The following is a 115343-nucleotide window of genomic DNA, read 5'->3' as shown; positions in this document are numbered from 1 at the left end:
CAAACTACGATGAACTTTATTCCTACTTTGTTGATGTAAACCATAATGTTCAGGGAAACCCCAATCTAAACCCAGAAAAAGGAGTTTCAGCTTTTATCCATTTAAAGAAGAAGTACGCACTTGGAAATAAAGTAACGCGTATTCAAAACAAATTAAGCGCGTCTTACATTAATTTAAAAGATAGAATAGAGTTAATTATTGTAGAACAAAGTCCTTTAGCTTATCAATATAATAATATTGATTCTTATAAGTCTTTTGGAATTTTTTCTGAAAACGTCCTAGAGCATAACCATTTTAGATTTCAGTTGGGAGCTTCCTTTTTAGGTATTTCAAAAATTTTAGATAGTAATACAAATTCTAAAGACGATTATCTATTCAATTTCCAACTTAACAGTAACATAAATTACACAGTACCAAATTGGAAAACTTCTTTTGCTCTTTATTTTAAACATGTAGGAGAAGAACAACAGTTTGTAGAAAAAACAAACGATGAAGGCGAACAAGAGTTTGTAAGAGGGGTAACCGATGCTTTTAGTTGGTTTGATGTTACTGTAAAAAAATCATTTTTAAATAAAACATTCGAAGCCAGTTTTGGTATAAGAAACCTATTAGATGTTACCTCTGTAAACACATCGGCTTTTTCTGGGGGCGCTCATGATGGACCTCCAACAAGCATGCTTTTAGGTTATGGTAGGTCTTACTTTTTAAAACTAGCATACAATTTAAACTTATAGAAAATGAAGACAAAACAAATTGTTTTAATACTCATATCAGGTTTTCTAATCTTTAATTCCTGCAGCGAAGATACAGAGCTTTTAAGAGATCCGTTTGTTGTGGCTTTTGAAAGTTTATCTAAAAACTTAAATACTTTTGAAACTGAAACTACCATTAATTTGGTATATTCTGAAGTTGCTACCGAAAGCGGAACGGTTTCTATACGTTTAGATACAGAAAATGCTATTTACGGACAGGATTTTATAACAACTCCAGAAGCTGTAAATAATGTTATTACACTTTCAGTTACAAACGGAGATAGTGAAAACACAATACATTTTACCAAACTAAATTCAGCTTTAGATGAAACCACAAACATTGTATTTGTAATTTCTGAAATTAATTACAATAATTCCAATATACAAGGTAATTCTAGCTTTACAATTAACTCATCTCCAGCTTTAGGAGGTAGTCTGGTAGCAGAAGTAGGTGGTCCAAATCAAGAAAATCAAGTATTTATAGATTTAAGTACAGAAACCGCAACAGCAGTAAAAAGAGATTCATGGGATTTAGGTTTTTATAACGGAGAAAATTTTAGAGTAACCATAAATGGCTCTATCTATATGGCAACAAAAGCCTTAGAGTATTATAATATAGATGAGGTTACAGAAGTTAGTGTTGAGAATTTAAAAAATGAGGTAGCTGTGGGGACTTTTAATCCAGATAATGCAGCCTATGTTGATGCTCCTAACGGAGATATTTTAGAAACTGCTATTGATGAAATTTCTGTAAATAATAACGAAAACCCAGTTTATCTTGTAAACATGGGTTATGAGGTAGGAACGTCTACACCAACAACCGGTAGTGTTCAAGTAGCAGGGGCTCATCGTGGTTGGAAAAAGGTTAGAATTTTACTTGAAGATAATAACTATGTTTTACAGTATGCTAATTTAGATGCCACTACACATCAACAAATTGTAATTCCGAAAAAAGACAATTATAACTTTAGTTATTTTAGTTTTAATACAAACTCAGTAGTAGATGTAGAACCAGAGAAAGAAAAATGGGATGTTTGCTTTACTGTTTTTACAAACATAATAGAAGGGGCTGGAAGTTATGGTTTTTCAGACTTTGTAATCCATAATAGAAAAGGAAATGTCCAAAGCTACCAAGCTGATGCTACAATAATTTCTTATGATGATTTTTTACTTCAAGATGTAGAATTAACAAGTTTTTCTTTAGATCAAACCACTATTGGGAGTAACTGGAGAGACGTGTTTAGTAGAGCTACTTACACAGATAGGTTTTATGTGTTAAAAGACTCAAACGGAAATATTTACAAAATAAAATTTCTAACCATGACCAATAATAATGGAGAACGTGGTTATCCTGAATTTCAATATGAACTTTTAAATAATATATAAATTTTTAATCCAATAATTATGAAAACAAAACTACAATTAATAATTATGATAGGACTTTTTTACCTATCAGCAAAAGCGCAAGAAACAGCCGTTAATATTAGCATGGGAGCTAACTATGCTAATGATGTGTACTTTAAATTAAGTGATGAGTCTACTAACACGTATACAAGAAGCGATTGGGATATTGCTTTTTTAAGAACTAGTGCTTATTCATTTTCATTGAGAGTAAATGATGGGGCGGGAATTCAAGTGTTTGATGTCTCTAATGACCCAGCGTATTGGAATAGTGTAGATGTACTAAATGAAGGAAACTGGACTGAATTACAAAATGATGAAACTAGTTGGGATACAGGAGCTTTTGATACGGGTTCTGCAGATGGTGCTTATCCTTATGGTTGGGGTAATTATATTTTTGCAACTCACCATATAGAAGGTGATGTGGTATTTGTTTTAAAATATTCAGATGGTACATATATTAAATTCTTTTGTGAAGAATATTATAATGGCTATACGTTTAAATATTCAAGTTGGGATGGTTCAACATGGAGTGCAGATACTACAGTAACCATTCCTAATACTGATAATGTTAACAATAAATTTAATTACTATTCATTAAAAAATAACCAAAGTGTAGTAGCAGAACCTGGTATTGGTAATTGGGATTTAAAGTTTTCAAGGTACACCACAGATTATTATGGTGATGGATCTTTATTCTATATGGTTACAGGTGTTTTACATAGTGATGAAGTTACAGTGGCTCAAAACGAGGAACTTTCTGGTATGCCAGTAAACCCAAGTTTAACCTATTCTGATGAAATTAATACTATTGGTTATGATTGGAAATCGTTTAATGGGTCAGGTTATGATGTAGACCAAACACAAGCATTTTACGTTAAATATGCCGATGATACTGTTTATAGACTTTATTTTACAACATTTGAAGGGTCTAGTACAGGAAACATTGGTTTTAGTTTTGAAAACGTTACCTCATCATTAGGAATTAGCAATGTTGGAGATAGCTTGTCTTTTGGAGTTTACCCTAACCCATCATCAAACAAACAAATCAACTTAATTTATGATGTTAGTGACTTTAATTCAAACAAAAATAAAATATCTGTTTATTCAACCACAGGTAAAAAGGTATTTGAAAGTGAGCTAAATTCAAATTCTGGTTTTTATAATAGGTCTTTCGATTTGTCTTCTCTATCAAGCGGTATTTATGTGCTTCAATTAACATCAGGTAATAAAAGTGTTTCTAAAAAATTGATATTGAATTAGTTGTTTAAAAATCATTGATGTCAATTTTGGTTAAAGCCTAACTTATATAAGTTGGGCTTTTTTAAACTCTAAATACAATGAAATTTAACTAATTAGGTGCAATTTTTAAGCTTGTAGTATTGTCATTAGTCATAAAGGAAATAAAAAATAGTTATTTCTAAAAATAAATGGAAAAGCAAGTTGAGTTTAAACACTTGATAAAATCAAGTATAAAACTGAGAAAGTTTTATTAATTTTAATTAAGATTATTGTATCTCTATGCTACCAAAGACAAGTTGGAATAACCACTAGTAGGATGAATTATTTTTTTCTCTTTTAAACCATATTACATATACAATAGGTATTTGTATTTTTATGCAATTAAATACAAGCAAGTATTGTTTAAAGCGGTTCTTATAGAATTTGGACTTACTACATTTGACTGGATATTAAGAGGACACCTCCCTAAAGGAAAAGACTTTAATCAAATTGATGAAAAATTACTCTTGACAATTCAAGATAAACTTAACAGCAGACCTCGAAAAATAATTGGTTATAAAACACCTCAAGAATTATGGATTTTGAACTGAAAAATGTAGCTTAGTATCATATTTAAAAAAGCAACGTTTGTTGCGTTAGAACATTGAATGCAGCAATTAGTTCAATATTTGGTTAAGTTTCAGAATTTATTGATTTCATATTACTAAACAAATAAACATCCTGCCCTTGCAAATATTTATTCAAACATTACGTGTATGGATTGATATTAGTCCACTACCAAGAAAATTACGCTTATATTTTCTGAAGGAGATTAAAAACCCGTATTTTGTTTTAAGTCAAGCCCTTTTAGCCAATAAGAAAATGAGTAAAGCATCCATATCAAATTTTTTATTATTTTAATTATGCATTTCTTATGTAAAATAGCCAACATAGGAACCAATAGAATTACGTCGATTTTTTGGAATCAAAATTCTCCTATTCAAATTTTTATTCTCATTTTTTTACTAACCACCAGCGCAGTAAGGGCACAGAGCATTAAAATAGACAGCTTAAAGAAAGAGTTGGCCTTTCATACCAAAAAAGACACTGCAAAAGTTAATTTGTTAATCGAGCTTTCTAAAAGTTATTCTACATCAGATATAAACCGATCCAACGAAAAGGCCCAAGAAGCTTATGATTTGGCCAAAAAGCTTAATTACAAAAAGGGAACTGCAAACAGTCTACTAAGATTAAGCAATAATGCCTTAAGAAACGGTGAACGAGATAATGCCGAAAACTATACGCATAAAGCCTTCGAAATATGTAAGGAACTTAAGGACCCGGATTGTATTTATGCTTCCTATACATCTTTGGGGAAAATAGCATACTTAAACGGTGAATTTGATAAGGCTACCGACTTTTATAATACAGGACTTGAACTAAGCATTAAAAATGGTGACTCATTAGTTCAAGCAAATATGTATAACCATATTGGAACCTCCAGATACAGAAAAGGAAATTTTGATGAAGCTATCGAACTGTTTAAAAAGGCTGCTGATATAAGTGAACAATTAGGTGAAGAAAAATTAAACTTGGACATTTTAAACAATATTGGTGCTATTTGCCTTAATCAAGGTAGATATACAGAAGCTCTAACTTATTTTAATAAATGTTTGAGCATACATATTGCAAATGATGAAAAGGAAGATATTGCCGTTTCTTCTTATAACATAAGTGCGGTTTATTATGAATTGAAACAGTACGACAAAACTCTTGACCATCTAGATATTGCACTAAACATTTATAGGGAATTAGATGATAAGAAACAGATTTCCAGAACATTGATTAACAAGGGTGCGGTTTATGCAGATTTAAAAGATTTTGAAAACGCCTTGTTGTATATGACAAAATCTATAAACCTTAGTAAAGAAATCAATGATAAAACAGAATTAAGTGGGGGGAATTTTCAACTTGGGGATTTATACTTTTTAATGGATCAACCTAAAAATGCTTTGAAACATTATAAAGCTTGCTTAGAGATAAGCGAATCTATTGAAGATAAGATCTATAGCTGCCATGCCCATATTGGATTGGCAAAAACTTATGTTTCGCTCAAAAATTATTCCAATGCTATAATACACGCCGAGAACGGAAAAAAAATAGCAAATGAACTAGAACTTCTGCCTCAGCAAATATTGGTATACAAAACAATGGCAACCATATATAGCGCAAAGGGGAACTATAAAAAGGCCCTTGAAAGTCATCAGCAATTCAAATTATTGAACGACAGCCTTTTTAATAAAGAAAATATCGAAAAAATTGCCCAGTTGGAATACGAATACAAATACAAGCAGGCATTGGATTCTGCTAGTATACGCGAATTAAAACTTACCAAAACGGTAATGAGTACTTCACAAGACCTTGCAAAGACCAAACAAAATTACCTTTGGGCCGTTATCGGCATTTTGGTTATCTCTATCCTGTCAGGTTCTTTGGTATTCTATCAAAAATACAAGAACGTTAAAGTAAAAAACCAAAATATTATTACCGAACAAAGGTTATTGCGCTCGCAAATGACGCCACATTTTATATTTAATTCGCTTTCAGTCTTGCAAGGCATGATCTTGAACAAAGAAGAGAAAAAATCAATTACCTATTTATCAAAATTCTCTAAATTATTACGACTTGTTCTAGAAAATTCAAGGGACAAAATAGTTCCCCTCATTCAAGAATTGGATGCCATAGACAATTATATGATCTTACAAAACATGGACGCCAATTCACCTTATGACTATAGTTTGGTGGTGGATGAAAACATAAATATCAATCTCTTTTTGGTTCCTCCCATGCTCATTCAGCCCTTTATTGAAAATGCTATAGAACATGCATTTTCTATAAATCAAGAACATCGGGAAATAGAGGTTCACCTTAGTTTCAACAATCAAAAGTTAAGCTGTACCATAACGGACAATGGTGTTGGAATAGATGCCATGCTCCAAAAAACTAATACAAAAAAGAAGTCGTTGGCCACCACCATTACCAGTGAGCGGCTAAACCTTTTGGCCAAAGATTTCAACATGCCAGGATCCGTATTTGTCGAGGATAGAAAAAAATATAATGAGCAAGGAACCAAAGTTACTTTGATCATTCCCTATAAAATAATAAAGAATTCATGAAAGCACTTATCGTTGAGGACAAAGCCTATATTAGAAAAGGTTTGATAAATATTTTGGAAACGGTTGAAACCAATATAGAAATCATAGGTGAATGTGCTTCCGTTAAAGAAGCAGTGGTGGTCTCGAATGCCTGTAAACCAGAATTGATATTTCTGGATATAAATCTCACAGATGGCACTGGATTCGACTTTCTCGACCAAACCGAACACCTTAGCTTCAAAACCATATTCATTACCGCCTATGAAGAATATGCTTTGAAGGCGCTTAAGGCTGGTGCCGTAGATTATCTTTTAAAACCTGTTGACGTTGAAGAATTGGATTTGGCCTTAAAAAAGATAAAGACCTTACCTATTACCGAACAAAAAGAGCAAATAAATACGGCAAAAAAAGTTTGGTATCAAGATGATGCCACTTTGGTGCTTTCACTCAGCGACAGTTTTCAGGTCATAAACCTGCAAGAATTATTGTACTGCGAATCTGACAAGGGGTATACGACATTCTACTTGGCCAATAATAAAAAATACGTGGCTTCCAAACCCTTAAAGGAATACGAGGAGAAACTTCAAAAAGTCAATTTCACTAGGCCCCACCAGTCTTTCATGGTAAACTTGAAATTCATAGACAAATACGATAAGTCGGGCGTCATCTATTTAAAGAATGGTCAAAAAATTCCTGTTTCCTCCAGAAAAAAGGAAGCTTTTATAACCACTTTTTTGAATTACAATAGTCATTGAGAACTATTGTCCCAATGATAAATATCACCGGAAATAGCTATCTCTCCAAAAACGCATATTTCCTTACTTCGCACGAATAATGATTCCTAGCTCACGAAAATAGATTGGCTATTTCATAGGAAATGTCATTGCCCCATCTTTACCCTGACCAAACCATTTCTTACTTAAGTCCACTTCGAAAATCACACTTTTCCAATGGTGCTTATCAAGAAATATTAATATCAAATATTAATGGAAAACATCAAATCCAAACTAGGCCAAGGAGGCCTTGTACTTGCAACTATGGGCCTAATTTCAGCCCTTTTGTCAATTTTTAATTACAACATCAGATTACTTGCTTGGATAGATGGCTGGGGCAGTACCATGGGATGGGTGCTCAGGGCAGTATTGATTCTAGCAGGTGGCGCGCTGTTTTTCCTATTTGGAAGAGCAGAAGAGGAATAATCAATCAATTTAAAGAATCATATCAATGAAAACACAGCTAGTAATTTTAATGATAGCGATAACGCTGATTTCCTGTGGAGGAGACACGACAAAACTACCTGCCAACGCCGATGGCTTTGCGGGTATTGAGAAAGAACTGAAAAGTGAATTTGGGGATAGTGCTTACTATACCGAATTGACCATCATATACAATGAATCGATCGGTAATAGCATTTCGACCACGGTAACCGATGCCCCTGAATCTTTAAAAATGGGGCAATGGACCTACTCGTTGGGCAATTGGAACCAAACTTCTGAAGTAACCTTAGAAATACCAGAGGGTACCAAGGCGGCAGATTTTATGTTTCAATTGGGTGAAAAGATCAGTCTTGTGAAATTAGGAGAACTCGTTGAAAAATCGAGTGAGCAATTAAAGGCCGAGAAAGACATAGAGAACCCCCAACTTAAAATGGCCTTTGTCAAATACCCAAAGAACGGTGATGTGAGTGATGCCCAATACATCGTAAAACTGCAGCCTGAAAACGGGGGGACTTCTTTTACTTTTTCATACAAAATAGACGGTTCATTAATTGAAATGGACTACTAAAATACCGAACCTATTCCTTGCATTAAATTAATTTATTTAACCCAAACAATCATGAACAATAAACTTAAAACTATTTACTTAACTGTAAGTCTACTTTTTCTATGTGTTGCCTGCAACAATGATGATGATGGAGCCGTAACCGTAACACTGTCGGATTTAGAGGTAACCCTAGATGAAAATCCCCAAGAGGGTGATCCCGTGGGCATCGTACAAACCGATGTTTCCACCACAAATTTTAATATCGTCTCACAAGCACCTGCGGGAGCTTTGAATATTGACGGTTCTACTGGAGAACTTACTGTAGCCAATGCGGCCTTATTCGATTTTGAGACGCATCCTACGATTACGGCAACCGTTACCGCGGACAATGCTGAAAATTCGACAAGTATTACCATAAACTTGAATAATGTGAATGAGGTATCCGGTCAGAATTTAGAGGTGACCATAGATGAAAATCCTGCCGAAGGACAAGTTATCGGTAGTCTACAGACCATTGGCAATGCTTCGGGCTTTGCCATTACGTCCCAGACACCGAGCGGCGCTATGGGTATTGATTTCAATTCGGGCGAACTTACCGTATTGGATGCTGCGCTATTCGATTTTGAAACCAATCCTGTATTGACAGCGACCGTTTCTATTGAAGATGCAGATAATCCGGTAACCGTAACCGTGAATCTTGAGAATGTAATTGAAGTAACGGCTCAAGACCTTACGGTCTCCATTGATGAAAATCCAACGGACGGACAGGTTTTAGGAACGGTACAGGCCAACAGCAATAGTACTTTAGCGTTTTCATTTACCTCGCAATCACCCATGGGCGCCATGGCCATTGATGCCGCTACAGGAGAATTAACGGTAATTGACCCCAACCTATTCGATTTTGAGACCAACCCCGTGATTACAGCTGAGATTTCAGTGACAGATGGCGCAGAAACAGCTACGGCCATGGCCACCATCAATCTAAACGATGTAGACGAAGTATCTGCCACAAATACGGATTTGACCATTGATGAAAACCCTTCCAATGGCGATGTTGTGGGAACCATACAGGCCAGTGGCTCAAATGTAACCTATACCATTACATTCCAGAATCCGGCTGGTGCATTTACGATAGATCAAAATACAGGTGAATTGTCTGTAGCGGATGAAACCCTTTTCGATTTTGAAACCAATCCCAATATGTTGGCCACCATTTCGGTAAGCAATGGTACCGAAACGGTTTCCGCCAATGCGTTCGTAGAACTTAATGACTTGAACGAGATTGGGGAATTTAAGTATGGTGGTGTTATTTTTTGGATAGACCCTGCAAGTAACAATAGTGAAGGCTTGGTTTGTGCAATTTCAGGTCTAACCGTTAACGCCTGGGGTTGTTCAGGTATACTAACAGGGGCTTCTGGAAGCGGTATCGGAACAGGAGAAACCAATTCTGAGGCAATTATTGCTGCAGGTTGTATTCCATCTGCCGCATTATCTATTTCCAATTTGGATTGGAATGGTTATGATGATTGGTTTTTACCAAGTGTGGATGAATTCAATGAAATAGCGATAAACTACGACGATTACATTGCACCGACGATACTCGCCAATGGAGGAAGCGCCCTTTTTAGTACAGTATGGACTTCTACAGAAGTTAATGCAAATGATGCTTATATAGCTTTTTTAGGGGGTAGTGCTCCCATAGCCCTTCCTAAAAATAGTGCAAATTTCACCGTATTGCCAATCCGGTCTTTTACCGACTTTTAAAAAAAACTACCGCCACAGATGGTCAAAACCATCTGTGGTTTTTCATTTATAACCAAAATCATACAACCAATGGAGAACTTAATTCAAATAAAACAACCATACAATTCTTTAGACGAACTCTGTGAAGTCTTAAAAAAAGAATCCGGTTTTGAGTGTTCAAAAGAATATGATGTTTGGGAACATCGCACGGACACCAGCGGGCAAATGGCACAATGTATTGTACTTAAAAAAAGTGGCATGCATGCAGTAAAGTTATTTTTTGTGAATGAAAACACGGTGAAAGTAAACCATATCATTCCCAATAAACTAATGCACGCGTATTTCGGGAAAAGTGTAAAGGTTCGCAGAAGCATCTTAGAAGTGATTACTGGAGCCATAAAACAGGCCGTCTTGGTAAAATCGCAACAGCAAGCCTTTGAGGAATTGGAGGGTAAAATTAAAAGTTTAGCGGCCTAAAACAAATAACGTAATCCAATTAATTACATTACAATAATGGATAAAAACAACAAGTATTTTCCACCAATACATCCTAAAAAATCATCGACAAGGCAGGATGAAAAATGGGACGAGGCAGTAGCTCTTTTTAACAGTAAACAATATAACGAGGTAGTGCCTACCCTATTGGATTACGTTGGGAATCATCTTTCCGGCAAAAAAAAAGGTGATACCTACGAAATACCCCATGGGTCGGTAGTGGTATCCATTACCCAAACCGCTCATGAACTGTTGATCAAATGCCCTTTTTTGAATATCCAACATGCCAAAAAAGTACCCATGATGCGAAAGTTGGCGGAACTCAGAATGTATCCGCTCAATTTGACCAATATAGTCTTGGTTAATCATTTGGTGTATTTTTCTTTTTCATGTCCAATAAGTCTTTGTGAACCGTACAAAATCTATGGGGTGCTTCGGGAAATATGCTATTACGCAGATAGCTATGACGACGAGTTTATAGAAAAATTTGGTGCAGCCCACATACAAGAGCCAAAAACAACCCCTTTTCCAGAAAACAGCAAACAGGAAGCTTACGATAATTATCTAAAAATTTTGGCGGATGGCCTACAACGCTTTGACCGGTACATGGAAAAACGGCATGGAAACAATGCATGGTACATGTTGAACATCACCTTAAAAAAGATAGAGTTTCATGCAGAGCCCCAAGGGTATTTACGTACCCTATTGGAAAAGGCGATAGACGGACTTTTTGATGGTAGGCTACCATTTCATGACCGATTGCTGAATGGAAAATCGGCCTTGGAAAAATTGAAAGAACTCCCTAAGGAGCAATTCATTGCCGACCTCTATCAGACAGAAACCTTTATTCCCTATAAATACAGCGGAAAAAAGGAAAACATTAGAGAAAATTGGCAAGAAAATTATGAAGAAGTGCAGGAAATGATCGCCAATTCCAGATTCGAGGATGCTTCTAATCTTATACAGTCCTGCTTTTACAATATGTTCTTTTACAATTTGGTGAACGAAGAAATCAGCAAACCCATCACCGACGCCCTATCACAAGCCAGTGATTTGCCATGGAGCCAAGCGGCTCCCATCCTTTTAAAGGGTATGCAAGCCATCATGGAAGATACGTTTATGGATGCCGATTATGGCATGGACCTTTCAAAACTCATGGGCGAACAAATGAAGCAATCCATGGCGGCCATGCAAAAGATCATGGCAAACTTTAAAACAAATTAAGCACAAGGGATTATGAACAATATAGAAAATTCGATTTTTAAGATAAATACCGCAAACGGCACGGGCACAGGTTTTTACAACAAAGAAAATGATATTATCATCACAAACTACCACGTGGTGGCGGGTTGTCATACCGTTAGTTTGGAAGGGAAAGATAAAAACAGGTACTTGACCCAAGTGCTTTATGTAAATCCGGGAAAGGACATTGCGTTTTTGCGAGCTAACGACCTTCCAAAACCTATTGAAACGGTGGTAATTGAACATCGGACAGAATCAAAATCAAGAGACAAGGTGATTGTCTTGGGCTATCCTTACGGTATGCCATTAACAGTTACCGAAGGTATAGTTTCAAATCCACGCCAAAGTATAGGAGGTAATTATTATATTCAAACGGACGCAGCCATCAATCCTGGAAATAGCGGTGGGCCGGTAATCAATGAAAAAGGGGAGTTAATGGGGATTGTGACCTCAAAATTTTCCGATGCCGACAACATGGGTTTTGCCATTCCCATGGAAACCCTTCGGGAAGAATTAACGATAGTCAATGATATGTCGAATGCCTTTACCCTTGGTTGTTCCAACTGTGGGGGACTTATTGAAGAAAAGACCGATTACTGCCCCAATTGTGGCACACTTGTAGACGAAAAGTTATTCGAAGAAATGGAACTTTCCGATTTCAGTCTAAAGGTGGAGGAAGCCATATCCAAACTGGATATCAATCCCATTTTGGCAAGGTCGGGCAGGGAACGTTGGTATTTTCACCAAGGCAGTGCAGAGATACGCATATTCGTTTATGACAACAATTATCTATTCGCCACCTCTCCCCTAAACGACTTGCCCCGTAAAAATCTGGCCGAGATTTATGAGTACATCCTAACCGCGGATATGGGCCCACATCGATTGTCCATTTCCGATAATCAGATCTACTTATCGTATCGCATCCATATCAGCGATCTGTATTCCGACCATAAAAATGAAATACTGGAATGTCTGGTCCAGCTTGCCACCAAAGCAGATGAATTGGACAATATTTTCGTGACCGATTTTGGAGCGGAAATGACACATTATAGCAAATAGTGCTTCCTAAGTCTAAAATATCACATGAAACAGGTAAACTTGAAAGGATCAATGGTTCCACAATATAATATTTCACAGCATGGCACATTCTTAATAAAGTTTAGTGCTATGCTGTTCATTGCCCTATTATTTGTTTCATGTAAAGCATTAGTGCCAACTTCTGGAGAAAAAGTAGTTTTTAAGACATTGGATTCCGTAATGTATCCATTTCAAGAAATCACGAATGAGAATGTTTCCAAATCATTTTCTGATTTGCTTGAAGAAAAAGAAATCGTGCTTTTAGACGATTGGAGAAAGTCTACATTAATTTTAGCAAATTTTATTCAAGCGGAATGCGCGGGCTGCTCCAACCGAACAGCAGACCTAAAACCCCTTTATAAAGCAGAAAAAGGAAAGTTTATCCATTTTGGAATTCAAACCGAGATGGGTGTTGAAAATTGGGTTTTTAAGAAAAACGGACGATTTCTGACCCGTTTTTATATGTTTCAAGGCGAAACACAAGAAAAAATCAACGAAGAACTAAAAAACATTCGAAATATAGATTATGTGTTGGAAGGAGTTTATCCAATCGAAATCAATACTAAAAGTGTTTACCTAGAACATGTATCATATGCTCATGGTTTAGATGCCGACAATCAATGGTACAAGACCATATATCCAACAAAAATCAGCTATGCTATAGACTTAAAGAAAAAAAATCCCGTTTTAAGATTTATGTTCAAGGGTGGACTGTACTTGTATCAAACACCTAATAAAAATGGGCAAAATCAAATCATCAACTTTGTGGAGCCCTCTTTTTACGCCAATGCTGTAACTATTGATGAGCCTCAATACTATTCTTCCCTTACCGATGCCTATTATGCCAATGCCACATTTTTCTTGTTAGATTTGGAAGAGGAGGTTGAAGTGTCGATACATATTGAATCTAATGTGGAAGGAAAGAGCTTTGATTTTTCAATTTTTGAAAATAATGGCTTTTATACCATGGAAGAATACCTCAACAAAAAGGGAAAATTATTTGGACAGTACAAAGTAGTTTTGAAAAAAGGAGGATATTTGATACGGATTCTTCATGAAAATGCAGATTATGACGAAAAACCTTTGTGTAAAATTAAAATCGATAAAGAAAATATATATTTAACCAAAGCTACGAAATCATTTTGACCATTAAAAACAAACCAACGTTGTGTTCATACTAGTCATTGCCATTCTGATTATTACAGCAATTCTGCTGTTGATCCTTGCTTTTAGGTTTTTTAAGTGGACCTTAAAAAGCAAAAGACGAGTTCAGGCAGCTTTGGTCGTGTTGGTATTTGGTGCGACGGGACTGGTAATCCACCACTTCTTTTTTAAGGATATGCGGTTTATTCAGTCAAACGTATATCCCAATTTGTATTTGGTAAAATATCCGGATAAAGATTATTCCGTAGTACAGAAGACCATACAAGAAAAAATAAAGGCGCACCTAAAGACCGAGCATAAAACCGGAAAACCACTTTCGTATACCGGCGAAAATGGGATTTATTTTTATGAATACGGGGGAATGACCTTTGGTTTTATTGGGGAAGCTGGCACAGGCTATTTTATTGACCATGAAGAGGATTTTGGGGGCTTTGTAAGCGAAGAACTGGGTATGTACCGGGATTACCGCTTGGCAGAGTTTTATTATGACCCATGCCTAAATGATTCAACCTTATACTGTGGCGAAATCAATTATTTTAAAGAAGGTGAATTCTTCAAAGCCGACAGCCTAAAGAATATTTTTTCAAATGGTATTTATCCTAAAACAAAACGTGTAAAATGAAGTTTCAAGTTGTCATTATAGCACTCTTATTACTGTCTTGTGGCCAGGAGGACAAGCGTGTTGAAAAAGAGCAAAAAGCTAAAGATTCGGTGAATACCTTCTTTATGGAAGCTTCAGAAAAATTAAACGCGGACGAATGGGAAGCTCCAGCCGAGAAAAGTACCCAAGAGCCCAAGGACATCAGCATCCATAACCTATATATTGCTATGGCAGATAAGGATGAAGAAGAGTTTCTACGGCAGTTCCCTAAAGATTTTAAACAATTCCAAAGCTATTTTGGCTGGGATGCACCAAATAACGCTCCCCATGAACTTTACGAACACAGTGTACATTATATCGAATACTTGTTTTATCTGTTGCGAACCAACAAATACCCTAGTTATGAAAAAAATATTATCCGTATTTGTGAGAACGGACAATGGGAAGCAGATGGGGTCAACTACTTTCAACATCATGTGCTAAACTATGTAAGGGAACACAAAAAATATTACCTGATAAACGAGCTAAATAAGGAAAAGGCAAAATCGGTGCTATTCTTTCTCTTTGACGGGCCACATCCAAAATTTGATGCTGATTTTGCATCTCATTTAAATACTTCGAAAAAACAGATTTTAGAAGATTTATTTGAAACAGCGTTTTTTGATGACAATGAAAATCCGGACCCATTTCCAGATGACCAAACCAATAGCACCTACTCCTTATCGGATTACATGGAAAACGAGCACTTTTTTATCAGGGATATTGACATCAACAACGATGGTGTACTTGATAAAATAGTAAGTGCAGGGCCTTATCAAGGAGACGAACTATTGCTCTTTACAAATGAAGGGGAAGCATACCAATTCGCTTTAAAAACCACCAATTTCTCTGAAGATGGAGGCAATCAAATTGTTGATGTGGTCGCAGAACCCGATGGTTTTTTCATTAAAACTGCCTTTCCTGATGGCGGACTAAACGAGGCCTACCATCACATAGCCTTTAACAAGAATAGTTGGATACTGACCAATTCGGTCTACAGAACCCGAAGCAGCAATCAAAAAGATGCTTTTATCTATGTATGCGATGTAGCGCAAGGACTAAATATGGCCGGCACCCATTTTTTTGAGAAACTAAAGGGAATGCCCGATGAAGTTGAAAAAGACACTGTTTGCACGAAAGAAATGTTATAGATGCGAATTTTAAAATACATATTGGCCTATCTATTTTGGACGCTGTTGTCGTTGTTCATAGGCATTGGCTATATGCGTTTGGTCTTAGGAGCCAATACGGTAAGCGAAGAAGGATTGGGCTATTTGCTACATCTATTTTATGATATAGGAATGATTCAAGTTGGTCTGTGGGTTGGGAGCGCCATTGCATTATGCTTCGTGTTGTTAGATATTTTTTACCTACGAAAGAAACTAAAAAGCAACCCGAAAAGGACGGTTATCCGTTTGGCGGTATTGCTAATGATCACTGTACTCGTCGCCATAGTGCATTATTTACTCGAAAAAGTCATTGACGTAATATAGCATAAGAAACTAAAAACAGTGGATTTATATAAACCATAATCGGCATTAAATGAAAATTCAATATCACATAGCCTTACTAGTACTTACAATCTCCTGTGGCCAAGGCCCCAAAACGGATAAAAAACCGGAGATCGAAACCCAAGGCGCCGTTGAAGTCATTGAAACGGCTTTGGACACCTTACCGAAGAGCGTGCATTTAGATTTTGCCGAAGTAATTGCCAACAGCCAAACCAAAAAATTGCCACACATCGAAGACACAAATTTTGACAGTTTTATCGATGAAGACGATTATGATGAGGTAGATGCCAAAGCTTTGAAATTGAATCAAATCTATCCTGATTTTAATTCGGAAGGTCATAATTACAGAGCGATCACCATCTATAAGTTACCTATGAATACAAATTTTCACACCATTGTAACAACCATTCAACACGGGGATCATGAAATGGAGACGATTATAATCAATTATGATACGGTGGGGAACATCATAGATCACAAACAAGTAGCTTTCGATGAAATAGCCGAAGGTATGTCCAGGACAGTCTCCCGAATTAGCGAAAGCAAACTAACGATAAACAAAATATTTTGGGGCAACACCAAAGAAGTGGAAGAAATTGAATATGGAATTAGGAGTAATGGTACCATTGAAAAAATAGATGCCAAAAGATTGAACGATTCCTTTAATAATTTTGCACTGATCAATGGCGTTTTAACGGACCTGAATTTGGATTGGGTGCAAACAAAGACCGATTTGATCACTACTCTGGAACATCCAGACAATCCCAACGAAAGCATTGTGGTCATCCCAGAAGTCGTGGATGAAGGCGAACAGTATTTTGACCTCAACAGCCACATTGTTATTGCGGACAACCGTTCTGGAAAAATAATGAACAAGTACTTTGAAAGTCACCAGACCAACCAATGGATTTCTGATGCCATTGAGTTAAATGAAATTCAGATTGCCCCAAATTTATTTGAGATTACTGAAAACAAAGTGGCTTTCGGTTTGTACGTTTCCTACTTCGGACACTCAAGGGTTAATCCATACCAAAATAAAACACTGTCCCTTTTCATGAAATCAAAAGATAGTTTGATCAAGGTACTTGCCAATTATACTGTTGCCATGAATCGTGGAGAATGGGATGGGGATTGTGACGGAAGATTTAAAGATGAAGAAAAAGCGATGGTGATGAGCACTAAGAAGACCAATGACCATCTTGATATTCTGATAAACAACAAGACAACCGAAACCAAGATGTTTAAAGATAATGATGGGGAATGCCAAACAGAAAAATCATTTCAAGTTAAAAACAATGTCTTGAAATTCAATGGAAGTACGTATACCGAACATGATTCTGGGGCTATTTTATTTTCCGAGTACGATCCAGAAAAATTGGAGGGCATTCACATAGACAGGTTTGATGTAGATCACGCCTATAAGTTGGAGGCATTCAAAATAGCAGCAGGAAACTATAAACTAGAAGACGGACGAACCGTAGCCCCAGATACCGAAACGGATTGGGGAGATAGGCTTTTGATGTTGGATGCATCCAACAAAATAGTATACCGATCAAAAGGTATAGGTGACGCCTATCTATTTGAGCCCCATTTTTATAAAAGCAACGCATCGGACAAAGTCATTATTATTTGTCAAATGGCATTTGAATATCCATTTGGAGGTGAGGCTTTTATTCTTGAAAACGGAACCCTGAAGTCTATGGGAACTCTTGACATTGAACCCTATGATGAAAATTTGGATACTTATTTGACAGATGTTTTAGAGATAAATGAAATAGAAGGCAGCCTTGTTTTCGCCCTCAAATCTGAAGAAGTAATTCTTAAGCCTGGTTCAGAAGACACGCTTAAGACCAACAACAATGTCATTTACGTGTATCAAAACAATGAATTGACGTTGAAAACAAACTAGAAATGAATTTTAGGAACATCCCATTTTTGATAGCATTCTTTTTGGTTCAGGTGTTTTACGCCCAAAGTGAACCTATGTTGCCTGAGCTGCCCGCCAAGGGAAGGTCAATGCAAAATATAATCCCGACCCATTATAAAATTTTGTCAAAAGCTTCAGGAGACCTAAACAGAGACGGTTATAAAGACATCGTATTTGCGATCGAAAGTCCCATAGAGAAAAAATATATCTACAAGGACGGTTCTGATAGCGATACGCTACACATTAACCCGAGGGTATTGGGTATCTACTTTGGCAAACGCAATGGAAAATTGAAAAAAGTACTTCAATCCAACGCGTTTATCATCAACCGAAATACACCCACGATGGAAGAACCTTTTAAAGGGCTTCAAATTCTTCCAAATGGAGATTTGCAAATTGAGTTTTATATATGGCCATGTCGTGAATGTACCACATGGTCTTCCCACGAATACATTTTCAGGTTTCAAAATAGCGCTTTTGAATTGGTCGAATATAAGGAAAGTGCAGCCCAAAGGGTGTCGGGAGATGAAATGAATTATAGCATCGATTTTCAAAATAAAACACTGAAAATAATAACCGAAACCCGCAATGAGGACGATGAGCGAGAATATAAGGAGACCTTACAAAAATTTGAGTTAGATCACTTAAAAACAATCCAGTCTTTGGGCAAACCTTTTGAGTGGGAATTTCAACAGTTACGCATATAACCATTTAAAAAAAGTAATATGAAAATCATTATCGCCATTGCAATTCTAGCGCTTATCGGGCTTATTGGCATTATTGTCAACAACCGGATAATTGGTAAAAAAAATCAAATCAAACAAGCTTTTGGCAGCATTGAGATTTATCTTAAAAAAAGGTTTGATTTGATTCCGAACCTTATCGCCATGCTCAACAAATACCTGGCGCATGAGAAGGAAACCTTGCTAAAGATCACAGAACTACGCAGTACTGTTGAAAAAGCCTCTGGGGCGAACGAAAAAATAAAGGCCTCAAACGAGCTAACGCATATTATTGGCGGGTTGAACATCAACGTGGAAAATTACCCTGATTTAAAGGCCGACAAGCAATTCACGAACATCGAACATGAACTTTCTGATATTGAAGACCAGATATCCGCGGCACGACGTGCCTACAATGCGGCGGTCACCAGCTATAACAATACCATAGAAATGTTTCCCGCAAGTATTATCGCGGGTATTCGAAAAGACCAACCCGGTACGCTATTGGAAATTCCTAAATCGGAACAAAAAGAAATCAACGTTAATCAATTTTTAAATTCATAAATCATGCAAATGTTCGAAAACTTACCCTGGTACGGTTATGTGATACTGGCCATCGCTATTGCTTCTTATGCCATTCGTTATTTTAAAATTGGAAAGAAAGAATACGATGCCCCTGCCAAGACGAAGGCAAAATTTAGAAAGTCGCCAAACAGTGACCTCAATCAAGAACAATTATTTGGCTTAGCCTTGTATACGCCCATAGCCGAATGGTGGAAAGCCAACACCAACACCCTATCATTTCTCACTGCCAAAGATGTTAAACCCTATCTGGAAGGTTGGGGCATTGATACCGTGGAAGGGTATTGGGATTTGACCGAGTATTTTATGAAAGATGGTCGGCGATGGTACTTTGATTTTATCCAAGGAATGATTGAAAACGAACCTCAAGAAAAATGGGGCGAACTAATGGATCAAAAATTCGGCAGTAATGAGCGGGCCCATCGTTATTTGAAAACGTTAAGTTCTGGAGAAGCCCTAAACAGTTTAAAGCAAAAAGGCATCATCCTTTTTGATTCCGAATTAGAGCTTGGTGTGGCAGGTTATGATGCGACAGTATTGGTAGGACAGGCACGTAAAGCCTATACCGGCAATCTTATTTCTGAGGAAGAAGCCTGGAAGGTCATCAATTTTGCCAAAGCATTGGCCTTGCAACATTTTTCCTCTTGGGAAGATTTTGGAAAAAGCTTTGCCCTTGGTTTTGCCATAGATATGAGTGCCAATTCCAATACGTACAAAGAAGAAGTATTCCACCTTTACAAACAGGTTTTGGAAAGTCCAGACAGTCCGTGGAACACCATAAAATGGCCCTAATAGTAAGATAATGCAAGAACGCATAGTAACGGCCTATTCCGAAACCAGCAAAGTGTTGGATACACTTTATAAAAAAAAGAAGCGCACCCTTTTTTTGCAAAGAGTCATGTGGGGCATTACCGGTGTGTACCTCATATTTATGCTTGCATTGTTGGGCATACAATACATACCAATGCTCCAAAATACTTCTTTGGCTTTTTTGGATGTATTCAAGAACAGTCACACCGATCCCTACGCATCCCTCTATCCAATAATGGGGCTGATGGTCCTTTTGTATCCGACCACCATCTTTTTTACCAGGGCATTTCAAAAATTCAAAACCACGGAACAGAAAACCATTGCTAAAATAGTCAAAATGCTGTTTCCACAAGTTGAGTTTACCCAAGGTGTAATGGCTCCAACCAATGAAGTGGTAAAAAGCAAATTATTCCCTTGGATAAAGGAAGAAGCACCAGTTTATAGTTACGGACAGATTAGACGAAGAACCAATAATACAGAAATAAACATAACGGACTTGGGCATTGTGGAAAACAATATAGCCAACAAGTTTTGGGGTATATTAATGCGTATTCCCGTTCTAAATATGTTAGGCGTTATGTACCAGACCGTATTCAAGAATATGGTAACCAAAAAATTGGTAGATAACACCAACTATTCTTTTCGAGGTATGTTCTGTTGGTTGCGGTTTAAAAAGAAATTGAACGGCCATACGGTGGTATTGTCCAAAAACAAAATGACAAAATTGGACCGATTGGCCAGTTTTAATTTTAAGGAAGAACAGGAAATACATTTGGAAGATCCAAGGTTTACCAGCAAGTTTATGGTGTACGGTACCGACCAAGTGGAGGCCCGTTATGTTCTATCCGCTTCAATCATGGAAAAAATTGTTGCTTTAAAAGAAGAATTTGACCGACCCATATCGATGTCTTTTCAAAATAGACAAATGTATGTGGCCGTAAAAAATGAGAATGGGCTGTTTTCATTTCCATCAGGAAAGCTGGACAGTATGAAGCTAGTGGAAGAATTGGCCAATGACATTGAAACTGCCTTGGAGATTTCCGAAGAATTAAAGTTGTAGATTGTGTATTCATCTGATAATATGGGAATTTCTTGGTAAAACCGACGCTTTAAGATTAGCTCCAATAAGCTAATTATTATTAATGTTACTTTGCGAAACACCCCTAAGTTTCGCCACTGAATGTACTGTTTTGAATACAGTTTAAAGTTCGGTTAATCCGTTTTTTTTGATTTATAAAACATTGCGTAAAAAATATTCTTCAAGTCACACCGATGCATTTTAGTGTTTTAGATTGGCATATATATGTTTAATATTTTATAGTTAAATTTGACATCTGCGAAGCAAGATTACCAAAAGTTGTCCGTAATTTGGTTAGTAACAAAAACATAGGCAAGGAAAACCCAATAAACATATAAGGGTTGGTGAAAGAGGTTCGAATCCCTCAGTATCTCTTACTATGCTATATTATAAACATAAGCATGTGATTATATTAAAAACCTTATCTTTTAAGGAAGCCTAGAATATAGCAAAAACAACTTGATGCCATAAATTAATTTTAAAGAGTCAAATAAGATATCCTTAAATATAATTTGTATTTTTATTCGATTAAAGGCAAGCAAATATTGTTTTAAAGTGGATCTTATAGAATTTAGTGAACAATTCGTTGAACACCAAAAGATAATAGTACAAAAATACAGTAATTATAAGGGTTGGTGATGTTTTAATTAATCCTGCCACCCCGACTTTTAAGGGTTTTAAACAAAACCAAAAAACAATAAAAAATAGCCGAATACCTTATAAACAAAGGATTTGGCTATTTTTACAAAACAAACCCGCTTAAAACAAAAGTGAGTTTATAGGTGAGTGATTCGGTGAGTTTACCTTTGTCGGTAGACAGGCTCACCAAAACATAAGAATTTTTTGAAAGTGATTTGATTTTCGTGTTACGAACATTTTGTTCAACCAAAACACTTTCAAGATGAAAACTTCAACCACCTTTGGTGTAACCTTTTTTACACGCCTTAATTCCAAAAAGACAGACAATGCCTTAATCTTTGTTCGTATTACCGTTAACGGTAAGCGTTCCGAAATCAGTTTAAAGCGAAATGTTTCCCAAAAGTTGTGGGATAAAAACAAAGGCAAAGTAAAAGGCAATACCCAAGAAGCACGAGCTTTAAACAACTACATCCAACAAGTTAGAAACAAACTATACGATAGTTATGGCGAACTTCAAAAAGAAGGAAAACTAATAACAGTAGCTACAGTCAAATCCTGTTATTTGGGAACAGACGAACAGCACAGAACCCTTTTACAGTTGGTAAGCTATCACAACAAGACAATGCAAGCGGTTCTTAAACCAGGAGCTTAAAAACTATAAGACGACTGAAAGTTATCTTAAAAAGTTCATCAAGAAGATATACAAAGTTGATGACATCCAATTAAAACAGCTTAACTATGCCTATGTAATAGATTTTGAACAGTATTTGCTGAAACTTCCCAATCTCAACAATAATGGCTTAATGGAACATATAGAACGTTTTAAAAAGCTATGCAAATTGGGTGTAAAATAGGAATTGTTGGAAAAAGACTCAGCTATAAATTACCAACTGCATTTTGATAAAGTGGAAAGAGATTACCTGACCGAAGAAGAGCTAAACACTTTAGAAACTTCAACTCTGGAGAAACAAACCCATAAAATAGCAAGGGATATTTTCGTGTTTTCCTGCTATACAGGTTTAGCGTATTGCGATGTGTTCTCTAACCCAAGAGAATATTGTGTTGGGTATCGATGGTAACAAATGGTTAATGACACAAAGGGAAAAGACAGCAACAAAAGTTCGTGTGCCTCTTTTAAATGCTACTTTAAGAATTATCGAAAAATACCACGAGCATCCAAAATGCATCCAAATAGGTAAATTACTTCCAGTATATTCAAATATAAAGATGAATCAGTACATAAAAGAAGTAAACAAAAAACTAAAAATCGAGAAGCACCTAACCTTTCACATTGCACGTCATACATTTGCTACAACGGTCACTTTAAGTAATGGCGTGCCCATTGAAACAGTTTCAAAACTTTTAGGCCATACCAAGCTATCCACACCAGAGTTGTTTAAAAGAAAATTAGTGAGGATATGAACAGTTTACGCCAAAGAAATTGATATAAAAGCAAGCTATGTGTTTTTTGGAATAATGAAGGCCCTAAAATAAATATTAAAAATCTTAATTTTAAAGAAATAAAAAACTAATAATAAAACTTTTTAAAATAAGCACATGAAAAAAATAGTATCACTTATATTAATTTGTTTTTTAGCCCATCAATTGCAATCCCAGAATATAAAAAGGGAAAGTTGTAGATACCGACAATCTCCCATTGGCAGACGTAAACATAACCCTTGTGCATACTAACAAAGGTGCAACAACTGACAAAAAGGGCCTATTTACCTTAAAGGTGCGTTCAAACAATGATACCCTTCAGTTCTCCATGTTGGGATATTCAACTTTAAAATTATCGGTTTTAGAGCTAAAAGACAAAAATTATACAGTTGTACTTCCTGAAAAAGTGGAAGGTCTAAGCGAAGTGGAGCTAAAGGGTAAACGTAAATTGAGGGAAAACTTAAAATATGATAAATTAACGTCTTTAAAACAAAGTATTTTTGACTTTGGGGCTTGCGTTGTAAACAATAAAATCTATATAGTTGGTGGTGATGAAACTTCTAATACGGATGTAGCTAAAAAGGCAGTAAGAAAGGCAAATGAAATGATAAGTGATTTAGATGATTTACTATATCAAATGCGTAGGCATAATGAGTTTTCTTGGAAAGGTTACAGCAAAAAAATACAGGTGTATGATATTGGGAAAGGTGAGTGGACGGATACCTTAAAGTTGGTACACAACCGGGCCTACCACAATTTAAATTATCACAACAATACCCTTTTTGCCTTGGGAGGAAAACGTATATCCACCAATGGCAGGTTCGAGTACTTAAATGAAACCATAGATGTTATAAATCTGGATTCCCTATCCGTAAAGGTTGACCGTACAAATCCCCATCAGGCCATCAATTTCACCTCGGTTGTGTATAAGGATCATCTGGTGGTTTTGGGTGGTTCGTACAAGAAAAGCAGTCAGGGAAAGGAGCTCTATCCGGACGGTGTTCATGTTTACAATTTTAATTCTGGTCTTTGGTACGAGCTTACCAAAATGCCATATCCCAAGGAAGTGAATGGTGTGGTAGTAGGTGATAAAATATACTTGATAGGTGGTTATAATGGGCAAGAACTTTCAACCATTGAAACATTTGATTTGGTCACGGGCATTTGGCAAACCATAGGGCAGTTGCCTATTGCCATCAAACGTCCTGCACTGGCAGTAAACGGCAATGATATCTATATTTACAATAATGGAACTATGATGGTCTATGATACCAAAAAAAACATTTTAACAAACTACCATCTTAACTTACAGCTTCAGGATGCCGGTATGCACTGTTATAACGACACCTTGTATTTAATAGGCGGTTATGAAGAAACGGATTATTCAAAAAGACCTTCACCAAACATCTATACCATTGAGTTAAGTGAGTTTTTAAAAACAAAATCTACTGTATCAAAGATAGATTAACACTTGATATAATCCACTGAAAGAATTTTATGAAAAAAAAATCCCTTTTTACAAACAACCGGATTTTAAAGATTGCGGTCCTACTTGTATTAAAATTATAGCTAAATATTATGGGAAAATTATTTCATTGAATCAAATTAGATTATTAAGCGAAACTACTAGAGAAGGTAGTAGTTTATTGAGTTTAAGTGATGCAGCTGAAAAAATTGGGTTTAAATCTTTAGGGGTCAAAATTGATTTAGAAAAAACCATTGATATTCCTTTACCTTGCATTGTGCATTGGAATAAAAATCATTTTGGAATTACTACATTAGACTGGACATAAAGAAGAGAGAATATGTTTGCTAGTTTTTATTTTAGCAATTATGAGAAGAAAATCTAAACATTACACCTTAGAATTTAAACAAAAAGCCGTTGAGTTAAGTTATGCCAGAGGCAATGTAAAACAAGTATGTGAAGATCTGGATATATTTTCATCAGTACTTTACCGCTGGCGTAAAGAACTAAAGGATTATGGAAAAAACAGTTTTCTGGTCGAGGCAAGCCTAAAATGACCGATGAAGAAAAAGAGATAGCTCGATTAAAAAAGGCATTAAAAGAAGCCGAGCTAGAACGAGATATCTTAAAAAAGGCGATTGGCATCTTCTCCGTGAGCGACAAAAAAAATACAGGTTTATAAAACAGCATTTAATGAAATTTCCTGTTGAGACGATGTGCAAAGTATTAAAAGTTAGTAAGAGCGGGTATTACCATTGGTTGCAAACAGGGCCAAGTAAGTTGTGGATTGAAAATCAGAAGATAAGTTCACTGGTCAAAACCATATTCAAGGATAGCCATGAAAGCTATGGTGCACCTAGAATGAAATCCGAACTGGAATCATTAGGCCATAAGGTATCTAAGCCAAGAGTAGCGCGTATGATGAAGGCCAATGATCTGCTGGCCAAAAGAAAACGCAAGTTTAGAACAACAGATAGCAACCATAGTTATCCAATAGCTCCCAACTTGCTGAATCAATGCTTTGATGTAAAAAGACAAAACCAAGTATGGGTAAGCGATATTACTTATATCCAAACCAAGCAAGGTTGGCTTTACCTTACGGTGATTATCGCCTTATTTAACAGAAAGGTTGTAGGATGGTCTTTAAGTGATAACCTGACTACAGAGGGCACCATTGTAAAGGCATGAATATGGCCATTAAAAGCACAACGCTGACCCAGCCCTTGATATTCCATTCGGATAGAGGGATACAGTATGCCAGTCATAGGTTCACTTCCATAATTAAAAGCTTTAATGGTTTGGTAAGTCAATCTATGATCCGTAAGGGGAATTGTTGGAATAACGCAGTGGCAGAATCCTTTTTTAAATCTTTAAAGGTCGAATGGATTTATATACATAGTTATAAATTAAGATCGGAGGCCGAATTATCCATCTTTCAGTGGATAGAAACTAGGTACAATAATAAACGAAGACATTCCTTTTTAGGAAATAGAACTATTAAAGAATTTGAATTAGATATGTATAACCTTGAACTAGCGGCATAATCATTCAACTAATTGTCCATTTTTTTGTTGCAAGTCCATATCCAAACTATCAATAGAAATAAAAACAATCAATAAAGAAACTACAATAAGGTTATAATTTAAATTTTATTAATTTAATTTAAAATGACATTCATTAGAGTTAATACCTAATAGTACAAATAATATAGGTTTAATTTTTTGTTTGAGGTTTTTCCTAAGTATGCGGAAGGCTTTGTTTATTTGAGTTTCTACAGTCCTGATAGATACCCCCATAAAATTTGCTATTTCAATATTTGTTAACCCCTCTTTTTTACTTAATAAAAAGGTTTCTTTACATTTAGGTGGTAAGTTTTCAATAGCAGTATTTACCATTTTTATTTGATTTGTTAAATCATTTTTTTCATCATTTATTATCGTTTCTAAAGCTTTATAGTGTTCTATTTCAATGGATAGCATTCTTTTGTCTTTTCTCCATTGATCAATAAATTCATTATATACAGATTTGTTTAAAAACCGCTTTATAGATTTAATAGATTGAATTTTTTTTCTGTCTTCCCATAATTTAATGAAAACACTCTGAACAATATCTTTAGCACCATCATAATCATTAGATAGGCTATAAGCATAAACACAAAGAGGTTGATGATAGGTATCCATCAAAAAAACTAATGCTTTATGATTACCTTTTTTTAACTCTTCTTTAAGGAATTCCTCGTTTAAAAATACAGCATTCAAGATAATATGATAAAAATTGCTATGTAAATATATAAAAAAAATAAAAAATGCGTACGTATTTTATGAAATTGATACGTCTTAATAATAAAAGGTAAAAGAACGTGAATAATAAAATTGAAAATTTAATCATAAAATATTTTTCAAAAGTTGCTTCTTTCGATGAATTAATTGAGTTAACAGAATGGATTAGTGATGAGACTAACAGTCAGCTTTTTTCAGATTTTGTTAAAGTTAACTTTCTAATAGATGTAAATATGTGTGATTTTGATACGGAAATCGAGAAAAAGAAAATATTAAAACAAATTAAAGTAATAGAAAAGAATAGACGTTTTGATAAGATAGGATACGTGTTTAAGTATGCTGCAATTTTAATAATTGCAATAGGAATAAGTTATGTCTTTTTTAAAGATTATACTTCATCACCAGAAACAAAAATAGTATCAACTGAACAAAAAACAAAAATAAAACCGGGTGAAGACAAAGCAATGCTTACTTTAGAAGATGGGTCTGATGTTTTTTTGGGAGTAGGAGCTTCTTACCAGACCCAAAATGTTAAAAGTAATGGTGAAGAGATTGTATATAAACCTAGTAAACAAAAAACAAAGCAGGTTGAATATAATTATTTAACAGTACCAAGAGGAGGGCAATTTTTTATCACTTTAGCTGATGGTACACAAGTATGGCTAAATTCAGAATCTCAATTAAAATACCCTGTAAACTTTGTTGAAGGAGAATCTCGTATAGTAGAGTTGGTTTATGGTGAAGCATATTTTGATGTTTCCCCAAGTAGCAACCACAAAGGCTCAAAGTTTAAAGTATTTAATAAATCGCAAGAAATAGAAGTGATTGGAACAGAGTTCAATGTAAAAGCTTATAAAGATGAAAATAATATTTATACAACATTGGTTAAAGGAAAAGTAACTATGAATTTTGAAAATAAAAGTCAAAATTTAATTCCAAAACAGCAATCAAATTTTAATACCATAACAGGAGATTTAGAAGTGAAAATGGTAGATGTTTATAATGAGATTTCATGGAAAGATGGCATTTTTAGCTTTGAAGAAGTTTCTTTAAAAGAAATAATGAAAGTGTTATCTAGGTGGTATGATATTGAAGTTGTATTTGAAAACAAAAATATTGAAAATAAAGAGTTTATTGGGCTTTTAAGAAAGGATCAAAATATTGAAAAAATAATATCCAGAATTAAACATTTTGGAGTCATAAAAGATTATGAATTTAAAGATAAAATTTTGTTGCTAAAATAATAAATATAAAAAATAAAAAAAGAGCGAAGTCTAACATTTAGCGGTGCGTCAACTTCTGCTCTTTACCGTATTTAATTAAACTAATGTCTAACTAAAACTATGCTAATTTATGAAAATTAAATGTAAGAATTACTTTTTATTGATAAGAAAACAGCTTCTATTTGTTATGCGACTATTTATCATTCTATTTTGTACAACTCTTTTTAGCCTCAACTCTGAAAACTCATTTTCTCAGATAAAAATATCTATAAATGAAGATCAGTTGGCAACAGTTGATCAAGTTTTTAGAATAATTAAGAAGCAAACAAATTATGGTTTGATTTACCCTAAAGGTCTGTTTAAAAATCATCCTAAGATTCAACTAAGAAAAGGAGAGATTGAACTGGAAGAACTTTTAAATCAAAGTTTAAAACCAGGTTATTTTAAATTTGAGGTCACAGATGACATGACCATTACTATTTTAGAAAACTCAACTAATCCAAAACCTGATGAAGTCATTACTCTTCAAACATATAGGATTAGTGGTGAGGTAAAAGACGAAGCAGGACTACCGTTACCGGGAACTAATGTTATTGAAAAAGGAACAAATAATGGTGTAACTACAGATTTTGATGGAAAATTTTCTATTAATGTTGCAAATGAAAATGCTATTTTATCTATTAGCTACATAGGTTATGAGCCAGTAGAACTTCCTGTAAAAGGTAAGCATAATGTTTCTATAATATTAAAAGAAAATTTAGCTCTACTTGATGAAGTTGTAGTAATTGGATATGGTGAAGTAAGAAGACAAGACCTTACAGGTGCCGTGTCTAGTGTAAAGGCTGAAGAAAATGTATCCCGTCAATATAACTCTGTAGATATGATGCTTCAAGGTAGAGCAGCAGGTGTGCAGGTATCTTCCAATGCTGGTAATCCTGGACAATCAATTAATGTAAACATTCGAGGAATCAATACTTTGAGTGGGAAAAGTCAACCGCTTTATGTTATTGATGGTGTTATTGTGGATTCTGGAGGTGAAGATGTGCTTCAAGCTGTTGATGATACTAATGAGTACCAAGCCCCTCAAAATGGGCTAACTGGAATAAGTCCTCAAGATATAGCTAGTATGGAAGTACTAAAAGATGCTTCTGCCACTGCTATCTATGGATCCCGAGGAGCCAATGGTGTGGTGTTAATTACTACTAAGAAAGGGAAGTTGGGCGCTCCAACTATTAATGTATTCACTTCAAGCGATTTGTCTGTTATTTCTAATAAACTTGATATGATGAGTCCTATGACTTATACAAAATTTCGGTTAGAACAAGCAGAGTTGAATAATGCCGACCCAGAATTTTATATAGATGGACAAAATATCTATCCTATTACCTATGATGATGGAGAAGCTATTATTGGACAGCAGCCTGTGAGAAAGATTGACTGGCAAGACGAAATGTATGAAACTGCATTAAGCACTAATACAGGAATTACAATTAGTGGAGCAGCAGATGAAACAAAGTATTACTTTTCAGCCAATTATAGAGATCAAAATGGTTTAGTTAAAAACTCAAACTTAAAAAATGGAAATTTAAGGTTAAATCTTTCTAGAGATCTAACTTCAAGACTTGAGATAGATACAAGAATGAGCTTAAATTATAGAGAACTTGATTTTGCACAAGCAGGCAACAGAAGTGGTTCTAATAGGAGTTTTACATTGCAAACACTTAAATATAGACCTTTGTTAACTGGTGATGAGTCTATAGATGTAGAAAGTGAACTGTCCAATCCTTATGCTTGGATAAATGACTATGATGATATTACCGAAGAAATGCGTATACAAGCGGTAAATTCTCTAAAATTCAAAATTACAGACAATTTAAAGTATAGCTTTCTAATTGGTCTAGATTACCGTAATAAGGAAAGATCTGTATGGTATGGTACTACTACCTATAGAGGGAATTTACAAAACGGAAACCTAGGAATCTCTACTTTGAGAAGATATTCATATACAATGAATCATCTGCTATCTTATAACAAGAAGTTTGGAAAAAAACATAGAATAAAATCTACAATTGGATTTACATATGATGCTAATAATTCAAAATATGGTAGATATGAGGTTGCAGATTTTCCAGTTCAGTCATTGCGAACTAAATCTCCACAAGCTGGACAAAATGTTGTTAGACCCTTGGCATTTACGTATTTAGATGAATCGATAAAGTCCCTTTTATTTAGAACCAATTATACACTTAATAATAAGTATTTAGTTACTGCATCTTTTAGAGCAGATGGGTCAAGTAAATTTGCCGATGGTAATAAGTGGGGCTTTTTCCCTGCCGTAGCATTGGCATGGAAATTAAATAATGAACCATTTTTAGATAATGGTCTTTTTGATGACCTTAAGCTAAGAGTTGGTTGGGGGCAAACAGGTAATCAATCAATATCTGCATACAGTACACTTTCTCAATATGGACCTACCACAACTAGTAATTATGTAGATACTAATAATGGTATTATAGTTGGTAATGTTGTATCAGGTATAGCTAACCCTGATTTGACATGGGAAACTACAAACCAGTTTAATTTAGGGCTTGATATAGGTATGAAAGATAACAGACTTACTGCCAATATTGACTTGTACACAAAAAACACTAAAGATTTACTTCAACAGTTAGAAATAGGACCATCTAATGGCTTCACAACAATGCCTGTTAATTTGGGTGAAATATCAAATAAAGGGATAGAAATGAGCCTAAATTATGTAGCTGTCGATTCTCCAAATCTCAATATTACAGTAGGTGGTAACATTGGTATTAATAGAAATAAAATTGAAAAACTAGGATTAGCACCGTCTACTGTATGGATTAACGGTCAGGAATCTGAAAAAGTTTTTTATTTTGGAGAAATAATTTCTACAGGGTCGTTACAAGTTCCAGCAAATATTTTTATGGAAGGTCAACCAATAGGAATGTTCTGGGGATATAAAACAGATGGCATTTATCAAACAGATGAAGATGCAACTGCAGGTCCAACTTTTAATGGAATAAGCAATGTAGCTGGAGATGTTGTTTTTGTTGATCAAAATAATGATGGAAATATTGATGGCGATGACCGTACATTTATTGGAAATCCAAACCCTGATTTTACCTACGGTTTTAATCTTTCAGCAAAATATAAAAGGTTTAATCTTTCAGCATTATTTAGTGGAGTTTACGGTAATGATGTTGCCAACGCTACACTCTCTCAAATTGGATATGCAACTCTTACTAGTTCTAATGCTCTTAATGATGCTTATGTAAATGCTTGGAGAACAGATGCACCATCAAACACTTATCCTAGAATTGGATGGAATTATGGTGAATCTCAGTTTACAGATCGCATGGTTGAAAGTGGAAGTTTTTTAAGGTTAGATAATATAACTATTGGATATGATTTGCCTGTAAAAAATCTAAATTTTTTATCAAAAGCAAATATCTATTTTTCAGCCAATAACCTCTTTACTATAACAAATTATAGTGGATATGATCCTGTGGCTACTAGCTACATGTTTGAAGGAGGTATTATGGGAGTTGATTGGTTAGGTACACCAAATGCTAAAAACTATTTGGTGGGTATTAATATATCATTTTAACATAAAATAGCTAATCAGATGAAATTTAAAATAGCAACTAAAAATATAAATAAGATGAAATTTAAAATATTATTATATATAGCACTAATCACTACAATTACATTGTCGTGTAGTATAGAAGAAGAACCTAAGAATTTTGCGGGAGATACTATGTTTCAGGATGTTGCGGGGGCAAATACGGTATTAAATAGTGTCTATGCGTATGTAGGGAATTTTAAAGCAATGTCAGGTATTTTTCCTCAATTAGTTACAGGTTGTTCTGGTTTATTTGGAATGGGTAATAATGGTTTAGCCAATGTAATAGGTAATTTATCTCCATATTCCTCACACAATTTTGTAACAAGACAATGGGTAGGTTTTTACACTACAATAGGGAGAGCAAATGACTTAATTGATGGTTTAGCCAATGTATCATTGGAAGAGGTTGAAGAACAAAACAATATACTAGGACAGGCTTATTTCATAAGATCTTGGATGTATTTTAACATTGTAAGAATATGGGGAGAAGTTCCATTGGTTGTAGGAAGAGTAACACCAGAAAATGCCAATCTACCCAAATCTTCTTTAGATGAAATTTATGAACAAATTATTAGCGATGCATTAAAAGCAAAAGAATTACTGAAAGATGTTTCAACTCAAGAAGCGGGCAGACCTGGTAGTCAGGCAGCAAGTATGTTACTTGCTAAAATTTATATGACTTTGGCAGGCAACCAAACTGCTTCAGAAACTAACTATTGGCAAATGGCTAAAGAAGAAGCCTCAGAGGTTTATGGACATTATTCACTTGTTTCAGATTTGAGTACACTTTGGTATCCTGAAACAAGTAATAATACTAAAGAGAGTATTTTTGAACTCCAAGGTAACGAAACTTATACTTATCAATGGGAACAATTGTATTCGGCAAATCAGAGTAACTTAGGTAGAAATATGGCAGGAAAAATGTTTGTAAACCTTGAAGTTTATGATAGTCACGTAAATAGATATCCTGATGACCCAAGAATAGCAACAACATTTGTAACCTCGTTTTTAAGATATAAAAGTAGCTCTATTAGTGATACCGTTACCGTAAAAACCTATCCTCATACTTTGCAGAGAGGTAAAATTAGAGAAAGCTACCCATTTTGTTTTAAGTATTTTGTAAAAGATCATACAAAGACGAGTTACTTTACAAATCAAAATTTGGTTGTTTATAGGTATTCCGATTTATTACTAATGATGGCTGAAATTGAGAATGAGCTGAATGGGCCATCTGGTGCTTATACTTATGTTAATGAAGTTTTATCTAGAGCAAGAACATCAGGAGGAGCAAATGCAACAGAACCTGCAGACTGGAGTGGTTTATCACAAGAAGAATTCAGAGAAGCTATTATGCAAGAATACACATATGAATTATTAGGTGAAGGGCATGACTGGTTTAATATACGTAGAAGAGGGTATGATTGGTTCAAAACCCATGTTATTGATGTACATAATAGTCATCCTGTTTATGATTTTAGTACTATATATGACCATGAGTATGAAGATAATCCACGTATTATGCTATTACCATTACCAAGTACGGAAATAGCTGCAAATCCTAATATTTCAGATTCAGATCAGAATTTTGGTTATTAAATATAGGCATTAAGTAAGAGAGAGTTTACTAAAAATGTAAACTAAGTGTGGTTTAATACTAATCGGCAGGACGTTCTGTTCTGCCGATATTTTCAAATCAGCATGTATAATATATACATGTACGTACTAATTTATTATATCTAAAACATTAAGAAGTAATGTTTATAAAAAGAGCCTTTATTTGTGCAATAATATTTGCAACGTTATTTTTATTATCCTGCTCTCAGAAGACAAGAGAAATTGATGCGCCTCCCAATGTTATATATATACTGGCAGACGATTTAGGATACGGAGACTTAAGCTGTTTTGGACAAACTCATTTTAGCACGCCACGAATTGACCAGTTAGCAAAAGAAGGGATGGTTTTTACTCAGCACTATGCTGGTAGTACAGTTTGTGCCCCTTCAAGATCTGCACTATTAACTGGTTACCATACAGGACACACCCCTATAAGAGGCAATATAAGAGTTGAACCAGAAGGTCAGTGGCCTTTACCAGAAGAGTCTTTTACGCTAGCTGAAATGTTTAAAACAAAAGGATACTCTACTGCTGCTTTTGGGAAATGGGGGTTGGGCTATATCAATACAACTGGGGATCCAAATCGTCAAGGATTCGACGTTTTTTATGGTTATAACAGTCAAACCCTTGCACATAACTATTACCCAGATCACTTGTGGCATAATGACCAAAAGGTGATTCTTAATAAAAATAATAATGGAAAAGAAGAACAATATGCGCCAGATCTCATCCATGAGCATGCTCTTGATTACATTCGATTACATAAGGACGTTCCCTTTTTTATGTATTACAGTACACCCATACCGCATGCTGAGTTAAAAACAACCGAAGCTAACATGAAAAGTTTTGTTGGAAGATATGATCCAGAACAACCTTATGAGGGTGTAGACTTTGGAGAAGAAGGGTTTAGAAAGGGGGCTTATGGATCGCAAAAAAATCCAAGGGCTGCATATGCCGCAATGGTTACTATGTTAGATAGACAGGTTGGTGAGATAATGGATACTCTTGAAGAATATGGTTTAGAAGAAAACACCCTAGTAATTTTTACTTCAGACAATGGTCCTCATCAAGAAGGTGGTGCAGATCCTGAATTTTTCGATAGTAATGGTCCCTACAGAGGATATAAGAGAGATTTATTCGAAGGAGGTATTAGAGTGCCAATGATAGCTAAGTGGCCTTTAAAAATTAAAGAAGGTACTAGTTCAAATCATGTTTCAACATTTTGGGATTGGATGCCTACTCTTGCAGATATAGTTGGAGTAGAATTATCAGAGCCAACTGATGGAATTTCCTTTTTTCCTACTTTAAAAGGTCTTGTCGATAGACAACCAAAACACCCATATTTATATTGGGAATTTCATGAATTAGGGGGAAGACAAGCTGTTAGAAGTGGAGACTGGAAACTAGTAAAATATAATGTACTAGATTCAAGTCTCACTACCACAGCTCTATACAATATAGTAAATGATCCATCTGAAAGCATTGATTTAGCTAAAGAAAAACCAAATAAAGTCCAAGAATTATTAGAAATAATGAATCAGGCTAGAGTTCCTTCAGAGGTATTTAGATTTAATGCAAAAACTATAATAAAATAAGACTAATTAAAATGAATAAAATATATATATTACTTGTAATATCATTAATCAATCATAACTTATTTGCTCAGATAGAGAATAGTCATTTAGCAGAGTGGCCTGTTGGTACCTCTCCAGAAGAGATTGGTAGACAAGTAACGATTAAGTTTCTTAATTCCCCTCATTCTCCTCAAGGAATCGCTAAGGCAAATAAGCCAGTAACTAAAATAACTTATAGGGAAGTTTGTACATGGTTAGGGGGGCTCTGGTTTGCAGAGGCTGTTAATGATAAGCAACTGTTATGTCGACTTGAAGATAGATTTACTCCAATTTTTTCCAATGAGGCGCATTTGAAACCAAAACACAATCATGTCGATAACAATGTTTTTGGAGCTTTGCCTTTAGAACTATATAGACAAACAGGAAAAGAGAAATATTTTAACCTAGGAATAAAATATGCTGATTCTCAATGGGAATTACCAAAAAATAGTACTGAAAAAGAAAAAGAGTGGCATAACAATGGGTATTCTTGGCAAACAAGAATCTGGATAGACGATATGTACATGATTACCACTTTACAAAAGCAAGCTTATATTGTTACAAATAATCATAAATACATAGATCGTGCAGCTAAAGAAATGATCTTGTATTTAAATGAAATACAATTAGATAATGGACTTTTTTACCATGCTCCAAGTGCTCATTACAGTTGGGGTAGAGGTAATGGTTGGATGGCAGTAGGAATGGCAGATTTATTAAAAGTATTACCTAATTCAAATTTAAATAAAGAGCGTATAATGAAAGGTTATAAGTCTATGATGAAAGCTCTTTTAGAAAATCAAACAGAAGAAGGTATGTGGCGTCAAATCATTGATGATCAAGATGCTTGGAAAGAAACATCGGCCACTGCAATGTTTACATATGCATTTATTGTAGGTGTAAAAGAAGGTTGGTTAGATGAAGATATTTATGGAGCAGCAGCAAGAAAAGGATGGTTATCCCTTGTAAGTTATTTAGATGAAAATAATGAGTTAACAGAGGTATGCGTTGGTACGGGTATAAAAAATGATAGAAACCACTATTTAAACAGACCTAAAACAACAGGAGATCTTCATGGTCAAGCACCGCTTTTATGGTGTGCAGCAGCTTTAACTGAAAAATCATTATAAACAAAATCATGTATAGAAGTATTAAATTAAATATATTAATATCAGTCGTATTGATATTTACTCAGGCTTGTAACCCCGTTAAAGACGTGGTTAACAAAGATGAAAGTTCTACAATTAATACTGCTGAAGAAATAAAACCTTTTTCTGATTTAGCTACAAAAGGTGGTGCTGGCGGAGAAGTTATAAAAGTAACCAACCTCAATTTATCAGGCAAAGGCTCTTTAAAAGCTGCCCTAGAATCAGATTTCCCTCGTATCATTGTTTTCGAAGTAGGTGGAGTTATTGATCTACAAATGACAAATCTAACTATTTCCAATCCTAATGTTACAGTAGCAGGGTATACAGCTCCTTTTCCTGGTATAACCTTAATTAAAGGTGGATTAATTATTACCACCCACGATGTAATCATTAAACATCTAAAGATAAGACCAGGAGATGCAGGTCAAGAAGTAGCTAGTGGTTGGGAACCAGACGGAATTACAATTTATGGAGAGAATGCACATCATATTCTTATTGATCATTGCTCAATTACTTGGGCTGTTGATGAAAACCTTTCGATGTCTGGAAATCGATTTCTTGGAGTTGGCCATACATCAAGAAATGTAGTACTGAGTAATAATATTATTGCTGAAGCACTTAGCGTTTCTTCACATGCTAAAGGAGAACATTCAAAAGGAACTTTAATATTAGATAACAGCCAAAATGTGCTAATTACAGGAAATTTGTATGCTCAAAATAAGGATCGTAATCCTTTTTTTAAAGCCAATACAACAGGAGTTATTGTTAATAATCTTATAGTAAATCCAGGAAGTGCTGCTATTCGTGCAGGGTATCCCATATCAGAATGGGAAGGGGTAGATATGGTACTTGACAATCCCACTTTAGATGTAATAGGAAATGTTTTGTTTGCAGGTTCTGCAACTGGAAATAAATTCTATCTTTTAAAAGGAGATGCATACGCTTATGGTCAAGATAATATTTTGCAGGGTGATGGATTTAATTTGTTTGAGTTTAGTCCAGAAATAATCAGAAATGATGAGCAATTTTTTAATATAAATGGGTTGTTGGTTATTCCAGCAAATGATGTAATTGATGAAATTGTATTGGACGTCGGGGCATTTCCAGCTTTGCGTGATGAAATAGATGAACGAGTAGTTAAAGAAGCTGTTAACAATAGTGGTAGTATCATTAATAGTCAAAGTGAAGTTGGAGGATATCCCAATTTTAAACCACAGTTTAGACAACTAGATGTTCCAGCAGTAAATGTAGAAACTTGGCTTTCAAATATCGAGAAGAATGTGCTGAGATAAATTTGAATAAACTAAAAATACTAATAAGAATTTAAAATGAGAAAATATATTTATTTGACTTTATTCATGTTTTATGTTGGTTTATCCCAAGCCCAAAATGAATGGAATCAACCATTATTTGAATTTAACAATCTTCCAGATGGAGCAATATATCAGAACACAGAACTTAGTCCAGAAGTAAGAGCCAAAAATGTGGTTGATATGCTCACATTTGAAGAAGTACTTAATATGATTGGCGGCTGGAATAAGTTTTTTGTACCTAGTCTCCCAAGATTTGGTCTTAGAACTATTTTTATGGCTAATGCATCTCAGGGTGTAAATCTTAGAAAGGCCTTTACAAATGAAGAGACTAGTACATCTTTTCCTGGAGCATTAGCTTTAGCAGCAACATGGAATGTACAATTGTCAGAGAAAATGGGGGTTGGTATAGGGAAAGAGTGTCGCATTTGTGGTGTTGATATTTTGTTAGGGCCAGGTTTAAATATGCAACGGTTTTCTGTTAGTGGAAGAAATTATGAATACTACGGAGAAGATCCATTACTTACTTCGCTTATAGGTTCAGGATTTATTAAGGGACTTCAAAGTCAAGATGTTTTAGCAACCGCAAAGCATTTTTTAGGCAATGATCAGGAGTTTTGCCGACACATTACCAGTACTAATATTGACGAACGTACAATGAGAGAAATTTATCTGCCACCTTGGGAACATGCTATTCGTGAAGCAGATGTTAAAGCTATTATGACTGGAAATAATCTAATTAACGGTGTTCCTAATGCAGTTGATGATAAATTACTAAACGGAGTTTTAAGGAAAGAATATGGATTTACCGGAATCACAATGACAGATTGGCAAAACACCAATTATTTCCCTAAGCTACAAGACATGTTTCCTAAATCAGGTATGAGTTTGCTTATGCCAGATTCTGATACATTTTTAAATTTTCTAAAACCTTATTTAATTGAGCACCCAGATAAAAAAACAGAGATTGATTCTTTGCTTAGAATTAAGGTGTACCAAAACCTACTGCCTTTGTTTCAGATGGGGGTTTATGATCGCCCCATAAAAGACAAAAGTTATGTGTCTGATATGGAAAAACATAAGGATTTGGCTAGAAAAATAGGCGAGGAGTCTGTATGTCTTCTTAAAAATGATGACAATCTCCTCCCTTTGAAAGATCCTGAAACTAATATTCTGTTAATAGGACCACCAGAACTTCATAGTGGTAAAGGAAGTGGTTTTGTAAAAGGATATGACCACATTACATATGCAGATGGATTGGATAAGTATTACAAAAATTTTGAATGGACTAATACTCCTACGGAAGATCAGGTAAAGGCAGCGGATGTGGTGATTTATAGTTTAAATAAGGAAGCAGGAGAGGGGCTAGATGTACCTTTTGAGGTTGGTTGGGATCACCGAATTTTATGGACAGCTGCATTAAACCCTAATATAGTTGTTTTGATAAACTCTAGTAATGGCTTACCAATGCCTTGGTTAAATGAAGTAAAATCTGTGCTTTGGGCTAATTTTTTAGGACAAGAGAGAGGAAATATACTTGTTAATTTGATAAGTGGTCAGGTTTGTCCTTCGGGAAAATTACCCTTTACACTTGAGTTTGATTTTAAAGATTCACAAGATCCAGAATTTAATTATATAGGTGGAAAACCTTATTGGTATGGGAATAACAATTTTTATAAAAACTATTGGCTTGGTAAAGATTCTCTTGAAGCTAATAACCATTTTCGTAGTAATATTAAACCTCACCAAATTATTTCTGTAGATTATAAGGAAGGTGTTTTTATGGGATATCGCTGGTATGATAGTCAAGGAATCGATGTTCTTTTTCCATTTGGACATGGGTTGTCTTATACTTCGTTCAAATATACAGATATGAAACTCTCATCTAAGAAAATAGACAAAGATGGGAATATATCTGTAAGTGTTAAATTAACTAATGTAGGCCAGTATGAAGGAGCTGAGGTAGTTCAATTATATGTATCGGATGAGAAGTCTAGTGTTGATAGACCTGTTCGCGAATTGAAACATTTTCAGAAAGTACATCTAAAACCAGGAGAGTCTACCATTGTTACATTTCAACTGAATTTTAAGGATTTAGCTTTTTGGGATGTTGAAACTCATGATTGGAAAGTTGAACCAGGAAATTTCAAAGTACAGTTAGCATCTTCTTCGCGAGATATAAGACAAACACAAGTTTTACAGTATAAATGATGAACATAAATCGAAATATTTTTTTTAGGACGGTTTGTTTTTTAATAATTATAATTTCTTTGTTTGCTTGCAAAAAAGTAGCAGAGGATGAGATAAAAAGACCGAATATATTGTTTTGCATATCAGACGACCAGTCTTTTCCTCATGCTGGGGTTTATGGCTGCCAATGGATAAAAACGCCAGTATTTGATAGAATAGCTTCAGAAGGATTGTTGTTTCATAAAGCATACACTCCAGATGCTAAATGTGCACCATCTAGGTCTGCAATTCTTACGGGTAGAAACCCTTGGCAACTTGAAGAAGCTGTAAACCATGTGCCATATTTCCCTAGTAATTATAGAACATTTCCTGAAATTTTGAAAGAAGAAGGATATCATGTTGGTTATACAGGTAAAGGCTGGGGACCCGGAAATCCAGGAATGTATGAGGGGAAGAAACGAGAATTGGTAGGAAGAGCGTATAATCAAAATATAAAAGAGCCACCAACTTCTGGTATATCAAATATAGATTATGTAGCTAATTTCCGTGAGTTTTTGAAATCAAATAAAAAAGGAGATCCTTTTTGTTTTTGGTTTGGAGCAAAGGAACCTCATAGACCATATGAGTTTAAAAGTGGAATTAAAAATGGAAAATCTCTTAATGAAATTACTTCTGTTCATTCTTTTTGGCCAGATAACGATATCGTTAAAAATGATATACTAGATTATGCTTATGAAGTAGAGTATTTTGATCAACAGATTGGTGAAATGCTTAAAATCCTTGAAGAACAAGGAGAGTTATCCAATACTATTGTTATTGTAACTTCAGATAATGGCATGCCTTTTCCCCGAGTTAAGGGTCAGGAATATGAATTTTCTAATCACTTGCCATTAGCAATCATGTGGCCAGATGGTATTCATAAGAAAGGACTCAATGTTAATGATTTTGTAAGTTTAACAGACTTGGCGCCTACAATATTACGTGAAGCTAGAGTGAGTTCAGATATACTATCTGAAATGGAAATGGAAGGACGTTTTCTTTCTTCTTATTTTAGAGCTCAACCAAATGACAATATTCGTAGTCATGTATTGGTTGGTAAAGAACGTCATGATGTGGGAAGACCAGAAGATTCAGGATACCCTATTAGAGGAATAATCACAGATTCAATGGTATATCTAAAGAATTTTTATTCTAATAGGTGGCCTGCAGGTAACCCAGAGACTGGCTACATGAATTGTGATGGGTCTCCCACTAAAACTTCAATTTTACAGCAGAATAGAATACAGGAGAGTAGAGATTGGCAACTTTGTTTTGGGAAAAGGCCAGATGAAGAATTATATAACTATAAAACGGATTGGGATTGTATGGTAAACCTTGCTAATTTGCCTGAGTATACAAAAACTAAGGAGGTTTTATTTGAGCAAATGTCTAAAGAACTAAAAGAACAAAAAGACTTAAGAATACTTGGAAAGGGAGAAGTGTATGAGTCTTATCCATATGCTGATAATGCTACCTTAAATTTTTATGGAAGATACTTCTCTGGTGAAAATGTTCAAGCCAAGTGGATTAATGAAACAGATATTGAAACTATTAAATCAAAAGAATGAAAAAAAATAGAATATTAAATTTAACATTGGGGCTATGCTTTTTTATGTTTAATGGTTGGTCAACAGAAACATATAAAATTAGTTCTCCTAATGGCAGAATCAATGTAGAAATTGAAATAGGTGAAAGAATTTTATGGTCAGCTAGCGTAAACGAAATCAATATTTTGGATTTTAGTCAGATGGATTTGAAGATAGATGGAAAGTGGTTAGGGCATACCCCTCAGTTAGTGTCTGTAAATAAGATATTTACAGATGAGGTCGTTCATCCAATAGTAGCTGTTAAGTCATCAGTAATTAGGAACCACTTCAATGAATTAGATTTAAAATTTAAAAGCGGGTTTTCGGTAGTTTTTAGGGTTTTTGACAATGGTATTGCATATCGTTTTAAGACTGATATTGAAAAATCTGTTTTCGTGGAAAATGAAATCGTCGATCTTAATTTTTTTAAAGACTATAATGTGCTTTTCCCAGAGGAAGAATCATTACAATCTCATTATGAGAGATTATATATTGAATCAACCCTATCTCAGTTAAATGCTGGTCAATTCTGTTCACTTCCAGCTTTAATTAAAGCAGACAATAATATTAAGATAGGAATTACTGAAGCAGATTTATTTGACTATCCATGTTTATTTTTAGAAGCGTCAGCAAACCAAACTCTTTCATCAAAATTTCCACCCGTAATTTTGAAATCTAGACCAGATGGTGATAGAGCCATTATAATAGAAAAAGGAGGTGAATATATTGCAAGAACTTCGGGTAAAAGAAATTTTCCGTGGCGTGTGTTTATGATTAGTGAAAAAGACTCTGAATTAGTTGAAAATCAGATGGTTTTTTTGTTGTCTAGAGAAAATAAACTTGAACAAACATCATGGATTAAACCTGGACTTGTTGCTTGGGATTGGTGGAATGACAATAATATTTATAAGGTAGATTTTGAGTCGGGTTTAAATAATAAAACATATAAATACTATATAGATTTTGCTTCCAAATACAACATTCCCTATGTTATGTTGGACGAGGGGTGGTCTAAAACAACCACAAATGTATTAGAATCAAACCCAGAAATAGATATAGAAGAATTGGTTGAATATGGAAATAAAAAAGGAGTTAGACTTATTCTTTGGACTTTATGGGGGCCTTTAGATAAGGATATGAGCACTATATTAGATAGGTTTAAAACATGGGGAGTTGCTGGTATCAAGGTAGATTTTATGACTCGTGCAGATCAGTATATGGTTAATTTTTATGAACGAGTTGCTAAAGAATGCGCCGACAGACAATTGTTTGTTGATTATCATGGGGCATTTAAGCCTTCTGGTTTACATCGAACGTATCCTAATGTACTCAATTACGAAGGGGTTAAGGGATTGGAAAATTACAAACTAAATGGATTGATTGATGCCAAACATGAAGTACAAATATGTTTTACCCGAATGTTGGCAGGTCCATTAGACTATACACCTGGTGCGATGAGAAATGTACATCCAAAAGATTTTTTGCAGAGTTATGGAAACCCAATGAGTAAAGGGACTAGATGTCACCAATTAGCCTTATATGTTATTTATGATGCTCCTTTACAAATGCTTGCAGATAGCCCAACAAGATATTATGCAGAAGATCAAAGTACGAAGTTTATTAGCCAAATGAAAACAGTATGGAATGATACTAAAGTACTAGATGCAAAAGTAGGAGAGTATATTGTAGTAGCCAGAAGAAGTGGAGAAGACTGGTACATAGGAGGGATAACCAATGAAAAAGCAAGAAGTTTAGAAATCAATTTATCTTTTTTAGAAAAAGGCACTTATAGTATTGAAGTGATGCAAGACGGTATCAATGTTTCTAAAAATGCGATGGATTATAGACATCTTACAACAAAGGTGACAAAAAAATCAAAAGTAAATATTTCTATGGCTTCTGGAGGAGGATGGGCAGCAATTATTAAAAGAGTAAAATCATAATCAATGCCGTATAGAAACTCTCGAAAATAATCGTGTCACTTTCTATTATCCTAAAGGTATCTATTTATTAGATTTTTCATGAATAAGTATTTTGTTAAAAATATATCTATCAATTTTTTTATAGTTGGAATATTGAAAATAATTACCAACTTAAACAAATTTATTATGAAAAAAAATGACTGCCTTTTAATAATTATAGCCATATTGCTTTGCTCATGTAGTAATAAATATTCAATAAAAATTGATGAAATACAGGTTGCTACACCTTTTGAAATGCCAAATATTAAAATACCTGATTTTAGTAATTGTAAAAAAATTTCTATTGTAGATTTCGGTGCCGTTAAAGGTGATAAAAACAAAATATCTTCAGCTATAGAAAACGCTATCAATAAAGCAAATAAACTTGGCGGAGGAATTGTTGTTGTTCCTGAAGGAGAATGGCTTACTAAAAAAATACATTTAAAGAGTAATGTTAATTTACATTTAAACAAAGGAGCTGTACTTCTTTTTTCTGAAAATCCAGAAGATTATTTGCCATCAGTTCATACAACTTGGGAAGGTATGGAATGTTATAATTACTCTCCATTAATTTATGCCTATAAATGCAAAAATATTGCAATTACCGGGCAAGGCAAGATTAAAGCGAAGATGGATATTTGGAAAAAATGGTTTGTACGATCGAAAGGTCATAAGAAGAATCTTAAAATTTTATATAATTTATCTTCTAACAATAGTCCGGTAGAAGAAAGGCAAATGGTAAATGATAGTGCTCATTTTCGTCCACAATTTATTCAATTTAATCGTTGTGAAAATATATTATTAGAAGGAATAACTATTTTAAATAGTCCTTTTTGGACTATTCATCCTTATATGTCTAAACATATTGTTATTCGTGATGTTAATGTTTGGGCTAAAGGAAATAATAACGACGGAGTTGACCCTGAAATGTCACAAAATATACTAATAGAGAATTGTGTTTTTGATCAAGGCGATGATGCCATTGCTGTTAAATCAGGACGTAATCAGGATGCATGGCGTTTAAATACACCTACAAAAAACCTAGTAATTAGAAATTGTATGGTGAAAAATGGTCATCAGTTATTGGCTATTGGTAGTGAACTTTCAGGAGGCATAGAAAATGTTTATATGAATAACTGTCAAGTTGTAGATGGGGCAAAACTAAACCACCTTGTTTATATTAAAACAAATGAGCGAAGAGGTGGTTATGTTAAAAATATTTACGTAAGTAATATTAAAGCAGGTAGAATTGACAAAGGAATATTAGGTATAGATATGGATGTATTATACCAATGGCGTAATTTGGTGCCAACTTATGAGCGTAAATTAACTCCAATTGGTAGGATATATCTTGAAGATATTAAAGCAACTGATGTAAAATTCATTTCAAAAATAATAGAACAGGAAGAATTACCAGTTAATACAGTTGTTCTTAAAAGAATTCAATGCGATACAATACAGGGTAATGTATATATAAAAGAAAATGTATCAAATTAATTAGGTTTATTAAAATAGTTAATCTAAAAGTGTTAGGGGGTAGCAATATTAAGGTTTCATTTTTCTTATAAAATAACTTCTATTTCATAGCCATCCTTTGCCCTATTTTAGTTCATTTTTTTCACTTTTAATCAGTTTTGTTTTAAGAATTTTTAGTTGACATACTATTGAATGTATTACTATTTATATTACATTTATGCAACCGATTACATTTGTTTAGTGAAAGTAAGATTCAAAATTATTATAAGAAAGGATAAGTCTAAGTTTAATTAAAATAATTTTGAATATTGCTTTTGTAAGAAACATAAACAATGGGGCTAAATAGAGTTTTAACTAACATTAAATTTAAAAAAGTAGAATGACAAACAAAAAATTTATACATGATAATTTTTTATTAGAAAATAAATACGCTGAAGAGCTATATCATAATTATTCAAAGCATCTACCTATTATTGATTATCATAATCACTTGTCTCCCAAATTTATTGCTAAAGACAAAACTTTTAAAAATATAACTAAAGTATGGATAGATGGCGATCATTATAAATGGCGTGCAATGCGTACGTTGGGTATTAATGAGTTGTATATTACAGGAACAGCTCCAGATGAAGAAAAGTTTAAAAAATGGTCAAAAACTGTTCCTTACACTATACGTAATCCATTATACCATTGGACACATTTGGAGTTGGCTAGGTATTTTGATATTTATGATTTGTTAAATGAAGAGTCTGGGCAACGGATTTTTAATGAAACATATGAGAAATTAAATTCAAAGGATTATAGCTGTCAGCAATTACTCCAAAAAATGAATACTGAAGTAGTTTGTACAACAGAAGATCCTACAGATATCTTAGAATATCATCAAAACCTAGCAAAAAGTGATTTCAAGGTTAAAGTAAGTACGTCCTTTAGACCAGATGAAGCTATATTAATTTCTAACCCTAGTTACAATGAATATTTAAATACTTTAAGCGAAATAACCGGGTTGAATATAAATACGTTTACTGATTTATGTGAGGCATTAAAAAATAGAATTGAATACTTTCATGAAAATGGATGTAAACTGAGTGATCATGGATTAGAACAAATTTATTTTGAAAATTATACAGAAAAGGAAGTAAATACCATATTCAAAAAGAAAAGAGAGAATAAAAAAATTAGTAATGAAGAAGCTTTAAAATTTCAAAGCGCTATCCTTATTTTTTTGTGTGAAACATACCATAAATATGGTTGGGTTCAACAATTTCATTTAGGAGCCTTAAGAAATAATAATGAACGGATGCATCGTATTTTAGGGCCAGATACTGGTTGGGATTCTATAGGTGATTTTCCACAAGCGCAAAAGCTTTCAGCTTTTTTGAATGCTTTAGATAGTAAAAATAAATTAACTAAAACAATTATTTATAATTTGAATCCAGCTAATAATGAAGTAATGGCTACAATGATTGGTAATTTTAATGATGGCAGCATAAAAGGAAAGGTTCAATTTGGCTCTGGTTGGTGGTTTTTAGACCAAAAAGATGGTATGACAAAACAATTGAATGCGCTTTCTAACATGGGACTTATTAGTTGTTTTATTGGAATGCTAACTGATTCGCGTAGTTTTCTATCGTTTTCAAGACATGAATATTTTAGACGTATTCTATGTAACCTTTTAGGAGATGAGATTAAAAGAGGTGAGTTACCCAATGATATGGAATGGATAGGCAAAATAGTCGCAGATATAAGTTACTATAATGCTAAAGAGTATTTCAATTTTTAAAAAGAACTATTTTCATAGACAGATGAAAAATTTAAACAGAAAAAATATTGGTCTTGAACCAAAACTACCAATAAAAATAGTACAATTTGGAGAAGGTAATTTTTTAAGAGCCTTTGTAGAATATGCTATACAAGAACTAAATAAGAAAGCAGACTTCAATGCAGGAATAGCAGTTGTACAGCCTATTAAAAGAGGGTTAATCAATTTGCTAAATAATCAAGATGGGCTATATACCTTGTTTATGAAAGGTGTAAAAAAAGGTAAAGAAATTCAATATAAAGAGCTTATAACTAATATTGTAACATGTGTAAATCCATATAAAGACTTTAAGAATTATTTAAATTTAGCAAAAGAAAAAACGTTAGAATATGTAATTTCAAACACTACAGAAGCGGGTATTGCATACGTAGCTAGTGACACTCTTAAAATGGAACCTCCAAGTTCATTTCCTGCTAAATTAACTATTCTTTTATATGAAAGGTTTAACTATTTTAACGGTGATATTAGTAAAGGCTTAACCATAATTCCTTGTGAACTTATAAATCACAATTCAGAAACTCTTAAGGAGATTATTTTAAAGTATATAGCAGACTGGAATTTAGGTGAAGATTTTAAAAGCTGGATTTTAGATCATAATTCGTTTCATAGTACTTTGGTAGATAGAATAGTACCTGGATACCCTAAAGATGAAATAGAAACTTACAATGCTCAATTAGGTTATCAAGATAATTTAATAGTTGTAGCTGAAGCTTTTTTACTTTGGGTAATTGAAGGTGGTGATGATTTGAAAGCAAAATTACCATTCCATAAAACAAATTTAAATGTTAAGATTGTAGATGATATGCAACCTTACCGTACTAGAAAAGTGCGTATTTTAAATGGTGCACATACAGCTATGGTACCATTCTCATACCTTCATGGAAATAGAACAGTAAAACAATCTGTTGATAATAAATTTACCAGAGCTTTTATTCATCAAGTAGTATTCAACGAAATTATCGATACTTTAGATATGGATAAAGACGAGTTAAATAGTTTTGCTGAAGAAATTTTAGACCGTTTTAAAAACCCATTCATCATACACAACTTATCAAGTATTGCTTTAAATTCAATATCTAAGTTTACCGTAAGAGTATTACCAAGTTTGTTAGGATATGTGAAAATCCATAAAAAAGTGCCAACCCATTTAACTTTTGCGTTTGCTGCCCTGTTACGTTTTTATAAAGGTACATGGAATGGAGAAAGTTTGCCAGTTAAAGATAGTGATGATATTGTGGCATCTTTTGCTAAAATTTGGCAATCAAACAATTATTATGAAATAGCTAAAAATGCATTAAGTATAGAGGCTTATTGGGGTGAAGATTTAACACAAGTGGAAAACTTAACAGAAGCTGTTGGATTAGCTTTAAAAGAAATAGATACGAACGGAATAGAAGCAGGATTTACAAATTATAGCAAAAAGTTCTAGATATTATAGTATAACTATAACAAATTACTACAATGCAAAAGAAAATGATAAAGGTAAATTCATCAGACAACGTAGCGGTTGCCTTGGTTGATTTAAAAGAAGGAGAAGTTGTTTCTTTTAAAGGGCAAGATATTAAAATACTGTCTGATACAAAATCTAAACATAAAATCGCTTTAGAGAAATTTGAATCGGGAGCAAGAATCATAATGTATGGTGTTCTTGTCGGTTCAGCTAATGGTGTTATTGAAAAAGGAGATGTCTTAACTACAGAAAACGTAAAGCACCAAAGCGAAAAAGTATTTGGAAGAACAGAAAATTTTAATTGGACAGCTCCAAATGTAGATAAATGGAAAGATAGAACTTTTTTAGGATATTATAGAGAAGATGAACAAGTAGGAACAGAAAATATTTGGTTGTTTTTTCCCCTAGTATTTTGTGAGAACCGAAATATCGAAATTCTTAAAGAAGTTTTTGAAAAAGAACTTTTAAAACAAAAAGCAAATCTACATCAAATGTTATTACGCTCTTTAGTTAACGGGTATGAAGAAAAAGAGGTTATTTCTAAAACACAAGATGTGTTTGATAATATTGATGTTAAATTTATAACACACCCAGGTGGTTGTGGAGGTATTCGTCAAGATTCAGAAAGTTTAGCAAAATTATTGGCAGGATACGTAAATAACCCAAACGTTGCAGGGGCAACTGTTTTGAGTTTAGGTTGCCAAAATCTTCAAATAAGTATATTTAAAGAGGCATTAAACAATATTAATCCCAACCTAAGTAAACCTATAATTATTTACGAACAACAAAAAATGGGAACAGTAGATGAGATGCTGTCAGCTATTGTTAAAGACTCTTTTGAAGCTATTAAAAAAGCGAACAATATTGAGCGTAAACCGGCACCATTATCAAAACTAAGAGTAGGTTTAGAATGTGGAGGGTCAGATGGTTTTTCAGGTATTTCTGCAAATCCAACATTAGGAGTAGTTTCAGACTTATTGGTAGCTTTGGGTGGAGTTACTGTTTTAGCAGAATTCCCGGAGTTATGTGGTGTAGAACAAGAATTAGTAAACCGTTGTATTCATAATGCCGATGGTGAGAAGTTTTTAGAGCTAATGAAAGCCTACCAAAAATCTGTTATTGATGCAGGTTCAGGATTTGATATGAATCCATCACCTGGTAATATCAAAGATGGCTTAATAACAGATGCTATGAAATCTGCTGGAGCCGCTAAAAAAGGTGGAACATCGCCAATTCAGGCTGTTTTAGACTATGGTGAATATATTAATAAATCAGGTCTCAATTTATTGTGCACACCAGGGAACGATGTAGAAAGTACAACTGGTTTAGTGGGATCTGGAGCTAATGTGGTTTTATTTACTACAGGCTTAGGAACCCCAACAGGAAACCCAATAGCACCAATTATTAAAGTGTCATCAAACACGGAGCTTGCTCAACGTATGCCAGATATTATTGATATTGAAACAGGCGCAGTAATTAGTGGTGAAAAAACTATTGAAGAAATGGCTGATGAAATGCTTGAATTTATTATAAAAGTAGCTAGTGGAGAAGTGCAAACCAAAGCAAAATTATTAAATCAAAATGATTTTATACCTTGGAGAAGAGGTGTTTCTTTATAATTATATAGAGGTTAGAGAATGAAGGCTAATGAGGTAATAAAAATAATAAGTTCTCTTATTTAGTGTTTAATTTAGAAGATGATTTTCTAACAATCAATTTAGGTTCTAATACAATCTTTTTTTCAATTTTAAATTTACTATTCATTTGTTCGAGAAAAACTTGAGCAGCTATTTGTCCCATTTCAAGGGGTGACTGATCAATAGAAGTTATTGGAAGTTCCATGAATTTAGTAAATGGTTCGTTACTAAAGCCAACAACGCAAAAGTCCTTAGGAATTTTAAAACCCTGTGATTTCAGCTCTTGGATAGCTCCTAATGCACTAAAATCACTTGATGAAAAAAGACCGTCAGGAGGTGTTTTCTTTTTTAATAATGATTTCATTGCTTTTACTCCTTCATCTATGTTACTTTTAGTTTGAATAATATATTCTTCATTTAGTTCTATATCATTATCAAATAAAGCTTGTCTATATCCTAAATATCTATTTTTAAATATTTCAATAGTTTGATTGCTTGAAAAATGCGCTATACGTCTACATCCCTGTTCAATTAAATGTTTAGTAGCAAGATATCCACCTTGAAAATCATCTATAGTTACAGAACTAACACCTTCCATTATGTATCTTCTATCAAAAAATATCAGAGGAACATTCTTTTTTATTATAGGCTTAAAGTGTTTGGAATCTTTACTAGATTTAGATATAGACATTAAAATACCATCAACTTGTGCATTTAAAAGAGCATTTATATTTTCAACTTCTTTAGCGTTTTTTTCGTGTGTTTGGCAAATTATTACATGGTAGCCAAAAGGAGATAGTTCATCTTCAATACCTCTAATAATAGAAGCGAAAAAATTGCTATCTATACGAGGAACAATTACACCTACATTATAACTTTTTCCGCTTTTAAGAGCTTGAGCAAGTTTGTTTTGCTCATAATTCATTTTAGCAGCAGTTTCTAACACAAGCTTCTTAGTAGCATCACTAATTTTAGGGTTGTTGTTTAATGCCCTAGAAACTGTAGCAGCTGTAATATTAAGTTTTTTTGCGATATCATAAATAGTTGTTTTTTTATTCATAGATATTTTTTAATAGAAAAAGTGTTTTAATTTAAATTAGGTAGGCTTTTATTATTTGTTTGCTCCTTCAAAATATTTATAATATTATAAAAAAATCAACAAGTAGTTTTAGAGATAATATGAGCAAATTTACATTATTTTTATAATTACCTCTGTTTGTAGTTTAACAAGAATAATTACGGAACAGAGAAAATTTCAAATAAACTTTTTAATAATCTGAAATTAGAAATTTGACATGAGGATGTAAATTTTTTTACTTATTAAATTATATTTAACGAGCAGGTGTAATAAGTGTATATTTTTATAAAAACGATGAACATACCAAATGATATGACTACTAGTGTTTAGTTTAAAAATTAAAGCCTTCGTTTTTAACGAAGGCTTTAATTAAGGATGTTTTTTTGTGATTTTAAATAGCTAATAATTTAACAGATTTTTGGCCTTCAGGAGTTTTAATATTAGCAAAATATAAACCTGGTTTAACAGTAAAGTTTATATCCTCATTCGTTTTAAATGCTTTTACTAAAGCCCCAGTTATACTATAGATATTTATTTCCGAAGTAGTTTTTACATTAGATGTATATATTCTATTTCCTAAGGCATAGACTTTAGTTGGTACAACTGAAGACTTAGAATTTAAGCTAAGAGTAGTAGTATTTAATGCACTAGATGGTGATACTTCAATTTTATATAGGTTATGAGCTTTGTTAAGGCTAAATATATATAAGTTAGTTGCACCTCCAGTATAATTAAATGTATAAATCTGTTGATCACTATTAGTTGTAGGGAATTTACCAACAACACTAGAGCCATCTGTAATATAAAGTGTGCGATCACCAGAACCACCGCCTCTAAACCATATTTTTACCGAACAAGAACCATTAACTGCAAAATACAAATAACGTTTTGTTGGTATATATATGTTATCAATTTCAGGCGTGATTCCAAGGTTTAAACCAGCTCCATTTAGCTTTAATCGTTGTGTACCAGAAAAGCCATCTGCCCAAGATGTTGAATTGCTATCAATTTCCCCTAAATTAGTTATGTTGGTGCCTGGTATTAAAGCTAAATTGTCAATTATTGTTGGAGAAGAGACTCCTCCAAAATTAAGAGGCCAAGTTGCCGAAGGATTTGCAAAATCCCAAATTTTACTTTGAGAGTAAAGATTCACAGTAAAAAGAACAGGTAGAATTAGTAAAATAATCTTTTTTTTCATGTTTAGTAGTTTTAAATTTTAGTAATTGATTTTTTTTACCAAAAAAATGTAATCGATTACGCTAATTTAAATATAATTCTTTAAATAAAAAATATTTTTTAAAGAATACTAACTAGATTTTATAAAACATATTATAAGTATTGAGACTAGATTTACTATGTATTTATTATGTAGTTGGGGGATTAAATAAACGATAATTACTCCCCATTTATGATACATGAGGTTCTCTTGAATAACAGTAAATATTCTGTTTTAATAATACGAAACTTTCTCAAAATGTGATTTTAATGGTTCTAGTTGTAAACAAGGAACTGAGTTAAAAAACAATCAATTTTAAGCTAATTTAGAAACAAAGTTTTCATCATAAGGCAGTTCACTTTTTATTGCATTACTAAATTTATATAGCACAAATTAAGTAAGTATATGTATTATAAGGGTTATGTTTTAAAACTATAAGTAAGTTCTACTAGAGGAAATAGTTGATTAATTAAAATAATTACATTTCAAATCTCTTACTATGATATATTATAAACATAAGCATGTGATTATATTAAAAACCTTATCTTTTAAGGAAGCCTAGAATATAGTAAAAACAACTTGATGCCATAAATTAATTTTAAAGAGTCAAATAAGATATCCTTAAATATAATTTGTATTTTTATTCGATTAAAGGCAAGCAAATATTGTTTTAAAGTGGATCTTATAGAATTTAGTGAACAATTCGTTGAACACCAAAAGATAATAGTACAAAAATACAGTAATTATAAGGGTTGGTGATGTTTTAATTAATCCTGCCACCCCGACAAAAGCTAGTAAATATTTATTTACTGGCTTTTTTTATTTTTGCCATAAATTGTAAATTAAAAATCAGTCTCAAAAATTTTGGGTAATCTAAAAAGGAATAATTCAAGATTTTTATACCTCTAAAGACTTCTAAAAACTTAAATTTTGGCGTTAAAACATTAGTACTTCTTTCTCTGTTTTAAAAAAGTTTAAAGGCATTATATTCTGTTTATGTATTTTATTATATATAAGATGCACGTTTTAAGAGGGAATTTATAGATATAGCTAAATTCTTTCTAGTTTACTATTTTGTATCATCTAAGTAAGTTTCTTTACAATTGTTTAGATTACAAATTCATAAATTTACAAATCAGTAAAATATGAATGTATTTTAATTAAAGAAAAAGACTAAAAAGGTTTCTTTTTCTGGAAGGAACTAAAAGTTATATTATAGTGACATGAAAAATCAGCTAATTTATATTTGTACTCTTATAACATTATTAGGAGTTTCCTGTAAAAATGTAGAGCAGAAGCAACAACAAGAAAAACCCAAAAATGTATTATTCATTTGCATTGATGATTTAAGACCAGAACTCAATTCTTTTGGGGTTTTGTATATAAAATCTCCTAATATAGATGGTTTAGCTGCTCAAGGATACTTGTTTACCAATCACTATGTAAACTCCCCAAGTTGTGGTCCTTCAAGATATACCATGCTTACAGGACAGTATGGTTTTCAATATCGTAGACATCACAACCAACAATTGTTTTCTAGGGTTAAAGATTTAAAACAAAATCCAGAAATCGTAAATCTCTCTATGCCAGAATGGTTTAAATCTCATGGTTATATTACGGTTTCTGTAGGGAAAGTGTCTCATCATCCTGGAGGTAGAGGAGGAGAAAATTGGGATGAAGATTCTCAACCAGAAATGCCAGACGCATGGAGTCAGCATATTATGCCTGTGGGAGCATGGAAAACTCCTAAAGGAACAATGCATGGTTTGGCCAATGGAAAAATAAGAACCACTAAAAGCCGTGATGTATTGGAAACGGTTGAAGGCCCTGACACCTTATATCCAGATGGTCTCATTGCTGATGAAGGGATGAAGCAACTAGAAGCATTAGCTTCTGGTGAAAAACCATTTTTCCTTGCTATTGGTTTAATCAAACCTCATTTACCTTTTGGAGTTCCCAAAAAATATTTGGATATGTATAGTGATGTTGAAATTGCCCCTATTCCACATCCAGAAAAGCCTAAAGGTCCATCATCATGGACAGGTTCTAATGAATTTATGAGTTACAACCGGTGGGGGAAAGACCCAAGAAAAGACATGGATTTTGCTATGAAGCTTAAAAAATATTACGCTGCTTGTGTTACTTATGCAGATAAACATGTGGGCGATATTTTAAATACCTTAAAAAAAACAGGAGCAGATAAAAATACCATTGTAGTGCTGTGGGGAGATCATGGTTGGCACTTGGGGGAACATGCTATATGGGGAAAACACTGTTTGTTTGAAGAAGCATTAAGATCTCCTTTAATTATTTATAATCCTGATATGAACTACAATGGTAAAAAAAGTAATACAGTTGTAGAAACGGTTGATATTTTTCCAACGCTTTGTGATTTAACCCAATTACCAATACCTGATTTTTCTGATGGTGCTTCTTTGGTGCCAATCATGGAAAATCAAAACCTAAAAAGTAGCAAAGCAGCTATAGCTTATACTTCTGGAGGTACTACAATTAGAACCGATAAATATAGGTTTACAAAAAATGAAAAAGGTTTTGTTGAATTATACAATCATCAAAATGATGGAAGTGAAACAGTCAACATTGCAGATAAATATCCTGAAATTGTGAAACAATTAGAAAAACAAATTATAGAGAGAGTTGGAGAAAAAGCTTTTGACTGGGATTTGTAAATAAATATTTAGATAATGAATAAACTTACTCAATGCGTTCTATTTATAGTATTATGTTGGGTTTCCATCCCAAGCATAAGAACTATTAAAATTAAAATATAATGAACCTGCAAAAGCATTACCCTTTGGAAATGGTAGACTTAGAGATGTGGTTTAAGGAAATACGTTATATTCTGAAGAGTTAACTACTACATATAAAGGCGTTTCGGTCACTCTATTAATGGTTAATTAAAATTTTTCAAATAACAAAATAAAAAGTGGTTTAACAGGTTATGGCAACCAACATGTAATTATATGATCTAACGGTTTTAGAAAAAATGTAAAATTAAAAGCAGGTAAAGTCATAGTTTTAATTTTTTTAAGCATGAATAGTGTTAGAGAACTTAATTCTAAAAGCGTAAATTCTTATTTTCTATGGGCTGTTTTTAAGTTTACATGCATTTGAATAATGTATCCATATTTAATATAAATGATATAAGTATTTTTAAAATTAAGAATAGAAATATCACGATAAAATTATGGATAAGCAAAATATCAAATTAAAGCATATACTATTTCTACTGTTGCTTTTTGTTGTTTCTACTCTCGTGATAGATTATATACGCATATCTGGTTATGAAACCGTTAAAATGAATCCCAATAAAAAATATGATAATGCGCAAAATCAAATACAGTGGGAATTAGCAAATGGTAAAACCATAACCAATTGGAATAGACTAGATTCAACATTAGAGTTTATTAAAAAAGAATACGATTGTTCAGATTTTAGATTGGTGAATCTTATTCGCATTTTATATGAAGCCGAAGACAAAATTCCTATAGATTATAAAGAAAAAATAGAAGATGTACTTTTTGGGTTTAGATATTGGTGGGATGTTCCCGGTGTAAATTCTATGTGTTATTGGACTGAAAATCACCAAATTTTATTTGCTTCAGCCGAATATTTGGTTGGTCAAAAATATCCCAAAAAGGTTTTTAAAAATAGTGGGCTTACAGGTAAACAGCATATGAATAAAGCCAAAAAACGCGCTTTAGATTGGTTAGAAATGCGCTGGAATTATGGATTTATAGAATATTATTCTAGCGTATATTACAAGGAGGATATAGGTGCGTTAATTAACTTGATAGATTTTGCACAAGACGAAGAATTGGTAAAAAAGAGTCAAATTATAATGGATTTATTGTTTTATGATGTGGCAGCACAAAATATTAAAACCATGTTTATTTCTACAAGTGGACGAGCCTACTCAAGAAATAGAACAGGGAGTTCGGGGTCTAGATTTAGTGGTATTCCTAACTATTTTTGGGGAGATGAAACTCCTATTAAATCAGGAATTATGTATGGTATGATAAACTCTAAAAAGTATAAATTACCACCAGTGCTAGCAAAAATAGCAAAAGACACATCAGAAGTTATAATAAAACAAAGTAACGGTTTAAATATTTCAGAACTAAAAAGTGAAGGTTATTACGGAACCGATAATAGAAGTATGATGATGCAATGGGGAATGCAAGCCTTTTCAAACCCAGAGGTAGTAAGAAACACTATGGCTCACATTAGAAATTCTGTTTCGTTTTCTAATGCATCTGTAGCGCCATTAAAATCGCTAGATTTATCCTTATTTAAATGGTTTCATTTAGAGCCTGCCATTATGAGATTTATTAATCCACAATCAAATGGTATTGCCATTCAAAAAGGAAATACATACACCTATAAAACTAAGGATTATACAATGTATTCCTCACAAAATTATCATCCAGGAACATACAGTTACCAACAACATGTTTTTGGTATGAACATAAATAATCACTTTGCCATTTTTCATACGCATCCAGCTATAAAAAAAGATAAAAAAAATCATTCACCAAATTATGAAGTAGGTTACGGGCATTTACCACACGTGGCTCAAGATATAAACATAAGTTTAGCAATTTATAACATTCCAGAAAAAAAAGGAATGATGGAAATGGATTTAATGGGCTTTACTAGAGCTTATTTTCCTAGTAAAAAATTTGATACTACTATTGTAAAAAATAATTATGTATTTGGAAAAAAAGGAGAAACTTACTGTGCTTTTATTGGATTAAATAATTTTTATTATGCAGAAGATTCTGATGATGATATTATTCAATCTGGAAAACAAAGTTTTTGGATAACTGAAGCCGGATCTAAATCACAAGATGGTGCTTTTAATGATTTTATTAAACGTGTAAGAACAAATAAATTTAAGTTTAATATTAAAAATTTAACGCTTAAATATCAATCAAAAGGAAACACATATACACATCAATTTAAAGGTGAATTTAAAATTAATGATACAGTAATAAACACCAACTATAAACGATTTGATTCACCTTATGTTAAAGCTAAAAGGAAAGCTAAAACTTTAACCTTCAAATTTAATGATGATACCCTTTTTTTAGATTTTAAGAATCAAATACGAAAGTTTAGCGATTAAATGTAATATTTTAACTTTCAAAAATTCTATTTTCTCAGATTTCATGTTTATTATTTTTACAAAAACAACTAGTTGGTACTAGTTGGTTTTGGTATATTTTTTTATATTTGGAAATAATTACACTAAGACTTTATGCACTTTAATTGTCGCAAGAAAAATCTCTTTTTTGTTCAGTGTTTTGTATAAAAGTTTTTATTCATTTCTAAACTATAAATGTAATGAGATATAATTTTTTTCTAATCGGAATAATAACATTTTGTTTTATAGCCTGTGGGAATAACAAAGGAGAACCAAAGAGAATGTTAAATGCTTCTAAAATACAAAATTCAAAGCCAAATATAATCTACATTCTTGCAGATGATCTTGGTTATGGTGATTTAAGCTGCTATGGACAAGAAAATTTTACAACCCCTAATATTGATAAGTTGGCAGCTGAAGGGATGCTTTTTACTCAACATTACTCAGGTAGCACGGTTTGTGCGCCATCACGTTCAGCCTTATTAACAGGAATGCATACTGGCCATACGGCTATTCGGGGTAACCGTGAAATAAAACCAGAAGGTCAGTATCCTATTCCAGATAGCACTTATACGCTAGCAGAGTTATTGAAAAAAGGAGGTTATGTTACTGGAGCATTTGGTAAATGGGGCTTAGGATTTCCTGGTTCTGAAGGCGATCCTACAAATCAAGGTTTTGATGTTTTTTATGGTTATAATTGCCAGCGCTTAGGGCATCACTATTATCCCTATCATGTATGGTCTAATAAAGACTCTATTGTTTTAGCAGGAAATGCAGGACATAAAACAGAGCAATATGGCCCACAATTAATTCATGAAAAATCTATCGAATTTTTAGAAAAAAATAAAGACACCACTTTCTTTATGTATGTTCCAACTATAATTCCTCATGCCGAATTGGTAGCACCAGATTCAATTATGGATAAGTACAGAGGTAAATATTTACCGGAAAAAGAATTTAAAGGAGTTGACGAAGGACCAAAATACAGACAAGGTAGGTATGCTTCTCAAAAGGAATCTCACGCAGCTTTTGCAGCTATGATAGAGGTAATGGACAATCATGTTGGAGAAATTATGGCTAAGGTTAAAGAATTAGGGATAGAAGATAACACAATAATAGTATTTACTTCAGATAATGGCCCCCATAAAGAAGGTGGTGCAGATCCCGAATATTTTAATAGCAATGGATCTCTTAAAGGCTTTAAAAGAGATTTGTATGAAGGTGGTATTCGTGTGCCTATGATTGCAAAATGGCCAGAGAAAATTAAACCAGGAACTAAAAACAATTTAATCTCGGCCTTTTGGGATGTGTTTCCAACTTTTTCTGAAGTTGCAGAAATGCCAGTTCCTAAAAATTTAGATGGCATTTCATTTTTGCCTGCTTTATTGAACAAACCCGAAAATCAAAAACAGCACGAGTACTTGTACTGGGAATTTCATGAAAGAGGAGGCAGGCAAGCGGTTAGAAAAGGAAATTGGAAGGCTGTAAAATATAATGTCTTGAAAAATCCAAACACACCTATGGAACTATACGATTTATCTAAAGACATCGGAGAAGAACATAATGTAGCCAGTAAACATCCTGAAATTGTAAAGGAAATGGAAAACATTTTTAATGAAGCTAGAACACCCTCTAAAGTGTTTACCTTTAACCAAGTTTCTTTTTAAAATCTAAACTAAATATTCAATTATATATAATGAACAAATTAATTTACTCGTTAATGCTTGTTGTTTTGGTTATATCTTCAGGAATAGCACAAGAAAAACCAACATATTCAGCAGGAAAATGGGAAAATCCCGAATGGGAAAACCCTGAGATTTTTCAAATTAATAGAGAAAAACCTACAGCGTCATTTTATAGATATACTACTGTAGATAATGCTTTAAAATATGAAAATTGGAAAAACTCAACACTTTACAAATCGCTAAACGGAACTTGGAAATTCTATTATGCAGATAGTGTTTCTGCTAGACCAACCGATTTTTATAAAAATGATTTTAGTTTAAAAGACTGGGACCAAATACAAGTGCCTTCTAACTGGGAAATGCAAGGTTTTGGTATTCCAGTATACACTAATAGGCATTATATGTTTCCTGCAAATCCCCCCTATATTCCGCATAATTTTAACAATGTAGGGAGTTACAAAAGAGCATTTGAAATTCCTGAAGATTGGAATGAGAAAGACATCTACCTACATTTTGCGGGTGTAAGTGGCGCCATGTACATTTGGGTTAATGAAGAGTTTGTTGGTTATAACGAGGGGAGTAAAACACCTGCTGAATTTAAAATTACAGATGTTGCAAAACCAGGCAAAAATACGGTTTCAGTTCAAGTACTTCGGTGGTCAGATGCTAGCTATATGGAAGACCAAGATTTTTGGCGTTTAAGCGGAATTGAACGCGATGTGTACGTATATGCAACTAGTAAGGTAACTGTTAGAGATTTTAGGGTAATTTCAGATTTACAGAATAATTACAATGATGGAGTTTTCAAAGTCAATCTTCAGATAGATAACAATTTTAAAAAAAATGCAGAAAGAACGGTTGAAGTAAAATTAATAGATGGGGAAAAAGAAGTTTATAGAGCTTCTAAAACCTTAAAATTGAAGAAAGGTGAAAATAAAATTGATTTTTCTAAAATTATAAAAGATGTAAAAACTTGGAATGCAGAACAACCAAACTTGTACAGTTTACTCATCAATTTAAAAGATAAAAAAGGAAATACAACTGAAGCAACTTCTATAAAAGTAGGTTTTAGAAATATTAAAATTGAAAATAATCAGTTTTTAGTAAATGGAAAAGCGGTATTGCTTAAAGGAGTTAATTTACATGACCATAGTGATACCGAAGGGCATAGGGTAACAGAAGCGTTGACCATGAAAGATTTGATGGTTATGAAGCAAAATAACCTAAATGCCATTCGTTGCAGTCATTACCCTAAAGCCCCACACTTTTACAGAATGTGCGATAAATACGGGTTTTATGTTATTGACGAAGCCAATATTGAAACCCACGGCTTAGGAACCACAAACCAAGGTTTAGATAAAAATTTTAAAGCACAAAAAATTCACCCTGCCTATTTGCCAGAATGGAAAGCGATGCATATGGATAGAACGATTAGAATGTTTGAGCGAGATAAAAACTTTCCTTGTATTGTTACTTGGTCTTTAGGAAACGAAGCCGGTAATGGCGAAAACTTTTTTGCAACATATAAGTGGCTAAAAGAGCAAGATGCTACTAGGCCAACACAATACGAAGGCGCTACAAACTATGCTAATACAGACATTCAAGCACCAATGTATTGGACCATTGAACGCATGATTAAATACGCAGAAAATAACCCAACTCGACCATTAATTCAATGCGAATACGCTCATGCTATGGGAAATAGCGTTGGTAATTTGCAGAAATATTGGGATGTTATTGAACAGTATGATATCATGCAAGGCGGCTTTATTTGGGATTGGGTAGACCAAGGTATTCTAACTAAAAATGATAAAGGTGAAGCGTATTGGGCCTATGGCGGTGATTTAGGCGGGCACGATTTGCAAAATGATAAAAACTTCTGTCTAAACGGAATTGTAAACCCAGACAGAACACCGCACCCCGCTTTACATGAAGTTAAAAAAGTATATCAATACATTAAATTTAAAGCGTCAGATTTAAGCAAAGGTGACATTGAAATCACAAATAAATATGATTTTACCAATTTAAAAGATTATCTGTTTACTTGGGTGCTATTAGAAAATGGAAAACAGATAGCAAATGGTCAACTACACAAGCTTAATGTTAATCCTTATCAAACAGAATTGGTAAACATTAATTTACCAAAATTATCAAATTCAGAATATCATTTAAATATTTATGCTTTAAATAAAATTGAAACCGATTTAATGCCAAAAAATCATGTGGTTGCATACGAGCAATTTCAATTATCACCATCTATTTTTAATACAGAAATCGTGCCTTCAAAAGAAAAAATAGAAGTGTCTTTTAATGAAGAAGAGATTACAATTTCAAATAACAATTTTGAACTGAAATTAAATCGTTCAACCGGAAAAATAACGTCTTTAGATTACGGTAACGGTAATGTGTTAGTTGAAGGTATTTCACCCAATTTTTGGAGACCTGTAACCGATAATGATTTTGGAGCTAAAACACCCAAAAAATTAGAGGTTTGGAAACAAGCAACCGATAATCAGTCTTTAGTTGAAGTTAAAATTTTTAACCGTAACAAAGAGCTTTCAAAATCTAAAAAAGTAAAGGGTGCTTTGCAAATTCAAACGGTTTACAATTTACCATCGGTAAAAGGGCAGATCGCTATTAGTTATGATATTCAATCTTCTGGGGAAATAATTGTGACTAATAATTTAAGCAGAATTAGTAAAGATTTACCACATTTACCAAGGTTTGGAGATAATCTCATTATTAAAAATGAATATCAAAATGTAGAATGGTTTGGAAGAGGACCGCACGAAAATTATAACGATAGAAACACAGCCGCTTTGGTTGGTCATTATAATGCTAAAGTAGAGGATTTGTACTTTCCGTATATCCGCCCACAAGAAAATGGATACAAAACCGATATACGTTGGGTAAGTTTTACCAATAATCATGGAGTAGGATTAAAAATTGAAGGTTTACAATTGCTAGGTTTTAGTGCTCACCATCAATATAATAGTGATTTTGATGCGGGAAAAGAAAAGCAGCAAAGACACACTACCGATATTGTAAAACGCGATTTTGTAAATGTGAATATAGATTATAAACAAACTGGTGTTGGAGGCGATAATAGCTGGAGTGCTAAAGCTTTGGCACATAAAGAATTTAGAGTGCAACCAGAAAATATGAGTTATGCTTATAAAATTAAACCGATTAGAGAAAGCAGGTAGTTTATTAATTATCAATTTTTTTATTGGCCTTCGTTATATTTAAATTAAAGGCATAAGGTTTTAACCATGTTTTTGAATAATGTATCCATGTATATAAAATTAAACAAAGTTATTTTTAATACTAGAAATAAAATGCTTTTTAAAGAATTGAATCGCAACCTTTAAGAGAGTTTAAATATTTATTTTTCTGTTTTCTAGTTTTAAAATATTTTACAAGTATGAAGCTCAACAGCTAGTATTCGTTATGTAAAATCGTCTGCTATTCCTAGTGTTAAAATTTCACTAGTTTTTTTCGAATATATTGTTTTTCAAATCCAAAAATAGAAAAGTAAATAATAGGGTTTCTGTTTCAAGTATTAGAACTCCGTTAATTTAAAAAAGTATAAAAACGTAGTGATTATAGGAATTGTAAACAAAATTTTAAATTCTACATGGAGATTGAACTATAAGTTATAGATAATGGACAATTATTACAAATGAAAAAACGTGATTTGATTAATTTAACCGATATAAAACAATTTAAGTTTTAATTAAATAATTTTTGTATAAATTATTAAATAAGTTAACACAATGTTGAAATTAGAAACATCTTAAAATTAGAATTAAAATGATTTCAAAAATAAATTTTGTGTAATATGTTAGCCAATGCTAAATATTGTATTACGTGTTTAATTACTGTTTTTTTATGTCTTTCAGCAAGTTCTCAAGAGCCAAAAAGTACGCAAAAAAAGCCCAATTTCATCATCATATTTACAGATGATCAAGGCTATGCAGATTTAAGTTGTTTTTTGGGGGCTCATGTAAATACACCAGAAATAGATAAAATGGCTGCTGAAGGCGCCAAATTAACCAGTTTTTATGTAGCAGCACCATTATGCACGCCGTCAAGGGCAGCATTAATGACGGGCAGTTACCCTAAACGCGTGGGAATGGCAAAACGCGTATTACTTGCCGCAGATTCTTTAGGATTAAATCCAAAAGAGGTAACCATTGCAGAAGTACTAAAATCTGCTGGATATAAAACAGGCATATTTGGTAAATGGCATCTAGGAGACCAACCCCAATTTCTCCCTACAAAACAGGGCTTCGATGAATTTTTTGGTATTCCCTATAGTCACGATATTCATCCATATCATCAAAATCAAAAAAAGTTCAATTTTCCATCGCTTCCATTATTGGATGGTGAAACGGTTGTAGCATTAGACCCTGATTCCGATTACCTGATTAAGAGAATAACCGAAAGAACCGTGAGTTTTATTGAGCAGCATAAAGATGAACCTTTCTTTGTTTATATGCCACACACAAGTCCGCATCGTCCGCTGTTAGCTTCCCCTGAGTTTATGAAAAATGCACCAGAAGATGTGAAAACCATATTAAAAAATGAAGGAGAAAGCGTTGATTATAAAACAAGAGACAAAATTTATCCGCAAACCATTGCTGAAATTGATTGGTCGGTTGGCAAAATTTTAGATGCTATAAAAGCTAATGGATTAGATGAAAATACCTTTGTGATTTTTACCTCAGATAATGGCCCTATGGTAGGAAGCGCAGCTCCTTTAAAAGGCAAAAAAGGAAGTACGTTTGAAGGTGGCATGCGCATGCCAACTGTAGTATGGTGGCCAGGTAAAATTCCTGCCGGTTCAGTAATTAATGAATTGTTAACAGCCATGGACTTACTACCCACTTTTGCAAAACTTGCAGATGCCAAAATACCTTCAGATAGAATCATTGATGGTAAAGAAGTGCTTCAAGTCATTCAAGGTAAAAGTAAAACACCTCACGAGCTATTTTTTTATTACAGTAAAGATAGGTTAGAGGCAGTACGTTCAGGAAAATGGAAACTTCGAATAGCAGGAAAAGAGTCACCAGCCCTTTTTAATTTAGAAAATGATATTAGTGAATCTAATAACGTTTTAGTATCACATCCAGAAGTTGAAAAAAGACTTCGTTCGGCTGCAATCAATTTTGAAAATGAACTAAAAAACAATTTAAGGCCAGCAGGAGTTGTTAAAAACCCAAAACCATTATCAAAATAAAATAGTATTAAACTCAAAAAAATGAAGAATATCGTACTCACACTAATTTTTGTTCTAAGCTTGTTCGGTTGCAAGTCATCCAAAAACCTGGAAGTCACTTCACCAGATAGACAAATTAAAATAGTGATAAATAATCAGGAAGGTCATTTAAAATACAACCTTTATGATGGTGAAAAGGAGATGGTTTTAAACTCTGAAATTTCCATTCTTCAAAATGTAAAAGTGGAAGTTTTGGAAAGCAAGGTACAAGAAGTGAATACCACTTGGAATCCCGTATGGGGACAGTTCAGTAAAATTCAAGACCATTACAAAGAATTGGAAGTATCGTTGGATTATGAGGGCACACTAGCAACACTTCTGGTAAGGGCATATAACGGTGGAGTTGCTTTTCGTTTTAAGGCAGAAGGGATTTCACCAGAAAATAATGCAGCATTCTTCGTGGAATACGGTATGCCGCATTCCAGTGGCGTGTACTCTCCCGCAGGCGAAGGGCAGCCTTATGGTCCTATCTCCATAGCTGATTTAGGACAAGCTAAAGCCAATGGTAAAAAGCATAAAATTAAAATGCCTTTGGTAGTCGAGCATGAAGAACATAAGTTTTTATCGCTTTTGGAGTCCGATTTAATTAGTGCTCCGGGGTTTGATGTCATTAAATTCAATTATGATGAACAGAAGAAAACACTGGTTGCAAACAACCCATTTAAATCCGAAGAGAAACGTTTAATCACACCTTGGCGCCTTATTCTTTTGGAAGACCAAATAGGTGATTTGTTAACCAATACAGTACCTTTAAATGTGGCGGCACCCAACCAAATTCAAGATGCCTCTTGGATTAAGCCCGGAAAGACCCTCTGGGATTGGCGCGTACATGGTTTTACAACAGAAGATGGTTTTACATACGGTATAGACAACGAAAGCTATTTCCGATTTATCGATTTTGCCGCAGAAAATGGTATAGAATATTTCTTAATTGATGATGCTTGGTACACCAAGGTAGAACCAGGAAAAATGACCATGTCTGATAAGTTAGATTTAGATAAAGTAGCTGCCTATGCTGAAGAAAAAGGAGTAGAGCTAATTTTATATTACGACAGACGTCAGGGTGATTATGGCGACGAAGCTTTGTTCCCATATTATCAATCCTTGGGAATGAAAGGGATAAAATATGGATTTATGGGTACAAACGTTCCGTTTACTAGAAACGCTATACAAATGAGCGCCAAAAGCAATTTATTGATTGATTTTCATGATGGTCCTGTGCCATTTACAGGGGTAACCAGAACCTATCCTAATGCCATTACAAGAGAATTTTGCCATGCACAACAAGATTCCAGACGGGCTTTTACGCCTAAAACTTTCATTAGAATGGCATTGATTAACGCGCTTCAAGGGCCGTTGGATATGAATAATGGTGTTTTCGATATTTCCAGTGTAAACGCCGGAGAAAGAGAGAAAGGTCCTAAAAAGCTTCACTCATTACATACCACGGTTGCCGCCGAAGCTGCTAGAACCTTGATTATATTTAGCGGTTTGGTTTGTATTCCTGATGCGCCTGAAGCTTATACCAAAAAGCAGGATTTATTTGAATTTATTCAAGAAATGCCCGTTGGAAAATGGGACGAAACCAAAATTTTACACGCCAAAATGGATGGGTATATTTCTACGGCAAGACGCCATGGCGAGCAATGGTTTATTGGGTCGGTGCATAACGATGGTGGCACTCTCGATATTAATTTGGATTTTCTTGAAGACAATAAAAGCTACAGAATCACCTATTACGAAGATACTGAAACTACCAATAGTAACTCGAATCCTGAAGCATACCAAGTTAGAATTGGTACTGCAAAAAAAGGTGATGTAGTAAAAGCTAAAATGGTTGCTGGCGGTGGCCACTGTATGTGGATTAGACCAGAATAAAAAATGAAAACTCTAATGAAAAAAATAATTTACATAACCACAATTTTAGCGGTATTAAGTTCTTGTAAAACAAAAACTCAAGAAATAACTAAAACGGCCAAACCAAATATTCTTTTTATTGTGGTAGACGATTTGGGGTATGCCGATTTAAGTATTATGGGGAGTAAATACTACGAAACTCCAAACATTGATGGTATTGCCAAAGCGGGTAATATTTTCACTAATGGTTACGCCACTTGTGCCGTTTGTAGTCCATCAAGAGCTAGTTTGTTAAATGGTCAGTTTACGGCTAGACATGGGTTGACGCAATTCGACGGAGCACCAACGGGATTGGAATGGAAAAAAAAGAACAGGCATACTAAATTATTGCCTCCAGAGTATAAGCATCATTTAAGTCATGATGACATTACACTTCCAGAAGCATTAAAGGAAAATGGTTATAGAACCTTTTTTGCTGGAAAATGGCATTTAGGAAGCGCAGCAGATAAGTCTTTGCCAACCGATCATGGTTTCGATATTAATATAGCGGGCTATGAACGTGGCGGGCCTTACAGTGGGGGGTATTTTTCACCGTTCAACAATCCTCAAATGGAAGATCATGAAGACGAAAAAGGCATGTCGTTTTCAATGAAATTGGCGAAAGAAACTTCAAAATTCATTCAGAAAAATAAGGACACTACATTTTTGGCTTATTTATCTTTTTATGCAGTACATTCCCCTATTCAAACCACAAAAGAAAAATGGGAAAAGTACAGAGATAAGGCAGAAAAAATGGGCATTGCTGAAAAAGGATTTGAAATGGAACGCATTTTACCTGTTAGAAAATATCAAGATAATCCAGTCTATGCAGGCTTAATAGAGCAAGTTGATGAAGCTGTTGGAAGCGTTCTTAAAACTTTAAAAGATAATGGTTTGGATAAAAACACTATTGTGGTGTTTACTTCAGACAATGGAGGAGTAACATCTGGTGATAATTTTTCTACCAACCAATTAATGCTGAGAGGCGGAAAAGGTTACCAATGGGAAGGTGGTTTACGTGTACCTTATTTTATTTATGTGCCTTGGATGCAGCAACAAGGCAATAGAATTGATAAACCCGTTTCTGGAGCAGATTTATACCCAACCTTGTTGGAGTTGGCAAATATTCCTTTAAAGCCTAAAGCGCATGCCGATGGGGTTAGTTTAAAGCCGCTTTTAAACGGAGAGGAAATTGATGACAGACCGTTGTTTTGGCATTATCCGCATTATGGAAATCAAGGAGGCGAACCGGTATCTATCATTCGAAAGGATAATTGGAAACTCATTTATTATTGGGAAGATAATCACATAGAATTGTATGATTTAAATTCAGATTTAAAGGAAAGCAATGATGTATCTAAAGAAAACAATGAGTTAGCAGAAAACTTGCACGCACAATTGATGGATTGGTTGGATTCTATGAACACCCAATACGCCACCGAAGACCCCGAATGGGATAAAGAAGCTCGAAGAAAACGGTTAGAAAGCCATAGAACCAAACTCATGCCGCGACTTGAAAAACAAAGAAAACAAATGCTAAGTCCAGATTGGCAACCTAACGATGATTGGTGGGGCAGTGAAGTGAAATCAAATGATTTAAAGGTTAATTAAGTATAGAATAACATTATGAGGTTACTGTTCTTATTGGGTTGCTTTTTTTTGGTTAGCTCTTGCATCGTTTCCAAAAATAACATAAAAACGGAACGACCTAATTTTGTTATCATCTTTACCGATGATCAGGGTTATGGCGATTTAAGCTGTTTTGGAGGCCAACATGTTTATACACCTCATATAGATAAAATGGCAGAAGAAGGTGCAAAACTAACAAGTTTTTACGTTGCGGCTCCATTGTGTACGCCGTCACGAGCTGCACTTATGACGGGATGTTACCCACGACGGGTTGGTATGGAACCGCCTTCGAGTTTAGTTATAGATTTACCCAATGTTCCCGATGGCAAAAGGTTCCCTGTTTGTTTAGCGGGTGATGGCAATGGACTAAACCCCGATGAAATTACCATTGCCGAAGTGGCAAAATCTGCAGGATATAAAACAGGTATTTTTGGAAAATGGCATTTGGGAGACCAACCTGAATTTTTACCCACCAAACAAGGTTTCGATGAGTTTTATGGATTGCCGTACAGCCACGATATAGCACCCACACACCGACGACAAGAATTTTTTAAGTTTCCGTCGCTACCTTTTTTAGAAGGTGAAGAAGTTGTTGAAATGGATCCTGATCCCGACTACCTCACACGGCGGGTTACCGAACGAGCAGTTAAATTTATTAAAGACCATAAAGATGAAAACTTCTTTTTGTATGTACCGCATCCTATACCTCACGGACCACTGGCAGCATCAAAAGAAATTAAGAAAGAATACAAGAAAATTTTGGAAAGCGGGGTTTCGGCCGACTCCAATTTATATTCTACCGCGATATATGAGATTGACTGGTCAGTAGGTCAAATACTGTTAGCACTAAAAGAACAGGGGCTTGATGAAAATACCATCGTTTTATTTACGAGCGATAACGGAGCTGCTGGTAGAAAAGGCTCCACAAAACCATTACGAGGCCATAAAGGGCAAACCTTAGAAGGAGGAATGCGTATGCCAACCGTAGTTAGGTGGCCTGGAAAAATTAAGGCGGGTACTGAAATTGATGAGCTTTTAACCGCTATGGATATACTTCCAACTTTTGCAAATTTGATGGGGACAGAAGCGCCAACAGACCGTATTATTGATGGAAAAAATATCATACCGGTACTTCTGAATGAAGCCGAAAGTCCGCATGAATATTTCTTCTATTCACATTGGGGGACTTTAGAAGCTGTAAGGTGGCAAGATTGGAAACTCCGAATCATAAATGAAGAAGAAGCTCTTTATAATTTAAAGAATGATATTTCTGAGGAAGTAAATCTTATCGAACAATACCCTGAAATTGTTTCACAACTTAAAAAAGCCATGCTAGATTTTGATACTGAAATAACAAATAATGCGCGTCCTGTAGGGCATGTTGAAAATCCGAAACCTCTAAGTATCCGTTAAAAAATATAACTAAATGAGACTAGATAAATTAAGATTGTTGATGTTACTCTTTTCGAGTAGCATACTAGCGCAAAACACAGATTGGCCGGTACTAAAAAGCTACGACCAATACCATACCGACCGCATTGCTATGCCTGTTGGAGGCATAGGAACAGGAACCATCTCGTTAACAGGAAGAGGCGCTTTGGAAGATTGGGAAATTATGAGTCGCCCCGCCAAAGGTTTTAATCCGTTATATACTGGTGTAGAAGTTATCAATCGAGCACCATTTTTCTCAATTTATTTAAAAGAAGAAAACAAAGAAGCCCAAGCACTTTTATTGGAAGGTCCTGTGCCTATTAAATACGACGAAGGGTTTTATGGTTCTAAGGCTCCCAATCACGGTTTACCTCGTTTTAATAAGGCTACTTTTCAAACCGCATATCCATTTGGACAAGTTTTGTTAAGCGATGAAAATTTGCCTGTAACAGTAACTGTTGGAGCCTTCAACCCCTTAATTCCGGGGAACACAGCAGATAGTAGTTTGCCTATGGCTATTTTAAGTTACAAGGTGAAAAACACGAGCGATAAACCCGTGACAATTTCTTTAGCGGGAAACATTCCTAATTTTATAGGATATGATGGTAAAGAAGGAAAACCTTATCAAAACATCAACACCTATAAGGAAGAAAATGGTTTGAAAGGCATCCATTTTATGGCTGGAGAAGAAGTCGATAGGGAAAGCTATCAATACGGTACGTTTAGCCTAACCACAAACAGCGAAGGCGAAATATCTTACCGTACCGCATGGAAACCTGGTGATTGGGGGAACAGTACTTTGGAATTTTGGGACGATTATACAGATGATGGTTTATTAGAAGAAAGAACTTCCGAACAAAAAAATAACATGGGTTCGTTAGCTGTAAAAACTACTTTGAATCCTAACCAAGAAAAGGATATTCGCTTTTTTATCACTTGGCATTTCCCAAATCGTCCAGCCTGGGGTAATCAAAAGGCTAATGTGGGCAATTACTACGCTACACAATATGCCGATTCATGGGAAGTGGCGCAGAAACATATCAACAGAATTCCAGAATTGGAACAACAAACCCAATCTTTTGTAGGGGCGTTTATTGGTAGTGATATCCCAGAAATTGTAAAAGAAGCCGCTTTGTTCAATTTGGCGCATTTTAGGACGCAATTGGCTTTTAAAACCAAGTCGGGATACTACTTGGGTTGGGAAGGCATCAAGGATAACGATGGCAGCGGCACGGGAACATGTACACATGTTTGGAATTACGAACAAACTATTCCGTTTTTGTTTGGCGATATCGCCCAAAATATGCGCGAAGTAGAATTTGGTTTTGCTACTGATGAAAACGGATTGATGAGCTACCGTATTCATTTACCTTTGGAAACTAAGGCCACAAGTTTTGGTTTGGCTGCTGCAGACGGACAAATGGGAAGTATTATGAAGTATTATCGGGAGTGGCAACTATCAGGTGATGAAGATTTCTTAAAAAAGAACTGGAAAAATGTAAAAAAAGCTATGGAATTCTGTTGGATTCCTAAAGGTTGGGATCCCGATAAAGATGGGGTAATGGAAGGAAGTCAACATAATACTATGGATGTCGAGTATTTTGGTCCAAATCCTCAAATGGGCTTATGGTATTTGGGAGCTTTACGTGCAACCGAAGAAATGGCAAGCTACTTGGGAGATGAAAAATTCGCAAAAACATGTCGCTCATTATATGAAAACGGTTCGAAATATATGGATGAAAATTTGTTCAATGGCGAATACTACATCCAAGAAATTGTGCCACCAAAACATTTGGACAGCATTGCAAAAGGACTTATTCGTGTAAAAAGAAGACTCGTTCCTAACGACCCACAATATCAGTTAGGTGAAGGTGTACTTGTAGATCAATTGGTAGGGCAGGTGATGGCTCATATTTTAGATTTGGGCTATTTGGTAAATAAAGACAATATCAAAAAGACGAACGAGTCTATTTTAAAATACAACTACCGCGAAAATTTAATGAAGCACCCCAATTTTATGCGCTCTTATGCTTACGGAAATGAATCGGCTTTGTTGATGGCTCACTATCCCAAGGACAGACCCAAACAACCATTCCCTTATTTTACCGAGGTGATGACCGGTTTTGAGCACACAGCTGCAGTTGCAATGATGTATGAAGGACAGACGGAAAACGCATTGAGAACCATACAAGATATCCGAAATCGTTATGATGGCAAAAAACGAAACCCCTTTAATGAAGCAGAATATGGGCATCATTATGCCAGAAGTATGATGGCTTGGGCAGGTGTTTTGGCAAGTACGGAATTTCACTATTCGGGAGTTGAAAAGGCTATGCGATTTACCTCAAAACCGGGCACCTATTTTTGGAGCAATGGTTATAGTTGGGGCACCTGTGAAGTAAAAAAAGGGCAGGCAAAAATAAACGTGCTTTTCGGGCAATTGGAGCTTAAAAGTTTTACGCTACAAAATATTGGAAAAAAGAAACTGAAAGCCAAAACAATGTCAAAAGGAGAAAGTTTAACTGTTGATTTTTAATGGTATGAAAAACTTAAAAATAGTATTTGTTTTATTGGTTTTGGTACTTTTCTTATCAAGTTTTGAGCAACCGAAACCTAAAATTTTAATCATTGGTGATTCCATCTCTAATGGTTATATCCCTTTTGTTAAAGAGCGATTGAAAGACATTGCCGAGGTGTATCATAACCCTGGAAATGCAAAACACACAGGTAACGGGTTAAAGTATATCGAATCTTGGTTAGCTGAGGGCGACTGGGATATTATTCATTTTAATTGGGGCTTGTGGGATTTGTGTTATCGGCACCCAGATTCAAAAGTTCAAGGAAAAAGAGATAAGGTAAATGGAACCATAACATTCGGGGCAGAAGACTATGAAAAAAATCTCGAAACCTTGGTTAAACTCATTAAGAAACATTCTGATGCGGAATTAATTTTCGCTACAACAACCTACGTCCCCGAAAACGAAGCAGGACGGTTTTCTGAAGATGCTATAAAGTACAATGCCATTGCCAAAAAAATAATGAAAGCTAATGGTGTAAAAATCAACGACATTTTTGAAGTTTCGAAAAAAATTCATGGCGACTATGGAAAAGGTAACGACGATGTACACTATACTGAAAAAGGCTATGAATTATTGGGTGAGTATATTTCGGAATTTATAAAACAAGTCATATAGTAATTTCGTCGAAATCCAATTTATGTTAAAAAAATACTTAAAATCAAACCTCAAAAAACACAAAACAAACTCATGAAGATGAAACAACTCATATTTTTCTTATTGTTCATTTCAATAATAACAGTACAAGCTCAAAAAGCTAATAAAAACCCAAACATCATCTACATCCTAGCAGACGATATGGGTTATGGCGATGTAAGCTGTTTTAATCCAGAGGGAAAAATCCCTACGCCACATTTAGACCAAATGGCAGCGAATGGTATTAAATTTACAGACGCTCATACATCTTCGGCCGTTTGTACACCAACACGTTATGGTATTTTAACCGGGCGTTATAATTGGCGCTCGTCCTTGAAAAAATCAGTGCTTGGTGGGTTTTCCAAATCTTTGATTAAACAAGAACGAACCACAATTGCCGAAATGCTAAAATCACGAGGTTATACCACGGCTTTTATAGGAAAATGGCATTTAGGTTGGGATTGGGCTATTCAAGAAGGGGCAGATGAAGCTGCGAGAAATAAATGGGAGGCTCAACTTGCTGTTGATTATACCAAGCCTATTGAAAACGGTCCAGCAACGCACGGTTTCGATTATTCCTTCGGTTTTTGTGGTTCTCTTGATATGGCTCCGTATGTGTATGTAGAAAATAATGTTCCAACGATGGTACCCACCAAAACTACCGTGTGTGTAGATGAAAAAGGATTTTGGCGCGAAGGACCTACCTCAGATGATTTTAATCATACTAATGTCCTTCAAGATTTAACAAACAAAGCTATAGATTACATCAGTCAAGAAACTAAAAAGAAAACACCTTTCTTTTTATACTTCCCTTTGCCAGCACCACATACACCTATTTTACCAACCACCGAGTTTTTAGGAAAAAGCAACACCAATTTGTATGGCGATTTTGTAATGCAGGTGGATGATGTGGTACGCCAAATTAGGGAAGCAATTAAAAAGCAAGGTATTTCAGAAAACACCTTATTAGTTTTTACAAGTGATAATGGATGCTCGCCAAGAGCTAATTTTGAAGAGTTGGCAAAAGTAAACCATAACCCAAGTTATAACTTTAGGGGTGCGAAAGCCGATATTTTTGAAGGTGGTCATCGTGTACCTTTTATTGTGGAATGGCCTGCCAAAGCTCCTAAAAATACTAACTCGGATAAAACTATTTGTACTACCGATTTTTTTGCTACTTGTGCTGAAATCTCAGGATATAATATAAAAGATTCTGAAGCTGAAGACAGTTTCAGTATGTTACCGTTAATAACAGGTGAAAGTAATAACGAAATTCGCGATTACACCGTTCACCATTCCATTAATGGGTCTTTTGCCATTAGACAAGGAAACTGGAAACTAAACTTATGCCCAGGTTCTGGTGGATGGAGTTATCCAAGGCCGCAGGACATTAAAAATGAAAAATTAGATTTACCTAATATGCAACTGTATAATTTGAAAGCAGATATTGGCGAAACCAGAAATCTAATAAATATATTTCCTGAAAAGGCAGCAGAATTAAAAGCCGCTTTAAAAAAAATTATTCTTGATGGAAGAAGCACACCAGGAGCTGTTCAGGAAAACGAAGATATGGAAGGATGGAAGCAAATCCAGCCAATAATTAACTAAATAAAATTTTCAAAAGTAAAAACCACTCAAACTAAACTATATAATGCGAAAAGTATTTCTTTTTATTGTTGGTATCTCTTGTATATTGTCGTGTTCTGAACAAGCCAAAGTTAAAAAACAAGATGTGCCATTGAAGGCAATTCCATCAGCGTTACTTGTGTCAACCTTTAGTGGGAGTGGGGTGGTTTCTGTTCAGAAACAAAAGTTAACCCCAGATTTTTTAGGGATTATTTCTGAAATTAAAATACAATTGCCCAAGTACAAAAAAGGCATTTACTACCGTCCGTTTTCAGAAAAATTGGCTGCAGGAAATAGGGTTGAGCCGCTTTGGTTTGATGATATTGCAGCATTAGACGGTTACAAGTACCAAAAGCCAAGAATGGATAGCCATATTAACCTAGGGGCGTTTATGATGTTACAAAAAGAAAATGGAGATTATTTAGCGCTCTTACCATTGGTGTCTAATCGTATAGGAAATACGTTTTCCATTCGTGATAAAACAGTTTATTTAACGGTTGCTACCTATGGTACAGATACCGAAAATGTAGCAGTGCCTCTAATGAGTTATGGAGAATCTAAAAATCCGTATGAAGCCGCTAGAATGGCTTGGGAAGGAGCAATGAACACCGAAAAAGTAAAGGAAAACATCAATTGGAGGTCTGATAAAAAGTATCCTGAGGCTTACAAATACTTAGGCTGGTGTTCTTGGGAACATTACAAGCACAAGATTAACGAGGAGGTGGTTTTGAATGCTTTAAAAGGCATGAAAGAAAGCACAATTCCTTTTAGGTGGATGTTAATCGATGATGGTTATTTAGACCATAAAGGCGGCCAGTTGCTTTCTTTTAGAGCCGATGAAAAGAAATTTCCAAACGGATGGGAGCCTATTACCAGTCAGAAAGATGAAAAAATAAAATGGATGGGTATTTGGCGAAATTTCAATGGCTATTTTGGTGCTGTATCCCCAGAGCACAATATGCCAAGTTTAAATGAACATTTGGCAGAACGCAATCCTAGTGGCAAAAGAACCATTTTAACCCCAAAAATTTCAGAAGAATCAGCCAATGCGTTTTTTCATGAAATGACAAAAAACACCAAAGACAATGGTTTCGATATCATTAAAGTCGATTTTCAATCAGATAATTTCCGTAACAACACAGGAGCAAGTAATGCTATTTTAGGTGTGCATTACAACAACATCGCCTTAGAAGAAAACTGCAAAGAAAAAGATTTGATGTTGCTAAATTGTATTGCCCAACAAAACTTTAATGTGTTTAATCACAGGCATAGCGCCATTATCCGTGGAAGTATAGATTATAAAACCACTAAAGACCGATTGGATTTAACCTTGGTGCAAAATTTTGCCAATGCCTTTTGGTTAGGGCACACACATTGGCTAGATCAAGATATGTTCTTTGCCAATTTTGAAGAAACCGCACAGTTAATGGCAGTAGCTAGAGCCATGTCAGGTGGACCTATTTACCTTTCTGATGTGCCAGAGCATATAGACGATACCGTTTTAAAACCATTAACTTATGCAGATGGACGTATTTTAGGAACATTAGCACCAGGTGTTCCTCTTCCTGAAAGTTTAATGCAAGACCCCTATTTTGATGGAAAAGCATTTAGAGTCATAGCACCATTAAAAAACAAAACCGCTGCTATTATGGCTGTGAATCTTAGTCAAGATGATAAGGAATTAACAGCACAAGTTTCGTTAAAGGATTACCCGTTTGCTGGTGGCATGATGCAACCTTATCAAGGTCTTTGGGAAGTGCCAAAAGAAGGTATTTTACTTTACGATTATTATAAAGGTTCAGCTCTAATTCTTGAAGATAATTATCAGTTTAATTTGGGTTCCAGAAAGGAACGTTTGTTATTGTTAAATCCAATACAACACGGTTGGTCTATCATTGGTAGGCCCGATAAATACCTTTCGGCAGCCACTTTCGAATTATTGGAAATAGATAATAAGTCAGTAAAAATTCAAATGGTTGAAGATGGTCCGTTATTAATTTGGACCGATAACAAAATTCCATATTCAGAAAACTTTGAATTCACAAAAGAGGAAAATGGGTTGTGGAAAGGCGATTTAATGAAGCCAAATAGTGATAGAATCTATAATATTATTGAAAAAGTTCAATAGCTAAAAAGACATGATAAAACAGATTGTAACCTTATTATTGATTATTATAACCTCTGTAAAAGTTCATGGGCAGTTTGTGTTGACTTATGATGAACCCGCCAGTAAGTTTACTACTGAGCAAAGGCAAAACTACAATAAGCTAGGTTACATGCAAGAGGCTTTGCCCTTGGGTAATGGTCGATTGGGAGCTATGTTCTCAGGAGGCATTGAAGAAGAACACATCATGCTGAATGATATTACCCTTTGGATGAACAGTAAAAGGGGGTTGGATTCTGTAGCACAATCGGGAACCAGAATAGGCGCTTATAAAAACTTTGAAAAAGTTCGAGAGGCATATCGAAACGAAAAGTATGGCACTTCAGAAGGTAGTATGGAGGCCATGTCTACCAAATATCTTAGTAGTCATCAACCATTAGGGAACTATGCACCTTTTACCGACATATATATTTCAACAGAACATAGCCCAGAGGAAGTTTCAAATTACACACGTTCTTTAGATGCTTTTTCAGGTGTTGGATATGTTAATTATAGTATTGGTAAGGCAAATTTCACCAGAGAATATTTTTGTAGCCACCCCAACGATGTGGTCGCTATACGGTATACCGCCGAAAATTCAGTAATGAACCTTACCATTAAGGTGAGTTCTCTGCATAAAATCACCAATTTAAATGTCGAAGGAAATGTGCTGATTTTAAATGGTGAAACGGCCATGGAAAAAGATCCGGTACAATTTCAAAAAAGGATTTGTGTAGAAGCGGATAATGCAAAAATTACTTTCCAAGATGGAACATTAAAAGTTGAAAACGTAAAAGATGTAAAAATTTATGTGTCGGCATACACCGATTATATGCCGGTTTATCCAATGTTTAAAGGTCGTGATTTTGAATCTGATACAAAAACAACCCTAGAAAATGCCGTAAAACTAGGTTACAATACGCTTAAAAGTATCCATCAAAAAGATGTTTCAGACTTAATGGATAATTGCCAGTTAAACTTGGAATATGAACCATCTAATGTAACCACCGATGAGTTGATTAAAAAAGGTCCAAGTTTAGAATTGGAAAATCTGTATTTTAACTATTCGCGTTATCTACAATTAAGTTGTTCACGCGCAGCCCCAGTGCCGTCAAATTTACAGGGGCTTTGGAATGGGCATTTAAAACCGGCATGGAATGCCGATTATCACACCGACATCAATTTGGCCATGAACTATTGGATGGTAGAAACTGCTAATCTACCAGAATCTTTTAGGCCTTATGTAGAATATATGAAGATAATTGCCAAGTCTGGGAAGTACACGGCGCAAGAATCTTTTGGTATTAGCAAAGGCTGGAGTATGGGGCTTAACGGAAATGTGTTTGGGTTTACAGCACCCAATAAACATGGTAGACGTATGCAGCAATCGGGTGTATGGTTGTGCCAGAATTTATTTGAGCATTATGCCTTTAGTCAAGATAAAACTTATTTGGAAGAAGTTTACCCCATTTTAAAAGGCGCAGCCGAGTTTTATATGGAGTTTTTGGCACCATGGAAAGATGGTACACTAGTGGTGTATCCAACATGGTCTCCAGAAAACGCTTACTTGGTAAAGGAATTTGGAAAACTAAACAAGCAAGCTTATGGTGCTTCTTTCGAGCAACAATTGGTATTAAATCTGTTTACAGATTGTATTGAAGCTTCAACTATTTTAGAGCGAGATGAAGCTTTTAGGGAAAAACTACAAAATATCATTCCTAAACTTTGTCCGCAAAAAATAGGTCAGTATGGTCAGGTGCAGGAATGGCCAGAAGATTGGGACAGCCCAACAGACCAGCATCGGCATATTTCGCACTTAATAGCCTTGCATCCAGGGCGCGATTTTTCACCATTAACTACCCCCAAATTAACCAATGCCGCTTTGGTAACCATGAAACACCGTGGCGACATTTCAACAGGTTGGAGTACGGCGTGGAAAACCAACTTTTGGGCAAGATTGCATAATGGGGATAAGGCTCATCAATTTTACAGGTTTTTAACTTCAGAACGTGTCTATCCAAATTTGTTCGATTTTCATCCTCCTTTTCAAATCGATGGAAATTTTGGTGGTGTAGCAGGTGTATGCGAAATGTTACTGCAAAGTCATTTACGAAGCATTGATAATTTAGCAGAAAACATCAAAAATGCCGCTTTCGTAGCCTATAAACAGGATGAGGACAACCCAAACCATTTTGTTCCAGTTGCTCCCGATGAAAACTTAGCTAAAGCACCCTATATTTTACATCTATTACCAGCATTACCTTCCACATGGCAGAAAGGAAACATCAAAGGCCTAAGGGCCCGTGGTGGGTTTGAGGTGGATATCACTTGGGAAAACGGACTATTAAAACAAGCTAAAATATATGCTGCAAAAGGTGGTAAATTCAGAATTTATTCAAATAACCAATTGAGTGAAACCTTCAGTTTGAAACAAGGTGAAACTTTGGTGTGGAAAAATAATTAAGATTAAAAAACAAATTGATAATGAAGCGCTCAAAAAATATACTTGTACTACTGTTTTTGGTGTTCATAACCATAACAGCTTGTAACACTAAGCCAGATGCCATTAAAAAACCTAACATTGTTTACATTATGATGGACGAATGGGGGTATTATGAATCTTCTGGAATGGGACATCCTATTTTGGAAACCCCCAATATTGATAAATTGGCCTCCGAAGGTATGCGTTTCACTCAATTTCTGGCAGGTGGAAATGTTTGTGCTCCTACAAGAAGCACCTTCATTACCGGGCAACATACTGGACATACCACGGTTAGATCCAATAGTGGCGGATTGGCATTGGCGGAAGATGATGTTTCTATTGCCAGTATGTTAAAGGAAGCTGGATACACTACGGGCGGATTTGGTAAATGGGGCCTTGGGGATGTTGGAACCACAGGTGTCCCCGAAAAACATGGTTTTGATACGTTTTTTGGATACTACCACCAGGTACATGCGCATACATACTACCCTAGATACTTGGTTCACAACAGTAAAAAAGTGCCCCTTGAAGGAAATACAGGCGATTTTTTAAGTGGAAAAACATTTTCTCATCACCTTGTTCACGAAAAAGGATTGGAATTTATTCGTTCTAAAAAAAGCGAACCCTTTTTTGCCTATATGGCTTGGACACCACCACATGGGTATTGGGCAATGCCCGATGATGAACCCGCTTGGCAAAAATATATAAACAAAGAATGGGACGCTACCAACCAAAAAGGAGAATACGATGCGCAGATGTATGCTGCCATGGTTGAAATGGTAGACAGGCAAATAGGTGAGATTGTATCCTTGTTGGAAGAGTTGGGGATAGCAGATAATACCATCATTTTTGTGTCTGGAGACAATGGCGGCCAGCCTTATTTTAAGAATGAAAATCACCCGCACGGTTTTTTTGCTCCTAATTTAAACCCAGAAACAGGTAAGCGTTTTAGAGGGGGAAAAGGTAATTTTTATGAAGGTGGTCTCAGAATTCCTTTTATAGCATATTGGCCAGAAAAAATAGAAGCAGGCAGTGTTTCCAATCATTTAGGATATTTCCCGGATATCATGCCAACCCTTGCCGATATTGCTGGGGCTAAAGCTCCCGCTTCAACCGATGGTATTTCTATTGCTCCGACATTATTTGGCGACACATCAAAAGGCTTTCAAAAACAACACGACTACCTATACTGGGAAGATCCTAAAAGTATTGCTGTTAGAATGGGAGATTGGAAAGCCATTAAACCCAATAAACAAGCAGATTATGAATTGTATGATTTGAACTCTGATATTGAAGAACAGCATAATCTAGCTACTGAACATCCCGAAATTTTGGAAAAAATGCTGAGCTATGCCCAACAGGCACATACACCGCCAAAACAAGGTAAGGTTTTAGATACTTCTGCAGGCTTTAAAGGACATAAAAAAGATTAAAAAACAAGATGATATCCAGACCAGAAAATAAAAAAATACCTATGTATAAAACCATATTAGCCATACTCGCCATAGCTCTTTGTATTTCATGTTCAAATTCAGAACAAAAAAAACAAGACCAAAAAAGTAAAGAACAGCCTTTAAAAATTTGGTTTGAACAGCCTGCCCAAAAATGGAATGAAGGATTGCCCATTGGAAATGGAAGTCTAGGAGCAATGCTATATGGCACTCCTTCAAAGGAAACCATTTGTTTAAATGAAGAAACCATCTGGACCGGTGAGAAACTTTATAATCGGGATAAAAAAGCAGGGCCTGAAGTTATTAAAAAGATTCAGCAATTAATTTTTGATAGGAAATATGTTGAAGCCGAAACCTACCTTACTGAAAACCTTTTGGCCCAACGGTTTCCTACTGGAACCATGACCAACCAAATGCTAGCAAATTTCATTGTTGAACGTTCTGGCTTTGATAGCATAAGCAATTTTCGACGTGAATTAGATCTTAATAAGGCTTTGCAGACCACTTATTTTGAAAAAGATGGAATTACATTTCGAAGAGAAAGTTTTTCGAGTTATCCTGACAAAGCGGTACTTATAAAATATTCCGCAGACCAAAACAAAGCCATTAACTTATCGGCTCACATAAAACGTACAGAAAACACGCAGTTTCGGCTTAGTAAAAATAGCATTCATTTTTCAGAACATGTGGGTAATGGCTTAGGCGTAAAGTTTCATGCCATTGTTTATTTTGAGGCCAAGGGAGGTACTTCTGAAGTTAAGGATGGTAAAATAGTAATAACCGATGCAGATGAATTAATTGTTCGTATTGTGGCTGCCAGTGATTATCGAGGCGAAGACCCAAAAAAGCTTACAGAAGCGAATCTTGAAAAAATACTGAACAAGGACTACGAAAGCTTGTTTGATAGACATAAAACGGACTATCGTTCACTCTTTAAAAGACTAAATTTTAAAATTTCTGAAGGCATTGGAGAAGATCTCCCAACCGATAAACGTTTGCAGCGCGTAAAAGATGGAGCTGTTGATAACTACCTTACCCAACTGCATTACCAATTTGGGAGATATTTACTTATCAGCAGTTCTCGACCAGGAACCTTGCCTGCCAATTTACAGGGCATTTGGGTAAACGGATTTAAACCGCCGTGGAATGCCGATTACCACATCAACATCAATATCCAGATGAATTATTGGATGGCTGAAATGACTAACCTTGCCGAATGCCACGAACCTTTTTTAAAGTTTATTGGAGATTTGCGCGAAATGGGTAGAATTACCGCTCGTGAAACTTACGGAAGTCGCGGATTCGTAGCACATCACACCAGTGATGCTTGGAATATGACGGCTGCTTTTGGAAGGGCACGATATAGCATGTGGCCAATGGGTGCCGCTTGGTGTTGCCAGCATCTGTTTACGCATTATGAGTACACCAAAGACAAAAAATATCTGGCAGAACATGCTTACCCTATTATGAAGGAAGCGGCTGAATTTTTCGTAGATTTTATGATTACGGACCCCCAAACAGGGTACTTGGTAACTTCTCCTTCAATATCTCCAGAAAATGATTTTATAACAGAAGATGGCGAGGTTGCAACAGTCTCTATGGGGTCTACCATGGACCGCTCGATTATTTTGGAATTATATCAAAACTGTATAAAATCTGCCGAAATCTTGGGAATCGATGAAGACTTCCAGAATACATTAAAAAAGCAGATTGCAAAAATTCAACCTTTACAAATAGGAAGCGATGGCCGTTTAATTGAGTGGATGGAGGAGTTTGAGGAAAGAGACCCAGGGCATCGTCATATTTCACATTTATATGCGTTGCATCCTTCTAATCAAATTTCAAAAGAAAATACGCCCGAGTTGTTTGAAGCTGCTAAAAAAACCATCGCCCATCGTTTGGCTAATGGAGGTGGACATACGGGCTGGAGTCGTGCTTGGATTATCAATTTTTGGGCTCGTTTGTTGGAAGCCGAAAAAGCACATGAAAACATTATAGCACTACAGCAAAAATCTACTTTACCAAACCTCTTGGATGTTCATCCACCTTTTCAGATAGACGGTAATTTTGGGTTGGTTTCGGGTATTACAGAGATGCTGATGCAAAGTCATGATGGAAAAATTAATTTACTACCTGCACTACCAACTGCATGGCCAAATGGAAGTATTACAGGACTGCGAGCACGTGGTGGATTTGAGGTGGATATTATTTGGGAAAACGGGAAACTGGTAGAAGCAAGAATTCAAGCCACTCAAAATGGAAACTTCAGAATTTTTTCAGAAGGAAAACTAAGTGAAGTCATTACATTGAAAGCAGGAGAAATCAAGGTTTTTAAAAACGAAACAAAAAAATAAATGATTAAGATGAAGCATCTAAAGTTAACAGTAATCTTTCAGTTTGTATGTATTATGGTAGTTGCTCAAACCAAGAACAACGATTGGCCCGTATTAAAAGCATATGACCAAGACCATATTCAAAAAATAAAAATGCCTGTTGGCGGTATTGGTACAGGAACCATTTCACTTACGGGACGAGGTTCTTTGGAAGATTGGGAAATCATGAACCGTCCTGCAAAAGGCTTCAATCCTACTTTAGAAAATTGGGGTCCGGCCAAACAAAAAGGGCCTTTTTTTGCCATTTTCATAGAAGATGCTGAAGGAAAAAAACAAACACGTTTGTTAGAAGGCCCACCCGATGAATCCTATTACGAAGGGGCTTGGGGGGCTACATCAAACCATCACGGTTTACCGCGATTTAGTAATGCTATATTTAAAACAGCTTATCCGTTCGGGCAAGTATGTTTAAGTGATGATGGTCTTCCTGTAGAGGTTGTTGTTGGAGCCTATAATCCACTGATTCCTGGAAACATAGACGACAGTAGTATTCCTGCGGCAATTCTAAATTATACGGTAAAGAACACCAGTGCTAAGGAAATTATCATTTCCATCGCTGGTACAATTCAAAACTTTATTGGTTTCGACGGCACTCGAGGGAAAGCCATAAAAAATATCAATACCATTCGCGAAGAAAACGGCATTAAAGGCATTCACTACACCAGTAATGGCGTAGACCCTGAAAGCGAACAATGGGGCACCATGAGTTTTGTGTCCTTAAACGAAGGTACCACCACCTATCGAACCGCTTGGCAGCCAAAAACGAGCCGATGGGATAAAAAACGCCTCGATTTTTGGGACGATTTTAGTGAAGATGGCCTGTTGGAAAAAAGAGAAAACAATAAAGCCAATGCGCCAATGGGGACCTTGGCAGTAAAAACGACTTTAAAAGCAGGTGAAGAAAGAACTTTTCGTTTTTTAATCAGTTGGCATTTCCCAAACAGACAAACTTGGGATAAGCCAGGGTTTCAAAAATTAATTAAAGCCACGGTTGGAAATTATTACACCACGAAGTATAGTGATTCATGGGATGTAATCACCAAAACCTTACCTCGTTTGGATGCCTTAGAAAACAACACTAAAACCTTCGTCAATGCACTTATTAAAAGTGATATACCTGAAGAAATAAAGGAATCGGCACTTTTTAATTTGGCACATCTTAGAACCCAATTGGCTTTTCGTATAAAAAGCGGACAATTATTGGGTTGGGAAGGACTTTTTGATACCTATGGGTCGTGTTTTGGATCTTGTACCCACGTTTGGAATTACGAACAAACCACAGCCTTTTTATTTGGAGAGTTAGCCAAAACCATGCGTGAGGTAGAATATAAATATGCTACTGATGATGAAGGGTTGATGAGCTTTCGCGTGTATTTACCTTTGGAAGAAGGACAAAAATGGGGAAAGGCAGCAGCCGATGGACAAATGGGATGCATCATGAAATTTTATCGCGATTGGCAATTATCTGGAGATGATGCCTTTTTAAAACAACATTGGCCAAAGGTAAAAAAGTCGTTAGAATTTTGTTGGATTCCCGGAGGTTGGGATGCCGATAAAAATGGCGTGATGGAAGGTTCGCAACACAATACCATGGATGTAGAGTATTTTGGGCCCAATCCACAAATGGGCTTTTGGTATTTGGGTGCTTTAAAAGCTTCTGAAGAAATGGCCAATTATTTAGGTGAAAAAACATTTGCGAGAACTTGCAGAGAGCTATACGAAAATGGCTCGGAATGGATGGATGATAATTTGTTCAACGGTGAATATTACGAACAGCACATTCAACCGCCCATGTCTGCAGATAATGTAGCGCCTTCTTTAATTGGTGCAACTGGCGGAGATAAAAGTGTCGATCTTACTTCTCCCGATTTTCAGTTGGGAAAAGGGGTGTTGGTCGATCAATTGGTGGGTCAGGTGTTTTCGCATATTGTTGGTTTGGAGTATTTAGCTAAAGAGGAAAACATTAAAAAAACGCTTGAGTCCATAATGAAATACAATTATGTTGAGAATATGACCTCTCATGCCAATTTTCATCGTTCGTATGCTTTGGGCAACGAGTCTGCTTTATTGATGGCGGCCTACCCCAATGAACGTCCCGAAAAACCATTTCCGTATTATACCGAAGTCATGACGGGTTTTGAATATACCGCTGCTGTTGGTATGTTACAGGAAGGCCTAATGGAAGACGGGTTATTGTGCATTAGAAATATTAGAGACCGTTACGATGGCAAAAAAAGAAGTCCGTTTAACGAAGCCGAGGCAGGACACCATTACGCTAGAAGTATGATGGCTTGGGCCGGAATTTTGGCTATTACAGAGTTTCGGTATTCTGCGGTTGAAAAATCCATGAGTTTTACATCTAAGCCGGGAAAATATTTTTGGAGCAACGGCTACAGTTACGGTACAATTGAAGTAAAAGATAAGCAAGCTAATATTTCTGTTGTTTCAGGAAGCTTGGAGTTGGAGCGCTTCACTTTAAACGGAGTTGGTACCAAAAAAATGAAGAATAAAACCATAAAATCAGGAGAATCAATCAACATCAAAATATAATAGAAATATGAAAATCAATTTTAAAAAAGGAAGTACTTATTTGTCGGTTGCTATATTATCTATTTTGCTTTTCACATCTTGTGGCAATAAACGAACCAAAAAAGCAGAAACGCCACAAGAGGTTTCAACCAATGAAAGTAAGAAAGAAGCGGTAAGTTTTTCATATACTGAAGTTACAGGAATAGGAAAAGATTCCGTTTACAACAGAAGAGATCCCAGCGACATAATTAAGGTTGACGGGAAATATTATGTGTGGTACACTAGGATGGATAAGCCTGTAAGGTCTGGATATTGGGGTACTATTTGGTACGCTACTTCGGAAGATGAAGGCCACACGTGGCAAGAGCAAGGGATGGCTTTAAATGTTGGCGAAAAAGGTACGTTTGATAGTCACTCGGTATTTACCCCAAATATTTTGGCATATAATAACAAATACTATCTCTACTATACAGGTGTGCAACCAACTCCCGGAAATCCTGACGGCAGGTTTGAAGGTAATAGCACAACCGATTTTACGGGTATAGGTGTTGCGGTTTCCGACAGTCCAGACGGCCCATTTAAACGGGTTTCGAAAGAACCTGTGATTGCGCATAGCGAAGTCTCTTCAGATTTTGATAGCTATCGAGTAGACGATGCCAGTATGTTGGTTCGAGATGGAAAAATTTGGCTGTATTATAAAGGAAGATGTATCGAGCATGGTAAGGAAGGGCCGAAACGTACCCAAATGGGCGTAGCTATGGCCGATACACCCGAAGGCCCTTTTGTAAAATACTCAAAACCTTTAATAGAAAAAGGTCATGAGGTGTTAATATGGAATCATAATGGCGGTGTAGCCTCTTTGGCTTCTCTAAGTAAATCTATTCATTGGGCAAAAGATGGTTTAGATTTTAGTCCACTTCAAGAGAATTTAGCAAATATACCGATGGCTCCTGGTTTATACCGTCCGCATTTAGAAAATGGAAATACCGCAAGTAGCATTCCTGGATGGGGAATTTGTATGAGACAAAGCAAAGGTGAAGCACATTTGTTTAGGTATGAGATAAATAATTATGTAACTATAACGAAACAAAAACTAATGACACCTTAATTTATAGAACATGAGAATTGGATTAATTTTAGTAGGTTCATTCTTGTTTAGTTTATGCTCATATGGACAAAACGAGGATAGTAGCAAACCCAATTTTATTATCATTTTTACCGATGACCAAGGATATCAAGATTTGGGTTGTTTTGGTTCTCCAAACATTAAAACGCCTAACATAGATAAAATGGCATCTGAGGGAATGAAGTTTACAAACTTTTACGCACAAACCGTTTGTGGACCTTCGAGAGCGGCATTAATGACGGGTTCGTATCCTATGAGAAATGCACGTAATGACAATGGAGATAACCCACATCCTAAATTGGCATTAAGTGAAGTTACCATTGCCGAGGTGTTAAAACCCGTAGGTTACAAAACAGGTATGATTGGAAAATGGGATTTGGCAGGACATAATCCAGAAAAATTTAATCCAGATTTATTACCCATGCATCAAGGTTTTGATGAGTCTTTTTTTACACCAGGAAGTAACGATGCAAGGGTGCATTTAATCAGAAATAACAAGTTGGTAGAAAAGAATGCAGACATGTCTACATTAACAAAAAGATATACCAACGAGGCTATTCATTTTATAGATAAAAACAAAAAACAACCTTTTTTTCTATATCTAGCGCATACCATGCCACATACCCAATTAGCCGTTTCTGATGAATTCAAAGGAACATCAGAAGGTGGTTTGTATGGTGATGTTATTGAAGAAATAGACTATAATGTAGGTAGAATTTTAGATCATTTAAAACAAACAGGATTAGATGAAAACACTTATGTAATCTTTACAAGCGATAATGGACCTTGGTGGATTAAAAAAGACCATGGCGGGCATGCAGAACCTTTAAGAGGCGCAAAAACATCGGCTTGGGAAGGTGGTTTTAGAGTTCCTGCCATCATACGTGCACCGGGAAAAGTCCCTGCAGGAAAAACTTCAGAAAATATTGTAGCAACTATAGATTTGTTACCAACCATTGCAAAAATAGCAGGGGCTGAAGTTCCAAAAGATAGAGTGATTGATGGAGTAGATGTTTCAGAAATTATTCATGGAACATCAATGGAATTGGATAGACCATTTTTTTACTACCAACATCATATTTTAAGAGCTGTTAGAAAAGGGAAATGGAAGTTGCATCTACCTCATGAATCTTATCCAACATCAATAGTTTCTAGAAAATGGCCAATTCATAGTGCTCCAAAAGACAGAGTATTATTTACCAAACCAATGCTTTACAATTTAGAAACAGATATTGCTGAAACTATCGATGTTGCTGATGAAAATCCTAAAGTGGTTGCAGCGTTACTTAAATTGTTAGATTGGGCAAAACAAGATATTGGAGATATAAACAAACGTGGAGAAAATGCAAGGCCACTTGGAAACGAACCTTATCATACACCAAATGAATTAATTCCTAATTGATAAAAAATAATGAAAATAGAATTTAGAAATATTAGCGTTTTAATTGTGTTGCTGATTAGTGTAATATCTACTATTCATTCGCAAGAAAAACCAAACATCATCATTTTGTTTGCCGATGATTTAGGGTATGGAGATTTAAGCTGCTATGGAGCACAAGATGTAAACACACCCAATATTGATCAGTTGGCTAAGGAAGGATTGCGATTTACCGATTTTCAGGTAGCATCATCCGTTTGTAGCCCATCAAGAGCAGCATTGCTTACAGGTCGTTATCCTATGCGAAACGGATTTCCCGTAGCTCAAGGAAAAATAGAGAAACACAAAAATTATGGTTTACATCCTGATGAAGTTACCATCGCCGATTTACTTGTAAAACAAGATTATGCTACCATGGCTATAGGAAAATGGCATTTAGGATTTAATGAAGGACATCAACCTACAGACCACGGATTTCAGCAACATTACGGTTTGCAATCCAATTGGCATAAAAGTCATCCAGATTTAGACGACCTGTACCACAACGGAAAAGTAATAAAGGAAAACGTTGCTTTCGAAACTTTAATTGGAGATTATACTAATAAAGCCATCGAATATATCGAAGAAAATAAAGAGAATCCATTCTTTATATATCTAGCTTATCATTCGGTGCATTCACCTATCAAACCTAGCAAGGAATTTATTGGAACTTCAAAAGGAAGTTTGTACGGAGATTATGTTCAGGAGTTGGATTACCATGTTGGTAGATTAACACAAGCACTTGCTGATAAAAAATTAGATGAAAATACCATTGTTATTTTCTTGTCAGATAACGGTCCCGCTATTTGTCACTTTGGAGGTTCGGCAGGACCTTTAAATGGAGGAAAATATACGACTATGGAAGGTGGTTTCCGTATTCCAGCCATCATAAAATGGAAAGGAAAATTTGCAATAGGAGTAAATGATACGTTTTTATCATCTATGGATGTATTACCAACATTGGCTTCTTTGGCTGGAGCAGAGCTTCCAAAAGATAGAGTGATTGATGGAAAGGACATTACTTCTATTTTAAAAACAGGAAAAGGAATCTCTCCACACAAATATGTGTACTACTATAATGGAATCAATTTACAAGCCATTAGAAAAGGACCATGGAAGTTACATTTACCCAGAACTTCAGCAGATCAACCGTTTTGGTCTAAAAACAAAAACGAAAAGCCATTTAACGGAAGTAACTTAAAAAATATTGGTTGTAGAGGATTAATCGCTTTAGGTCGTCCGTTATTATTTGATTTGGATCACGACATGGGAGAGTTAACAGATGTTTCTAATAAGCATCCAGAGGTTGTAAAAGAATTGCTAAAAGAAGCAGAAAGAGTAAGAAAAGAATTAGGAGATATTGATGTGATAGGAACCGATCAAAGAGTGCCTCCGTTTGAAAATATTCAAGAAAAAAATTAATGCTGAAGATGTTAATAAAATTCAATTCCATAAAAACCATATGCTCATTAGTTACTTGCATGTTTCTGTTTGGTTATACCTGTGCTCAAAAACCAAATGTTATAGTAATTATGGCTGATGATTTGGGATATGCAGATGTAGGTTATAATGGGTGTAAAGATATTCCAACACCCAATATTGATAGACTAGCTAAAAATGGAGCAATTCTTACATCGGGTTATGTGTCAGGACCAATGTGTGGGCCTTCACGTGCAGGATTTATAACAGGTAGAATGCAATCTTCTTTTGGATGGTATGGAAATCCAGGTACACCATTAGATGAAAAACAAGGTTTACCAAACAATGTTAGTACTGTTGCTCAATATATGCAAGAGCAAGGTTATGTAACAGGGGGAGTAGGGAAATGGCATATGGGAACCGCTCCTCATCAACATCCAAATAATATGGGATATGATGATTGGTATGGTTTTTTAAGTGGTGGACATTTATATTATCCCATGGATCATCCATCCTATAATGGGAAGTACCTCAATACACCAAAACCGTGGACAATGAGAGACATGCATCATACCTTACCAATTATACATAACAATCAACCTGTAGAATGGAATCAGTATTTAACTCATGAGTTAACAGATCAAGGGGTGGATTTTATTAAGAAAAACAGGAACAACCCTTTTTTCTTGTTTATGTCATACAATGCACCGCATGAATATTTAGAAGCTCCCGAAGAAACTATTGCTAAGTTTCCTGAAGAAAAAATGACAAAGATTCCAGGAGTAAAACCTAAAAATCGTTCTGTATATGCAGCAATGACTTTTGAGTTTGATAAAGGAGTTGGAAAGCTAATTGCAACTTTAGAAGAATTGAATCTTACAGAGAATACTATTGTTTGGTTTTTAAGTGATAATGGTGGAATGAAACGTACCAGTGATAATAGACCTCTAAAAGGAGCAAAATGGAGTAGTTATGAGGGTGGACTTCGTGTACCACTAGTAGTAAGTTGGCCTGGTAAAATTAAATCGGGAAGTGTTCTAAATGCTCCTGTTACTACATTAGATATTGGAGCTACATCGGTAGCATTAGCAGGTGGTGATATTTCTAATAAAGAATTAGATGGAAAAAATATCACAGCTTATATTACTGGAGAAACCAAGGAAGAACCTCATGAGGAATTGTTTTGGAGAATAGGTAGAAATGACAAAGAAAATAGTGGTGTTCTTAGAGTGGGAGACTATAAATTGATTGTAAACAACAAGAAAGTAGAATTGTATAATTTAAAAGAAGACTTATCTGAAACCAAAGATTTGTCTGAAAGTCATCCTAAAATGGTTGAGCAAATGCTAACACGGTGGAAAAAATTGAACATGGATAGTAAACCTCCACTTTGGCAACCTCTAAGTAAAAAAGAGGAATTATCAGATGAATACCAATACAAAGATTACGAATGGCTGAAGGGAAGCCCGCATTACAGAGTCAACTAGAAATTCAAAATAAACTAAATTATAAGATATGACTATGAAAAACAATGTTTTTTTTACACTAAAACTAAGTGCCTTGTTAACGTTATTGTGCTCTATTGGCGCTTTAGATATTGAAGCACAAAGCAAACCAAACGTCGTTTACATTTTGGTAGACGATTTGGGTTATGGCGATTTAGGTTGTTATGGAGCCACCAAAGTAAAAACACCCAATATTGATAAACTGGCAAACGAAGGGAAAATATTTACCGATGCGCATTCGGCATCTGCAGTGTGTACTCCGTCTCGTTATGCTTTGCTAACAGGACAATATCCTGTTCGTGGTAATAATGGGAAAGGCATTTGGGGACCAGCCGCTGTAACTTCAGAATTATTAATAAACACGGAACAAATTACCATTGCTGATGTGTTTAAAAATAGCGGATATAGTACTGCAGCTTTAGGAAAATGGCATTTAGGCTTTAAAAAAGGAGAAAATGACTGGCAAGAACCGTTAAGTCCAGGTCCTAACGATTTAGGTTTCGATTATTATTATGGCGTACCTGTTGTTAATAGTGCGCCACCCTATGTATATGTGGAGAATACAAGCGTAGTAGGAGGAGACCCTAATGACCCCTTGATTTTTGTAGGCAGAGGAAAGGACAAAGAGGTCACTCCAATTACACCTATTCCACCAGAAGCGTCTCAAAGAACCCAAAATATGTTTAAAGGTGCTGTTAAAGCACACAAGTTATACAACGATTACACGGTTGGTCAAGTACTGGCTGGTAAAGCAGTGGAATGGATCACGAAACAAACAACAAGCAATAAACAAAATCCATTCTTTTTATACTTTGCCACCACACACATTCACCACCCTTTTACACCAGGGACAAATTTTCAAGGAAAAAGTGATGCCGAACTTTATGGCGATTTTATTCAAGAATTGGACTGGATGGTAGGTCAAGTTACGTCTACTTTAGAAAAACAAGGTGTTGCAGACAATACATTAATCATTTTAACAAGTGATAATGGAGCGATGTTGAATTTGGGAGGTCGCAACGCTGTTAAAGCAGGACATAAAATTAATGGCGATTTGTTAGGATTTAAATTTGGTGTTTGGGAAGGCGGACACAGAATTCCATTTATTGCCAAATGGCCAGGGAAAATTGAACCAGGAACCGTGTCCGATCAATTAATTTGTAATGTAGATATGTTGGCAACATTTATGGCGGTTACTGGGCAAAATCCAAATAGCTTGGATAATTCAGATAGTATAAATGTATTGTCTGCATTTATTGATAACTCTAGTGAACCTATTCGAAATGAATTACTTCTTGCTCCTCATAAGTCTACACATTTATCGCTTCGTAAAGGAAAATGGATGTATATTCCAGCTAAAGGGAGTGGTGGGTTTCATGGATCAAAACCACATCATCATGCATGGGGCGGCGCAGCAGCAGTAAATTTTGTAGGAGGAAAAAATAGCGACATGGAAAATGGAAAGCTAAAAGAAACGGCTCAACCAGCTCAATTGTATGATTTAGAAAAAGATAAATATCAAACTACAAATGTATACAATCAGTTTCCCGAAGTAGTTAAAGAAATGGAAAGCATTTTAGATACTTATAGACCTAAAAAATAATTTTATTAATGAAAAACAAAGATATATTCACTATTCAAAAATTAGGAATTTTGATCTTGTCACTAGGATTGATGACCTCTTGTAATTCTAAAAAGAAGGCAGAAACAGAAAACAAAACTATGGATACAGAAGAACATCAAAATAAATCCTCTAAAAGGGCTACTTATGGAGATGATGTGCGTTTTATGAAAAATTACATTGATGTTATTGAACTTGCCGATAACACCAATCAATCTAAAGTAGCTGTTTCTGCTGCTTTACAAGGTAGAGTAATGACTAGTTCTGCTTTTGGAAACGAAGGAAGAAGTTATGGATGGATCAATCGTGAGTTGTTTGAGTCTAAGGAGGTTCAAGAACACATCAACGTATACGGAGGAGAAGAACGTTTTTGGTTAGGGCCAGAAGGCGGGCAATATTCCATTTTTTTTAAAAAGGGAGCTAGGTTTACCCTAGACGATTGGTATACCCCAAAATTAATTGATTTAGAACCATTTGAAGTGAAGCAAGTATCACCAACTTCGGCTACGTTTACAAAAAAAGCTTCTTTAAAAAATTACTCAGGTTTTCAGTTTGATATGGAGATTGAACGTAAAGTTGCCATTCTTTCAAAATCAGCTATTCAACAAGAATTGGGATTGAAGGAGTTGTCTAGTGCATTAAAAACAGTGGCGTATCAAACCACAAACACATTAACAAACATAAGTCAGGAAGCTTGGCAAAAAGAAACAGGGTTGTTGTCTATTTGGTTGTTAGGTATGTTTAATCATTCACCAAACACCACTATTGTAATTCCTTATGTTCAAGGAGATGATGCTGAATTAGGAAAGGTAGTAAACGACACGTATTTTGGAAAAGTACCCGCAGATAGATTGGTGGTAAAAGAAAATGCTATTTTCTTTAAAGGCGATGGAGAATACAGAAGTAAAATAGGTTTAACCCCAATGCGAGCTAAAGATATCGCAGGTTCTTACGATTCAGCCAATGGTATTTTAACCATCGTAAAATACAACAAACCTAAAAATATTACAGATTACGTAAACTCGATGTGGGAAATTCAAGAGGAACCTTTTAGTGGTGATGTGATTAATGCCTATAACGATGGCGCTCCCAAACCAGGAGAGAAACCATTGGGACCTTTTTACGAGTTGGAAACTTCTTCTCCCGCTTTAGCCTTAAAGTCTGGTGAAAGTGCAGAACATATTCAAACAACTTTCCATATTGAAGGAGATGAAACCACACTTAACCCTGTTATACAGAAACTTTTTGGAGTTAATATTAACGATATTAAAAACGCTTTCAAATAATTATAAAATGAACTTTAAAAATTCACTCGTACTTGCAGTAACTGCTTTTATATTGCTGTCCTGTAATTTAGAAAAAAAGAAGGACGAAACCGCTCAATTACCTTACGATGGTAGCTGGGAGTCCCTTCAAAAAATGCCAGTACCCAATTGGTTTAACGATGGTAAAATAGGAATTTTTATTCATTGGGGACCTTATAGTGTTATTGGTCACCGTAAAGGCGGAAGAGGGTATGCTGAACATGTTCCTAAATTGATTTATAAAGATTCAACTTATTATTATCCTTATTTAAGAGAGCGTTGGGGAGCAGCACCACCAGAATTTGGTTATAAAGACATTATTCCAGAGTTTAAAGCAGAAAAATGGAATCCAGAGGAATGGGCAGAATTGTTTGCTGAGGTTGGAGCAAAATATGTAGTGTTAACAGCAGAACATCACGATGGTTGGGCCAATTGGGATTCTGATTTAACTCCTTGGAATGCCATGGATAAAGGACCTAAACGAGATTTGGTAGGAGATTTAGGAAAAGCGGTTAAAGCCCAAGGTTTAAAATATGCTCCATCATACCATAGAGAACGTCATACCAGTTTTTTTACCAAGCAACAATATAAGGTTCATCCAGAACCACAAGAACATATTTTAGAAGAAATTAAAAGAAATCCTGAAGCAGAGTCGTTGTATGGACCTTTTGGTTTTAGTAAAGAAGCTGTTGATGAATATGTGGCACGATGGAAAGAAATCCAAGACAAATATCAACCTGACTTTTTATGGATTGATGACATTCCCATTTTTACAAGAGATGGAAATAACACACAAGTAGAACCCAAAGTATTTAAGCCAGAAATTAAATATTACTACGACCAATGTAGATTGATGATTACGGACTTTATGAACAATGGAGCACAAAATAATCAAGAGGTTTATGTAAATAACAAAGGAAAAAACAGAAACTGGCCAGATGGCATTGGTTGTTTAGAAAAGGACAACTTAAAGTTAAAAGTGATTGGTCCTAAATGGCAAAGTTGTACTACGTTTGGAACCTCGTTTGGATATTTAGAAAACGATACTTACAAAACGGTTGAAAGTGTTATTCATGAAATGGTAGAAGTGATAAGCCGTAATGGAAACTTTTTAATTAACATAGGGCCAAAGGCCGATGGTACTATTGTTCCTGAGCAAGAAGAACGATTAAGAGCCATGGGAAAATGGTTAGCTACCAACGGAGCTGCCATTTATGGAACGCGTTATTGGAAAGAAAATCATCAAAAAAATGGAAACTTAGCTTTTACCACCAAAGGAACAAAATTATATGCCATTGCTTTGGATAAACCTGTGACTCCAATTTTAATAGAAGCCACCAAAGGTTGGACAAATAAGGATGTAAAATCGGTAAAGCTTTTAGGAGCAGATGCTGAGGTTGCTTGGAATGTAACCGCTAATGGTTTGGAAATCATTCCACCATCAGATTTAGGAAAAAGCGAATATGCTTGGTCTTTTGAGATAGAAACAAACACCAATCAGCATACTCCAAACGCGATTCAAAACGATGCAAGTAAAGCACTAGAAGGAACTAAAAAAGTTGACCTAGATGGAAACCATTAAAACAAGTAATGATTTTAAAATGAAGTATACGTTTTTAAAAACAATATTATTCACATTTACCCTAAGTTTTATTTTTTCAAACAATGCTTTTGCTCAATTTAAAGATAAAACAACCGTAGTGGGTTGGGTTACAGATGCAAATAATAATCCTTTAGATGGTGTTACCATTAAAGCCAATGGAGAAGGGGCTAAAACAAAAGCTGATGGAAAATTTGAATTGATACTGCATAAATCGCATTCAAAAAAACTAGAATTGCGTATTTCTAAACTAGGGTTCAAAGAGCAGAAAATAAAAATTAATACATCAAAATTAGCTAAAGATTTAAAAATTCAATTGGTTTCAGATGGAAACAAACTGGCTAAATACCAAATAGAAAAAGTCAGTATAGAACCAGAAGTGCTTTCTGTTATGAAAGAAAAATGGGGAGAAAGTTTTATACATGCTCAATATCCTAAGCAATTTTTGAATAACATTATTACTCTAAAACCTGGAGATGATGTGCAAACAGCTATTGATAAAGCTCACGAAAGCGGTGGAGGAATTGTGTACTTAACAGAAGGAATTCATACTACAGATAATTTAAAAATTAAAAGTAAAGTAACGCTTTGTGGAGCTGGAAGAAGTAAAACGATTTTAAAACACACGGGTAAAGGCCATTTTATAGATCAGGCAGAACAAAAACTTACCGATATTGTTTTTAAAGATATCACACTTCAAGGCGGAGAATACACAAAAAGCGGATTAAATTTACGTGGACAAAATGATGACAGACATGAACGTTTTATGTGGCAAAATGTAAATGTTACAGGAATTAATTCGCACGGAATAGGCATCAGTCGTGTGAACCATATCATCATGGATAATAGTCATTTTCAACATAATGGAATTAAAGGTAGTTTACACCATAATGTGTACTTTTTGTTTGTGAGCTATGTGTTGCAGTCCGATTGTGATATGTCTAACCCTGTGGAAGGAAAATCAAACAAATACACTTCCACATCGCACTTGTTAACACAGCGTTGTGTCATGAAAAACGGAAAAGGAAATGGAATTCAAGCCGATAATGATCAAGGAGGTTATTTGTTTTTTCACAAACATCATTTGTCTGGTTTTGCTCGTGTGGCCATGTGGTTTCCTTGCGAAGAGTATTATAACAAATTTCAATACACCGAAGATCCAAAATGGGTGCCTCAAAATGTTATTTTAAATCGTTGTGAAGTCATCAATAATGGTTACGGTGCTATGTGGAGAATTGTAAGAGGGAAGTCCAATGTTATCAATAGTTATTTTGATAACGAAAAAATAGATATGGGCTTGCTAAAGTGTAATGTAAAAATGGATAAAAACAGTGTTTTTAAAAAAGGCAATGAGTTTTATGAAGATGTAAAAGAGTGGCCTAAAGATTTAAAATTATTAGGATAGTTAAATATGCTTTTAGAAAACAAAATTAAATATAGATGAAAATTAAAAGCATATTTACTGTTATAATAAGTACTTGGTTTCTATCTGCTTGTGCCCAACAAAAAAAGCCGAACATCATTTTTATTATGGCCGATGATTTGGGTTGGCAAGATGTAGGTTTTATGGGGAGCCAATGGTTTGAAACGCCAAATTTAGATGCTTTGGCCAAAGAAAGTATGGTGTTTACAGATGCATATATGTACCCAACTTGTTCGCCTTCTAGAACAGCTTTGTTAACAGGAAAGCAGTCTTTTAGAACGGGTGTTTACAATGTACCTGTGTTAGAAAAAGGAGATGCTGAGCACAATATTTTTTCGCGTTGGACAGTAGATTTAGAACATATCATGTACGCTCAACCACTTAAAGAAGCTGGTTATAAATCTATTCACTTGGGTAAATGGCATGTGGTAGGTCCAAATCCAAAGGAAGAAACAAATTATCCGTTTAAAAAGCCTTTAAAACAACCTGCAAACGGAAGTTTTGATTGGTTACAAGAACATCAATCAGCAGAAATTCAACAATACTACCCAATAGGAAAAGGGTTTAATAAAAATGTAGGAGGTACGTGGTGGGGCGATCCAGCCCGTGGTTATGAAAAAGGATACAAAGCAGAAAGTGGTGGCTACAAAGCTCCGTTTAAAAATCCGTTTATAGAAGATAAAAAAGAGGATGAATGGTTAACCGATAGACTAACAAATGATGCGATTGATTTTATCAAAAGAAATAAAAACGAACCCTTTTTTGTGAATTTACATTACTATGCACCACACCGACCAACGGTACCAAGAAGCAACGAGCAATATCAAAAGTTTTTAAACAAAACACCAGATGTTGTAACAGGACAAGGAGAAAAACGCTTGGAAGAAATAGCAGGTTATGCTACGATGATTGCTTCTATTGATGAAAACGTACAACGTATTTTTGATTATTTGGATGAACAAGGTTTACGAGAAAATACCATTGTAATATTTACATCAGACAACGGATTTAATGGGTTGCAAAGTAATACAAATAGTTTAAGAGGAGCCAAAGGAACTATTTACGAAGGTGGCATTCGTGTGCCTGCTTTTGTAAACTGGAAAGGGAAAATTGAGTCGGGAATTTCAGAAACACCTATTTGTGGGATGGACTATTTTCCAACCTTTTTGGAGTTAGCAAACATAAAAGATTATAAGGGAGTGTTAGATGGAACTTCTATTGTTCCCTTGTTAAAAAACAATTCGTTTAAGGAAAGAGCTTTGTTTTGGCATTTGGCAAGTACCTATAAAAATCCGCCATGTTCTATTATTAGAAAAGGCGATTGGAAATTGATTCAGTTTTTAAACGATGGGAAATTGGAGTTATATAACCTTAAAGACGATTTAAAAGAAACTTATAACCTAGCGGAAGAAAATGTTAAAGTTACTCTCGAATTATTAGATGAGCTTATAACTTGGCGAAAAGAAAATAATGTACCATTGCCACCTGCTTCTGTTTTAAAATATTAGGTGAAATATTCTATATCTGTATGAAAAAAATAATAAAAAATGTATCGGTAGCGGCTATCATAGTGCTGTTAATGTCCTGTAATAATAAGAAATCAAATTTAGCAGAGGATTGGGTTATTGATTCTCAGCAAGATTGGGAAGCTAATATTGATAATCTGTCTAATATTACTATAAAAGATGGAAAGTTAGTGCCTACCGAGGAGGAGGCTACTTTTCAAAGTAAACTAAAAACATTTTCTAATAAGCAATCAGTAAAATCTATAACCTTATCACAGTCTTCAGAATGGCTTAATTGGAAACCAGTAGCTAATATTGGTCCGTCTAATTTAGCCGATGCTCCTGTTGCTTTACAAATGGGAGCGGGCAATTACTGGTTATTTGGTAGATACACTAAAAGAAAAAGTCAAAAAGAAGGTACTTTTCAAGCAGTTGATACCATTTTAAAGGGTTTTGATGTTACATTAAAAACAACACCGTTTAAAAATCAGTTTGATGCCCCCGGAGGTTTAAAACCAAGTAAAGGAGGATACCACGCGTGGCAAAGTACCGATTTAGTAAACTGGGTACACCATGGTCCGGTTTCCGAAAGTTTTTCTAAATGGGTAACTACTGCTGAATATGTAGATGGAAAACTGTATTTATATTACGATTTTCCAAACGATCAAGACCCACATCTTTATATAGATGATAATTTAACCGATGGAGAACCTGGTGAAAATATGGGAATGGCATTTAAAGACCCAACTCACGGTTCAGATTGTGCAGTAATTAGAGATTTAGAAGGGAATTTTCATTTAATAGTTGAAGATTGGTCTCCCATTGATGCTTCTACACATGCATGGGATTCACCACTATCAATACATGCGGTAAGTATAGATGGAAAGGGCAATTTTGAAATTTTAGATCCTCCAGTAGATCAGCGTACAAACCCTACAGGAGAGTATGCAGAATATGTGCACCCGCATTGGCATAGTGAAGATCCAAAGAATTATCCTGGTAAAAAAGCTACTGAAGATATTCCTCAGCATAGAGTAAAAGCAGGACAAATTCGTGCTTATGGTAAGTATGAAATTCATGAGCCAGAACAAAATGCTTATGGAGATTGGGCTTCAATTTCAATTGGTGGGCAGTATTATTTATTTGCAGATTTTGATCCTGCAAATGGACATGGGAGGCAAGATATGAGTGTGGCTTGGTTTACATCAGATGATATTAATAAACCTTTTACTTTCTGCGGAAACATTGGTCAGGGGCATCCAGACCCCGATATTATGTTTGCTGAGGGGAAATTTTATTTGGTTACTCAATTAAATACAGATTTTGTTAGTGATGGACCATGGGTTGAAACTGTTGAAGTACGCGTGGGGGTAGATACTACAAATGACGGACAGATTAACAAATGGAGCGATTGGAAAGTAGTAAAAGAACAATATGATTATATTGAAGGGTTTTCTAAACAAATTAAAAGAATTCCAGCAAGGGTAGATGTTTCTGATTTACCTGAAGGTTTTGGGTTTCAATTAGAAATAAAAATAAGCGATACATCAGAAAATCAATCAAAACCTGTTTTAGATAAGTTAATTGTTGATTTTAAGGAATAAAGTCAAATTTTACTAAGTTAAAATCATGACGATTTTGATAATCACCGTATTGACGACTCATGTTTAATAATTAGAAATGGAACCTATTTGTTGTACTACAAAGAGTTCCAAGAGCATACCGCCCAGAGGTATTTACAAATAGTAACAAAGGGCAAGTAATAAATTGGGGTTAAATATTGCTGGGAAATATCCCAATTTATTTAAGGAACGATTTGATTTAGATGAATAGAACCAATAAATTTTATTTTTTACTACATTATAAATAAGTTAATTAGTAATTATTTTCTACAGCGTCTTTATAAGCTTCTTGTGCATGATTACTATTGGTATGGTACTTAGTGTTTTTTTGTAACAAGGCTTTGTATTGTTTTATTAGTCCTTGTTTTTTGCAAACTAGTGCAAGTTGGTGTATTATTTTTTCATCAGGGATAACTTTATAACCTAGTTGTTTAGAAATTTTAGAAATATGATTGTCTATTAAATCTGGATTTTTCATGGCAGCTTTTACAGGTAGTTGGTAATCTTTAAAAATATAACGCAACCCATCATATTCAGCAGGAATAACAACCGATCCATGATCTTCACCGTCATAAATTTTATAATTGAAACTAAAATTCGCAGGTTCTGGTATTGCATTCAATTTATCAAATAACTTTAAAATGGCTTTGTGATGCGCTTCACCAGAACCAGGGTCTGTGGCTTTTGCAATAAAAATACGCTTGTTTTGATGCGCTTTGGTTACCCAAGAATCACTCATATTTTTCAGAATATTTTCGTTATTCCACCACATACTAGGGTCTATTGCTATGTAAGCATTAAAATACTGAGGTGTGTTTACAAAACAATTTACAGTAGCTAAACCGCCAAACGAATGCCCGCTTAAAATAGAATAGTTAGTAGTTCTGTAGTTATTGTTTATAAAAGGTTTAAGTTCTTTTTCTATAAAACTCATAAAATTTTTGTTTCCACCACTTGTAGAAAAATTGGCTCTTTTCCAATTTTCAGGAGTTTTCATATGGCTTGGTGTAAGTTCATTACTTCTATCTTTTTGCAGTATACCAACCATAATAATTTCTGGAGTGCTAGCATAAACGTTTCTGGTTAGCCAATCGTTTATTGCAGAAAAGTTTTTAAAATGCGTATCGCCATCAAAAAAATAGCAAACCGGGTACTTTTTTGGTGCATAAATAGTATCATTATAACTACTTGGTAGGCTTACCCAAATTTCTCTGGTATCGTTTAGAATTTCAGAATTTAATTTAACTTTTTCACCTAAAATAACATTGTTTTGAGCAGTTATTTTGCTTGATATAATTATTGTAAATAAAAGGCTAATGGTTAAAAATTTATTTTTCATGTTATAATTTAGAAGTTAGTTATTTTTTTAATTGGCTAGGTAGATAATTGTACTTTCGTTTAAAAGCAACTGTGAAATGTTGTGGGTTTTTATATCCAATTTCATAAGCTGCTTCAGAGACTGTAAATCCTTTTTCTCTAATAAGTTTTTTGGCTTTTTCCATTCGTAAGTCTGTAATATAACTAAATATGGGTTTTCTATAAACACGTTTAAAATTCTGTTTTAGTTTACATTGGTTTAAACCTGTAATTAAGGAAAGTTCAGGAATTGTTGGCGGGTTTTTTAAGTTGTTTTCAATAACTTTTCCTGCTTCAATAATTTTTAAATAGTCTTTTTCTTCAATTTTAGTTTCAAAATTATTCTTGTTTTTTAGGTAATTAAAAAGAATGGTTAGGATTTCTGTAACCTTCGATTCTAAATATATTTTTTTAATGCTATCTTCAAATTTGCAATTAATTATATCTTGAATTATGCTGTGTAAAATAGGTGTAATAGGCTTGCTTTGTTGCCACATTAAAAAAGGAATATCTTTTTTTAATGCTTCGCCGTAAGAAGAACTAGCTTCAGAAAAAGCATCAGCAAAAACACGCTTTAAATAGTCTTTAGTAAAATTAATTTCTACACTTTTCCTAAATGGGCTGTTATAAGTAAGTGTACCTTTTACTTTAGGTAAGAAAAATAAATTATAATGTCCGTCAGGTATATCAACAGCTAAACTTTTATTGTTTTTTGGGATGTATTTACTATTGCCTTGAATTTCAAAATGCATTTTCATAAAAGGAAAATCATGTTCAACTTCAACAATAAATGGCGGATTAATTTTTTCGTTAATAATCCTTATTTGTATACCATTTAAAAGTATTTCTTTAATGTTAAGTTGTAAATCAGAGTTTTCATAATTAATTTGTTCTTCAATGAGTTCGCTAGTTTTTTTATTTAAAGCGAATTGCTTAACAATTTCTTTTTCGGTATAATAATCGCTACGGAATACTGATTTCATAATTATACTTTTCACGTCTTTTTTAATCCACTTTGCGTTGTATTTTTTTTAGAGACTTCAAATAGATTTGCATTTATTTAAACTAAATCTAAATAACAAAATTAAATTTTTATTTAACGTAAGTCAAAAATCGATGTTAATGTTTAGCTAAAATTTTAACATAAACAGATATTTAAAAAAGAATAAATGGGAAAGTATGTAGGTGTTTTACTTTTATACGTTTGGTCACACTTTAGTTTTGGGCAAAATGCTAAATTAAATGGTGTTATAAAAGATAATGAGGGGTTACCGTTAATTAATGCAACTGTGTTTTTTAAAAATACTAGTACTGCTACATATACAGATTTTGATGGTAAATATATATTAAAATCTTCTCCTGGATCTTATACTGTAATATGTTCGGCAGTTGGTTTTATTAAAAAAACTATGACTGTTGTTCTTGATAAGAACGAAACTAAAACTATAAACTTTAATTTAGAGTTAGATCCCAATTATGCTTTAGATGATGTTGTAATTATAGGTAAAACTGAAGTTAGAAAAATTGAAGAATCTGGTTTTAATGCCGTAGCTATTGATGCCAAACCGTTTCATAATGCCACAGTAGGCATGTCTGAACTTTTAGAACAAGCTTCTGGAGTTAAAATACAAGAAGTTGGTGGTTTAGGCTCTGAAACTAATGTAACTATTAACGGTTTAAGCGGTCGTCATGTTCGATTTTTTATAGATGGTATGCCAATGGATGCCATGAGTTCTGCATTCCAAATTAATAATATTCCCATAAATTTAGCCGAACGCGTAGAAGTTTATAAAGGTGTGGTTCCTGTTAATTTTGGGTCTGATGCTTTAGGTGGTGCCATTAATATTGTAACTAGAAAAGCCGAAGGCTCTTACGTAGATGCATCGTATTCTTACGGTAGTTTTAACACGCATAGAAGTTTTGTAAACGCCGGATATACTTCAAAAAATGGTTTTACTGCTCAAATTAGTGCGTTTCAAAATTATTCAGATAACGATTATTATGTAGATGCCACTATAAAAGACTTTGAAACTAACTTACTATCGCAAGAAACTCAAAGCGTAAGACGTTTTCACGATGTTTATCACAACGAAACGGTTATAGCCAAAATAGGGTTAGTAAATAAGCCGTTTGCAGACCAATTATTATTTGGTTTTTCTTTAGGGCATGAGTACGACGAAATTCAACATCCTGCATATTTAAATTTAGCATTTGGTGAAAAGTACCAAACCTCTACACTTATTATGCCCTCTTTTTTATATAAGAAAGACGATTTATTTATTAAAAACTTAGATTTTAGTTTTGCTGCAAATTATAATTTTGGCGGCGGACATAATTACGATTTATCCGATAGAGAATACAATTGGTTAGGCGAGTGGGTAATTTCTAATTCACTGGGAGAAAGTAGTTATTCCGATTTTATTTATGAAGACAATAACGGTACCATAAACTTTAATTTAGATTATCAAATAAATGATAAGCATAAGCTAACCGTTAATAATATTTATAATTTCTTTTCTCGTGAAGCCGATGAAAGAAAAGCAGAAGACGATTATATAAACGATGAACCTCGAGTTAATAACCGAACTGTTTTAGGGGTTGGTTTAACTAGCGATTTTTCATCAAAATTTAGTACATCTGTATTTGGTAAAGTATATTCTTATCACGCCTCTGCTTTCTTAAACTTATCGCAATTAAATGGTATAGATAATTTTGAAATTGTTACCAATGGAGATACTAAATTTGGTTACGGTTTTACTACAACATACTTTATAAATAATAATTTACAGCTAAAAGCTAATTTTGAAAATACCTGCCGTTTACCTGTAAGCGACGAGTTATTTGGAGCCGTTTTTGGTTTTTATGTAGCCAATTTCGATTTAAAACCAGAAACCAGTCGTAATTACAATTTAGGTTTCAATTACAACACTAATATTTCTAATAACAGTGTTTTAGGCTTCGATGTAAATGCATTTTATCGTTATACTTCCGATTATATTCGGTTAAATATTACTTATTCTCAAGGCGAAGGGACCTACGAAAATACCGAACTCGTAAAAACACCAGGAATAGACATGGAAATGCGCTATTCTTATAAAAATCGCTTTACATCTGGCGTAAGTTTCTCGTATTTAGAACCTAAAAATTATACCGAAGGTTCAACCTATTACAAATCTACATTACCAAACCAACCAACTATGTTTGGGCAATTTAATGCTTCTTATTTTGTAAATAATTTTTGGTTAGACCAAAGCAAATTAAGTTTTAATTATACATTACAATATGTAGATGCTTTCTTATACGATTACGATGCATATCAAGCATCAAACAGAGCAGAAGTACCCGAACAAGTAAGTCACGATTTCTTTTTAACCTATAGCTGGAAACATGGTAAATACAACCTGTCTCTAGATTGTAAAAATATTCTAGACGAAAAACTTTACGACAATTTTAGCTTACAAAAACCCGGACGCAGTTTTTCTGTAAAGCTTCGATATTTCATTGATTAACTTTAAATTACTAATATATAAATTATGAAAACACCTATTAAATATTTAAAATTTGCTGTTATAATAGCAGCGTTAAATGTTGTTGCTTGTTCTAGCGACGACAACTCTGGCGGTAGTGATGACGATGATGATACAACAGTAACATCAACTTACGTTATTGCAGCATCATCTAGCGAAAACGATTATATTGTATCTGGAGATGATATTTCTGCAAGTGCTGTTTTTGATGCAACATCGGTAGATGCTGTACAATCACCAGGAGATAGAATTTGGTCGTTTTACCAAGATCAAGTTTTATACGGTTTCTTGTATAACCAACAAGATGCAGGTACTACAGCTTCATATATTTTAAATGAAGATGGTACAATTACCAAAAGAAATGAACTTGCCCTAGATGTATCAACCCATATAAAAGAAGAAGTTGGAGATTATTTAATTTTAGGATATTCAGATAGATTATCTGATACTTCTACAGATCAATTAGGATATTTCCATAAAGTAGATCCAACAACAGATGTTTCAACAGAGTTTACTATTGTAACAGACGATTTACTTGAAGAAGGCGAAGCGGCTTACTTTACAGATTTAGCATATTACGAAGGTTATATTATTGCAGGAGCAAGAAGTATAAATTCAAGTGCATTTACTTCAGATTATTATAACAACACTTATGTAGTAGTTTTTAATGATGATTTTACCTTAAATCAAGTAATAAAAGATGAAGGAAGAACAGGTTTTGTTGCAGGACAAAAATACTCGCAAGGCGACACTGGTTTAGAGGTTGTAGATAACGGTGATTTATACGTGTTCTCTTCAGGACAAACAAGTTATGCAGATCAAGATTTAGTAACTGTGCCTTCAGGAATTTTAAAGATTAATCAAGGTGATTTTGCTTTTGATGATGATTATTTCTTCAATATAACAGAAGCTTCAGGTGGTTATAACTTATTCAGAACGTATTACATGGGAGGAAGTACTTTTATCTTAGCTATGTATCCTGGTACAAATGCCAATGCAACTTTTGGTATTGATGCCGATCGTTTTGCGGTAGTTGATGTTGAAGCAGAAACCTTTACATGGGTAACTAATTTCCCTGAAGATGCTTTACCAAACTGGGAATTTAGAACACCTTACGCAGATGTAGATAACGGTAGATTACTAATTACAGCAGTGCCAACCGAAGGCGAAAACTATTTATACGAAATAGATGCAGCAACAGCAACGGCAACACAATTGTCTAGTATTGAAGCTGAAAGTGTAAAAATTATAGGAAAACTATCGGTTACAGAATAAAAAAATAAATCATAACCTTTTTCATAAATAGCTCCAACTTTTAAGGTTGGGGCTATTGGTTATTTTAAATATTACTTTTTTTGAACGTCATAAAAAACTATAATACAATAAAACTATTTGGGTTAGCAGCTTTGGTACTTGTCTTGGCTATTGTGTCTTTATTTATAGGTGTAAAAAACATTTCACCATTACAAGTGTTAAACTGGAATAAGCAAGATATTATGTTGCTTACCATAAGCCGTTTTCCAAGAACTATTGCGTTATTAATAACCGGTGTTGGAATGAGCATTTGTGGCTTAATAATGCAACAAATCACTCAAAATAAATTTGTATCGCCAACAACATCAGGAAGTTTAGATGCGGCTAAACTAGGTATTTTAACAACCTTAATTGTAATACCTCAAGAACAAGCATTAGTTAAGTTAATAGTATCGTTTTTAGTAACGTTTTCGGCAAGTTTATTATTTATAAAAATCATAAATAATTTAAAACATAAAAGTATAGTTTTTGTACCTATTGTAGGATTACTTTTTGGAGGCATTATAAACTCAATAACGTCGTTTTTTGCCTATAAATTTAATATTGTACAAGATGTTGGGGCTACTCGCGACATGTCTGGTTCGTGGTTAATGGGCGACTTTTCTGGAATTTTACAGGGTAATTACGAGGCTGTTTATTTATGCTTGCCAGCTGTAGTAATAACTTATGTTTATGCCAGTAAATTTACGGTTATAGGTATGGGTAAAGAAGTGTCTTTAAATCTAGGTTTAAACTATAACTCTGTTTTAAATATTGGTTTATTATGTGTGTCGTTAACTATAAGTGCAATTGTTGTTACTGTTGGAATAATTCCATTTTTAGGTTTGGTAATCCCTAATATTATAAGTCATTTTAAAGGTGATAATTTAAAAGCTACTTTGCCATATACCGCATTATTTGGAGCTGCTTTTTTATTGGTTTGCGATATCATAGGACGATTAATAATTTTTCCTTTTGAAGTACCCATTGGTTTAATGATAGGGCTTGTTGGCGGCTTTAGTTTTTTAATCTTATTAATAAAAAAACAATGACAGCCATAACAAAAAAAATGAGTATTCTGTTGCTATTAACCTTGGGGTTAATTGCTTTGTTTTTGTTTATAGGTTTGCCAAATAATTGGGATTATGCTTTAGAAAAACGAAGTGTGAAAATTGTAGCTATTATTGTGGTGTCGTGCGCTGTGGCAACGGCATCAGTAATATTTCAAACATTAACAAGTAACCGTATTTTAACACCATCTATTATGGGGTTTGAAGCGGTTTATTTTCTGTTTCAAACCGTGATAATCTTTATTTATGGCGATAAAACATTTCGTGTAATAAATCAGGAAAACAACTTCTTTTTATCGATTTTGTGCATGCTGCTTTTTGCTTTTGTAATTTTTAAGCTGCTATTTAAAAAAGAGAAAAATAACTTATACCTGCTCTTATTAATTGGTTTGGTATTGGGCACGCTATTTCAAACCGTGAGTTCCTTTTTACAACTAATTATAGACCCTAATGAGTTTTTAATGCTTCAAGGCAGTTTGTATGCGTCTTTCAACAGTATAAATTACGATTTATTGTGGTACGCTAGTGGTACCTTATTACTATGTTTTGGTGTTGTGTTTTGTTTTACAAATCACTTAAACGTGATGTTATTAGGTCGAGATCAATCTATTAATTTAGGTGTAAATTACTTTAAAAAAACACAGTTGTTTTTATTTTTAATAGCGATTTTAGTTTCGGTGTCAACAGCTTTAGTTGGCCCAATTACTTTTTTAGGCGTTTTAGTAACTAATTTAACTTACGAGCTTTTTAAAACCTATAAACATCAAATTTTAATTCCTGCATGTTGTATGGTTAGTATTGTTTCAATATTACTTGCGCAATATGTTGTAGAGGAAGTGTTTCAATATAACTCTACCATAAGCATCATTATAAACTTTGTAGGCGGTATTTACTTTATGTACTTACTTTTTAAAGCAAAAAAGCTATGATTTCACTAAAAAACATATCAAAAACATATAATAATACTCCAGTTGTAAAAAACGTAACCTTAGAGTTGCCTAAAGGAAAAATAATATCATTAGTTGGTAGTAATGGCGCTGGAAAAAGTACACTTTTAGGTGTTATAGCTCGAGTTTTAAATCCAGATGATGGTCAAATTATTATAAACGAAAAAAATATTGAAGACTATAAAACACGGCTTTTAGCGCAGCATATTTCAATTTTAAAACAATCCAATCATTTAAATTTAAAACTTACGGTAAAGGAATTAGTTGCTTTTGGGAGGTTTCCATATTCTCAAGGAAAATTAAATACCACAGACCAAGAGAAAATTAATGAAGCTCTAACTTTTTTAGAGTTAGATGATTTAAAAGATAGATATGTAGATGAGTTGAGTGGCGGACAAAAACAACGTGTATTTCTAGCTATGGTTGTAGCTCAAGATACCGATTATATTTTGCTCGATGAGCCATTAAATAACCTTGATATGAAGCATTCTGTACAAATAATGAAAACCTTGCAGGCACTTTGTAAACAGAAGGGTAAAACTATAATTATGGTGGTTCACGATATAAATTTTGCTTCACAATATTCACATTATATCGCAGCATTAAAGTCTGGTGAAATTAAATATTTTGGCAAAACTCAAGATATAATTGAACCCAAAAAACTAAAAGATGTATTCGATATAGATTTCGAAATTTTAGAACATAACAATAAAAAAATTTGTAACTATTTTAATTAAATAACAATGTATAAATCAATAAAAAATAAAGTAATAATTCTTTTAAGCGCCATGGTTTTGGTTGCTTGTAAAAACAAAGTAAAACAGGACGAGGCTAATAAACCTGCTAAAGAAACCGTAACTATAACACATAAATTAGGAACTGTTAATCTGATGAAAAATCCAGAACGTGTGGTTGCTTTAAATTATGCGGCTTTGGAAAATTTAGATGAATTGGGTATTAATGTTGTTGGTATTCCTAAAAGTCATGTGCCAAAGTATTTACAATCTTATAAAGATGATGAAAAGGTTGCTAATTTAGGAACCATTTTCGAGATAGATTTTGAGAAACTAAATAGTTTAGAACCCGACGTTATTTTTATGTCTGCCAGAATGGAGAAGCATTACGCAGAACTCTCTAGAATAGCTCCAACTATATTTTTAACATCAGAGCCAAGCGATTTGTTAGGGTCTTTCGAAACTAATATTTCAATTTTTGGTAAGTTGTTCGATAAACAAGAAGAAACAAATAATTTAGTAACCAGAGTAAATCAAAAGGTAAAAGCCTTAAATGCTAAAGCGCAAGCATCTGGAAAAACAGCTTTAATCATTTTATACAATAATAGTAAATTTAGTGCCTTTGGAAAAGCATCACGCTTTGGCGTTATTCATAATTTATTTGGTTTTAAAGAAGCTTTAGAAAATTTATCTACAAACAGACACGGACAAGCGGTGTCAAATGAATTGATACAAGAAGCAGATCCAGATTACTTGTTTATTGTAGATAGAAGTGCTGTAGTTAATAAAAAAGCAACTAATAAAGCTGAAATTGAAAATGCTTTAATACAACAAACAAAAGCGTATAAAAACGGAAATATTGTTTATCTAGATCCTGAAGCTTGGTATTTATCTGGCGATGGTATTGCATCTTTCGAGATTATGATTAATGATGTAAGCAGTAACATTTAATTAATTTTTTATGTCTAAAATTGTTCAAGATGTATTTACAGTAGTTTCAAAAAACTTTGTAACACCAAATTATATTCGTGTGGTGCTCACAGGCAATGTAAGTTTGTTTAAAGGTGCAACCTTAGGCGATAATAATAAAATATTTATCCCGCCAAAAGGCATAAAAAAGGTGCACATGCGAAGTTATATTGAAGAAACCAACGAATGGATTTTACCAGAATTAGCCGTAAGACCATTTATGAGAACCTATACAAACCGTGCAATTAATTTTGAAACTAACGAATTGGTTTTAGAATTTGCAAACCATGGGGAAGAAGGGCCAGCATCGGCTTGGGCAAATGCAGCACAAATAGGAGATGAGTTAGGTGTAGCCATGAAAATAAGTGGTAAACAGCTGTTCCCAGAAGTTAATAACTATTTACTCGTAGGCGATGCTACGGCAATACCAGCTTTAAGTGTAATTTTAGAAAACCTACCTGCAACTGCAAAAGGGAACTGTATAATTGAAGTTAAAACTAAAGAAGATAAGCAAAGTTTAAAAACCAAAGCTAATATTAATTTTAAATGGATTTATAATGAAAACCCAGGCGATGGAAATGCATTGTTTGATGCCGTAAAAGCAGTAGAACTTCCAGAAACTTCAAAGTTTGGATTTGTGGCTTGCGAATTTGCAACTGTAAAACAGATTAGAACCTATTTAAGAAAAGAAAAGCAATGGGAGCAAAACGAACTATTTGCTTACTCTTACTGGAAAAAAGGAATGGCAGAAAACGAATCTGCAAAAGATAGGCAAAAAGAAAAAGCGAACTTTTAGTTATAATTAAGTTATTATTGTGCTCGAACACATTTTTTAGTGTTTTTCCTTTCTTATACAATATATTTTGAATATGTTAGCTAAAATATTTAGCACACATAAAAAAATTAAATGAAATTATATAATGTTAAATGTATTAAAGATAATACATTAGTAATAAATGGTAGTGGTGATAGTCCGTTATGGAACGAAGCATATATTTTAACAGATTTTATTTCTCCTTGGGATACAAAAAATCCTAAAAAAATTGAGTTTAGATCTTTATGGGATTCTAAAAACTTATATTTTTATTTTAAAGTTTTTGATAACGAAATATATATTGATACAAAAGACAACACTAAACAAAGTATTAGTAAATCTGATAGGGTAGAACTGTTTTTTAAAATAGATGATAAACTTAACCCTTACTATTGTTTAGAAATAGACCCTACTTCTAGAATTTTAGATTTTATAGCATATCCAGAAAGAAAATTTGAATTTGATTGGCAATGGCCGAAAAACAATTTATTAGTGAAATCTGAAATTAAGAATGATTTTTTTACAGTTGAAGGTTCTATAACATTAACATCATTACATAATTTTAAATTAATAAATAATAACAAAATAAAAACTGGAATTTACAGAGCTAAATATAACAAGAATGAAAATTCACAATATGAACCAGTATGGATATCTTGGGTTAACCCAAAAACTAAACAACCAAATTTTCATGTACCACAATCATTTGGTGAGTTAAATTTATTAGAGTTATAGCTAATTTAAGTAGTCTTTTACATTTTCAGAATTTATAATGTATAAAGGAAGGTATACTTCTTTTGATATTTTTTTATCAAAAATTAAATGCTCTACTAACAAAGACAATCCCATATGTGCTTGTTTTTTTGGGTTTTGATGTATTAGGAACTTAATTATTTTGTTATTTAAAAATTCTATGTTTGGTTTTAATAAATCATAACCAATAAAAGCTATATCGTCTCTATTTTTTTTAGATATAACCTCGGCTATTTGATAAGATTTAGAAGTTGTTACAAATATTCCTTTTAAATCAGTATGTTTATCCAGAAAATCAGATAAACTATTATTAGCATTTTCAGATTTTATATTTAATGTTACTAACTCAAATTTTTCATTCATTTCATCAGCAAAATAACTTCTAAATCCTTTTTCTTTTTCTTGCATATGTTGGGCATTATCAAATTCTTCATCTATATGTATAATGGCAATTAGCCCCTTTTTTAAAAGTAAATCCATTAAACTTGCAGCAACTCTGCCACTTCTAAATAAATCTTGTCCAACAAAACTATTAATGATCCTAGATTTAAGTTGATTATTAAAAGTACCAGAAATAATACCTAAAGAATTATAATTGTCTATAACATTAAGAGATTCTTTATAAAACAAAGGCACAAGCAAAACAGCATCTGGAGATGTTTTTAATAAATTTTCATTAGTCTCTATAAATGACGAGGTGCTGTTAGGGTCAAAAAAATAAGATTCAATAGCAACATTAAAGGTACTAAACTCATTTTTAGCTTCATTAATTCCTTCAATGCAGGGTAACCAATAAGGGTCTAAATCTGGGTTAGGTAACAAAACAGCAACTCTATAAGTTTTATTATTTTTTAAGTTTCTTGCGATTAGGTTAGGTTTATAATCAATTTCATTTAATACAACATTTACTTTATCTAAAGCTTTTTGAGAAACTTTTCCTCTTTTATGTAAAACTCTATCTACAGTTCCTTTTGAAACACCTGCTAGTTTAGCTATATCCTTTATTGTATATTTTTTCATAAATCAAATATAAAAACTTTTGTTCAAGCAAAGTGTGTTCGATAACAATTATTTTGTGTGCTCGAGCACATTTTTTGCTAAATTTCTTTTTTTTATCAAATTACATTTATACATTAGCAAAATATAAGTGCTATAATAAACTATAAAAGCACTTATCTAAACAATTATAAAATACAGATTATGAGTAATATAAAACCAACTTTAGTCATTTTAGCTGCAGGAATGGGGAGCAGGTATGGAGGGTTAAAACAACTTGATACATTTACACCAGAAGGTGCAACAATAATAGATTATTCTATTTACGATGCTCTACAGGCTGGATTTGGCAAATTTGTATTTATAATTAGAAAAAGTTTTGAGAAAGAGTTTAAAGAACTATTTAATAAAAAACTAGCAGGTAAAGCTAAAATAGAATATGTATATCAAGAAATTGATAGTGTGCCTAAAGCATATCAAAATCCAGAGAGAAAAAAACCTTGGGGAACTGGTCATGCCTTATTAATGGCTAAAGATGTTGTTAATGAAAATTTTGCAATTATTAATGCAGATGATTTTTATGGTAAAGAAGCCTTTATTACTATGGCTAATTATTTAAAACAAACAGATAAGGAGTCTTATAATTTTTCAATGATTGCTTATTATCTTAAAAACACAGTGTCAGACTATGGTTATGTGTCAAGAGGAGAATGCCAAATTAATGAAAATAACTACCTAACAGATGTTACAGAAAGAACACATATTGAGAAAAATAATAATAAACTTTTTTGTAAAGATGATAAAGGTAATTTAGTTCAGATAGAAGGAAATACTATAGTATCAATGAATTTTTGGGGATTTACTCCAAAATGTTTTGAATTTGGAGAAACGCTTTTTAACAAGTTTTTAGAAGCAAATAAAGAAAATCTAAAAGCAGAATTTTATATACCATCAGTAGTAAATGAAATTCTTATATCGGGTAAAGCTACAGTTAAAGTTTTAAAATCTAACGCAAAATGGTTTGGTGTAACATATAAAGAAGATAAAAAAATTGTTCAAAACGAAATTGAAAAACTAATAAACAACAAAATTTACCCCACTAAACTTTGGTAATTATGACATTAAAAGAATTAGAATCTATTAGTAATCAATTTTGTAATCTAGATAAATTAGTTGCATTCAAGCCATTAGCATCTGGTCACATAAACGATACTTTTTTAATAGAAACCCAAAAGAAATTATTTTTTGTATTACAGCGTATAAATCATGGTGTTTTTAAAGATGTTCCTAATCTAATAAAAAACAAAGTACTTGTAAGTAAACATTTAAAAGAAAAATTATCGCATTTATCGCAAGCAGAATTAAAACGCAGAGTACTTTCATTTGTAGAAACAATAAATGGTGAAAACTACTATGTTGATAGTTATGGAAATTACTGGAATATGATGGAGTACATCAATGATAGTATTACTTACCAAACAGTGAAAAGTAAAGAAATTGCATTTGAAGGCGGGAAACTAATAGGAAACTTCTTAAACTTAACAAGTGACTTTAACGCAAGTAAACTAGTAGAAGTAATACCCAATTTTCATGACATGTCCTTTAGATTTTCTCAGTTTGAAGCCTCTTTAAAAAATGCCTCTAAAGAAAGATTAGATAAAGCAAACAATTATATTGATATAGTATGGGAACTAAAAGAAGAGATGCATATTCTTCAGCATTTAAAAGAGACTGGTAAAATAAAAGTAAGAGTAACTCATAATGACACCAAAATTTCTAATGTACTTTTTGATAAAAATAAAAAAGGACTTTGTGTAATTGATACAGATACTGTAATGCCAGGTATTGTTCATTATGATTTTGGAGATGCTATAAGAACCATTTGTAATACAGCTAATGAAGATGAAAAAGACCTAAATAAGGTAAGTTTTAATTTAGAGTATTACAAAGCTTATGTAAAAGGTTTTCTAGAAGAACTAAATTCAGCATTAACACCTCTCGAAATTAAATATCTGCCTTTAGGAGCAAAAACCATGATTTTTATTATGGCGTTACGATTTTTAACAGATTATTTAAATAATGATACATATTATAAAACATCATATCCAGAGCATAATTTAGATAGATCAAAAAATCAATTTAAATTAATTGAAAGCCTAAATGAGCAATTTAATGAAATGGAAATCCTTAATAATATCAGTGTAAAATGAAAAACTATGTAGTTACAGGAGGAGCTGGTTTTATAGGAAGTCATATTACTGAATATTTGTTGCAAATGGGGCATCAAGTAACAGTTATTGATAATTTAAGGACGGGCTTTGAAAAAAACCTTAAGGGTTTGAATGCTAGGTTTTTTGAAGAAGATATTAGAAATAGGACACTAATAAATAAAATAATGAAAAATACAGATTGTATTTTTCATTTAGCTGCGTTAGTAAGCGTTCCAGAATCTATAGAAAAAATAAACGAGTGTGTTGATATTAATACTAAAGGCACAATTAACATTCTTGAAGCTGCTAAACAAAACTCAAACTGTAAAGTTGTATTGTCAAGTTCTGCAGCTAACTATGGTAATAATCCTATATTACCAAAGTTAGAAACCATGAATCCAGAACCTATGATACCTTATGCCATTACAAAATTAGATGGCGAATATTATTTAAAAATGTATTCAAACTATTATAGTGTGCCAACAACATCTTTAAGATATTTCAATGTTTTCGGACCAAGACAAAACCCAAAATCTGCTTATGCAGCGGCTGTTCCAATTTTTATAAACAAAGCTTTAAAAAACGAACCAATTACTATTTATGGAGATGGTCAACAAACCAGAGATTTTATCTATGTGAAAGATGTGGTTAGAGCTAATATTTTGGCATCCCAAAAAGGTAATGGTACCTATAATGTGGCTTTAGGGCATAGTACTTCAATTTTAGAATTGGCAGAAACAATTAAAGAGATTACTAATTCTAAATCTCAAATACAATTTTTAAAAGAACGTTCTGGCGATATAAAACATTCAAAAGCAAACCCTTCAAAGTTTAATCAATTAGGTTTCAAACCGCAATATTCTATAGAGAAAGCCTTATTGGAAACTATAGAATTTTACGAAAAAGAATTAGCGGTAAGTAAATAAAACAAAAATTTAATACTTCATGAATAAAACAAAAAACCCCAACCTAATCCCCATAGCAATCATAGCGAGTTTATTTTTCATCTTTGGCTTTGTCACTTGGATAAACGGAGCCTTAATACCCTTTATGAAAACCATCAATGAGTTAACCGATGCCCAATCCTATTT

General features: G+C 34.2%; 80 protein-coding genes and 5 pseudogenes (1 of these 85 running past the window's edge). 79 read left to right on the top strand and 6 right to left on the bottom strand.

Annotation, left to right across the window (positions count from 1 at the left end; all coding sequences use genetic code 11):
• The 28 genes and pseudogenes from J1D01_RS14985 to J1D01_RS14850 all read left to right on the top strand — a co-directional run.
• Nucleotides 1–734, top strand: partial view of a TonB-dependent receptor plug domain-containing protein gene (locus J1D01_RS14985; RefSeq protein ID WP_421151404.1) — the 3' end only. 1414 nt of this gene lie to the left of the window's left edge; 734 of the gene's 2148 nt are visible here — the last part of the coding sequence; its start codon lies beyond the left edge, outside the window; it ends in the stop codon at nucleotides 732–734.
• 3 nt (nucleotides 735–737) lie between these two features.
• Nucleotides 738–2138: an HmuY family protein gene (locus J1D01_RS14980; RefSeq protein ID WP_372938237.1), complete on the top strand. Its 1401-nt coding sequence runs from the start codon at nucleotides 738–740 to the stop codon at nucleotides 2136–2138.
• 18 nt (nucleotides 2139–2156) lie between these two features.
• Nucleotides 2157–3416 carry a T9SS type A sorting domain-containing protein gene (locus tag J1D01_RS14975; RefSeq protein ID WP_372938238.1) on the top strand — a complete coding sequence of 420 codons (1260 nt, stop codon included), beginning with the start codon at nucleotides 2157–2159 and terminating at the stop codon, nucleotides 3414–3416.
• 425 nt (nucleotides 3417–3841) lie between these two features.
• A pseudogene (locus J1D01_RS14970) lies at nucleotides 3842–3999 on the top strand (IS30 family transposase); the annotation flags it as partial.
• Nucleotides 4000–4297: 298 nt separating this feature from the next.
• A complete protein-coding gene (locus J1D01_RS14965) occupies nucleotides 4298–6550 on the top strand; it encodes a tetratricopeptide repeat protein (protein ID WP_421151403.1) in 2253 nt (750 codons plus the stop codon).
• A complete protein-coding gene (locus tag J1D01_RS14960; protein WP_421151402.1) occupies nucleotides 6547–7284 on the top strand; it encodes a LytR/AlgR family response regulator transcription factor in 738 nt (245 codons plus the stop codon). Before J1D01_RS14965 ends, J1D01_RS14960 begins: the two co-directional genes overlap by 4 nt.
• Nucleotides 7285–7515: 231 nt before the next feature.
• Nucleotides 7516–7728 carry a hypothetical protein gene (locus J1D01_RS14955; protein ID WP_421151401.1) on the top strand — a complete coding sequence of 71 codons (213 nt, stop codon included), beginning with the start codon at nucleotides 7516–7518 and terminating at the stop codon, nucleotides 7726–7728.
• Between the two features lie 25 nt (nucleotides 7729–7753).
• Nucleotides 7754–8314: a hypothetical protein gene (locus tag J1D01_RS14950; RefSeq protein WP_421151400.1), complete on the top strand. Its 561-nt coding sequence runs from the start codon at nucleotides 7754–7756 to the stop codon at nucleotides 8312–8314.
• 51 nt (nucleotides 8315–8365) lie between these two features.
• Nucleotides 8366–10057 (top strand): hypothetical protein, encoded by a 1692-nt coding sequence (locus J1D01_RS14945; protein ID WP_421151399.1) that lies wholly within the window; start codon nucleotides 8366–8368, stop codon nucleotides 10055–10057.
• 69 nt (nucleotides 10058–10126) lie between these two features.
• A complete protein-coding gene (locus J1D01_RS14940; RefSeq protein WP_421151398.1) occupies nucleotides 10127–10513 on the top strand; it encodes a hypothetical protein in 387 nt (128 codons plus the stop codon).
• Nucleotides 10514–10549: 36 nt separating this feature from the next.
• Nucleotides 10550–11755, top strand: a complete 1206-nt coding sequence (locus J1D01_RS14935; RefSeq protein ID WP_421151397.1) for a hypothetical protein — start codon at nucleotides 10550–10552, stop codon at nucleotides 11753–11755.
• A 12-nt stretch (nucleotides 11756–11767) separates the two neighbouring features.
• Nucleotides 11768–12832 (top strand): trypsin-like peptidase domain-containing protein, encoded by a 1065-nt coding sequence (locus tag J1D01_RS14930; protein ID WP_421151396.1) that lies wholly within the window; start codon nucleotides 11768–11770, stop codon nucleotides 12830–12832.
• A gap of 24 nt (nucleotides 12833–12856) precedes the next feature.
• On the top strand, nucleotides 12857–13996 hold the full coding sequence (locus tag J1D01_RS14925; protein WP_421151395.1) for a hypothetical protein: 1140 nt from the start codon (nucleotides 12857–12859) through the stop codon (nucleotides 13994–13996).
• Nucleotides 13997–14018: 22 nt separating this feature from the next.
• Nucleotides 14019–14636 (top strand): hypothetical protein, encoded by a 618-nt coding sequence (locus J1D01_RS14920; protein WP_421151394.1) that lies wholly within the window; start codon nucleotides 14019–14021, stop codon nucleotides 14634–14636.
• On the top strand, nucleotides 14633–15805 hold the full coding sequence (locus J1D01_RS14915) for a hypothetical protein (RefSeq protein ID WP_421151393.1): 1173 nt from the start codon (nucleotides 14633–14635) through the stop codon (nucleotides 15803–15805). The genes J1D01_RS14920 and J1D01_RS14915 overlap by 4 nt, the downstream gene beginning before the upstream one ends.
• A 391-nt stretch (nucleotides 15806–16196) precedes the next feature.
• Nucleotides 16197–18074, top strand: coding sequence for a hypothetical protein (locus J1D01_RS14910; protein ID WP_421151392.1), 1878 nt, complete (start codon nucleotides 16197–16199; stop codon nucleotides 18072–18074).
• 2 nt (nucleotides 18075–18076) lie between these two features.
• Nucleotides 18077–18799 (top strand): hypothetical protein, encoded by a 723-nt coding sequence (locus tag J1D01_RS14905; RefSeq protein ID WP_421151391.1) that lies wholly within the window; start codon nucleotides 18077–18079, stop codon nucleotides 18797–18799.
• 18 nt (nucleotides 18800–18817) lie between these two features.
• Nucleotides 18818–19378 (top strand): LemA family protein, encoded by a 561-nt coding sequence (locus J1D01_RS14900; protein ID WP_421151390.1) that lies wholly within the window; start codon nucleotides 18818–18820, stop codon nucleotides 19376–19378.
• A 3-nt stretch (nucleotides 19379–19381) separates the two neighbouring features.
• Nucleotides 19382–20188 (top strand): DUF1266 domain-containing protein, encoded by an 807-nt coding sequence (locus J1D01_RS14895; RefSeq protein WP_421151389.1) that lies wholly within the window; start codon nucleotides 19382–19384, stop codon nucleotides 20186–20188.
• A 10-nt stretch (nucleotides 20189–20198) separates the two neighbouring features.
• A complete protein-coding gene (locus tag J1D01_RS14890; protein ID WP_421151388.1) occupies nucleotides 20199–21266 on the top strand; it encodes a DUF3137 domain-containing protein in 1068 nt (355 codons plus the stop codon).
• A 919-nt stretch (nucleotides 21267–22185) separates the two neighbouring features.
• The gene (locus J1D01_RS14885) at nucleotides 22186–22575 is read left to right on the top strand and encodes an Arm DNA-binding domain-containing protein (protein WP_421151387.1); all 390 of its coding nucleotides are present in this window, start codon (nucleotides 22186–22188) and stop codon (nucleotides 22573–22575) included.
• Entirely contained in the window at nucleotides 22532–22777 is a 246-nt protein-coding gene (locus tag J1D01_RS14880; protein WP_421151413.1) for a phage integrase SAM-like domain-containing protein, read from the top strand. The genes J1D01_RS14885 and J1D01_RS14880 overlap by 44 nt, the downstream gene beginning before the upstream one ends.
• A gap of 6 nt (nucleotides 22778–22783) precedes the next feature.
• A complete protein-coding gene (locus tag J1D01_RS14875) occupies nucleotides 22784–23002 on the top strand; it encodes a hypothetical protein (RefSeq protein WP_421151386.1) in 219 nt (72 codons plus the stop codon).
• Between the two features lie 10 nt (nucleotides 23003–23012).
• Nucleotides 23013–23345, top strand: coding sequence for a site-specific integrase (locus tag J1D01_RS14870; protein ID WP_421151385.1), 333 nt, complete (start codon nucleotides 23013–23015; stop codon nucleotides 23343–23345).
• Between the two features lie 214 nt (nucleotides 23346–23559).
• Nucleotides 23560–23778, top strand: a pseudogene (locus tag J1D01_RS14865) (carboxypeptidase-like regulatory domain-containing protein); the annotation flags it as partial.
• A 33-nt stretch (nucleotides 23779–23811) separates the two neighbouring features.
• Nucleotides 23812–24831 carry a Kelch repeat-containing protein gene (locus J1D01_RS14860; RefSeq protein WP_421151384.1) on the top strand — a complete coding sequence of 340 codons (1020 nt, stop codon included), beginning with the start codon at nucleotides 23812–23814 and terminating at the stop codon, nucleotides 24829–24831.
• Nucleotides 24832–24847: 16 nt separating this feature from the next.
• Nucleotides 24848–25129: pseudogene (locus J1D01_RS14855) on the top strand (cysteine peptidase family C39 domain-containing protein); the annotation flags it as partial.
• Nucleotides 25130–25172: 43 nt separating this feature from the next.
• Nucleotides 25173–26372: pseudogene (locus J1D01_RS14850) on the top strand (IS3 family transposase).
• A 108-nt stretch (nucleotides 26373–26480) separates the two neighbouring features.
• Here the strand turns inward: J1D01_RS14850 and J1D01_RS14845 are convergent.
• Nucleotides 26481–27086 carry an RNA polymerase sigma factor gene (locus J1D01_RS14845; RefSeq protein ID WP_421151383.1) on the bottom strand — a complete coding sequence of 202 codons (606 nt, stop codon included), beginning with the start codon at nucleotides 27084–27086 and terminating at the stop codon, nucleotides 26481–26483.
• Between the two features lie 101 nt (nucleotides 27087–27187).
• Between J1D01_RS14845 and J1D01_RS14840 the strand changes: the two genes are divergently transcribed.
• From J1D01_RS14840 to J1D01_RS14780, 13 genes are all read left to right on the top strand, one after another.
• Nucleotides 27188–28351: a FecR family protein gene (locus tag J1D01_RS14840; protein WP_421151382.1), complete on the top strand. Its 1164-nt coding sequence runs from the start codon at nucleotides 27188–27190 to the stop codon at nucleotides 28349–28351.
• A gap of 109 nt (nucleotides 28352–28460) precedes the next feature.
• Nucleotides 28461–31958 carry a SusC/RagA family TonB-linked outer membrane protein gene (locus J1D01_RS14835; RefSeq protein WP_421151381.1) on the top strand — a complete coding sequence of 1166 codons (3498 nt, stop codon included), beginning with the start codon at nucleotides 28461–28463 and terminating at the stop codon, nucleotides 31956–31958.
• A 54-nt stretch (nucleotides 31959–32012) separates the two neighbouring features.
• On the top strand, nucleotides 32013–33572 hold the full coding sequence (locus J1D01_RS14830; protein ID WP_421151380.1) for a RagB/SusD family nutrient uptake outer membrane protein: 1560 nt from the start codon (nucleotides 32013–32015) through the stop codon (nucleotides 33570–33572).
• Nucleotides 33573–33730: 158 nt separating this feature from the next.
• Nucleotides 33731–35185, top strand: coding sequence for an arylsulfatase (locus J1D01_RS14825; RefSeq protein ID WP_421151379.1), 1455 nt, complete (start codon nucleotides 33731–33733; stop codon nucleotides 35183–35185).
• An 11-nt stretch (nucleotides 35186–35196) separates the two neighbouring features.
• Nucleotides 35197–36333: a glycoside hydrolase family 88/105 protein gene (locus J1D01_RS14820; RefSeq protein WP_421151378.1), complete on the top strand. Its 1137-nt coding sequence runs from the start codon at nucleotides 35197–35199 to the stop codon at nucleotides 36331–36333.
• A gap of 8 nt (nucleotides 36334–36341) precedes the next feature.
• Nucleotides 36342–37643, top strand: coding sequence for a pectate lyase family protein (locus tag J1D01_RS14815; RefSeq protein ID WP_421151377.1), 1302 nt, complete (start codon nucleotides 36342–36344; stop codon nucleotides 37641–37643).
• Nucleotides 37644–37679: 36 nt separating this feature from the next.
• Nucleotides 37680–39872 carry a beta-glucosidase gene (locus tag J1D01_RS14810; protein WP_421151376.1) on the top strand — a complete coding sequence of 731 codons (2193 nt, stop codon included), beginning with the start codon at nucleotides 37680–37682 and terminating at the stop codon, nucleotides 39870–39872.
• A 110-nt stretch (nucleotides 39873–39982) separates the two neighbouring features.
• Nucleotides 39983–41458 carry a sulfatase gene (locus J1D01_RS14805; protein WP_421151375.1) on the top strand — a complete coding sequence of 492 codons (1476 nt, stop codon included), beginning with the start codon at nucleotides 39983–39985 and terminating at the stop codon, nucleotides 41456–41458.
• Nucleotides 41455–43419 (top strand): glycoside hydrolase family 97 protein, encoded by a 1965-nt coding sequence (locus J1D01_RS14800; RefSeq protein ID WP_421151374.1) that lies wholly within the window; start codon nucleotides 41455–41457, stop codon nucleotides 43417–43419. Before J1D01_RS14805 ends, J1D01_RS14800 begins: the two co-directional genes overlap by 4 nt.
• 165 nt (nucleotides 43420–43584) lie before the next feature.
• The gene (locus J1D01_RS14795) at nucleotides 43585–44934 is read left to right on the top strand and encodes a glycoside hydrolase family 28 protein (protein ID WP_421151373.1); all 1350 of its coding nucleotides are present in this window, start codon (nucleotides 43585–43587) and stop codon (nucleotides 44932–44934) included.
• Between the two features lie 358 nt (nucleotides 44935–45292).
• On the top strand, nucleotides 45293–46696 hold the full coding sequence (gene uxaC, locus J1D01_RS14790) for a glucuronate isomerase (RefSeq protein ID WP_421151372.1): 1404 nt from the start codon (nucleotides 45293–45295) through the stop codon (nucleotides 46694–46696).
• Between the two features lie 22 nt (nucleotides 46697–46718).
• Nucleotides 46719–48164, top strand: coding sequence for a tagaturonate reductase (locus tag J1D01_RS14785; RefSeq protein WP_421151371.1), 1446 nt, complete (start codon nucleotides 46719–46721; stop codon nucleotides 48162–48164).
• 32 nt (nucleotides 48165–48196) lie between these two features.
• Nucleotides 48197–49804: a UxaA family hydrolase gene (locus J1D01_RS14780; protein ID WP_421151370.1), complete on the top strand. Its 1608-nt coding sequence runs from the start codon at nucleotides 48197–48199 to the stop codon at nucleotides 49802–49804.
• A gap of 55 nt (nucleotides 49805–49859) precedes the next feature.
• On the opposite strand, the gene J1D01_RS14775 is transcribed toward J1D01_RS14780, so the two are convergent.
• Together J1D01_RS14775 and J1D01_RS14770 are read right to left on the bottom strand one after the other, a co-directional pair.
• The gene (locus J1D01_RS14775) at nucleotides 49860–50882 is read right to left on the bottom strand and encodes a LacI family DNA-binding transcriptional regulator (RefSeq protein WP_421151369.1); all 1023 of its coding nucleotides are present in this window, start codon (nucleotides 50880–50882) and stop codon (nucleotides 49860–49862) included.
• 409 nt (nucleotides 50883–51291) lie between these two features.
• Entirely contained in the window at nucleotides 51292–52098 is an 807-nt protein-coding gene (locus J1D01_RS14770) for a T9SS type A sorting domain-containing protein (RefSeq protein WP_421151368.1), read from the bottom strand.
• Nucleotides 52099–53339: 1241 nt separating this feature from the next.
• Here J1D01_RS14770 and J1D01_RS14765 point away from each other — a divergent pair.
• The 26 genes from J1D01_RS14765 to J1D01_RS14640 all read left to right on the top strand — a co-directional run bounded on the left by J1D01_RS14765 (nucleotide 53340) and on the right by J1D01_RS14640 (nucleotide 99565).
• A complete protein-coding gene (locus J1D01_RS14765) occupies nucleotides 53340–54806 on the top strand; it encodes a sulfatase (RefSeq protein ID WP_421151367.1) in 1467 nt (488 codons plus the stop codon).
• Nucleotides 54807–55324: 518 nt separating this feature from the next.
• The gene (locus tag J1D01_RS14760) at nucleotides 55325–57265 is read left to right on the top strand and encodes a hypothetical protein (protein ID WP_421151366.1); all 1941 of its coding nucleotides are present in this window, start codon (nucleotides 55325–55327) and stop codon (nucleotides 57263–57265) included.
• A gap of 218 nt (nucleotides 57266–57483) precedes the next feature.
• Nucleotides 57484–58950, top strand: a complete 1467-nt coding sequence (locus J1D01_RS14755) for an arylsulfatase (protein WP_421151365.1) — start codon at nucleotides 57484–57486, stop codon at nucleotides 58948–58950.
• 29 nt (nucleotides 58951–58979) lie between these two features.
• Nucleotides 58980–62174: a glycoside hydrolase family 2 TIM barrel-domain containing protein gene (locus J1D01_RS14750; protein ID WP_421151364.1), complete on the top strand. Its 3195-nt coding sequence runs from the start codon at nucleotides 58980–58982 to the stop codon at nucleotides 62172–62174.
• Nucleotides 62175–62809: 635 nt separating this feature from the next.
• Entirely contained in the window at nucleotides 62810–64210 is a 1401-nt protein-coding gene (locus tag J1D01_RS14745; RefSeq protein ID WP_421151363.1) for a sulfatase, read from the top strand.
• A gap of 21 nt (nucleotides 64211–64231) precedes the next feature.
• Complete coding sequence (locus J1D01_RS14740) at nucleotides 64232–66127, top strand: glycoside hydrolase family 97 catalytic domain-containing protein (protein WP_421151362.1); 1896 nt, start codon at nucleotides 64232–64234, stop codon at nucleotides 66125–66127.
• 15 nt (nucleotides 66128–66142) lie between these two features.
• The gene (locus tag J1D01_RS14735; RefSeq protein WP_421151361.1) at nucleotides 66143–67756 is read left to right on the top strand and encodes a sulfatase; all 1614 of its coding nucleotides are present in this window, start codon (nucleotides 66143–66145) and stop codon (nucleotides 67754–67756) included.
• Nucleotides 67757–67771: 15 nt separating this feature from the next.
• Nucleotides 67772–69187 carry a sulfatase gene (locus tag J1D01_RS14730; protein ID WP_421151360.1) on the top strand — a complete coding sequence of 472 codons (1416 nt, stop codon included), beginning with the start codon at nucleotides 67772–67774 and terminating at the stop codon, nucleotides 69185–69187.
• 13 nt (nucleotides 69188–69200) lie between these two features.
• Entirely contained in the window at nucleotides 69201–71741 is a 2541-nt protein-coding gene (locus tag J1D01_RS14725) for a GH116 family glycosyl-hydrolase (protein WP_421151359.1), read from the top strand.
• Nucleotides 71742–71745: 4 nt separating this feature from the next.
• Complete coding sequence (locus J1D01_RS14720; protein ID WP_421151358.1) at nucleotides 71746–72399, top strand: SGNH/GDSL hydrolase family protein; 654 nt, start codon at nucleotides 71746–71748, stop codon at nucleotides 72397–72399.
• A gap of 78 nt (nucleotides 72400–72477) precedes the next feature.
• A complete protein-coding gene (locus J1D01_RS14715; protein WP_421151357.1) occupies nucleotides 72478–74025 on the top strand; it encodes a sulfatase family protein in 1548 nt (515 codons plus the stop codon).
• Nucleotides 74026–74068: 43 nt separating this feature from the next.
• Nucleotides 74069–76171 (top strand): Sip1-related alpha-galactosidase, encoded by a 2103-nt coding sequence (locus J1D01_RS14710; protein WP_421151356.1) that lies wholly within the window; start codon nucleotides 74069–74071, stop codon nucleotides 76169–76171.
• A 10-nt stretch (nucleotides 76172–76181) separates the two neighbouring features.
• Nucleotides 76182–78650: a glycosyl hydrolase family 95 catalytic domain-containing protein gene (locus tag J1D01_RS14705; RefSeq protein ID WP_421151355.1), complete on the top strand. Its 2469-nt coding sequence runs from the start codon at nucleotides 76182–76184 to the stop codon at nucleotides 78648–78650.
• A 20-nt stretch (nucleotides 78651–78670) separates the two neighbouring features.
• Nucleotides 78671–80101, top strand: coding sequence for an arylsulfatase (locus tag J1D01_RS14700; RefSeq protein ID WP_421151354.1), 1431 nt, complete (start codon nucleotides 78671–78673; stop codon nucleotides 80099–80101).
• A 41-nt stretch (nucleotides 80102–80142) separates the two neighbouring features.
• Nucleotides 80143–82473, top strand: a complete 2331-nt coding sequence (locus J1D01_RS14695) for a glycosyl hydrolase family 95 catalytic domain-containing protein (RefSeq protein ID WP_421151353.1) — start codon at nucleotides 80143–80145, stop codon at nucleotides 82471–82473.
• 9 nt (nucleotides 82474–82482) lie between these two features.
• On the top strand, nucleotides 82483–85062 hold the full coding sequence (locus J1D01_RS14690; protein ID WP_421151352.1) for a GH116 family glycosyl-hydrolase: 2580 nt from the start codon (nucleotides 82483–82485) through the stop codon (nucleotides 85060–85062).
• 7 nt (nucleotides 85063–85069) lie between these two features.
• Complete coding sequence (locus J1D01_RS14685; protein ID WP_421151351.1) at nucleotides 85070–86149, top strand: family 43 glycosylhydrolase; 1080 nt, start codon at nucleotides 85070–85072, stop codon at nucleotides 86147–86149.
• Between the two features lie 10 nt (nucleotides 86150–86159).
• Nucleotides 86160–87569, top strand: coding sequence for a sulfatase (locus J1D01_RS14680; protein ID WP_421151350.1), 1410 nt, complete (start codon nucleotides 86160–86162; stop codon nucleotides 87567–87569).
• Between the two features lie 9 nt (nucleotides 87570–87578).
• Nucleotides 87579–89006 carry a sulfatase gene (locus tag J1D01_RS14675; protein ID WP_421151349.1) on the top strand — a complete coding sequence of 476 codons (1428 nt, stop codon included), beginning with the start codon at nucleotides 87579–87581 and terminating at the stop codon, nucleotides 89004–89006.
• Nucleotides 89006–90490, top strand: coding sequence for a sulfatase-like hydrolase/transferase (locus J1D01_RS14670; protein ID WP_421151348.1), 1485 nt, complete (start codon nucleotides 89006–89008; stop codon nucleotides 90488–90490). The genes J1D01_RS14675 and J1D01_RS14670 overlap by 1 nt, the downstream gene beginning before the upstream one ends.
• 34 nt (nucleotides 90491–90524) lie before the next feature.
• Nucleotides 90525–92111, top strand: a complete 1587-nt coding sequence (locus tag J1D01_RS14665; protein WP_421151347.1) for a sulfatase family protein — start codon at nucleotides 90525–90527, stop codon at nucleotides 92109–92111.
• An 8-nt stretch (nucleotides 92112–92119) separates the two neighbouring features.
• Complete coding sequence (locus J1D01_RS14660; protein WP_421151346.1) at nucleotides 92120–93415, top strand: DUF6786 family protein; 1296 nt, start codon at nucleotides 92120–92122, stop codon at nucleotides 93413–93415.
• Nucleotides 93416–93422: 7 nt separating this feature from the next.
• Nucleotides 93423–95015, top strand: coding sequence for an alpha-L-fucosidase (locus J1D01_RS14655; RefSeq protein WP_421151345.1), 1593 nt, complete (start codon nucleotides 93423–93425; stop codon nucleotides 95013–95015).
• The gene (locus tag J1D01_RS14650) at nucleotides 95002–96438 is read left to right on the top strand and encodes a carboxypeptidase-like regulatory domain-containing protein (protein WP_421151344.1); all 1437 of its coding nucleotides are present in this window, start codon (nucleotides 95002–95004) and stop codon (nucleotides 96436–96438) included. The genes J1D01_RS14655 and J1D01_RS14650 overlap by 14 nt, the downstream gene beginning before the upstream one ends.
• Nucleotides 96439–96473: 35 nt before the next feature.
• Nucleotides 96474–97964, top strand: coding sequence for a sulfatase (locus J1D01_RS14645; protein WP_421151343.1), 1491 nt, complete (start codon nucleotides 96474–96476; stop codon nucleotides 97962–97964).
• A 20-nt stretch (nucleotides 97965–97984) separates the two neighbouring features.
• A complete protein-coding gene (locus tag J1D01_RS14640) occupies nucleotides 97985–99565 on the top strand; it encodes a hypothetical protein (protein WP_421151342.1) in 1581 nt (526 codons plus the stop codon).
• A gap of 271 nt (nucleotides 99566–99836) precedes the next feature.
• Here J1D01_RS14640 and J1D01_RS14635 read toward each other — a convergent pair whose 3' ends face one another.
• Together J1D01_RS14635 and J1D01_RS14630 are read right to left on the bottom strand one after the other, a co-directional pair.
• Nucleotides 99837–100922: an alpha/beta hydrolase gene (locus J1D01_RS14635; protein WP_421151341.1), complete on the bottom strand. Its 1086-nt coding sequence runs from the start codon at nucleotides 100920–100922 to the stop codon at nucleotides 99837–99839.
• A gap of 19 nt (nucleotides 100923–100941) precedes the next feature.
• Nucleotides 100942–101922: a helix-turn-helix domain-containing protein gene (locus tag J1D01_RS14630; RefSeq protein WP_421151340.1), complete on the bottom strand. Its 981-nt coding sequence runs from the start codon at nucleotides 101920–101922 to the stop codon at nucleotides 100942–100944.
• 186 nt (nucleotides 101923–102108) lie between these two features.
• Between J1D01_RS14630 and J1D01_RS14625 the strand changes: the two genes are divergently transcribed.
• From J1D01_RS14625 to J1D01_RS14590, 8 genes are all read left to right on the top strand, one after another.
• Nucleotides 102109–104448 carry a TonB-dependent receptor gene (locus J1D01_RS14625; protein WP_421151339.1) on the top strand — a complete coding sequence of 780 codons (2340 nt, stop codon included), beginning with the start codon at nucleotides 102109–102111 and terminating at the stop codon, nucleotides 104446–104448.
• Nucleotides 104449–104472: 24 nt separating this feature from the next.
• On the top strand, nucleotides 104473–105741 hold the full coding sequence (locus J1D01_RS14620) for a DUF4374 domain-containing protein (RefSeq protein ID WP_372937363.1): 1269 nt from the start codon (nucleotides 104473–104475) through the stop codon (nucleotides 105739–105741).
• 80 nt (nucleotides 105742–105821) lie between these two features.
• Complete coding sequence (locus J1D01_RS14615) at nucleotides 105822–106811, top strand: ABC transporter permease (protein ID WP_421151338.1); 990 nt, start codon at nucleotides 105822–105824, stop codon at nucleotides 106809–106811.
• On the top strand, nucleotides 106808–107758 hold the full coding sequence (locus J1D01_RS14610) for an iron chelate uptake ABC transporter family permease subunit (RefSeq protein ID WP_421151337.1): 951 nt from the start codon (nucleotides 106808–106810) through the stop codon (nucleotides 107756–107758). Before J1D01_RS14615 ends, J1D01_RS14610 begins: the two co-directional genes overlap by 4 nt.
• On the top strand, nucleotides 107755–108513 hold the full coding sequence (locus tag J1D01_RS14605; protein ID WP_421151336.1) for an ABC transporter ATP-binding protein: 759 nt from the start codon (nucleotides 107755–107757) through the stop codon (nucleotides 108511–108513). The genes J1D01_RS14610 and J1D01_RS14605 overlap by 4 nt, the downstream gene beginning before the upstream one ends.
• A 6-nt stretch (nucleotides 108514–108519) precedes the next feature.
• Nucleotides 108520–109461, top strand: coding sequence for a siderophore ABC transporter substrate-binding protein (locus J1D01_RS14600; protein WP_421151335.1), 942 nt, complete (start codon nucleotides 108520–108522; stop codon nucleotides 109459–109461).
• A gap of 10 nt (nucleotides 109462–109471) precedes the next feature.
• A complete protein-coding gene (locus tag J1D01_RS14595) occupies nucleotides 109472–110275 on the top strand; it encodes a siderophore-interacting protein (protein ID WP_421151334.1) in 804 nt (267 codons plus the stop codon).
• 111 nt (nucleotides 110276–110386) lie between these two features.
• Nucleotides 110387–111028 carry a carbohydrate-binding family 9-like protein gene (locus J1D01_RS14590; RefSeq protein ID WP_421151333.1) on the top strand — a complete coding sequence of 214 codons (642 nt, stop codon included), beginning with the start codon at nucleotides 110387–110389 and terminating at the stop codon, nucleotides 111026–111028.
• On the opposite strand, the gene J1D01_RS14585 is transcribed toward J1D01_RS14590, so the two are convergent.
• The gene (locus tag J1D01_RS14585; protein ID WP_421151332.1) at nucleotides 111029–112066 is read right to left on the bottom strand and encodes a LacI family DNA-binding transcriptional regulator; all 1038 of its coding nucleotides are present in this window, start codon (nucleotides 112064–112066) and stop codon (nucleotides 111029–111031) included.
• Nucleotides 112067–112246: 180 nt separating this feature from the next.
• Between J1D01_RS14585 and J1D01_RS14580 the strand changes: the two genes are divergently transcribed.
• The 4 genes and pseudogenes from J1D01_RS14580 to J1D01_RS14565 all read left to right on the top strand — a co-directional run.
• Entirely contained in the window at nucleotides 112247–113155 is a 909-nt protein-coding gene (locus J1D01_RS14580; RefSeq protein ID WP_421151331.1) for a nucleotidyltransferase family protein, read from the top strand.
• A gap of 2 nt (nucleotides 113156–113157) precedes the next feature.
• Entirely contained in the window at nucleotides 113158–114252 is a 1095-nt protein-coding gene (locus J1D01_RS14575; protein WP_421151330.1) for a phosphotransferase enzyme family protein, read from the top strand.
• Nucleotides 114249–115178, top strand: coding sequence for an NAD-dependent epimerase/dehydratase family protein (locus J1D01_RS14570; protein ID WP_421151329.1), 930 nt, complete (start codon nucleotides 114249–114251; stop codon nucleotides 115176–115178). Before J1D01_RS14575 ends, J1D01_RS14570 begins: the two co-directional genes overlap by 4 nt.
• 19 nt (nucleotides 115179–115197) lie before the next feature.
• A pseudogene (locus tag J1D01_RS14565) lies at nucleotides 115198–115343 on the top strand (glucose/galactose MFS transporter); the annotation flags it as partial.

The organism is Seonamhaeicola sp. NFXS20 (assembly GCF_049132085.1).
Taxonomy (GTDB): Bacteria; Bacteroidota; Bacteroidia; order Flavobacteriales; family Flavobacteriaceae; genus Seonamhaeicola.
This window is presented reverse-complemented; position numbering and strand designations above follow the sequence as displayed.

Bases quoted from the DNA above. Each gene is read 5' to 3' on its own strand.
- J1D01_RS14980 (WP_372938237.1), top strand. From the start codon at position 738: ATGAAGACAAAACAAATTGTTTTAATACTCATATCAGGTTTTCTAATC.
- J1D01_RS14975 (WP_372938238.1), top strand. From the start codon at position 2,157: ATGAAAACAAAACTACAATTAATAATTATGATAGGACTTTTTTACCTA.
- J1D01_RS14965 (WP_421151403.1), top strand. From the start codon at position 4,298: ATGCATTTCTTATGTAAAATAGCCAACATAGGAACCAATAGAATTACG.
- J1D01_RS14960 (WP_421151402.1), top strand. From the start codon at position 6,547: ATGAAAGCACTTATCGTTGAGGACAAAGCCTATATTAGAAAAGGTTTG.
- J1D01_RS14955 (WP_421151401.1), top strand. From the start codon at position 7,516: ATGGAAAACATCAAATCCAAACTAGGCCAAGGAGGCCTTGTACTTGCA.
- J1D01_RS14950 (WP_421151400.1), top strand. From the start codon at position 7,754: ATGAAAACACAGCTAGTAATTTTAATGATAGCGATAACGCTGATTTCC.
- J1D01_RS14945 (WP_421151399.1), top strand. From the start codon at position 8,366: ATGAACAATAAACTTAAAACTATTTACTTAACTGTAAGTCTACTTTTT.
- J1D01_RS14940 (WP_421151398.1), top strand. From the start codon at position 10,127: ATGGAGAACTTAATTCAAATAAAACAACCATACAATTCTTTAGACGAA.
- J1D01_RS14935 (WP_421151397.1), top strand. From the start codon at position 10,550: ATGGATAAAAACAACAAGTATTTTCCACCAATACATCCTAAAAAATCA.
- J1D01_RS14930 (WP_421151396.1), top strand. From the start codon at position 11,768: ATGAACAATATAGAAAATTCGATTTTTAAGATAAATACCGCAAACGGC.
- J1D01_RS14925 (WP_421151395.1), top strand. From the start codon at position 12,857: ATGAAACAGGTAAACTTGAAAGGATCAATGGTTCCACAATATAATATT.
- J1D01_RS14915 (WP_421151393.1), top strand. From the start codon at position 14,633: ATGAAGTTTCAAGTTGTCATTATAGCACTCTTATTACTGTCTTGTGGC.
- J1D01_RS14910 (WP_421151392.1), top strand. From the start codon at position 16,197: ATGAAAATTCAATATCACATAGCCTTACTAGTACTTACAATCTCCTGT.
- J1D01_RS14905 (WP_421151391.1), top strand. From the start codon at position 18,077: ATGAATTTTAGGAACATCCCATTTTTGATAGCATTCTTTTTGGTTCAG.
- J1D01_RS14900 (WP_421151390.1), top strand. From the start codon at position 18,818: ATGAAAATCATTATCGCCATTGCAATTCTAGCGCTTATCGGGCTTATT.
- J1D01_RS14895 (WP_421151389.1), top strand. From the start codon at position 19,382: ATGCAAATGTTCGAAAACTTACCCTGGTACGGTTATGTGATACTGGCC.
- J1D01_RS14890 (WP_421151388.1), top strand. From the start codon at position 20,199: ATGCAAGAACGCATAGTAACGGCCTATTCCGAAACCAGCAAAGTGTTG.
- J1D01_RS14885 (WP_421151387.1), top strand. From the start codon at position 22,186: ATGAAAACTTCAACCACCTTTGGTGTAACCTTTTTTACACGCCTTAAT.
- J1D01_RS14870 (WP_421151385.1), top strand. From the start codon at position 23,013: ATGACACAAAGGGAAAAGACAGCAACAAAAGTTCGTGTGCCTCTTTTA.
- J1D01_RS14835 (WP_421151381.1), top strand. From the start codon at position 28,461: ATGAAAATTAAATGTAAGAATTACTTTTTATTGATAAGAAAACAGCTT.
- J1D01_RS14830 (WP_421151380.1), top strand. From the start codon at position 32,013: ATGAAATTTAAAATATTATTATATATAGCACTAATCACTACAATTACA.
- J1D01_RS14825 (WP_421151379.1), top strand. From the start codon at position 33,731: ATGTTTATAAAAAGAGCCTTTATTTGTGCAATAATATTTGCAACGTTA.
- J1D01_RS14820 (WP_421151378.1), top strand. From the start codon at position 35,197: ATGAATAAAATATATATATTACTTGTAATATCATTAATCAATCATAAC.
- J1D01_RS14815 (WP_421151377.1), top strand. From the start codon at position 36,342: ATGTATAGAAGTATTAAATTAAATATATTAATATCAGTCGTATTGATA.
- J1D01_RS14810 (WP_421151376.1), top strand. From the start codon at position 37,680: ATGAGAAAATATATTTATTTGACTTTATTCATGTTTTATGTTGGTTTA.
- J1D01_RS14800 (WP_421151374.1), top strand. From the start codon at position 41,455: ATGAAAAAAAATAGAATATTAAATTTAACATTGGGGCTATGCTTTTTT.
- J1D01_RS14795 (WP_421151373.1), top strand. From the start codon at position 43,585: ATGAAAAAAAATGACTGCCTTTTAATAATTATAGCCATATTGCTTTGC.
- uxaC (WP_421151372.1), top strand. From the start codon at position 45,293: ATGACAAACAAAAAATTTATACATGATAATTTTTTATTAGAAAATAAA.
- J1D01_RS14785 (WP_421151371.1), top strand. From the start codon at position 46,719: ATGAAAAATTTAAACAGAAAAAATATTGGTCTTGAACCAAAACTACCA.
- J1D01_RS14780 (WP_421151370.1), top strand. From the start codon at position 48,197: ATGCAAAAGAAAATGATAAAGGTAAATTCATCAGACAACGTAGCGGTT.
- J1D01_RS14775 (WP_421151369.1), bottom strand. From the start codon at position 50,882: ATGAATAAAAAAACAACTATTTATGATATCGCAAAAAAACTTAATATT.
- J1D01_RS14770 (WP_421151368.1), bottom strand. From the start codon at position 52,098: ATGAAAAAAAAGATTATTTTACTAATTCTACCTGTTCTTTTTACTGTG.
- J1D01_RS14765 (WP_421151367.1), top strand. From the start codon at position 53,340: ATGAAAAATCAGCTAATTTATATTTGTACTCTTATAACATTATTAGGA.
- J1D01_RS14760 (WP_421151366.1), top strand. From the start codon at position 55,325: ATGGATAAGCAAAATATCAAATTAAAGCATATACTATTTCTACTGTTG.
- J1D01_RS14755 (WP_421151365.1), top strand. From the start codon at position 57,484: ATGAGATATAATTTTTTTCTAATCGGAATAATAACATTTTGTTTTATA.
- J1D01_RS14750 (WP_421151364.1), top strand. From the start codon at position 58,980: ATGAACAAATTAATTTACTCGTTAATGCTTGTTGTTTTGGTTATATCT.
- J1D01_RS14745 (WP_421151363.1), top strand. From the start codon at position 62,810: ATGTTAGCCAATGCTAAATATTGTATTACGTGTTTAATTACTGTTTTT.
- J1D01_RS14740 (WP_421151362.1), top strand. From the start codon at position 64,232: ATGAAGAATATCGTACTCACACTAATTTTTGTTCTAAGCTTGTTCGGT.
- J1D01_RS14735 (WP_421151361.1), top strand. From the start codon at position 66,143: ATGAAAAAAATAATTTACATAACCACAATTTTAGCGGTATTAAGTTCT.
- J1D01_RS14730 (WP_421151360.1), top strand. From the start codon at position 67,772: ATGAGGTTACTGTTCTTATTGGGTTGCTTTTTTTTGGTTAGCTCTTGC.
- J1D01_RS14725 (WP_421151359.1), top strand. From the start codon at position 69,201: ATGAGACTAGATAAATTAAGATTGTTGATGTTACTCTTTTCGAGTAGC.
- J1D01_RS14720 (WP_421151358.1), top strand. From the start codon at position 71,746: ATGAAAAACTTAAAAATAGTATTTGTTTTATTGGTTTTGGTACTTTTC.
- J1D01_RS14715 (WP_421151357.1), top strand. From the start codon at position 72,478: ATGAAACAACTCATATTTTTCTTATTGTTCATTTCAATAATAACAGTA.
- J1D01_RS14710 (WP_421151356.1), top strand. From the start codon at position 74,069: ATGCGAAAAGTATTTCTTTTTATTGTTGGTATCTCTTGTATATTGTCG.
- J1D01_RS14705 (WP_421151355.1), top strand. From the start codon at position 76,182: ATGATAAAACAGATTGTAACCTTATTATTGATTATTATAACCTCTGTA.
- J1D01_RS14700 (WP_421151354.1), top strand. From the start codon at position 78,671: ATGAAGCGCTCAAAAAATATACTTGTACTACTGTTTTTGGTGTTCATA.
- J1D01_RS14695 (WP_421151353.1), top strand. From the start codon at position 80,143: ATGTATAAAACCATATTAGCCATACTCGCCATAGCTCTTTGTATTTCA.
- J1D01_RS14690 (WP_421151352.1), top strand. From the start codon at position 82,483: ATGAAGCATCTAAAGTTAACAGTAATCTTTCAGTTTGTATGTATTATG.
- J1D01_RS14685 (WP_421151351.1), top strand. From the start codon at position 85,070: ATGAAAATCAATTTTAAAAAAGGAAGTACTTATTTGTCGGTTGCTATA.
- J1D01_RS14680 (WP_421151350.1), top strand. From the start codon at position 86,160: ATGAGAATTGGATTAATTTTAGTAGGTTCATTCTTGTTTAGTTTATGC.
- J1D01_RS14675 (WP_421151349.1), top strand. From the start codon at position 87,579: ATGAAAATAGAATTTAGAAATATTAGCGTTTTAATTGTGTTGCTGATT.
- J1D01_RS14670 (WP_421151348.1), top strand. From the start codon at position 89,006: ATGCTGAAGATGTTAATAAAATTCAATTCCATAAAAACCATATGCTCA.
- J1D01_RS14665 (WP_421151347.1), top strand. From the start codon at position 90,525: ATGAAAAACAATGTTTTTTTTACACTAAAACTAAGTGCCTTGTTAACG.
- J1D01_RS14660 (WP_421151346.1), top strand. From the start codon at position 92,120: ATGAAAAACAAAGATATATTCACTATTCAAAAATTAGGAATTTTGATC.
- J1D01_RS14655 (WP_421151345.1), top strand. From the start codon at position 93,423: ATGAACTTTAAAAATTCACTCGTACTTGCAGTAACTGCTTTTATATTG.
- J1D01_RS14650 (WP_421151344.1), top strand. From the start codon at position 95,002: ATGGAAACCATTAAAACAAGTAATGATTTTAAAATGAAGTATACGTTT.
- J1D01_RS14645 (WP_421151343.1), top strand. From the start codon at position 96,474: ATGAAAATTAAAAGCATATTTACTGTTATAATAAGTACTTGGTTTCTA.
- J1D01_RS14640 (WP_421151342.1), top strand. From the start codon at position 97,985: ATGAAAAAAATAATAAAAAATGTATCGGTAGCGGCTATCATAGTGCTG.
- J1D01_RS14635 (WP_421151341.1), bottom strand. From the start codon at position 100,922: ATGAAAAATAAATTTTTAACCATTAGCCTTTTATTTACAATAATTATA.
- J1D01_RS14630 (WP_421151340.1), bottom strand. From the start codon at position 101,922: ATGAAATCAGTATTCCGTAGCGATTATTATACCGAAAAAGAAATTGTT.
- J1D01_RS14625 (WP_421151339.1), top strand. From the start codon at position 102,109: ATGGGAAAGTATGTAGGTGTTTTACTTTTATACGTTTGGTCACACTTT.
- J1D01_RS14620 (WP_372937363.1), top strand. From the start codon at position 104,473: ATGAAAACACCTATTAAATATTTAAAATTTGCTGTTATAATAGCAGCG.
- J1D01_RS14610 (WP_421151337.1), top strand. From the start codon at position 106,808: ATGACAGCCATAACAAAAAAAATGAGTATTCTGTTGCTATTAACCTTG.
- J1D01_RS14605 (WP_421151336.1), top strand. From the start codon at position 107,755: ATGATTTCACTAAAAAACATATCAAAAACATATAATAATACTCCAGTT.
- J1D01_RS14600 (WP_421151335.1), top strand. From the start codon at position 108,520: ATGTATAAATCAATAAAAAATAAAGTAATAATTCTTTTAAGCGCCATG.
- J1D01_RS14595 (WP_421151334.1), top strand. From the start codon at position 109,472: ATGTCTAAAATTGTTCAAGATGTATTTACAGTAGTTTCAAAAAACTTT.
- J1D01_RS14590 (WP_421151333.1), top strand. From the start codon at position 110,387: ATGAAATTATATAATGTTAAATGTATTAAAGATAATACATTAGTAATA.
- J1D01_RS14585 (WP_421151332.1), bottom strand. From the start codon at position 112,066: ATGAAAAAATATACAATAAAGGATATAGCTAAACTAGCAGGTGTTTCA.
- J1D01_RS14580 (WP_421151331.1), top strand. From the start codon at position 112,247: ATGAGTAATATAAAACCAACTTTAGTCATTTTAGCTGCAGGAATGGGG.
- J1D01_RS14575 (WP_421151330.1), top strand. From the start codon at position 113,158: ATGACATTAAAAGAATTAGAATCTATTAGTAATCAATTTTGTAATCTA.
- J1D01_RS14570 (WP_421151329.1), top strand. From the start codon at position 114,249: ATGAAAAACTATGTAGTTACAGGAGGAGCTGGTTTTATAGGAAGTCAT.